Here is an 85,730-nt window from a genome sequence, read left to right on the forward strand (position 1 = left end):
GGAAAAGGCCATGGGACCGCTGTCCGGGCTGTCGATCCAGAACCCCGGACGCAGCGATGCGCGCATCGAAGTCCGGCCGATTCTCGGCAACCGCATCGAACTGACCAAGGGCCAGAGCATGGTCTTCGACGGGGTCAGCGGCAAGGTGCTGCGCGCGCCCGCCGAAAGCCGTCCGAGCCTGCTGACGCAGCGCGTGATGTCCGGCATGCATTTCGCCCAGTTCGGCGGTTACCCGATGCGCTGGCTGTACTTCCTCTGCGGCCTGGCGAGCTGCGCCATGATCGCCACCGGCCTGGTGCTGTTCACCGTCAAGCGCCGGCGCCGGCACGACAGCGAAGGCGCCCTCGGCGCTCTGCTCTATCACGTTGCCGAGCGACTCAACGTTGCCGTGGTGGCCGGTCTGTCGCTGGCCTGCATCGGCCTGCTCTGGGCCAACCGCCTGCTGCCGGTGGAACTGGCGCAGCGCGGCGGCTGGGAGGTGCGGGTGTTCTTCCTGATCTGGCTGGCGACCCTCGGCCACGCCATCGTCCGGCCATGGCTGCGCGCCTGGCAGGAGCAACTCGGCCTGGCGGCGCTGCTATGCCTGACCCTACCGCTGCTGAACTTCCACACCGTCAACCGTGGCGACTTCATCCTCCTGGAAATCACCACTGTCCTGATCGGCGCCGTGCTCGGCGGGTGCTGCTGGAAACTCGGCCAACCGCCCAAGGAACGCCCCGTCCGACGCGCCGCGAGCGCCAGCCTGGAGGTGAATTGAGATGAGCATCGCGTTATCCACAGGTGTGCTGCTGGCCTACAGCGGCATGTTGGCTTTGTGCCTGGGACTTGAGCGGCACTTCAAGCAGGTGTGGCAGCGCGTCCCCTCGCTGATGCTGCGCCGTGTGCTGCGGGTTGGCGGTTGGCTGGCGCTGTTGGCCAGCTTCGCCGCCAGTGTCGCGGCCTGGGGCTGGGCGATGGGGCCGATTGGCTGGTTCGGGCTGATCTCGTTGGCAGGGCTGGCGCTGGTGCTGTTGTTGCCGTATCGGGCGCGGACGGCGGTGTGGTTGGCTGTTGCGGGGTGGCCGTTGTTGGGTGTGGCGTTGGTCTGACGCCAGTGCCGGAAACGTCAGGACCGTATGACAAACCGATCCGGTTGTTTTCTGAAGACAGGCCGTGAATGGCGGAGAGATTTTTCCCTCAGCACTGCACGCCAACGGTCGTCTTCGCTGGCGCTCTTCAATGAACCGCTCTCCTTTCTCAGTGATAAGAAATCTAGTCAAAAAACCTGTTTTAAGCGCTTTTTGACTAGATTTGCGTCCATTGGATTGCTTGGTTGCACTCTTTCGTGTTGGCACTAGCGCGGGTGGGGCGCGGGCCAAAGCCATCATCGCCCTCAACGAGCGCGGTGAAATCCGTTCCGGCCAGGTGAAGGCGCCGCCGGGTTACAGCTATTGGCTGCTGAAATTCGATGTCGCCAAGCACTCGGACCTGTTGGCCGACAGCCAGGGTTACGGGCGCATCGAATACGCCTACTACCTGATGGCCAGGGAGGCCGGGGTGCTGATGAGTGAATGCCGGCTGCTGGAGGAGGGCGGGCGTGCGCACTTCATGACCCGGCGCTTCGACCGCACCGACGAGGGCGAAAAAATCCACATGGCGACCCTGTGCGCCCTCGACCATGCCGACTACAAGAAGCCCGGCGAATACTCCTACGCCGAAGCCTTCGCGGTCCTGCGCTCACTGAAGCTGGGGCGGGAAGAAGCCGTGCAGTTTTTCCGGCGGATGGTGTTCAACGTCATCGCCCGCAACCAGGACGATCACACCAAGAAGATCGGTTTTCTCCTCGACACCGACGGCACTTGGTACCTCTCGCCGGCCTATGACGTGACGTGGTCGTATATGCCCGGCAACTTCTGGGTGGGCAGCCATCAGATGAGCATCAACGGCAAGCGCGACAATTTTGTCCTGGATGATCTGCTCGCGGTGGGCAGCCAGGTCAGGGGCATGAACGCGAAGCAGATCATTCGCGAGGTGCACGACGCCGTGGTGCGCTGGCCAGAGATTGCACGGGGTGTGGGGGTGGCCGAGGTGACGGTCGAGACGATTGCAAAGTCGCATCGGTTGTATCTGGGCGTTGAATGATCACGGCGCCATGGTTGTCACGGATTCCCGAGAAGGCACTGGCGGAGTCTGCACCTCGAACCACTGCGGCCACGAACTCTGATGCCGCCCAGCCACTTCCACGCAGGGAATCAGCCGCTCGGTCAGCACCGCCGTTTGCCCGACCGCTTTCGCCGTGCGGTACTTGATGCTGTGGATGCATTCCCGGTCGCCAAACTCGCAACGGTTGAGCCGAGTGCCGCCGCAAGGACCGTTGGCCAGGCCTTTGGGGCAGGTTTCCGGGCAGGTGTAGAGCGTGTCTTCCAGGCGGCAGCGGCCGCAGGTGTCGCACCCCACCAAGGGTCTTTTCAGGCTGCGCTCGATGCGGTGCAGCCAGCGGGCCCCCGTACTCGTTGACCACAGCGGTCGCTGCACGGCCCAGCCGAAAGCGCGGCTCAGCAGGGTGGTGCGGCTGAACAGTTGCGTGTGAAAACCGGACAACAGGTGATAGCGGAGCGTTTCCGTGCGCGAGGCGCTGACCCGCGACTCGCCTGCGCGCCAGTCCATGCCCGGCGGATGGAACGTCACCGGCGGCACCCCCGGCATGTGCCAACTGGCGGCCCAGGCCGGCGCCCATTGCTCCGGCGTGTGGATCTTCGCCTCCCAGTGATCGAGCGCCTGTTCCAGCGCCTGCAATTGCCGTTCTTCGTGGATGCCGGAGAGGTGGATACCCGCATAGCCGATCAATCGCAGCCCGATGATCTGCAGCGCCAGCCGCTCGACGCTGCGGGCCTGGGCATGCTCTTTCGAGACGGCTTCCTCGGCAGCCATCAGCGCATGCATCGACGGCGAAACCGTGACCCCGGCGACCTGTTCAAGCATCTTCGCCCGCCCACGGGTGAGGCTCATGATGCAGGCCAGTAGCGGCTTCGGTGAGGGTTGTCGGCTCATCCAGTCGAAGGCTTCGCGGAACTTGTCCATGTCGAAACCCAGTTGCAGGGTCATGAAATCCGCGCCCGCGGCCAGCTTCTTTTCGGCCTTGAAATACTGCGCGCCGCCTTCTTCCTCGCGGTACTTGAACGGGTTGAGGGCGGCGCCGAGCAGCCAGTCCGGGCGCGCCTGGCGAACGATCTGCAACGCCGGCACCGATTCCAGGTAGCGCACCGGCTGTTGGCCGGGTTCGTGGCCCGGCAGGCGGTCGCCGGTGAGCATCAGCAACTGGTCGAGACCGAGGGCGTCCATCCGTTCCAGTTGCGCCAGCAGGTCGTGGCGCTCGCGGTTTTTGCCGGAGAAGTGCAGCAGGGCGGGGACGGGCTGGGTGAGGGTGGTGAAGGCCTCTTCGGGCGACAGGTCGAACGCGCTGCCCACGCGATCGCCAATGGCCGCGACCATCGGCCAGCCGCGGAACATGCTACGCGCCATCACCTGCTCGAACGCGGCAAAGCGCTGCGGCTTGGGCACGAACTCCATGACGCACACGAACTGCTGTTGCCGTAGCGCCTGTTTCAACACATTCATGATTTCTCGTTACCCGCGGGGGCTGACCGTGCGGCCATTCTGAGCCAAGTTGGCGGCGAGCCCATGCCCGAGACCGTACGAAACTGCTTTGAAAAAGACATTCCCGCAAAATTGAACATGAGGGAATCTCTAGACCATCGTTAAGAAAATGAGTTTGTCTCATTTTAGGCAAGTCCCGACAATTCCCTCATTCACTTTTATGTTGAGGGAACTGCAAATGGCTTTGGCACATAACCTGGGCTTTCCACGCATCGGACGCGACCGTGAACTGAAAAAGGCACAGGAAGCCTTCTGGAAAGGCGAACTGGATGAAGACGGTCTGCGCGCCGTTGGCCGCGACCTGCGCGCCAGCCATTGGCAGGCGCAGAAAGACGCCGGTATCGAACTGCTGCCGGTCGGCGACTTCGCCTGGTACGACCAGGTGCTGACCCACTCGCTGACCTTCGGCGTGATCCCCGAGCGCTTCCGCAGCCATGGCGATGCCAAGCCGACCCTGCAGACCCTGTTCGCCATGGCCCGTGGCGTCAGTGGCGGTTGCTGCGGCGGCGCCCACGCCCAGGAAATGACCAAGTGGTTCGACACCAACTACCACTACCTGGTGCCTGAGTTCGGCGCCGACCAGCAGTTCGAACTGAGCTGGGAGCAACTGTTCGACGAAGTCGCGGAAGCCCAGGCGCTGGGCCATGCGGTCAAGCCGGTGGTGATCGGCCCGCTGACCTACCTGTGGTTGGGCAAGACCAAGGGCGTCGAGTTCGACAAGCTCGATCTGGTCGATCGCCTGCTGCCGCTGTATGACCAGATTTTCAATCGCCTGGCCGAGCAAGGCGTGGAGTGGGTGCAGATCGATGAGCCGATTCTGGTCCTCGATCTGCCACAGGATTGGAAGAATGCCTACGAGCGCGTTTACAACATCCTGCAGCGGGCGCCGCTGAAGAAAATGATCGCCACCTACTTCGGTAGCCTGGAAGACAACCTCGGCCTGGCCGCCAATCTTCCGGTGGAGGGTTTGCACATCGATCTGGTCCGCGCGCCGGAGCAGTACCCGACCATCCTCGACCGTCTGCCGGCCTACAAAGTGCTGTCCCTGGGCGTGGTCAACGGCCGTAACGTCTGGCGCTGCGACCTGGAAAAGGCGCTGGACGTCCTGCGTCACGCGGCTGCTCGTCTGGGCGACCGTCTGTGGGTCGCGCCGTCCTGCTCGCTGCTGCACAGCCCGGTAGACCTGGGCCGCGAAGACAAGCTTGATGCCGAGCTGAAAAGCTGGCTGGCCTTCGCCGTGCAGAAATGCCAGGAAGTCGCTGTGCTGACCAAGGCCGTCAACGAGCCGGAAGCCGCTGATGTGATCGCCGCCCTGGCCCAGAGCCGCGCGGTGCAAGCCAGCCGCGCCGCCTCGCCCCGTATTCACAAGCCGGCGGTACAAGCGCGTCTGGCAGCGATCAAGCCGGCTGACAGCCAGCGCCTTTCAGCCTTCGAGCAGCGCATCGCCAAGCAACGTGCCGGACTCGATCTGCCCGCGTTCCCGACCACCACTATCGGTTCTTTCCCGCAGACTTCGGCGATCCGTCTGGCGCGGCAGTCCTTCAAGCAGGGCAAGCTGACCGAGTCCGATTACGTCGAAGCGATGCAGAGCGAGATTCGTCACGCCGTGCAGATCCAGGAGCAACTGGGCCTCGACGTGCTGGTGCACGGTGAAGCCGAGCGCAATGACATGGTCGAGTACTTCGCAGAGCAGATCGACGGGTATGTCTTCACCCGCTTTGGCTGGGTGCAGAGCTATGGTTCGCGCTGCGTAAAACCGGCAGTGATCTTCGGTGACCTGAGCCGTCCGAAAGCCATGACCGTCGAGTGGATCCGCTACGCGCAGGGCCTGACCGACAAGGTGATGAAGGGCATGCTGACCGGCCCGGTGACCATGCTGATGTGGTCGTTCCCGCGGGAAGACGTGAGCCGGGAAGTCCAGGCGCGCCAGTTGGCCCTGGCGATCCGCGATGAAGTGGTGGACCTGGAAGCCGCCGGCATCAAGATCGTGCAGATCGACGAAGCCGCCTTCCGCGAAGGCCTGCCACTGCGCCAGAGCGCGTGGGGGCACTACCTGGACTGGGCGACCGAAGCCTTCCGCCTGTGCGCCTCCGGTGTGCGTGACGACACCCAGATCCACACTCACATGTGCTACAGCGAGTTCAATGATGTGATCGAATCGATCGCCGCGATGGACGCCGACGTCATCACCATCGAGACCTCGCGTTCGGACATGGAACTGCTGGAAGCGTTCGAGAAGTTCGACTACCCGAACGAAATCGGCCCGGGCGTCTACGATATCCACTCGCCGCGCGTGCCGACCAAGGAAGAGATGGTCAAACTGCTGCGCAAGGCGGCGAAGCGGATCCCGGCCGAGCGCCTGTGGGTCAACCCGGACTGCGGGCTGAAGACGCGGGGCTGGCCGGAGACGGAGGCGGCACTGGTGAACATGGTGGCGGCGGCGCGGGAGTTGCGGGGGGATAAGGCGCTGGTCTGATTTGTCTTTGTTGGCCGTATGCCGAACCGCAGCGATGAGCATGGGTATCTACGCATCTTGCGGGCAAGACGCGGAACCTGTGGGAGCGGCCCATCGCGAGCAAGCTCGCTCCCACAGGATCCTAGCCTCAGCCGCCTGCTGCACCTTGAACGATTCGATCAGCCACTGGACGGTGGCCTTAAAGTGACCAGCGCACAGTCATCATGGCATTGCGTGGTTCGCCATAGACGTTGAAACCGTTCCACGTATTGCTGTTGATGCTCTGGTAGTACTTCTTGTCGAACACGTTGTTGACGTTCAAGCGCAGGTCGACATTTTCCGAGACTTTGTACCCCGCCATCAGGTCGACAATGCGGTACGCCTTCTGCTCGATGCGGTAGCCACTGCCCTGGTTGTAGATGGTGTTCTGAGCCGTGATGCCGCCGCCGATCCGCCAGCGCTCGAGCGCACCCGGCAGTTGGTACGTGGTGCTGGCCTTGAGCAGATGGCGGGGCAAGTCGCTGGCGAACAGCCGACCTTCGTTATCCGGGTTGGCATCCTTGCGGTATTTGGCCGAGTTGTAGGTGTAGCCGGCTGCCATTTGCCAGCTCTCGGTCAGGGCTCCGGTGACTTCCAGTTCTAACCCTTCGCTGCGCACTTCACCTGATGCCCGGTAGCAGGAAATACCGGCCGGTGCCTGGCAGACGCCAGGGGTATTGATGACAGACGCACGATTTTCCTGATCGATACGGAAGATCGCCGCACTGGCGTTCAAGGCGCCATTGAGATATTCGGCCTTGATGCCGGCTTCGTAGTTCTTGCCAACGATCGGCTTGATCGCTTTGTTATCGGCATCCACTACACCCTGGGGCGTGAAGATGTCGGTGTAGCTGACATACACCGAGTAGGTGTCGTTGAGGTCGTAGATCAGGCCGGCGTACTTGGTCAGGTTGCGTGTGACGTCGTACTGGCTGGATGTCGGGTTGACGCCGGCGATGTTGCTGGAGTTCTCGATCTCGTAGTCGTACCAGTCCAGGCGTCCGCCAAGGATCAGGTGCAGCGGGTCGGCCAGGCTGAAACGGCCGGTGATGTAAGTACCGGTCTGTTCGGTTTCGCTCTGTTGTTGCCAGGCGCCCATGTTGAACGCGGGGATGGGCGTGACGTGGGGGTTCCAGTTGTAGATATCGATATTCGACGCCGAGCGAACCGTGGTGCCGTTGCCTTTGAAGTTTTCTTTGCGGCGGCTGGCGCCGACCACCAGTTCATGTTCCCGGTCGAAAAGCTGGAAAGGACCACTGGCAAACATGTCGTAGCTGGTCTGGTCGTTGGTGTACTTGAACTTGCCGGTCATCTGGTCGAAGGTGCCGTCGGTCGCGCCCGCAGTCGCATAGGAGGCCAGAAGATCAAGCTTCGACCACATCCTGGTGGCTGCCATGCGTAGCTTCCAGCCGTTGTCGAAGCGGTGTTCCAGTTCGCTGAAGAGGCTGTTGTTGTCCTGGTCCCAGCGGCCCCAGTCGTTGCCCAGGTAGGTGGAGCGCGACAGGTTCAGATCACCGCCATCGCTGGCAGTCGGAACGCCGCCCCAGGAGGTGTTGTTGTTGAGGTTCTGGTTCGAGGCGCCCAAGGTCAGGGTGGTGCTATCGCTCAGGTCCGCCTCGCCAATCGCGTAGAACAACGCGTGCTCTTTGTTCACCACATCCTGGACACTGTCTTTGACTTGATAGCTGGTTACCGCACGCCCGCGCAGGCTGCCGCTGTCGTTGAGGGCGCTGGAGGCATCCAGTTCGCCACGGTAGTTGTTCCAGGTCCCGGCGGTGCCGGTAACGCTGACCTGGGTGTCGCGGGTTGGCCGTTTGCGCACCAGGTTGATGGCGGCTGAAGGGCTGCCGGAACCGGTCATCAGGCCAGTGGCGCCCCGCACCACTTCGACCCGGTCGAGCATGGCGGTGTCGGCGGCGGCAATGGTGTCGCGGGCCGTGTAGCTGGACACCGTGGTCGGCAGGCCGTCGTACATGATGTTGTCGACCTGAAAGCCACGGGCATAGTAGGTCGGGCGCTCGGGGCCGTCTTTTTCCACGGTGACCCCGGGCACGTCTTTGATCACGTCGTGCAGGTCCTGCATGCCCCGGTCATCCATGCGCTGGCGCGTGACGACCGAGACTGATTGTGGCGTCTGGCGCATCGTCAGGGCCAGTTTGGTGGCGGTCTGCATTGGGCCGGTAGTGTAAGAGCCAGTACCTTCAGTTGTGGCCCCCATTGCTGCGCCGTTGATGTTGGTTGCACCGAGTTCCAGCGTCGAACCGCTTTGCGCTTTGACCAGGCTGTAGCGTCCCGTCCCCTCCTGGCGTGCCTGCATCCCGCTATTGGCCAGCAGCCGTGCGATGCCCTCATCGAAGGAATATCGACCTTTGATACCCGCCGTCACCAACCCTTGGGTTTGCGTTGAGCCAAACGACAATGTCACGCCGCTGGTTGCCGCGAACTGGGTGAGCGCGACATCCAGTGGTCCGGCGGCGATGTTGTACTCGATTTGCTCACTGGCCTGTTGCGCCCAGGCGGGGAGGGCGAGGGTGGTGGCGCACAGGGCCCCGCCGAGGCTGATGCTCAACAACCTGGAATGAAGGCTCAGCCGCAAGGCGGTTTTATTCAGGGGACGTGGGTGGCTCATGCATGACTTCCTATGCCGTTGCAGTAAAGGCGGCTGATGGACCGCTCTACTGATGAGCCGAACGAAAAATGGAATCGGCAAGACGAATCATTCGCTTGTCTGCAAGCAGGGTTTGCGCTTACGGCTCGACCCGCGCCCAGTACCTCGAGACATGGCGCACCTTCACGGGTAGCGAAACCGGCAGGTTGGCCAGGACACCCTCGATATCGTCCAGGCGGAACGCACCGGAAATTCTTAAATCGGCGACTTCATCAGCGCACCCCAGATAGCCGGGGCGGTAACGCGCCAGTTCGCGGATAAAGTCCTCCAGGCGCCAATCGAGGGCCACCAGCAAGCCTTGCGTCCAGGCGCTGCTGCCAGCTTTGGACGGGCGCAGGCTGCCGATCTGGGAGGCGCCAAAGGTCAGTGCCCAGCCTTCTTCTACCCGTTGCACGAGGTGGGGGGTGTCGCGGGTGCTGACTTCGACCGCGTGCTTTTCAACCTCGACGGTGCTGAAGCCTGACAACAGGCGTACATCGAAGCGAGTGCCCAGGGCGAGCACCCTGCCGTGGGGCGTCTGGACTGACAACGGGCGCGACGGTGACTGGTCGGATGCGGTAGTCAGCAGGATTTCGCCCTGGCGCAGAAGGATCAGCCGCTCTCGTGCGGTGTAGGCGATATCGACTTGGGTATCGGTGTTCAATGCCAGGCTACTGCCATCAGGCAGCGTTACTTGCCGTCGCTGCCCGGTGCGCGTAGCGAAGTCTGCGCTGTACGGGGAGCTGCGATAGCCGGCGAAGGTTGCCGCGCCAGCAGCCAGCAACACCAGCAGCTTGAGACCTTGGCGCCGTTGTACGCCCATCCGGGACAGCACGGGCAAGGCGACATCCCGGGGAACGCCGCGTAGTTGTTGCTGGAGCTTTTCGACCTTGGCCCAGGCGCTGGCATGCTCGGGGTCAGCGGCAAGCCATTCTTGCCACGCGAGGTGCTGGGCAGGGCTGACGTCGGTGTCGTTGAGCGTCAGGTACCACTGCACCGCCGTTTGCAAGTGTGCCTTGGCGGGCGGACGTGCAGGAGGGGCGTTCAATCGTCCATCAACAGGATGCATTGCATCAGCGCCTTGCCCAGGTGGTTCTTTACCGTGGTCACCGACAGGCCCAACTGCTTGCCGACCTGCACATAGCTGAGGCCTTCGAGTTGGACCATGAGGAAGATCTGCCGGGTTCGCATGCCCAGGCCGTCGAGCAGACGGTCGATGGCCAACAGCGATTCGATAATCATGTGGTAGGTTTCCGGGGACACCTGAAGTGACTCCGGTCGCGCGGCCAGCACTTCCAGATACGCCAGCTCAAGGGCCTTGCGCCGTGCCTTGTCAATCAGCAGGCCGCGGGCGATGGTCACCAGGTAATGGCGTGGCTCGCGCAGGGCAGGCATTTGGCGCAGGGTCAGCATGCGCATGAAGGTATCTTGCGCCAGGTCCGCTGCATCGGCGCTATTGCCGGTGCGGGTGCGTAACCAGCCCTTTAGCCAGCCGTGGTGCTCGCCGTAAAGATGCTCGATATCCAGTGGTGCTGACGTGTTGATCCCGGCGTCCATGAGAGTGATCGCTGCAAATGATAATATGTCTCATTATTTGCTATGTGACGATTTATGACAATCGGCTATCCGCTCATTGGCGGGGGCGAACGCAGGGGGATACAAGGAGGGGCTGACAGTCGGACACAAAAAAGCCCGCGCAAGGCGGGCTTTTCTGTTTGCCTCAAAATCGCTTTCGCGACTTCGGGGCGGGGTATGGTGGCTACACAGGGACTTGAACCCCGGACCCCAGCATTATGAATGCTATGCTCTAACCAACTGAGCTATGTAGCCAAGTGGCGCGCATTATTCGCCTGAAACGAATATCTGTCAACACTCTATTTCAAAAAATTTTGCGCGCTATCAACCGCTTAGCCGAATGCGGCGTCAGAAGTCGTATTTGAAGCCGGTCATGAGGCTGCGCGGCGTGCCGTAGTTGCCGTAGCTGCTGGTCATGCTGAAGTATTTTCGGTCGAACACGTTGTCCAGGTTCACCGTCGCACTCAGGTGCTGGCTGATCTGGTAGCGCGCCATCAGGTTGGTCACGGCGTAGCTGCCCTGGGTGAAGGTGTGCAGGTCGCCGCCCACCTTGCTCTGCCAGTTCACGCCGCCACCCACCGTCAGTTTGTCCAGCGCGCCCGGCAGGCGGTAGCTGGTGTAGGTCTTCAGGCTGTGGCGCGGCAGGATGGTGTAGATGCGTTCGTCGTCCTTGTCCGTGGTGGTGGTGTAGACGTAACCCGCCGCCGCTTGCCAGCCTTCCGCCAATTCGCCGCTGAGTTCGAATTCCACGCCTTTGGAGGTGGTGTCCTGCTCGGCCGAGTACACGTTGTCGTGCTGCCAAATGGCGAGGTTGTCCTGCTCCAGCTTGAACACGGCCAGGCTGGAGTTCAGCTTGCCGTCCAGGTGGCTGCCCTTGATGCCGACCTCGTAGCCCACGCCTTCCATCGGGTCGAACGGTTTGTTGTCTTCGTCGCGGACCCACGAACCCTGCGGGCTGAAGATCTTGGTGTAGCTGGCGTAGACCGACCAGGTGTCGTCCAGGTCGTAGACCACCCCGGTGTACGGGATGAACACGCCGGTTTCCTTGCGATTGACCTCGGTCGTCTCCGCGCCGTAGGGCTTGTCCTCGGTGTCGCGTTTCCAGTCGATCACCCGGCTGCCGAGGATCAGTTTCAGGTCGTCGGTCAGGTTCAGGCGCGTGGTGGCGTAGGCGGCGTACTGGTTTTCTTTCATGCGCGATTTTCCGGATTCGGTGAATTCCGGTTTGAGCTGCTTGCCGTCCCAATCGAAGATATTGCCCACCGCCGCATCGGACGTGGCGTTGTAGTCATAGCGCCAGCCGCCCCAGCTCGGCACATGCTCGCGGTACTGCGACAGGGTCACGCCGGTGATCAGCTCATGCTCGCGCCCCAGCAGGCTGAACGGGCCGGTCAGGTAAGCGTCGAGGTTGTTCTGGCGCGGCGTGCCGGAGAAGCGCACAGGCAATTGCGACAGGCCGCTGCCGTCGGTATTCAGGTTGCCCATCAGGAAGCCGAACACCTCGTCGAACTGGTTTTCCGAGTGGCTGAACTCGACCTTGCCGCTCCAGCCGTTGCCCAGTTGATGTTCGATCGAGGTGAAAAAGCTGGTCTGCACGTGGTCGTTGTAGGACCAGGTCGGGGCGCTGTTGATCGACCGGCTCAGGTTGGTGCGCTCACCCGAGGCGAAGCGGGTGGGCAGGCCGGTGCGCAGGGGCGAGTCGACGTCGGTGCGCTGGTAGCTGAAGCCCGCGGTCAGCAGGGTGTCTTCGCTCAGGTCGAATTCGGTGATGCCGTAGAGCGTCTGGGCGTCGAGCTTGTAGCGATCGACCCAGGCGTGCTCGCTCTTGATGTCCGCCACCAGCCGCCCGCGCACGCTGCCGCTTTCATTCAGCGGGGCGGACACGTCGAAGCCGCTGCCGTAGCGATCCCAATTGCCGACCGAGCCGGTGATGCTCGCCTGGCTTTCATAGGTCGGGCGCTTGCGGATCAGGTTGATGGTCGCCGACGGGTTGCCCATGCCGCTGATCAGGCCGCTGGCGCCGCGGACCACTTCGACGCGGTCGTACATGGCCATGCTCTGGGTGTAGTTGTCCATGCGCGCGACGGTGGGCACGCCGTCGATTTCGTAGTTCTGCACCGCGAAGCCGCGGGACCAGTAGGCGTCGCTTTCGGCGCCGAGCCCGTCACGGGTGACGATGATCCCGGGCGTGGCTTCCAGCGCGTCGGACAGGTTGGTCAGGCGCTGGTCGTCGAGGCGCTGGCGTGTCATCACGGTCAGCGACTGCGGGGTTTCCTTCGGGCTGAGGTTCAGCCGCGTCGAGCTGCTGGAGGAATAGGTGGTGTACAGCCCGGTGCCTTCGGTGGTCGAGCCCGGCGCCTTGCCGGAAATACTCAGCGCATCCAGTTGCAGGCTGCCGCCGCCGAGGTTCACCGGCAGGTCGAGGAGGAAGCTGTTGGCATTGGGCTGGCTCAGGCGCGCGCCGGTGCCTGCGGTGAGGCCCTGGATCGCCTCGTCGGCGCTGAGCCGTCCTTGCACGCCGGGCGACTGAAGGCCGCCGACCTGGCTGCTCTGGTAGATCACTTGATAGCCGCTCTGCGCGCTGAACTGATCGAGCGCGTCGGCCAGCGGCTGAGCGCCGATGGTGAAGTCGAAACGCTGCGCCTGGGCTTCGCGGATGCTGGTCTCGGCGGCCTGCAAGGTGCCGGCCGGCAGCGCGGTGACCAGCGTCGCGGCCAGGATGGCGCGGGCCAATGGCAGGCGTTTGAAGGCGAAATCGAATGGGTACTGCATGTGTCCTCCCCTAGCACGCAAATGCTAATGCTTCTTATGTGGAGGTGTGACGCAGCAGATTCAGGAATTACCGGACGCTCGCGAAAATAATAATCAGCGCACGATCAGCCAGCGTCCGGCGAGGGAATCGGCGCGCAATTTCTGGCTGTTGAGCAGGGCGTCGAGGGCGTTGTCGGCCTGGTCGAGGTTGAAGCTGCCACTGACCAAGCGCTGTCCGGCAGCGGCGTCGAGCAGCAGCAAGGATTGGCCTTGATAGTCGGCCAGTCGCTGCAGGACCTCGCGCAGCGGCACATCGCGGACCCGCAACTGACCGTCGCGCCAGGCCAGCAGGCGTTCGGCATCCACCGCCTGCGGCGGATCGATCTGCTCGCCGTGCACCGTCAGGCGCTGGCCGGGCGTGAGGACCTGGGTTTGCGCGCCGGCGAGCACCTGCACCTTGCCGCTCTCCAGCACCACTTCATCGACCCCGTCGCCGCGCGCGACCGAGAACCGGGTGCCGAGTACCCGCACCTGGGCGTCATCGACGTTGACCACGAACGGCCGACCATCGTGTTTCACCTCAAGGAACAGTCGCCCCTGGCGCAGGTGCAGCGTTCGAATCGCGCCGTCCAGTTCGACATCCACCGCGCTGTTGCTGTCCAGGCGCAGTTGCGAGCCGTCGGCGAGGGTGAAGCTGCCGCGTTCGCCAGCGTGGGTGGCGTAGTCGCTGTTCAGGCGTTGCAAGGCCGGCCATTGCAACCAGGCGACACCCGCCGCCAGCAGCAGGCAGGCCGCGGTCGCCAGCCGAGGCCAGCGCTTGCCACGCACGCGCTCGGCCTTGCGCACCCGCCGCGCCGGCAGTTCAAGCACCTGCCACAGCGACTCGACTTCGGCGAACGCCCGCGCGTTGTCCGGCGCCTCGCGCCACTGCTCGAAAGCCTGCCGCTCGGCCGCGCTCAGGTCCTCGGCGCGCAGCCGGGTGAACCAGTCCAGCGCTTGTTGCGCGGGATCGGCGGCGAGGTCGGCGGGAGAGGGTGGGACGGTCATGACGATTCGGTCTGGTTGCGCGCATGCAGAGCGGCGGCTGCGCAGTGGCTCAAGGCTTTGTTCAGGTGGCGCTCGACGGCGCGATGCTCCAGGCCCAGTTTTGCGGCGATGTCCTTGTAGCTCATTTGCTCGACCCGGGCCAGCAGAAAAACCTCGCGGGTCGGCGAGGGCAGGCCGTCGATCAGCCGCTCCAGATGCGCCAGGGTGTTGCCCGCCACGGCGCTGCGTTCCGGGCTGGTTTCGGTGAGCAACTGTTCCAGCGCCTGCTCGTCATTGACCCCACGCACCTGGTTGCGGCGGGCGTGGTCGATGCTCAGGTTGCTGGCGATGCGGTACAGGAAGGCGCGCAGGTTGCCGACTTCGCCGCGCTCGCTGTGCATCAAGCGGATGAAGGCGTCCTGCAGCAGGTCGCTGGCGGTCTCGCGGCAGCGCGTGCGACGGGTGAGAAAGGCCATCAGTTCGCTGCGGTGGCGCTGGTAGAGCCCCGCCAGGCTTCGGTCTTCCTGATCCTCGGACATGCTGGGCGCCGCGCAGGTGAAATGAGCGGCGATGCTAGCGTTATTGAGAATTATTCACAAGCAGCCGTTCGGCAAAAAGAATAGTGCGCTTGCTAACGATTTCGCCATAATCGGAGCCTTTCCTGCCCTCCGATGGATGTTGTCCCATGTCCTCAAGTACCGCCGCGCCAACCGCGTCCGCTGCCAGCCAGAGCAGCCCGCTGGTGATGCGCATCATTGCCGCCTGCGCCTTGGCGCACCTGATCAACGACCTGATCCAGGCGGTGCTGCCGTCGATTTATCCGCTGCTCAAGGCCAACTATGACCTGAGCTTCGCCCAGGTCGGCCTGATTACCCTGACCTTCCAGATCACCGCCTCGCTGCTGCAACCGGCGGTGGGTTTCTACACCGACCGCAAGCCGATGCCCAACCTGCTGCCGCTCGGTACGTTGTGCACGTTGGTGGGCATCGTGATGCTGGCGTATGTCGGCAGCTTCGCGATGATCCTGCTGGCCGCCGGGCTGGTGGGCATCGGCTCCTCGACCTTCCACCCGGAAACCTCGCGGATCGCCCGGCTCGCCTCGGGCGGCCGCTATGGCCTCGCCCAGTCGACTTTCCAGGTCGGCGGCAACGCCGGTTCGGCGTTCGGCCCGCTGCTGGCGGCGGCGATCATCATTCCGTTCGGCCAGGGCAACGTCGTGTGGTTCGGCCTGTTCGCCGTGGCCGCGGTGATGGTGACCTACGGCCTGAGCCGCTGGTATCGCGAGCACCTGAACCTGTTCAAGGCCAAGGCCGGCCAGGCCGCGACCCACGGTTTGTCACGCGGGCGGGTGATCAGCGCGCTGGTGGTGCTGGGGCTGCTGGTGTTCTCCAAGTACTTCTACATGTCCAGCCTGACCAGCTACTACACCTTCTACCTGATCGAGAAGTTCGACCTCTCGGTGGGCAGTTCGCAACTGCACCTGTTCCTGTTCCTCGGCGCGGTGGCGGCCGGCACCTTCTTCGGCGGGCCGATCGGCGACCGCATCGGCCGCAAGGCGGTGATCTGGTTCTCCATCCTCGGCGTGGCACCGTTCACGTTGGCGCTGCCCTACGCGGACCTGTTCTGGACCAGCGTGCTCAGCGTGATCATCGGCTTCATCCTCGCCTCGGCGTTCTCGGCGATCGTGGTGTACGCGCAAGAACTGGTGCCGGGCAATGTCGGCATGATCGCCGGGGTGTTCTTCGGCCTGATGTTCGGCTTCGGCGGCATCGGCGCGGCGCTGTTGGGTTACCTCGCGGATATCCACGGCATCGAGTACGTCTATTACCTGTGCTCGTTCCTGCCGCTGCTGGGGATTCTGGCGATCCTGCTGCCGTCGACGAAGAAGCGCTGACAGGTCTGAAGCGCCACGTTACGCCGGATTTGCCCGGTTGGGCTCCGATCCAGTAACGTGGCGCTTTGCAATCTCCCGGTTGTTCTCCGAAGTAGCCCCTATGCCCAACGCCTCCGATCCTGAGCCACTCCCCGAAGCACAGGAAGTCCTGCGCCTGCGGGAAATCATCGCGCACAACTCCGACTGGCTCTGGGAAGTGGACAGCCAGGGCCGCTACACCTTCTGTTCCGAGCACAGCCGACAGATGCTCGGCTTTGCCCCGAGCGAGGTGCTGGGCAAGACACCGTTCGATTTCATGCCGCCGGACGAAGCCGCGCGGGTCGGGGCGATCTTCGGCGGGATCGTGGCCGAGCAACGTCCTTTCGCCGGATTGATCAACCGCAATATCCGCTCCGATGGCCGCCTGGTGGTGCTGGAAACCAGCGGCGTGCCGCTGTTCGACGCGCAGGGCACCTTCACCGGCTACCGCGGCATCGACCGTGACGTCACGCCCGGCATCGGCCCGCTGGACCGCCGCGAAGTGCAACTCGAAGCGCTGTACGCCGCGGCTTCCGTGGCGTTGGGCCTGGTGGACCGGCAGGGCGTGCTGGTCAACGTCAACCGTGCGCTCGGCCAACTGCTCGGCGGCGATGCCACGCAATTGGTCGGGCAACCGCTGCCCGCGCTGCTGCCCGTCGAGCAACTGGACCTGGCGCAGTGCCTCGCGGAACTGGAGCGCGACCAGGCGCTGGCGGACCGCGAACTGGACTGGAAGGGCCACACGTACCTGATGAAAATCCGCGCGGTGCGCGACCTCGACCACGAAGTCCTCGGCATGACCCTGGCCCTCAGTGACATCACCGAGCAATGCCTGATGCGCCAGGCCCTGGCCGAAAGCAATGCGCAACTGGCCCAGGCCAATGCCCGCCTGCAGGCCCTGGCCAGCGAAGACTTCCTCACCGGCCTGCCCAACCGCCGGCGCTTCGACGAAGCGCTGTTGCAGGAGAAGGCGCGCTCCCGCCGCGAAGGCCGGCCGCTGTCCCTGCTGATGGTGGATGTCGATCAATTCAAGGTGTTCAACGACCACTATGGCCATCAGGCCGGCGACGAGTGTCTGCGCAAGATCGCCATGTTGCTCGGCCAGTCCTTGCTGCGTCCGGGGGATCAAGTCTGCCGTTATGGCGGCGAAGAGTTCGCGGTGATCCTCCCCGACACCGACGCCCATGGCGCGCGCACCGTCGCCCGCGAGCTGTGCCAGGAAATCTACGACGCCAACCTCAGCCATGCCGCCAGCCCCATGGGGCGGGTGACCCTGAGCATCGGTTGCGCCAGCTACGACCCCGACCGCCCCGGCGACAGCGTTGCCCTGACCTCATTGCTCAGCGTCGCGGACCTCGCGCTGTACCGCGCCAAGCAAGAAGGCCGCAATCGTTTGGTGGTGGGAACGGCGCCTGATGAAGAAGCCTTGCCGTCGCGGCTGTCGTGACCCCGGCGCCATGCCCGACCAGTGGCTGATTGACGGCACCGAAGCCCATGGCCTAGAGTGCCGGCCCTTTCCTATCCCCTTGCTGTAGCCCGACCATGAACCGCGTCAACTGCCACCTCATCGCTCAACAGCCCGCCGTCCGGGCCGTTCGTCGTGACTGGCCGAGTGACACGGTGCTCAAGCGCCGGCGCAGCGTGCTGTTCGCCTTCACCTTCTCGCCACACACCATCGCCGCCTGACCTTCGCGGGCCGTCGTGGTCCGTTCGTCTTCTGTCATCGAGCGTGTTGCGCCCGCGCGTGAGCCCTTTGCCTCGCGCGCCGGTGGTTGTGGAGTGAGTCATGAACAAGCGTTTTCTCGTCGGTCTGTTGTTTGTCGTTTCCATCATCGGTTTCAGCCTCGGCGCGACCCTGCCGCTGGTTTCGCTGCGCCTGCTCGATGCCGGGGCCAGCAGCCTGCAGATCGGCGTTCTGTCCGCCGCGCCCGCGGCCGGCATGATGCTGTCGGCCTTCATGGTCGACGCCTGCTGCCGGCACCTGACCCGGCGCATGATCTACCTGCTCAGCTTCAGCATCTGCGCCCTCAGTGTCGGGTTGATCGAGTGGGCGTTCTCGTCGATCTACCTGCTCGGCGCGTTGCGCCTGGGCCTCGGGCTCGGCATGGGGGTGGCGATCATCCTCGGCGAATCCTGGGTCAATGAACTGAGCGAAGAACACAACCGCGGCAAGGTCATGGCGCTGTACGCCACCGCCTTCACCGGTTGCCAGATGCTCGGCCCGGCCATGCTGTCGCTGCTCGGCGCGCAGGGGCCGTGGCTGGTCGTGATGGTGTCGGTGGGGTATGCGCTGGCGCTGGCGTGCATCGTCTGGACGGTGCCGAACGATCATGTCGAGCATGGCGACGAGGGCGAAAAGAGCTTCTCCCTCGCCGGCTTCTTCCGCGTCGCGCCCGCGCTGTGCATGGGCGTGCTGTTCTTCTCGTTCTTCGACGCGGTGATCCTCTCGCTGCTGCCGGTGTACGCCACCAACCACGCTTTTGCGGTGGGCGTGGCGGCGTTGATGGTGACGGTGATTCTGACCGGCGACATGCTGTTCCAGTTGCCCATCGGCTGGCTTGCCGACCGCTGCGAGCGGACCCTGGTGCACCTGGTGTGCGGCGTGGTGGCGATGCTGATCGGCCTGGCATTGCCGTGGCTGATCCAGGTGCAGTGGCTGTTGTGGCCGGCGCTGGTGTTGCTCGGGGCGGTGGCGGGCGGGGTGTATACCCTGGCGCTGGTGCTGATCGGGCAGCAGTTCAAGGGGCAGGACCTGGTGACCGCCAATGCCAGTGTCGGATTGCTCTGGGGCGTGGGCAGCCTGATCGGGCCGTTGGTAAGCGGCGCGGCGATGGACGTCGCACCGCACGGCTTGCCGATGGCGCTGGCGGTAATGGCGGCGCTGTTCGTGTGCTTTGCGCGGTCGGCGAATCGCAAGGCGTATCGAGTGTCGGTGGCGGAGTGAGGGTTTGGGGGGGCGGTTCGGGGCCACCAGGCGCGAGCCGATAGATCTTGAGGGCGCTGCAGATCTGTTGGCTAGCGAATCAAAATACCCCGCAACAACACCCCCAACGCCTCACTAGCCTGAGCCAGGCGTTCATCCCCCGCTTCGCTTTCGGCGATCCACACCGCCGCTTCGGCCAGGCTGCCGTAGATCAACCGCGCCAGCGCCCGCGGGTCCAGTGCCACGACGATTTTCTCCTCGATCAACTGCTCGATCAGCACCTGCATCGACGCAATGCAATGCTGCTGTGAATCCGCCGAGGCACCGCCCAGCACGGCGCGGGCATCGCGCAGGACGATGCGCTGGATTTCCGGTTCCAGGGCCATTTGCAGATACACCTCACACCGCGTGCGGAAGCCTTCCCAGGTGTCTTCGGCGGTGTCGGAAATAACGTTCAGGCGCTCATCCATTTCCGCGTCGATCTGCTCGACCACCGCCGCCAGCAGACCTTTCTTGTCGCCGAAATGATGGTAGAGCGCGCCCCGGGTCAGGCCCGCCTGTGCGGTGAGTTCGTCCATCGACGCGGCGGCGTAGCCGGTTTCGCTGAACGCCTTGCGGGCTGTGGCCAGCAGGGCGGCACGGGTTTCTTCCATTTCGGCGCGGGTACGGCGGGCCATCCGTTTCTCCTTGAAGAGGGACTTTACATACGCTGCGTATGTAAATAGGCTTTTATTCATACGAGCCGTATGTATTTTTCCCGTCGCCTGCCGCAATGGCAAGCGCGAGGTGCCAAGGAGCGCAACATTGAACAATCCTTATCGATCGCTTTTTGACCAGCCCGGCACACGGGCCTTTGTTTTGGCCGGTCTGCTGGCGCGCCTCGCGTTGCCCATGACCGGCATCGGCATCATCACCCTGCTGGCGCAACTGCGCGGCAGCTACGCGCTGGCCGGGGCGGTGTCGGCGACCGTCGTGCTGACTTACGCGCTGCTGTCGCCGCAGATTTCCCGGCGGGTGGATCGTCACGGGCAGCGCCGGGTGTTGCCACTGGCGACCGCGATCAGCGTGCTGGGCATGGCCTTGTTGCTGCTCGGTAGCGGCTGGCCGCTGGGCGACTGGAGCCTGTTTCTCGGCGCCGCGCTGAGCGGCTTCATGCCGAGCCTGTCGGCGATGGTGCGGGCACGCTGGACGGCGCTTTATCGCGGGCAGCCGCAGTTGCAGACGGCGTATTCGCTGGAAACCGTGCTCGATGAAGTGAGCTTTATCGCGGGGCCGCCGCTGTCGGTGGGGTTGTGTGTGGCGTGGTTCCCGCAGGCCGGGCCTTTGGCGGCAGCGCTGTTGCTGGTGATCGGTGTGCTGGCGCTGGTGGCGCAGCGCGGCAGCGAGCCGCCTGTGCTGGCGGCGGAGGAGGCGGGGCACGACAGCGGTTCGGTGATTGGTCTGGGCGAGGTGCGCCTGCTGACGCTGCTGATGGTGGCCATGGGTGTGATCGTCGGTACCGTCGATATCGTCAGCGTCGCCTTCGCCGCGGCACTCGGACAACCGGCCGCCGCGAGCCTGGTGCTGTCGGCCTATGCGTTGGGTTCGTGTGTGGCGGGGCTGGTATTCGGCGCGCTGCGCTTGAATCAGCCGCTGCACCGCCTGTTGCTGCTGGGCGGCCTGGCGACGGCGGCGACGACGGTGCCGTTGTCGCTGGTTGGCGGTATTGCGACGTTGATTGCCGCGGTGCTGGTGGCAGGGGTGTTCTTCGCGCCGACGATGATCGTGGCGATGTCGCTGGTGGAGCGGGTGGTGCCCGAACAGCGGCTGACCGAAGGCATGACCTGGCTGCTGGCTGGTTTGAATGTCGGCGTGGCGGCGGGCGCGGCGTTGTCCGGGCAGGTGCTGGACGAGGGCGGGGCGCGGGCTGGATTCGCGGTGGCGCTGGCGGCGGGCGGCGCGGTGCTGCTGGTGGCGGTGTTGGGGTACTGGCGGTTGCGCGAGCGTCAGACGGCGCCGGCCTGAGCCCGCCTCACTTGTGCGACAGGATCGCCCCGATCAACCCCGGAAAACGCCCGTCCAGCGCGTCGAGGCGCAGGGAGTTCATATGCGTGGTGCCGACCGAACGGGTCTGCACCAGGCCGGCGTCACGCAGCACACGGAAGTGATGGGACATGCTCGACTTCGGTCGCCCGCCGTCGAGTTCGCCGCAGGTGGCTTCCGTGACACTGGCCAGGCAGCGAACGATTTCCATGCGAACAGGGTCACTCAGAGCGTAGAGGATACGTTCGAGTACGAAGTCTTTGGGGTCGGGGTGTTTGTAGGCGCGCATGGTGCTGATGATAACGGAGGCTTCACTAAATGCCATAGTTCGAATACTATCGAACAATCGTATCAAAACCTGTCGGAGCCTCCTGCATGTCCAAACTTTTCCAACCCTACACCTTGAAAGACCTCACCCTGCGCAATCGCATCGCCATTCCACCGATGTGCCAGTACATGGCCGAAGACGGCATCGTCAACGATTGGCACCACGTTCACTACGCCAGCATGGCTCGTGGCGGCGCCGGCCTGGTGGTGGTCGAGGCGACTGCCGTGGCGCCTGAAGGCCGCATCAGCCCCGGTTGCGCCGGTATCTGGAGCGACGCGCACACCCAGGCGTTCGTGCCGGTGGTAAAGGCCATCAAGGCCGCAGGTTCGGTGCCGGGCATCCAGATCGCCCACGCCGGCCGCAAGGCCAGCGCCAATCGTCCGTGGGAAGGTGACGACCACATCGCCGAAGACGACGCCCGTGGCTGGCAGACCATCGCGCCGTCGGCCATCGCCTTCGGTCACCACCTGCCGAAAGTACCGCGGGAAATGACCCTGGACGACATCGCCCGGGTCAAACAGGAATTCGTCGACGGTGCCCGTCGCGCCCTTGAAGCCGGCTTCGAGTGGATCGAACTGCACTTCGCCCACGGTTACCTGGCGCAAAGCTTCTTCTCCGAACACTCCAACCAACGCACCGACGCCTACGGCGGCAGCTTCGACAACCGCAGCCGTTTCCTGCTCGAAACCCTCGCCGCCGTGCGTGAAGTCTGGCCTGAGCACCTGCCGCTGACCGCGCGTTTCGGCGTGATCGAATACGACGGTCGCGACGAGCAGACCCTCAGCGAATCCATCGAACTGGCCCGCCGCTTCAAGGCCGGTGGCCTCGATCTGCTGAGCGTCAGCGTCGGCTTCACCATCGCCGAAACCAACATCCCGTGGGGCCCGGCGTTCCTCGGTGAAATCTCCCGCCGTGTGCGTGACGAAAGCGGCCTGGCGGTCACCTCCGCGTGGGGCTTCGGTACGCCGCAACTGGCGGAAGAAGCGGTGAGTTCGCGCCAACTGGATATCGTCTCGGTGGGCCGCGCTCATCTGGCCGATCCGCATTGGGCGTATTTCGCGGCCAAGGAATTGGGCGTGGAGAAGGCGTCGTGGACCTTGCCGGCGCCTTACGCGCATTGGCTTGAGCGTTATCGCTGAGTCCGAGCGCACGACCTGCCTGCCGGCTTCTATCGCTGGCACGCAACCCACCGATGCTGTAGGAGCGAGCTTGCTCGCGAAGGACGATGCGCGAGCCCAGGTGCTGCCCGTAACTTCACCGGCAGGCTCGCTGCATCCAATGGATAAACGAACAAAACCCAAGCCCAAACCCAAAGATCACCCCACCGCATGCAGCGGCAACACACCCCCCACCTGACGCTCCCATAGCCGTCGATACGCACCCTCGGGCCGCGACAGCAGTTCCTCGTGCGAACCGTCCTCAATGATCTGCCCATTATCGAAAAACAGAATCCGGTCCAGTTGCGCCACCGTGGACAGGCGGTGGGCGACGACGAGTACGGTCTTGTCGCGCATGACGTCGGTCAGCGTGTCCTGGATGGCCTGCTCAGTGATGGAGTCGAGGCTCGCGGTCGCTTCATCCATGATCAGGATCGGCGCGTTCTTGATGATGATCCGCGCGATCGCGATGCGTTGCCGTTGCCCACCCGACAGCCGCACGCCACGCTCACCCACCAGCGAGTGGTAGCGCTTGTCCATTTTCTCGATGAAGTCGTGGGCATGGGCTTGCCGCGCCGCGGACTCGACCGCCGACTCGCTGGCGTCTGGATCGCCATAGCGGATGTTGTCCAGCAGGCTGCGGTGGAACAGGCCCGGTTCCTGTGGAATCAGGCCGATCTGCGAATGCAGCGAGTGCTGGGTGAACTGGCGGATGTCCTTGCCGTCGATGCTGATCACGCCTTGCTGCGGATCGTACTGACGCAGCAGCAGGTTGAGCAGCGACGACTTGCCCGACCCGGAATAGCCCACCAGGCCGACCCGCTGTCCGGCGGGGATCACCAGATTGAGGTTGTGGAACAGAACCTGGCCGGGCTGATAGCCGAAGCTGAGGTTGCGGATTTCAATGCTGCCCGCGGCGATTTTGATCTCGCGCGCCTGTTCGCTGTCGACGATCTCGTGGGGCACGACGATGGTCCTGACGCCGTTTTCGATGTTGCCGAAGTATTCGAACAGGTCGAGAAAGCGCCGGCTGATGTTGCGCGCTTCGGCGATCACCACGAACGACAGCGTGGTGCTCATGACGAACTCGGGCACGCCGATCACGCCCTCGCGCCATTGCCACAGGGCAAAGCCCAGCAGGCCAATTTTCAGCACCAGTGAGGCACTGGTCTGGAACAGCACGATCTTCTCGTTGAAGCCCCAGGCGCGCCGCGCGGCGTCCACTTCGCGGGAGAGGAATTGCTGCAGGTGGGCCCGTTCGAAACCGATGCGGGCGAACAGGCGCACCGCGGTCAGGTTGCTCACGGCGTCGACCACGCGGCCGGTGGTTTCGCTGCGGGCGGCGGAAAACAGCCGGGAATACGGCTGGCAGCGCCGCGCCAGCACGTAGGACAGCAGCACGAAGGCGATGGACCAGACGAAGGTGAAGCCGGCCAGCAACGGGCTGGCGCCGGCGAGAATGATCACCGCCACGGCCATGGTCACCAGCACCGGCATCACGTCGAAGATCAGCGCCCACAGGGTCATGTTGACGCCCATCGACGTTTCCGAGATGCGGTTGGCCAGGGAACCGGCGAAGTTGCTGCCGATGTAGCGCTGGGAGTGGTGTTGCAGGTAGGCGAACAGGTGGGCGGTGACGCGGGTGCGCTGTAGCGGCGCCACGTGCACGCGGCAGAAACCGGCGACACGGCCAAACACCAGTTCGCCCAGATTGAGCGCCACGAACAGGATCAGCGGCGGCCAGACGGCATTGAGGTCGCGCGGGCCGGAAAAGTCGTGGCTGAGCGCGCCGACCACCTGACCCAGCGCCAGCGACACGGTGACGCCGCAGGCCGAGGAGAGGATTTGCAAAGTCACGATCAGCAAATACCAACCGAGAAAGTGCCGTGCGAATTGCAGGGTGAAGCGAAACGGACTCGAAGCCAGTGTGGGGATATGCGAGTCGGGAACCGTGGTCGACGTCATGGAAGTCCTTGGATTCAAACAGGCCGGATGACCGGTTCTGGCAGGCAGCGCCGCCCTCGCCGGGAGGGCTGGCGCTTTCAGTGAGGGTCAGGCCAGTTTCGGCGCGGGCCAGTCGCGGGTCTTGTAGGTGTCATCGCCCGGGCGGTAGCGCACCGTCCCGGCAAGGTGACGTTGCTGACCGACCAGCAGCACGCTGTTCACTTCGGTCTGTTCGCCGGCGAGGCGTTGCGCTTCTTTTTCACGCATGCCGTCCAGCCCCAGGTCGAGCTGTTTGCCGAACCACAGCGTGAGGTAGGAATGGTCGATATAGACGTTCTCGGTGATCGCATGCAGCAACACGCTCAGCCCCTGGCGCGCTTCGAGAATCCAGTACACATAGCGCTCGAAATCTTCCTTGAGCAGGGCAAAGCGGAACATCGGCGTCGGGTGCAGGCCGTTGGATTGATCCAGCCAGCGGTAGTCCCAGATCTTGAAGCGGTCCTGCAGTTCTTCGTTCAGGCGCTCGGCGATGTGGCGGGTGTCTTCGGAGAAGTAGATGTGGCTGTGCCAGGCGACGATTTCGTCGATTTCGGCGGGGACATCGGGTACGGCAACGCGTTGTGTGGTCACGGTCATGGTGGGCTCTCGATCAGGTCAGGTCAGTCAGGTTCACGCCTTTGCTGCGCAGCAGCCGGGCAGGGTTGTGGAAAAAGATGTCGCGTTGCGCGGCGGCATCCAGCGGGGTCCGCCGGATGTTTTCGATCACCTCGCGGGTGTCGGCGAACGGCGCGTAGTCGGTGCCGAACACGATGTGCTCGTGGCCCAGCACGCGGGCTACATGGGTGATGGCTTCAGTGCCGCGGCCGGCGGCGCCGGTGTCGAACGTCAGGCGTGCCAGGCGCTTGCGGAGGTCGGTGGCGCCGTAGCGTTCCGGCGCGGCGAGGAACTGCTCCAGCAGGTTGGCGAAGGTGCCGGAACCGCCCAGCATGGCGAACTGCACGGTGATGTCCTGGAACTCGTCGAGCAGGTCGGTGAACAGCAGCGTGAACACCGCGTTGGCGAATCCGCTGGCGGTGGCGACCGCCGAACGGACGGCCGCGATATCCCGGGCGTCAGGCGCGGGCGGCTGGCCGCTGATGCTGGCGTGGCCATTGCCGGTATGCAGGTAGAGGTGCGAGCGGTGTTTTTGCGCTTCGACCAGCAGTGGCCGGATGTGCGCCGCCGCTTCGCTGGAGGCGAACACGTTCACCGGCAGCACGGCGCCGATCAGGCCCCACTGCTCATGGGCGCGGGCCAACTCGTCGACGGACCAGCCGATGTCCGAGGTGGACAGCGCGGCCACGGCGGAGAAACGGGCGGGGTGCTCGCGCACCAACTGGCCCAGGTCCTTGTTGTAGGCCTGCCACAGTTCAAGCGCTTCGCCGGGCGCGGAAAGCGGGTCGACGCCCAGGGTGGTAGGCCACGAGATGAGCTGGTGAACGATGCCCGCCGAGGCCAGGTGTTCGAGGCGCAGGTCGAGGTCGAACCATTGCGGTCCCAGGTCGAAGCGTGCCGGCAGGGCATCGTCGACGCCGCGCACCAGGGCCACCGGCCCGGAGCTTGCGCGTTCGATTCGGACACCCTGGCGGCGCTCGCTCAGCAGGCGGGTGACGGTGGGGGAAAACCAGTGGCTGTGCAGGTCAATTTTCGGTTCAGGCATGTGAAATTCCTTGAGCGTTGCTCACAGGGTTTGTTGCCAGAGCGCCCGTAGCCGGGGCACCCACTCTTTGAGGCCGCGCGCGGTTTCCTGCGGGCTCAGCATGGTGTGCCGGGCCTGCTCCGCTGCCGGGGCGGGCAGGCCCGGTGGCAGTGGCGCGTCCGGCATGTTGCCCAGCGAGAACGCCTCGCTGGCGAGCAGCGCCTGGGCGTCGGGGGTCATCAGCCAGGTGAGCAGCAGGCGCGCGGCGTTGGGGTGGGCGGGCTGGCGCACCAGCCCCTGGCCGAACGGCACCAGCAAGGTGAAGTCCGCCGGGTAGTCGATGGCGATGGGCACGCCCAGCCGCTGCTGTCGCATCAGCGGCGGCAGGTAGGCCCACGGATTCAATGCGCGGCGCCCCTGCGCGAGGCTGATGACGCCGGCTTCCTGGGCGCCGCCGGCACCGCCGCGATCACGCAGCGCGGTCAGTTGCTCGACGCCGATACGCTGCTGCACCAGCAGTTGCAGCAAGGCCACGTCGGTGGTGCCCGCGCCGCCGCCCGGCGCGCCGTATTCGAAGCTGTTGCGCCATTTGTCGGCCAGCAGTTGTTCGAGGTCGGTCGGCAGCGACTCCTCGCCAACGCGCTGGGTGTTGTAGCCAAGGCCGTAGACCTTGTTGAAGGTGAACCAGACCTGGTCCTTGTAGTGCCAGCGCGTATCCAGGTCGTCCGCGGTCGGCGGACGCCAGCCTTCCAGGTAGCCGCGGTCGGCGATGCCCATGACCACGTTGACCGGTTGGCTGATCAGGTCGCCGTAGTGCGCGCCGGTGACTTTCTCGACGTCGAGACGGTCGGTCACCGCAGTTGGCGACAGGTGCATGTAGGTCACCCGGATGCCGGGGAAGGCTTGGGCGAACCTCGACCACAGCGGCTGCCACTCGTAGTCCATGGCCGCCTGGTAAACCACCACCTGATGCTCGCCGGCCTTGAGCGCTTCGCGGTACAGCGACTCCATGGCCGCCCGTTGCGAGGCACTGCCGGTCAGTTCGCGGGTGCGTTGGGTCGCTTCCTCATCGCTGAATGCGCCTTGCCGGGTGCCCAGCGCGAACACCCCGGCCAGGGCGGCGACCACCAGCGTCAGGCGCAGGCTGTAAGGCAGGCGCTTCATGCGGCCTCCCGCTCGGCGGGTGTGGCGGCGGTGTCGTGCGAGGGCTGTTCGTCCCGTGGCATCACCACTGCGGCGCCAGGCTGGATCAGCACATGCACGGAGCGCCCGGACACCGACTCGCGGGTATGCGCTGACGTGCCCCAGACATCCAGCGCCAGGGTCACGGCCAGCGTCCGGTCTTCGACCACCACCTGGGCGAGGTAGCGGTCCCCGGCGTAGGTGACCTGCGAAAGGATGCCGGTCAGCAGGGTGGCGTTGTCGGGCACCGGATGGTCCAGCGGCACCGCGACGATCTGCGCGGCCCGCAGTGCCAGCCACACCGGCGTTTCGGCGGCGAGGCCGGTGGGATTGCTGGAGACAAGCTGCAAGTCGCTGCCGGCGAGGGCAACGTGAGCCAGCTCGCCCGAGGTCTTGCTGATATGGCCGCGCAGCAGGTTTTCGAAGCCGACGAACTCGGCGACGAAATGAGTGCGCGGTGTCAGAAAGATTTCGCTGGGCGTGCCGATCTGCTCCAGCCTGCCGGCATTCATCACCGCGATGCGGTCAGCCAGCGCCAGGGCCTCGGCATGGTCGTGGGTCACATACACCGCGGTGTAGCCCAGTTCGTCATGAATGCGCCGCAAATCCTGACGCAGGCGAATGCGCAATTGCGCATCCATGTTCGACAGCGGCTCGTCGAACAGCATCAGGGCCGGGCGGGCCACCAGCGCCCTGGCCAGGGCCACGCGTTGTTGCTGGCCGCCGGACAACTCGGCCGGGTAACGGTCGGCGTAGCCTTCGAGGCCCACCAGTTGCAGCGCTTCGATGACCTGGCGGTGTTGCTCATCGCCAAGGCGGGTGCGGGTCTTGAGCGGGTAGGCGACGTTCTGCCTGACCGTCATGTGCGGCCACAGCGCGTAGTTCTGGAACACCATGCCGATGTTGCGTTTTTCCGGCGCGACGAACAGGCCCTGTTGCGTATCGGCCACGGTTCGATCACCCAGCAGGATTTGCCCGGCGTCGGGTTCTTCCAGGCCGGCGATGCAGCGCAGCGTGGTGGTTTTGCCACAGCCGCTGGGGCCGAGCAGGACGAAGAATTCGCCGTCCTCGATGTGCAGGTCGAGGTGTTCTATGGCATTGACGCGCCCGTCGAAGGCTTTGCGTACATGGTTGAGGGTCACGCTGCTCATGTTCAAAAGCCTCCCGACGTGCCGGCGGTCAGACCGAGGGCACGTTGTTTGTTGCGGTGATTGTTGAGGTGGCGCGCGCGGCGAAAGGCCCACAGGGTCAAAAGGCTCGCGCCCCAGAGCGCGACCGAAAACGCCATCAGCACCATCAGCAGGGCGGCGGCCATGCTGTAGTCGCCGGCGCTTTGCAGGTTGTAGGTGATGACCGCCAGCGTGTTCACGCCGGGGGACTTGAGCAGCAGCGGCACTTCCAGGTTGCCGGAGACCATCAGCGCGCTCATGAACCAGCCGGCAATGAAACTGGGCGCGGCGAGCGCCAGGACGATCTCGAAGAAGGTCTGCACGGGCCCGGCGCCGGTCATGCGCGCGGCCTCGGACAGCGACGGGGCAATCTGCGAGGTTGCCGACAGCGCGATCTGGCTGGCGAAGGGCATGGCGGTGACGATCAGCGCCAGGGCCACCAGCCAGATGGAACCGTACAACTGGGCGAACGCCGGGATGCTCAGCCAGGCCCACGAAATCGCCACGGTGGTGACCACGCCGGGCATGGCCAGCGGAATCAGGGTGGCGAAGCGCAGCGCCGCCTGGCTGCGGCGGCCCAATTGCCGGGCCAGGGTGGCGACGCTGAACGCGAGGGTCATGACCACGGCGCCGACGATCACCCCCAGCACCAGCGTCACCCGGATCGCTTCGATCACTCGCGGCTGTTCCAGAACACTGGCGTAGCGGGCCAGCGACAAGCCGCTGTAGACCCCGGGGTAAGGCTGGATGGAGGAGAACGCCAACGCCCCCAGCGGCAAGACGAATGACACCAGCAAAAACAGCACCACCAGCGTGGAAATCACGGCGCGCAGGCCGCGCAGGCGCAGCAGCCGGGCCCGGGAAAACTTGCCGCTGACTGACACGAAACCCTTGCGCCCCAGCACCCGCAATTGCCCCATGTAGATCAGCGCGACGAACGCGACGAACAGGCTCGACAGGATGCTCGCCTGGGCATAGTCGGCGGGGCCGGCGCCACCGCCCAGCAGGTTCAGCAGCAAGGTGGCAATCACCACGATGTTGTCGGGGCCGCCGAGGATCAGGATCGGTTCGAACACTTGCAGGCCGGCAATGATCCCGAGCAAGGCGACGCTGGTCAGCGCCGGCGCGAGGCTGGGCAGATTGACGCTCAGGAAGGTGCGCAACGGCCCGGCGCCGGACAGGTAGGACGCCTCGTCATGCGAGCTGTCCAGCGCCCGGAATGCGCCGGCGATAAACAAGTAGGTCAGCGCGACCTTCTTGAGGATCAGGACGGTGTAAATGCCCCACCAGCCTTGGATGTTCAGCCAGGGCGTGTCGATACCCAGCCCGTGGCGCAGGGCATCGTTGAGCAGGCCGGTCCACGGGTTGGCCAGTTGGGTGAACGCGATGGCGTAGAAGATCCCGGGCGTGACGAACACCAGCAGCATGCTCGGCATGATCCAGCGCCGGACCCGCAAGTCGGTGCGCTCGCTGATAAACGCCAGGCCGATGGCCAACAGCAGCGAGGCCGCGGTACTGACCAGCGCGATCTTCACCGAAGCCCAGACCGCCGCGAGCATGCCGGGGTTGTGGAACGCCACTCGCCACGCGGCAACCGTCCACTCGCCCGGCAGAAACGGCGCCTTGCTGCGGAACGCTCCCACCACCAGCATGATCAGCGGCCAGACGAACAACACCGCGATCAGGCCGAGAAAGGGGATGAACCACGCGGTCTTCACCAGCGCGCGCGGGCTGGCCCGGTGTCCGCTCAGCCTCGCCAACTGGATAAAGAAACGCTGCGGCGGCGGGGCGCTCTGAATATCTCGATGCATGCTGCTGCTCCCCGTTTAGAACTGGTAGTTCACGCCGACGTAATAGAACGCGCCGGACGCCCCGGCGGGGGCGATGAAGCCGTAGCGGTTGATGCCGTTGACCTGATTGAACGACTTGTACTTCTCGGGATAGGTATCGAAGAGGTTGTTGGCGCCCAGGTTCAGGCCCAGTTCGCGGGTCAACTGGTAGCGCACGTCGAGGTCCACGACCCATTGCGCGCTGAAGGTCTGGTCCTGGCTGGCGAGGGTGGGGTGGTTGTAGGTGTACTCACCGAACCGGGTGGCCTGGACGTTCACGCCCCATTTGCCGAGGGTGTAGTCGCTGGACAGGATCAGCTTGTTTTCCGGTGTGCCGTTTTCCGGGTTGAGCAGCACATCGCGGGTGAACAGGGTGGTGCCCGTGCGGGTCGGCACGCTGCCCTGCTTCACGTTGCTCACCTTGGTGTCGGTGACACTGAAACCGGCGCCGAGATCCAGCCGTCCGAGTTCCTGCAGGTCCAGGCGATGCTTGAGTTGGGCATCGACGCCGCGGGTCTTGGTGTCATAACCGTTGGTGTAGAACGAGGCGCCGGTAAAGGCGCTCAGGCCGGCCTGGGCGAGGATGTCGCGCACGGCGGTGGAGCTGTTGTTGGCGGGGTCTTGCAGCGTCGAGGTCGCGAGGATGTTGCCGTCGATGTCGATGCGGTAGGCATCGATGGTCAGGGACGTGCGGTCGGTGGGGGTCCAGACGAAGCCGAGCGACAGGTTCTTGGCTTTTACCGCGTCCAGCGCCTTGGCGCCGAAGGCCGACACGGCGCTGTCGCCAGGGCGAAACAGGCGGGTGCGGCCTGGCGCGGCCGCGCCGCCGTCGAAGCTCCAGTTACCGGTGTAGGTGGTGGTCTGGGTCGACAGTTGGCCCAGGCTCGGGGCCCGGTAGCCAGTGCTGAAGGTGGAGCGCACGGCAAACTCAGGCGTGAAGGTGTAGCGCGCCGAGAGCTTGCCGTTAACCGTATCGCCAAAGTCCGAATAGTTTTCCGCACGCAAGGCGGTGCCCAGTTCGAGCTTTTCGGTCAGGTGGCCTTCGAGGCCCGCGTAGAGCCCGTAGACGTTGCGCGACAGGCTGCCGAGGTCGTCCGGGTTGATGCCGGCGATGTCCACGGCGCCAAACCGTGCGCGCTGCCCTGCACCCAGTTGTCCCGCGGGGATCAGCCCGCCGCCGTAGTCCCAGGATTGCTCGTCGCCGATCTCGTTGATGGCGAAGTTTTCATGCCGGTAGGCGACGCCGCCCGACAGGGTCCAGGGCGACGGCGCCCAACTGAAGTCCAGGTCGTGGTCCCAGTCGAGCGCCAGGTTGGTGGTCTTGCTCTCGCTGGCGCCGCGGTAGAAGTGCGTCGCCGAGGCCAGGCCGTAACTCGGGCTGAGGCTATTTTCCAGGTAACCCTTGACCTCGTTCTTGCCGTAGGACACCGACAGGTCGAAGTTGCCGAGCAGGTCGTCCGTGTATTTCAGGCCGGCGACCGCTGACTGGTCATAGCGCTTTTCCGACACCCGCGGCTGAAAGCCGTTGGGGTAAATCGCCTTGATGTTGTCTCGCGAGCTTGAGTAGTTGGGGTTCACATCGTTGATGTTGTTCGAGTAGCCGTAGTTGAGCGTGGTGTAGAGCCTGGCCTGGTCGTTCAGCCCCAGCTCGGCGTTGGCCAGCAGCGAGCCCTGTTCGCGTCCGCCCTGGCCCCAGCGCCCAGTCCTCAGGTCGCCTGCCGGGCCGGCGTTGACGTACTGGTGGTCGATGCCGCTGCGGTCCACCGGGTTGTTGCTCAGGCCATCGGCGCTGAGAGTGAGGAAGCCGTCGCCCGGCAGGCTGGTGCCCCACCAGCCGCTGGCGTTGCGGGTTTCGCCGTCGCCCTTTTTGTACTGGCCGTAGCGGCTCTGCAGGGCGCCGCCACTGTCGCGCTCCTTGAGCACGATGTTGAGGACGCCGGCGATGGCATCCGAACCGTACTGGGCCGATGCACCATCACGCAGGACTTCCACCCGCTCGATGGCGCTGATGGGAATGTTGTTCAGCTCCACCAGTTGATCGGCGCCCCACGGATCGACGCCTGACAGGCGCCCGGTGGGGTTGCGGCGTTTGCCGTTGACGAGGATCAGCGTGTAGGCGGGGCTCAGCCCGCGCAGCGAGGCGGCGCGCACCGCGCTGGTGCCTTTGGAGGCGTTCTGGCCCTGCGGAAAGTTGAACGATGGCACCAGTTGGGTAAGGGCCTGGTTGAGCGTGACGGCACCCGTGTTCTGGATTTGCTCGGGGGAGATCAGTTCCACGGGGGCCAGGCTTTTCAGGGCCGTGACGTCCTGGCGTCGGGTGCCGAGCGTCACCACGGTGGCCAGCGTCGTATCGGATTGCGCCGCCGGCGACGCACTGTGCGCCCGGGGGGCTTTGACCGGTTGCGCCGCTGCACGCTTCGCCCCGGCCAGGCTGATGACGATGGCTCCGCTGGGCGTGTAGTTGGCCTGCAGGCCGGTGTCGCGCAGGGCTCGTTCGATGGCCTGGTCGCGGCTGAGGTCGCCGCGGATGGCCGGGCTGTTCAAGCCTTCCAGCGAGGCCTGGTCGAAGGAGATCGGGGTGCGGGTCTGGTGAGAGATCGTCAGCAGCGTGTCGGCGAGCGGGCCCGCATCGATGGCGAAGTACTCGCGGCGCTGATCGGCTTTGGCGCTGTCTTCGGCAGCAGCGATTTCCGGCACTGCCGCGAGGCTCAGCATCAGCGCATAGGCGAGGGGGGCAAGGGCGAAGTTGCGGGTCTGTTTCGGCATTTCGAATTTCACTATTCACGGAGATGTAATCCTCCATGAGCAACTGCTTCAGTGAATTTTCATTTTTGCCCTAGATCGTTTTGGCTTATCGATAGAACCGGCTCAGGCGCGCTCGATGCTGATCCAGTACGCGCTGAAGCGCCGCACCCTGATGGGCAGTTGCTGTTCGAGCATTTCCAGGGACTGGTCGCTGTTGTCCAGCGGGTACAGGCCGCTGACGGTCAGGTCGGCAAGGCTGCTGTCGAGCCTGACGATGCCGGGGCGATAGCTGCGGATCGTCTCGACGACCTCGGCCAGAGGCTGGTTGCGCGCTTCCAGCCAGCCATCCAGCCAGGCCGCTTCGCCTCTCATCATCGGCTGCTGATGGACGATGGTGCTGTCGTCGAACAGCACGCTGCGGCGCGACTCGATGGTGACCACCGCGCCGCGCTCGGGCATCAGGCGCAGCGGCCCGTCGAGGGTGGCAATGCGCGTCGCATCGGGGTTTTGGCGAACCATCAGGCGCCCGCCGTTGCTCCTGATTACGCCTTGAGCCGTGCGCAGGACAAACGGTATGTGAGCGTCCTTGGCGACATCAAGCACCAGCTCGCCCTGGTGCAGTTGCAACTGGCGCTGATTGTCGACGAACGCGGTGGACACCCGGCTGCGGGCATTGAGTTGCAGGCGGCTGCCGTCGGCCAACTGCCAGTTGCGGCGCTCGGCCGTGCCGGTTTGCAGGTCATTGGACGAGGACCACTGTACCGCTCGGCCCAGCAAGCCGACCGACAGGGCCAGGCCGCCGAGTGCCAGGCTGTTGCGCAGGAACGTGCGGCGCCCGGACGGCGCGTTGATGGCGTGAAGTAGCGGCGCACTCGGACGTCCGCGCAGCGGCGAGCCTTGTGCGGTATCGAGGCCGATCTGGATGCGCTTGAAGGCGTCGGCGTGGCGGCTGTCGGTAGCGCGCCACGCTTCGAACGCCTGGTGTTCACCCGGGCTGACTTCGCCGGACTGCAAACGCACCATCCACAGGATGGCCTCTTCGGCGATCTGGTCCTTCAGTGCCCGGTCAGGTGCGGTCTTCATGATTCGAACACGTGGTAACAGCAACGCAGTGCCTGGGCCATGTAGCCGTGGACGGTGCCGAGGGAAATCCCCAGCCGCTCACAGATCTTCGAATACGGCAGGCCCTCGATCTGGTTGAGGATGAACACCGCTTTGGCCTGGCGGTTAAGCCCGTCGAGCAACTGGTCGATTGCCATCAGGCTTTCAATCAGCATCATTTGTTCTTCCGGCGAGGGATGAAAGACTTCGGGGATGTTCTGCATGGCCTGAAGATAGGCGCGCGACAGGTCGCGACGCCGCCAGCCTTCATAGATCAGCCGCTGGGCGATGGTGCTCAACAATGCCCTGGGCTCGCGAAACGCGGCCGGATCGGGCATGGTCAGTACGCGAGCGAAGGTTTCGGCGGCGATGTCTTCCGCATTGTGTGGGCAGTCCATGCGCGCACGGACGCGCGCGCATAGCCACTGGTAATTGAGTTTGAACAGTTGCCCGATTCGTTCCCGATTTTCCGCGCTTGAAGCAGTCATGTCTTTCACGCAAAAGAAGCTGCTGCCTTGCTCCTGTGTAAGGTGTTCGGCCAGCGATTCGATCTCGGCGTCCTTTCGTGACGGTGCGCCCTGTCAGTTTGGTGTCGACAGTGGGCGGACTATGAACGAATGGTACTGAGGGGTGAAAGAATAAAAACGGCGAAGTAAATGCCGTTTTTGAATAAGAAGCGCGCAATCCTGTTTGGCGACTTTGGCTAAAAAACTCGGAGGAACCCGTGCAACAGCAGCAACCGGACCCGCGCTGGCAAGGCGACCTCTGGCTGGCGACCGACTACTGTCTGATCGCCGGGCGGGCAGGTCACACCGACGACCACGCGCATTATCCGCATCAGGTGCTGATCGCCGCTGAAGGCAGCGTCGAGGCGCTGGTCGACGGCACGCTCGAACGCGGCGCCGTGGTGCCGATCGAGTCAGACCGACAGCACTCGATCCTCACCGAGCAACCGCTGATCAGCCTGTTCGCCGAGCCGCTGGCGTTCGAATTGCCGGCACTGCGGCACGCTTGCGAACAGGCCGGGGCCGACCCCGGTCAGTTGATCGAAATGCTGAACAACCTTCCCCGCCGTCCCTTGCAGCCCCGGTTATCGAAAGCGTTGCAGCGTATTCGCCTGCTCGACGCCGACACGTTGCCGGCCTCGGTGCTGGCCAACGAGGCGGCGCTTTCCATCAGCCAACTGGAGCGGTTGTTCAACGGGCAACTGGGCGCGTCCGTGCGCCGGCTGGTGTTGTGGCAGCGCTTGCGTTTCGCCTTGCAACTCGCCTTGTCGGGCAGCAGCCTGACCACGGCGGCGGCGACTGCCGGTTTCTCCGATTCCGCGCATTTGTCGCGCTGTGTCCGCCGCCACTTCGGCATTCGTGCCGACCACAGCGTGCGCCATCTACGCCTGCACGTGATCGGCTAGCGCATCGCGCAGGCCGGCGGGCAACGGCGCGGGCGGGTGCGTCGCCTGTGCGCCGGTGAACGGCTGGTGCAGTTGCGCCCAATAGCCCACCGGGTAGTCGGGATGGTCGCCGATCCCCAGGTCGTCGTTGGCCAGCGGGTAACCCGGCAAATGCAGGGCGGTGCCCAGCAGGCGATCCCACACGCTGAAGAACAGCGCGAAGTTCACATCGCCGTTGGTCCCGTACTTCAAGTGATGCAGGCGGTGCACGGGCGCCCAGGCGAACACATGGCGCAGCGCGCCGATGCGCATGTCGACGTTGCTGTGTTGCAGCAGCAACTGGATGGAAATGCTGAACGCCAGCAGCGCCGTCACCTCTTGCGGCAACCCGCACAGCAGCAACGGCAAGGTTCCGCCCAGGGCTTCGAGCAACTGGTGCAGCGGGTGCTTCATCAGCCCGTTGAAACCATAGAGCCGGGTGACGCTGTGATGCACCGCATGCAACCGCCACAACGGCGCGCAACGGTGGCTGGCGTAGTGCACCAGTGTGATTCCCAGGTCGGCGATCGGCAGCGCCAGTAGCAATTGCAGCGCCACCGGCCAGTGGCTCGGCCAGATACCGACGTCGGGCAGCAGCATGGCGATCAAGGGGATGGCCGCCACGCTCAGCACGTTGAGGCTTTCGTTGACGGCGGCGTGAAGGGCGTCCCGGCGGCTGTCGTTTTGCGGCGTGTTCCAGTGCGGGCGGTACGGCCATAGCTGCTCGCACAGTGCGCTCACGGCTATCGCCGCCACCAGCAACAACAGCAGCCAGCCGGGGCTCGCGCCGCGTGTGACGAGGTACACGCCGGCGCCGATGAAACCGAAGAAAAACACTGGACCGTACAGGCTGCGCATCTCGCTGCTCCTTGAAAAGTGGAGCCGCGAGTCTCGGCCAGGTGCGCCTGGCCGCGCTTGAACAAACGGCGCATGACGGTCGTTGCTCAAGGCGTTTCCGGGTCAGGGCGCAGCGTGTGCCTCTTCCCGGATCCACGCCACGAACGCCGCCACTTCCTCCCGCTGCCCGGCCTCGGGCAGCATCACCAGGTAATACGCGAAGCGCGCCGGCCAGGGTTTATCCAGGGCCAGCGCGAGGCGGCCTTCGGCAATTTCTTCCCGCGCATACTCCTGCGGCACCAGCGCCAGTCCTTGTCCGGCGACTGCGGCGCGAATCAGCAAATAATCATCGTCGAACGCGGTGCCGCGCTCGGCTCGTGGGTCTTCGGCCGCGCCATGTGCCGCGAGCCACAGCGCCCAGTCGGCGCGGTCGGAATCCTGAAGCAGCGGATAGTCGAGGCAGTCGGCCGGCTCCCGCAGCGGCGGGCCCGATGCCAGCAATGCGGGGCTGGCGACCGGCAACAGCACCGGGGCCATCAGGTGCTCCGACAGCAGTCCGGCATAGTCGCCGAGGCCATGGCGGATGGCGACATCGACTCGGTCACGCTGAAGATCCACCAACCCCGCCGACGCTTCGACGCGGACTTCGATATCCGCATGACGAGCATTGAAGCGCCCCAGCCGCGGCACCAGCCAGGAGGCGGCAAAGGAGGGCACGGTGCTGATCGTCAGGGTGCGGCGTGCGCGGCTGGCTTCGAGGAGGTGCAGGGCCTGTTCGATCTGGTCGAAGGCCATCAGCAGCGTCGGAAAAACCCGCGCACCGGCCTCGGTCAGTTCCATGCGCAGACGGCTGCGCACGAACAGCGGCAGGCCGACACGTTCTTCCAGGTGACGGATCTGCTGGCTCACCGCACCCGAGGTGACCCCCAGCGCGGCGGCGGCATGCTTGATGCTGCCGTGGCGACCGACTTCGGCGAATGCGCGCAGTGCGAGCAGTGGAAAGACAGGATTCAAGGTTTAGCTGGCCTAAAGAGTGAGTGAAGATCAAATCGTTTCTGTCTGTGCACAGACGAGGCGACCATGGGCTGAGCCGGATTGTTCTGGTTTAGCCAGGCTTTCTCAAGGAGAAAGTCGGCATCACCCGCAAGGAGCCCGTTGATGATCCACCTCTACTCCGACAGCTCGCCCAATGGTTTCAAGGCCAGCATCGCTCTGGAAGAACTGGGCCTGCCGTATCGCCTGCACCACATTCGCATCGACGCCGGGGAGCACCGCCTGCCGGAATTCCTGGTGCTCAATCCCCACGGGCGCATCCCGGTGCTGGTCGACGACGACACCGGCGTGACGTTGTTCGAGTCCGCCGCGATCCTGCTGTACCTCGCCGAGAAGACCGGGCAATTGCTGCCGCGGGACGTGCAAGGACGCTGGGAGGCGATCAAGTGGCTGCAGTTTCATGCCTCCAGCGTCGGGCCGATCATTGGCCAGCGTGTTCATTTCGAAGTGTTCGCCGAGCAGCCGGTGCCCGCCGCCATCGAGCGTTTCCGGCGGCTGACCGCCGATGCCTTCGCCGTCCTCGATCAGCGCCTGTCCGCGCACCCCTGGCTGGCGGGCGACCGCTACTCCATCGCCGATATCGCCCAGTTCGGCTGGAGCCATATCGCCCGGATCATCGACTTCGATTTCAGCCAGTACCGTCACCTGAGCGCCTGGCATGAGCGCGTTGCGGCGCGGCCGGCGGTACAGAAAGGCGTGACGCTGCCCGCCGTGGCGACCGGCGCATGAGTGGGGGAGAGGACATGAGTTGTTTCAAAGGCGCGCCGTATTCCGCGTTCCACGGCCATCCCGGCTATCGGCGCATGTTCGCCCCGGACCGCCTGACCCTCGGGATCTTCCTGCCGCTGCGATTCTACGAGGGCGACATGAGCGTCCTCGCCGGCCAGGCGGAACTGGTGAGCGCGATCGACCGGCTCGGGTTCGCCGCGGTGTGGGTCCGTGATATCCCGCTGTTCGATCCGCACTTCGGCGACGCCGGGCAGGTGTTCGATCCGTTCACCTACCTGGCCTTTCTCGCCGCCCGCACGCGGAATGTCGCGCTGGCCACCGGCAGCATTATTTTCTCGCTGCGCCATCCGATCGACCTGGCCAAGGCCAGCGCAACCATCGATCAGTTGTCCGGTGGACGACTGGTGCTGGGTATCGCCTCGGGTGACCGGCCCATCGAGTTTCCCGCCTATGGCCTGGAGCATGCCCGGCGCGGCGAGCGCTTCGCCCAGTCGGTGCGTTACTTCCGCCAGCTCATGGCGGCGGGGGCGCTGGAGGTGGACTCGCCGCTGGGGCACGTCAGCGACGCACAGTTGCTGCCAAAGCCGGCCAGCGGCTCGGTCCCGCTGATCGTCACCCGTTCATCCGGCCAGTCGCTGGACTGGATCGCCGAGCAGGCCGACGGCTGGCTGACCTACCCGGACGCGACCCACACCGTGCGCGGGCCGCAGCACCTGGCCGAGAAGATCCGCGCGTGGCGCGAGCGGATCCCGGACGGTGGTTTTCGCCCGCACATGACCAATGAATGGCTGGACCTGATGGACGACCCCGACCATCCACCGACGCCGCTGCGCGGCGGCTTCGTCCTGCGCACCGGGCGCAATGGCCTGATCGCCCTGCTGGAGCGTTGGCAGGCGGCGGGGGTGAACCACTCCGCGCTGGGCATCCAGTTCTCGCAACGCCCCGCGGCCGAGGTGATCCAGGAACTGGCCGAGGACGTGTTGCCGCATTTCCCGTCATTGCAGGGGCCGCCCGCGTTGCCGGTGCCGTGGTGACGGGGCACTGGAAATGAAAAACCCCTTGAGGCGGCTGGCCTCAAGGGGTTTTGGGTGATGCGGGCGTGGCGCTTAGACGTTGAAGCGGAAGTGCATCACGTCACCGTCTTTGACGATGTAGTCCTTGCCTTCCAGACGCCATTTGCCGGCTTCCTTCGCGCCGCTTTCACCCTTGTACTGGATGAAGTCGTCGTAGGCGACCACTTCGGCGCGGATGAAGCCTTTCTCGAAGTCGGTGTGGATCACGCCGGCCGCTTGCGGGGCGGTGGCGCCGATGCGCACGGTCCAGGCACGGACTTCCTGTACGCCTGCGGTGAAGTAGGTCTGCAGGTTGAGAAGACCGTAACCGGCGCGGATCACGCGGTTCAGGCCAGGCTCTTCCAGGCCCAGGGCCTCGAGGAACATGTCCTTCTCTTCGCCTTCGTCCAGCTCGGCGATTTCCGCTTCGATCTTGTTGCACACCGGCACCACGACCGCGCCTTCTTCTTCGGCGATGGCACGGACTACGTCCAGGTGCGGGTTGTTCTCGAAGCCGTCTTCAGCAACGTTGGCGATGTACATCACCGGCTTGCTGGTCAGCAGGTGGAAGCCACGGATCACGGCTTTCTCGTCTTCGCCCATGGTCTTCATCAGGCTGCGCGCAGGCTTGCCTTCGGTGAAGTGGGGGATGAGTTTTTCCAGGATGGCTTTCTGAGCCAGTGCTTCCTTGTCACCGCCCTTGGCGTTGCGGGTGACCTTCTGCAGTTGCTTCTCGCAGCTATCGAGGTCGGCGAAGATCAGCTCCAGATCGATGATCTCGATGTCGCGCTTGGGATCGACGCTGTTGGAAACGTGGATCACGTTCTCGTCTTCGAAGCAGCGCACGACGTGGGCGATGGCATCGGTTTCGCGGATGTTGGCGAGGAACTTGTTGCCCAGGCCTTCACCCTTGGACGCGCCCGCCACCAGGCCGGCGATGTCGACGAATTCCATGGTGGTCGGCAGGATGCGCTGCGGTTTGACGATCGCAGCCAGGGCGTCCAGACGCGCATCGGGCATTGGCACGATGCCGCTGTTCGGCTCGATGGTGCAGAAGGGGAAGTTCTCCGCCGCGATACCGGATTTGGTCAAGGCGTTGAACAGGGTGGACTTGCCGACGTTGGGCAGGCCGACGATGCCGCAATTGAATCCCATGGTGAATCCCTCTTCGTGAAGTCAGGCCTTCTGGCTGTGCAGCTCTCTCATCGCACGCGTCCAGTCACCGGCGAGGATGTCCGGCAGCACGCCGAGGGCAAAATCGATACTGGCGTCCAGCTTCTCCTGCTCGGCGCGCGGCGCCTTGCCCAGGACGAAGTTGGACACCAGCTTGGCATCACCCGGGTGGCCAATGCCAAGCCGCAGACGGTGAAAGTCATTCTTGTTGCCGAGCTGCGCGATGATGTCGCGCAGGCCGTTGTGCCCGCCGTGGCCGCCGCCTTTCTTGAGTTTGGCGACGCCCGGAGGCAGGTCGAGTTCGTCGTGGGCCACCAGGATGGCATCTGGCTCGATACGGAAAAAATTGGCCAGTGCGGCAACGGACTGGCCGCTGCGGTTCATGTAGGTGGTCGGGATCAACAGACGAACATCGTTGCCCTGATGGCTGAATTTTGCCGTCAGGCCGAAATACTTGCGGTCAGCAGTCAGATTGACACGCTGGGCGCTGGCAATGCGTTCAACGAAAAGAGCCCCTGCGTTATGCCGGGTCTGTTCGTATTCGGGGCCCGGGTTTCCCAGGCCGACGATCAACTGGATGGCTGTCACGTCAGGGGCTCTTCCTTGGAGTTGGGGGTTGCGGTGTCAGCACCGCAACCCGGTCAACACCGGCGTACCGAGTGGATTACTCGGCAGCGCCTTCTGCTTCAGGTGCTACGCGCGGGGCGTGGACGTTGGCAACAGCCTTGTCATCACCGTGGGTCAGAGCCTGGAACTCAACGCCTTTCGGAGCTTTCAGGTCCGACAGGTGAATGATGGTGCCGATTTCGGCGTTGGCCAGGTCGACTTCGATGAACTCAGGCAGGTCTTTGGCTTCGCAGGAAACTTCGATCTCGGCCACTACGTGGGAGATTTCGCCGCCTTTCTTGACCGGGGCTTCTTCGTTGATGAAGTGAACCGGTACTTTGGCGGTCAGTTTCTGGCCAGCAACAACGCGAACGAAGTCGGCGTGCAGGATGAACTGCTTGGCTGGGTGACGTTGCATGGCCTTGACCACGACGTTTTCTTTAACGCCGTCGATGTTCAGCTCGATAACGTGGCTGTAGGCAGCTTCGTTTTCGAACAGCTTGGCCACTTCTTTAGCCAGCATTACGATCGATGCAGGCGCTTTGTCGCCACCGTATACAACGGCAGGAACTTGGGCGGCGAGACGACGCAGGCGGCGGCTCGCACCTTTCCCCAGGTCGGTACGCGCTTGGGCGTTCAGAGTGAAATCAGTCATTTTGTATCTCCAGAGTAGCCATCCCCCGAGTGGCGTTTGCGACCAGCGCCAAAGCGGGGTGGGCAAAAAAGCCCCGCCCCAACAACAGGTGTTGGGGCGGGGCGCTTTACGTCAACGGGGTGTTCGCGAGGGCAAGCCCTCAGCGGAACATCGCGCTGATCGATTCTTCATTGCTGATGCGGCGGACCGCTTCAGCAACTACCGGTGCGATATCCAGTTGACGGATACGGTCACAGGCTTGTGCTGCGGCGGACAGCGGGATGGTGTTGGTCACCACCAGCTCGTCGAGCACGGAATTCTCGATATTCTCGATCGCGCGACCGGAGAGGACAGGGTGCGTGCAATAGGCGTAAACCTTGGCAGCGCCGTGTTCTTTCAGGGCCTTGGCCGCATGGCACAGGGTGCCGGCGGTGTCGACCATGTCGTCGACGAGAATACAGGTACGTCCTTCGACATCACCGATGATATGCATCACTTCGGAGTGATTGGCCTTCTCGCGGCGTTTGTCGATGATCCCCAGATCGACACCCAGGGACTTGGCGACGGCACGTGCACGCACGACACCACCGATGTCCGGGGAAACGATCATGAGATTTTCGAAACGCTGGTCTTCGATGTCATCCACCAGAACGGGGGAGCCGTAGATGTTATCTACCGGAATATCGAAGAAACCCTGGATCTGGTCAGCGTGCAGGTCGACGGTGAGAACACGGTCGATACCTACGACGGTGAGCATGTCAGCGACAACTTTGGCGCTGATAGCTACACGCGCCGAACGCGGACGGCGATCCTGGCGGGCATATCCGAAGTAAGGAATCACGGCAGTGATTCGAGACGCTGAGGAGCGGCGGAAGGCATCAGCCATCACTACCAGTTCCATCAGATTATCGTTGGTTGGCGCGCAAGTCGGCTGAATGATAAAGACGTCTTTACCGCGGACGTTTTCATTAATCTCAGTGCTGATTTCGCCGTCGGAGAACTTACCGACAGAAACATCACCCAGTGGGATATGCAGCTGACGCACGACGCGCCGAGCCAGATCGGGGTTGGCGTTCCCCGTAAAGACCATCATCTTGGACACGCGCAGTACCTGAAGGCTGAGGGTATACCTGGATGAGTATAAGGAAAATGGCAGGGGCGGCTGGATTCGAACCAACGCATGGCAGGATCAAAACCTGCTGCCTTACCGCTTGGCGACGCCCCTGTATCTGTTGCTGCGAGTACCTTGTACTCGATTCCTAGAGCAGACTTCGTAACGTGCGATGCAACATTGATATGTTGCTTCCCTTTGCCACGAACCCTGTTTGGGTCTCTGCAAGAAGGGCCAAAACTTTATCAGCTTCAGCTTTGTCTGGGAAGGCCCCAAACACACAACTTCCAGTTCCGGTGAGCCTTGCATCAGTGAATTTGTTTAACAAACTCAAGGAGTTACGTACTTCTGGGTAACTTTGCTCAACTACCGCTTGGCAGTCATTACGACTGTTTCCCTTGGGAACGGGGCGCACTTTAATGGGCTTTGAATCACGTGTCAACAAAGGGTGTGAAAAAATTTCTGCTGTACTTACAGACACTTGTGGGACCAGCACGACATACCACGGCTCTTCAGGGTCCACCGGCGTGAGTTTTTCACCCACGCCCTCGGCGAACGCTGCGTGTCCGCGGACGAAAACCGGTACGTCGGCGCCCAGGCCCAGGCCCAGTTCAGCCAGTTGATCTTCGCTGCAGCCGGTTTTCCACAGGTGGTCCAGCCCGAGCAGAGTGGTGGCCGCATCCGAACTGCCGCCACCGATGCCGCCGCCCATGGGCAACACCTTGGTCAGCCAGATGTCGGCGCCCAGCGGGGTGCCGGTCAGTTGCTGCAACTTGCGCGCGGCCCGGACGATCAGGTTGCTGTCGTGGGGGACGTTGTCGATCTCGGTGCGCAGGTGGATTTCACCGTCTTCGCGAACGGCGAAGCGCAGTTCGTCACCGTGATCGAGGAACTGGAAGATCGTTTGCAGCTCGTGATAACCGTCGGGGCGGCGACCAAGGATGTGCAGCATCAGGTTGAGCTTGGCCGGGGCGGGCAGGGTCAGCGTGGTCATGTCAGTGCCCCAGTTGGCGCGGTTGCCATTCCTTGAGGACCACCGTCACGTCCAGGTTCTGGCCATGCATCTTCAGGCGTTCCGGCAGCCAGTAACCGTTCTGCAGGGTGTAGTTGCTGTATTCCACTTGCCAGCCATCTTGCTCGAGGCTCGCCAGGCGGCTGTTGCCATCGAGGGTCAGGCGGCTTTTGCTGTCGGGAGCGGGCAGGCCACGGACCCACCAGACCATGTGCGACACCGGCAACTCCCAGCCCAGTTGTTCGGCCAGCAGGATTTCTGGTGATTGCGCTTCGAAACGGCCCTGGTTGGCGACTTCCAGCACTACCTGGCCCGGGCGACCGGTCAGGCGGGCGGCGCCGCGACCCAGCGGACCGGACAGGCGGATGTCGTAGTAATCCTGGCGTTGTAGCCAGAACAGGGTGCCGCTGCCGGAATCCTTCGGTGCGCGAATGCCGACTTTGCCGTTGATCTGCCAGCCGTCGAGGGTGCTCAACTGCTGTTTGTGCTCACGCCAGAGTTGCGGGCTGCCTTGGCCTTCGACGGCTTCGCGGGATCCGAAACCGGTACAACCGGCGAGCAGGGCAATCAGGCTGAACGTGATGAGATGGCGCAAGAACATGGTTTAAAGAGTCTCGGATCCGGTCAGGCGCAGGACGGTCTTGCGCAGGATGGTGCTGTCGGGTTGCGCTTCGAAGGCCTTGGCCCAGACCTGGCGAGCCTCGCGACGCTTGCCGTTGGCCCAGAGCACTTCGCCCAGGTGCGCCGCGACTTCATGGTCGGGGAAGCGTTCGAGGGCCCGGCGCAGCAGGCGCTCGGCTTCGTCGAGGTTGCCCAGGCGGTAGTTCACCCAGCCGAGGCTGTCGAGTACGGCCGGGTCGTCCGGGTTGATCAGGTGGGCTTTTTCGATCAGGTCCTTGGCTTCGCCGTAGCGCGTGGTGCGGTCGGCGAGGGTGTAGCCGAGGGCGTTGAGCGCCATGGCGTTTTCCGGCTCGCGGGTGATGATGCTGCGCAGGTCCTTTTCCATCTGCGACAGATCGTCGCGTTTCTCGGCGAGCATGGCGCGGGTGTAGAGCAGGTTGAGGTCGTCGGGGTACTGCTTGATGGCTTTTTCCAGCACCCGCAGCGCCTGTGCATCCTTTCCGTTGTTGCCCAGGGTCTCGGCTTCGATCAGATAAAGCTGGATCGCGTAGTCGGGCTGGGCTTCGCGGGCGGCGTCGAGGCGGCGCGTGGCTTCGTCTGCGCGGCCGTTGGCGATGAGGATATCGGCCTGGCGCAATTGCGCCGCCAGGTAATCGTTGCCGGGGCCGACCTGGGCGTATTCGGCTAGCGCGCCTTCCAGGTCGTTGCGCTCCTCGCGGATGCGGCCCAGGTTCAGGTGCGCGGCATCGACATGGCTTTCGCGGGTGATCAGGTCTTCCAGGTAGGTGGCCGCTTCGTCGTAGGCCTTGGCCTCGAGGCTGACCAGCGCCAGGGAATAGCGCAGTTCATCGTCGTCCGGGTATTGCTGCAGCAGGCTGGCGAACTCGACCTTGGCGTCGTCGACCCGGTCCTGCTCAACCAGCATCCGCGCGTAGGTCAGGCGCAGGCGCTTGTCGTCGGGGTGGCGGGCGATGGTCTTGCGCAGCAGCGGCAGGGCTTCCGGGCCGCGGTCGAGGCTTTGCAGCAGGCGGGCGCGGAGCAGCACCGGAGCGATTTCGTCGTCTTGCGGCGGATGTTCTTCAAGCAGGCTCAGGGCCGCCTGGGACTTGCCGTCCTGTTGCAGCAGCAGGGCCTTGCCGAACACCAACTGGCTGTTGTCCGGGTATTTTTGCAGCAGGCGGTCGAAACTTTTTTGCAGGCCGTCGCGGGTGTCCTGGTCGGTTTCGGCAGCGGACAGGGCAAGGAAGTCGAAATGCGTGTCGCCCTGGCCTTGCAGCACCTTTTCCATGAACACCATGGAGTCGTCGTAGCGCCCGGCGCGGGCCAACTGGATCGCGGCGGCGCGCTGCGCATCGATGTTTTCGGGATCGTTTTTCGCCCAGATCAACGAGGTATCCAGCGCGGACTGGTCGGCACCGAGGTATTCGGCGATGCGGAAGGCGCGCTCGGAAATGGCCGGATCCTGGGTCTTTTCGGCCTGGATCACGTAGTTGTCCAGGGCGATATCGAAGCGATTGCGCTGCCCCGCCAGCTCGGCGACCAACAGACTATAGAGGGTGTCCTGGGTGAACGAGCCGTAGACCGTCGGCTCGGGCGCGGCGGTCGGCGCGACCTGCTGTCCGGCGGGCGGTGCGGCGTCCCGGGCACCTGGCAAAGCCTGGCAACCCTGGAGCAGGGCAAGGGCAAGGAGCAACGCGGAAGATCTATTCATAAGGAGATTTTGGGCGACTAACCTGCGGTCGGGCCATCATGACACAAGCGTCATGGCAAACCCACTCGCGATGGGGGGTGTGGATACAGTGTATTAGAGACAATCGCGAGCGGTGGTTGTTCTCAATCCAGCGAAGTAGGACAATTATCGGCTTCACGTCACAACCAGCGACCTTGAATGGCCTTTCTTGCCCTCGGTATCAATCATAAGACTGCCTCGGTAGACGTACGCGAGCGCGTGGCGTTTACCCCCGAGCAGATGGTGGAAGCCTTGCAGCAGCTCTGCCGACTGACTACCAGCCGGGAAGCCGCAATCCTTTCGACCTGCAATCGCAGCGAACTGTACATCGAGCAGGACCACCTGACGGCCGATGAGGTGCTGCGCTGGCTGGCCGACTATCACCAGTTGAGCGTCGATGAACTGCGCGCCAGTGCCTATATCCACGAGGATCATGCCGCCGTCCGGCACATGATGCGCGTGGCTTCCGGGCTCGACTCGCTGGTGCTGGGCGAGCCGCAGATCCTCGGCCAGATGAAGTCCGCCTACGCCGTGGCTCGCGAGGCCGGCACCATCGGCCCGCTGCTGGGCCGGCTGTTCCAGGCCACGTTCAGCGCCGCCAAGCAGGTGCGCACCGATACCGCCATCGGCGAGAACCCGGTGTCGGTGGCCTTCGCCGCAGTCAGCCTGGCCAAGCAGATCTTCAGTGACCTGGGCCGCAGCCAAGCACTGCTGATCGGCGCCGGCGAGACCATCACCCTGGTCGCCCGGCACCTGCACGAGCAGGGCGTACGCCGGATTGTCGTGGCCAACCGCACGCTGGAGCGCGCCAGCATCCTGGCCGAGCAGTTCGGCGCCCATGCGGTGTTGCTGGCGGACATTCCGCAAGAGCTGGTCAACAGCGACATCGTCATCAGCTCCACCGCCAGCCAGTTGCCGATTCTTGGCAAGGGCGCGGTCGAAAGTGCGCTGAAACTGCGCCGGCACAAGCCGATCTTCATGGTCGACATCGCCGTGCCGCGGGATATCGAGCCGCAAGTGGGCGAACTGGATGACGTCTACCTTTATACGGTCGACGACCTCCACGACGTGGTCGCGGAAAACCTCAAGAGCCGTCAAGGCGCCGCCCAGGCCGCCGAAGAGCTGGTGACCGTGGGCGCCGAAGACTTCATGTCGCGCCTGCGCGCGCTGGCCGCGGTGGACGTGCTCAAGGCGTACCGCCAGCAGAGCGAGCGTCTGCGCGACGAGGAACTGCAAAAGGCCCAGCGCCTGCTGGCCAACGGTTCCAGCGCCGAGGAGGTCCTGGTGCAACTGGCCCGCGGCCTGACCAACAAGCTGCTGCATGCGCCCAGCGTGCAACTGAAAAAGCTCTCCGCCGAAGGCCGCCACGATGCGTTGGCCATGGCACAGGAACTCTTTGCCCTCAACGAGGGCTCCACGGATAAAACCCCGCAATGAAAGCGTCGCTGCTCAGAAAACTGGAAATCCTCCAGGACCGCTTCGAGGAACTGACCGCCCTGCTGGGCGATGCCGAGGTCATTTCCGACCAGACCCGTTTCCGCGCCTACTCCCGCGAGTATGCCGAGGTCGAACCGGTGGCTGCCGGGTATGCCCAGTGGTGCAAGTTGCAGGACGACCTCGAGCAGGCCCAGGCACTGCTCAAGGACAGCGACCCCGACATGCGGGAAATGGCTGTCGAAGAAGTTCGTGAAGCCAAGGAGCAACTGCAGGAACTGGAAGCCCAGTTGCAACGCCTGCTGCTGCCCAAGGACCCCAACGACGGCCGCAACGTGTTCCTGGAAATCCGCGCAGGGACCGGCGGCGACGAGGCGGCGATCTTCTCCGGGGACCTGTTCCGCATGTATTCGCGCTACGCCGAGCGGCGTGGCTGGCGCCTGGAAATCCTCTCGGAAAACGAGGGTGAGCACGGCGGCTACAAGGAAATCATCGCCCGCGTCGAGGGCGACAGTGTCTACGGCAAGCTCAAGTTCGAGTCCGGCGCGCACCGCGTGCAGCGGGTGCCGGAAACCGAGTCCCAGGGCCGTATCCACACCTCGGCCTGCACCGTGGCGGTGCTGCCCGAGCCTGATGAACAAGCGGCGATCGAGATCAACCCGGCCGACCTGCGCGTCGATACCTACCGCGCCTCGGGCGCCGGTGGTCAGCACGTGAACAAGACCGACTCGGCGATCCGCATCACCCACTTGCCTACCGGCACAGTGGTCGAGTGCCAGGAAGAGCGCTCGCAGCACAAGAACCGCGCGCGGGCCATGTCCTGGCTGTCGGCGCGGCTCAACGACATGCAGACCAGCGCCGCGCAGAATGCCATCGCCAGCGAGCGCAAGCTGCTGGTCGGTTCCGGCGACCGCTCCGAGCGCATCCGCACCTACAACTATCCACAGGGTCGGGTCACCGACCACCGCATCAACCTGACGCTCTACTCGCTGGACGAAGTGCTCGCGGGTGGCGTGGATGCGATCATCGAGCCGCTGCTGGCCGAATACCAGGCCGATCAACTGGCCGCACTGGGTGACTAAATGACCATCATTGCCAGCTTGCTTCGCGGCGCGGAGCTTCCCGACTCGCCGACCGCGCGTCTGGATATCGAACTGCTCCTGGCTGCCGCCATCGGCAAATCCCGCAGCTACCTGCATACCTGGCCGGAGCGCATTGTCAGCAGCGAGGCGGCGCAGACGTTTGCCAGCTACCTGCAGCGCCGTCGCGCGGGTGAGCCGGTGGCCTATATTCTCGGCCAGCAAGGGTTCTGGAACCTGGACCTCGAAGTCGCGCCGCATACCCTGATCCCGCGCCCGGAAACCGAGCTGCTGGTGGAAACCGCCCTGGCCCTGCTGCCCGCCGAGCCGGCACGGGTGCTCGACCTTGGCACCGGAACCGGCGCCATCGCCCTGGCCCTGGCCAGCGAGCGGCGGCAATGGCAGGTGACCGCGGTCGACCGGGTGCTGGAAGCCGTGGCCCTGGCCGAGCGCAATCGCCAGCGCCTGCAACTGGACAACGTCAGCGTGCTCACCAGCCACTGGTTCAGTGCACTCGCCGAACAGCGTTTCCAGTTGATCATCAGCAACCCGCCTTACATTGCCGCCGAAGACCCGCACCTGGTCGCCGGCGACGTGCGTTTCGAGCCCAGCAGTGCGCTGGTGGCGGGCGACGATGGCCTGGACGATCTGCGCCAGATCGTCGCCGAGGCGCCGGCTCACCTGCTGGCGGGTGGCTGGCTGCTGCTGGAGCACGGCTACGACCAGGCCGCCGCAGTCCGCGAACTGCTGGCCCGGCACGGCTTCGAACAGATCGAAAGCCGCCTCGACCTGGGTGGCCACGAACGCATCACCCTGGGACGCCTGTCGTGCTGACCGACGAGGAACTGCTGCGTTACAGCCGCCAGATCCTCCTGGCGCAGATCGATATCGACGGCCAGTTGCGCCTCAAGGACAGCCGCGCATTGATTATCGGCCTCGGCGGCCTTGGCTCGCCGGTGGCCTTGTACCTGGCGGCCGCGGGTGTCGGCACCCTGCACCTGGCGGATTTCGACACGGTTGACCTGACTAACCTGCAACGGCAGATCATCCATGACAGCGCTTCGGTCGGTCAGCCCAAGGTGGACTCGGCGCTGACGCGGCTGCGCGCGATCAACCCGGATATCAATCTGGTGCCGCATCGCCAGGCGCTCGATGAAGATTCCCTGGCCGCAGCGGTGGATGCCGTGGACCTGGTGCTGGACTGCTCGGACAATTTCGCTACCCGCGAAGCGGTCAACGCCGCGTGCGTCAAGGCCGGCAAGCCGCTGGTCAGCGGCGCGGCGATCCGTCTGGAAGGGCAATTGTCGGTGTTCGATCCCCGGCGCCCTGAAAGTCCGTGCTACCACTGCCTCTACGGCCACGGCAGCGATGCCGAACTGACCTGCAGCGAAGCCGGTGTGGTCGGGCCGCTGGTGGGGCTGGTCGGCAGTCTTCAGGCGCTCGAAGCACTGAAGCTGCTTGCGGGCTTCGGCGAGCCGCTGGTGGGACGCCTGCTGTTGATCGATGCACTGGGCACGCGTTTCCGCGAGTTGCGGGTCAAGCGCGATCCGGGTTGCGCCGTCTGTGGAACAGCCCATGGCTGAGGCCTCGGCAGCGCCGGTCGGCGTGTTCGACTCCGGTGTCGGCGGCCTGTCGGTGCTGGCGGAAATCAACCGGCTGCTGCCCAACGAGTCGCTGCTGTACGTGGCTGACTGCGGCAACATCCCCTATGGCGAGAAGTCCCCGGAGTTCATTCGCCAGCGCTGCCGCAAGGTGGCCGAATTTTTCCAGGAACAGGGCGTCAAGGCCGTGGTCCTGGCCTGCAATACCGCCACCGTTGCCGCCGCCGCCGACCTTCGCGAGCGTTTCCCGCAGTGGCCGCTGGTAGGCATGGAGCCGGCGGTTAAGCCGGCCGCGGCGGCTACCCGCAGTGGCGTGGTCGGAGTGCTGGCCACCACCGGCACCTTGCAAAGCGCCAAGTTCGCCGCCTTGCTCGACCGCTTCGCCACCGATGTGCGGGTGGTGACCCAGCCCTGCCCGGGGCTGGTCGAACTGATCGAGTCGGGTGACCTCGACAGCCCGGCCCTGTGCCAGCTCTTGCAAGGCTATGTCGAACCGCTGCTGGCGGCCGGGTGCGACACCATTATTCTTGGTTGCACCCATTACCCCTTCCTCAAGCCCCTGCTGGCCGAAATGGTCCCGGCATCGGTGGCGATCATCGACACCGGCGCCGCCGTCGCCCGGCAACTCCAACGCCTGCTGGCCGAGCGCCACCTTCTGGCGGCCGGCCCCGCGCGTCCTACACAGTTCTGGACCAGTGCCGACCCCGAACATCTGCGAAACATCCTGCCTTTGTTGTGGAATAAATCTGACTGTGTGCAAAGCTTCAATAGGTAATCGACGTAGGAAAAAAAACGTCGAAATCCAGTGAACTCCTTTGCATGCGCTGATTTCTACTACGTTGTCTGATGAGACAAAAAAAACCAACAAACGGATTTAAAAGGACGTTTCTCATGAAGAAACTGCTTTGCTTGGCTGTGGTTGCAGCCGCAACCCTGGGGCACACCTTCACCGCACAGGCCGCGGATATCACCTTCGCTGTCGGCCAGACCAGCGACTCCACCATGACCTACCGCATCGGCGTGCAATCCAACTGGGATGCCAGTTGGTGGCAGACCAGTGTCGGCCGTCTGACCGGCTACTGGGACGGCGGCTACACCTTCTGGGACGGGGACAAGACGTCGAACAACCACAGCCTGTCGTTCGCGCCGGTGTTCGTTTATGAGTTCGCCGGCGAGTCGGTCAAGCCGTACATCGAGGCCGGCGTCGGGGTGGCGGCATTTGCTCACACCGAACTTGAAAGCAACAAACTGGGTTCGTCCTTCCAGTTCGAAGACCGCATCGGCTTTGGCCTGCGCTTTGCTGGGGGGCATGAAGTGGGGATTCGGGCGATCCACTATTCCAACGCGGGCCTCAGCCAGCCGAACGATGGTGCCGAGAGTTTCGCCCTGCATTACCGCATGTCGCTCTGACCGCTACACGACACCGGGGCCGCATTGCGGCCCCGGTTTCATTTTCGGTCAACGCCGCAACGGCCACAGACTGCTGACCGACAACGCTTCCATAACCATTTCAGGCATCCGCTGAGACAAGCGCTGGATAATCGCTTGCGCGGCGCTTTGCGCGTCCCATTTCTGCGGCAGCGCCACCGTCAGGGTGGTGGGCTTTTTCAGGTTTTGCGGTGCGATCAGGGTGAGGTCGATTTCCTTGGGCGAGAGCACGCTGCGAGATTCGCTGAACCACTGGCCCAGGCTGTTCTGCGCCGTCGGCCACTGGCTGCTCTCATGTTGCTGGAGCGCCGTGATGCTGCTCAGGATCGCCACGACATGGGCCGTTTGCCCCGCCTGCAGCAGCGGCAGGGCGCTTTGCAGGCAGTAGGCGCTGGCTGACAGGTTGCTCTGGATCAGCGCTTCGAACATTTCCGTTCCGCTGGACTTCGCGTCGAGGTAGTCGCACGTCCCGGCGTTAAGGATCAGCGTGTCGAGCGCGCCCCAGCGTTGCTGAATACATCGGCTCATGTGCTCGGCTTGCGCGGCATCGCTCAAATCACCGTCCAGCACGAGGCAGTGCCGGGCGAGACTGCTGGGTAGCGCGTCGAAGGGCGCACGGCCGCTGATCGCGACGTGATGACCGAGCATGAGCAACTGTGCTGCCAACGCATGGCCCAAACCACTGCTGGCGCCGGTTACCCAGATACGTTTCGGATCCTCAGTATTCAAGGGCATCTTCGTTGCTGTGCTCTTTGGGCAGTTGTCGGAAAGCGTCGATGGCGCGCTGGCGGCTTGGGCCAAGGTCGACGATGGGCTGTGGATAACCTTGCACGCCGAACAGCCCGCCGGGGCTGTGGATATCCTTATCGTCCAGCGCTTTCAACTCCGGCAGCCAGTGTCGCAGGAAGCGGCCCTTGCTGTCGAAGCGCTCGGATTGGCTGACGGGGTTGAACACCCGGAAATACGGCGCAGCGTCGGTGCCCGTGGACGCACTCCACTGCCAACCGCCGTTGTTTGCGGCCAGGTCGCCGTCTATCAGATGGCGCATGAAAAAAGCTTCGCCCTCGCGCCAGTCGATCAGCAGGTTCTTGCTCAGGAACATTGCCACCACCATGCGCAGGCGGTTGTGCATCCAGCCGGTGGCGAGCAATTGACGCATGGCGGCATCGACAATCGGGATGCCGGTGCGGCCCTCCTGCCAGGCGGCGAGGTCTTCGGGGGCGTCGCGCCATTTCACCGCTTCGGTCGCCGGGCGGAAGGCGCGGTGGCGAGAAACCCGCGGATAACCGACGAGCACATGTTTGTAGAACTCGCGCCAGAGCAACTCGTTGACCCAGGTAACGGCGCCGGGATTGCCGCTTTCGAACTCGCCGTAGTTGTTGGCAATCGCGGCGTGCAGGCACTGGCGCACGGAAATCACCCCGGCGGCGAGGTAGGGCGACAGTTGGCTGGTGCCGTCGACGGCGGGCAGGTCGCGTTGTTCGGTGTAGTCCGCCATGTCGTCTTCGACGAAGCCGGCCAGTCGCTCGCGGGCGTGGTCTTCGCCTGCCGGCCACTGCTCGCGCAGCGACGCTGCGGGAGTGGGAAAGCCTTCGATATGTCGTGGGACATCGTCACTGGCGATGGCAGTCTTCGCCTGCTTGCGCGGCAACGGCTGCAAGGCGGGCAGGCCGTGGTGCAGGCGCTGGTAACAGAGCTTGCGGAACTGGGTGAAGACCTTGAAGTAACCGCCCTGGCGAGTGAGCACCGTGCCCGGTTTGAACAGCAACTGATCAAGGTAGCTGTGCAGGCCGATGCCATGCTGTTGCAGGTATTCGCCGACGTCGCGATCACGCTGCTGTTCGTTGATCCCGTATTCCTCGTTGACGTGGACATCCTGCACGCCGTGTTCCCGGCATACCTCGTGGAGCACCCGGGGTGCGTCTTTCCAGTCATCGGCTACACGAATAAGCAGCGGGATGTTCAGTTCGCCGAGCGCCTGTTTCAGCGCCTCCAGATTGCGCAGCCAGAAGTCCACCTTGCAGGCGGCGTCATCGTGACGCTTCCACTGCGCCGGGCTGACCAGCCAGAGCGCCAGGCACGGGCCGCGCTCGCAAGCGGCGGCCAGGGCAGTGTTGTCATGCAGGCGCAGGTCGCTGCGCAGCCAGATCAATTGCATTATTCGGGTCCGTGTTTTTCCGTGGCAAGCGGCTTGAGGTCTTGCAGGCACCTGCACGCCGCCAGGGGCGAGTCGAGCAAGTGCCAATCGGGATCTGTCGGCAACGCATGCTTGTGTAAAGTGACCGCGGCGCCGAACAGGAGTTTCGGTACGCTCAGCGGCGCGAGGGTGCGTTGCAGTCGGTCGCTGTCCTGGGCGGTGTTGATACTGACCAGCACTGCCCTCGCGCCCAGTTGCTCGACGCCCAGTGCCAGGTCGCGGGCGGGCAGGGTGCTGTCGAACACTTCCACCGGGCAGCCGGCATCGCTCACCAGCCAGGCGCACAGCCACAACTGCGGATCGAATGGCAGGGCGCCGCCATTGACCAGCATCGCCGGCGCGCCGTTGCACTGGCGGTTGTTGTGGTACACCCGAAGCCCCAGCTTGCTGCGCAGCCAACTGTGGAAGAAGCCCTGTTCGAGGCGAGCGGTAGGGTGGGTTTGCCAGCGTGCTTCGAGATGGCCGAGCAAGGGCAACAGCAATTGCTCGCACAAGGTGGCGGCGGGGTAGAGCGCCATGGCCTGGTTGAACTGCTGGTCGAGCTGGCGCTCGGCGAGGTGGGCGATGCACTCGGTGAGGTGGGTGCGCAGCGCCTGCCAGTCGTCTCCGGGAATGCTCTGCTCGGGCGACTTGTCGCTGTCGAGCAGCGGCAGCACCTGACTGACCGCAACACCACGGTTGAGCCACGACAGAATGCTGCGGATGCGTTCCACCTGATCGCTGCTGTACAGCCGGTGGCCCTTGCTGGTGCGCTGCGGCACCACCAGGCCATAACGCCGCTCCCAGGCGCGCAGGGTGACCGGGTTTACGCCGGTCAGCCGTGAGATTTCGCGAATGGGCAGCAGCGGTTCAGATGGCATTGCGCAGGCTCAGGTTTTCCGGGTGCGGCTGCAGGTAGACCTGGCTCAGCAAGTACGCATCGGGATGATGATTGAGGTGGTGCTTGAGCAGCGTCAGCGGCACCACCAGCGGGACGATCCCGGCCATGTATTGCTCGATCACGCGGCGGATTTCCTGCTTGTCCCCGGCGTCGAGGAAGCGCCGCAGGTAACCGCTCAGGTGCATCAGCACATTGCCGTGGGTGCCGCGGTTGGCGCAGCGGCGCAGCGCGGCGATCAACTGGCTGAAATACGCCGGGCCGATCTGCTGCGGGTCGTCCTGGCGGCTCATGCTGCCCAGCAGCTTGCCGAGCACTTTGTATTGCTCGGGGTTGTGCGCCATCAATTGGTACTTGTAGCGGGAGTGGAAGGCGATCAGCGCGTGACGGCTCAGGCCCTCGGCGCACAGGCGTTGCCAGTCGGCATAGGCCAGCACGCGGATGATGAAGTTTTCCCGCAGCACCGGATCGCACAGCCGGCCTTCTTCTTCCAGCGGCAGGTCCGGGCGCAGTTCGCGAAAACGCGCGGCATACAGGCCGCTGGCGCGCTCGCGTGCGGGGTAGCCGTTGGCCTGGTAGACCTTGATGCGCTCCAGCCCGCAGGACGGCGATTTCTGCATGAAGATGTAGCCGCAGATATCGTCCAGCTCGACGGCCATCTGGTCGGCGTACTGGATCAGCGCATCGGAAACATCGATGGTGTCGTCGCGGCTGTTGACGGCGCGAGGCTGGGCCGGATCGCCGGCAAGGTGGATCGCGGCACGGGGCGTGCCCAGGCCGATCGCCACTTCGGGGCAGATGGGCACCAGCTCGAAATGCTCCGCCAGCGCTTCGGTGCACAGGCGCGATTCCTTGTGACCGCCATTGAAGCGGACTTCTTTACCGGCGAGGCAGGCGCTGAGGGCAATTTTGGGCTTGGTAGCGGGCATGGTCGGCAACCTTTCTTGTACAAAGATAAAAACCTGTACAACTTCGCTCAGCATAAGCCGGAAGTTGTACAAGTCAATATTTCTGTAGAGGTCGCGTTGCCCGCGGGGTTTATTCGAGGTGTTCGATCAATCGGCGGGCGGCTTCCTGGCCGCTGAGCCAGGCACCTTCGACCCGGCCCGACAAGCACCAGTCGCCGCAGGCGTAGAGGCCCAGGTCGGCATCGGCGAGAGCGCCCCATTCGTGGTTGCTGGCGGGGCGTGCGTAGAGCCAGCGGTGCGCCAGGGTGAAGCTCGGTGCCGGGACCGCACAGCCGACCAGCTCGGCGAAATCGCCCAGCAACTGTTCGATCACCGCCTCTTTCTGCAAGTCGATGTGCTGTTTGCTCCAGGCCGAGGTGGCGTGCAGCACCCAGGTGTCCAGGCGCTCCTCGCGTCCCGGCTTGCTGCGGTTGCGCGCCAGCCAGTCGAGCGCGCAGTCCTGCACGAAGCAGCCCTGCATGGGCGTGGCCAGCGGGGTGTCGAAGCCGAGGGCGATGGCCCAGGTCGGCTCCATCTGCACGCCGGCCGCGGCGGCGGCGAGTTTCGGCGTGGCGGCCAGCAAGGCCGCGGCCTGCGGTGCAGGCACGGCGACGATGACCTTGCTGAACGGGCCGTGGCTGCAGCCTTCGGTGTCTTGCAGGTGCCAGTACTGTTTGCCGCGGAAGACTTCACTGATGCGGCAACTGAAGTTCACCGTGACGTCCTTGAGCAGGCCGCGGGTGATGGCGCTCATGCGCGGCGTGCCGACCCAGCGGGTCTGTTCGTCCGGCGAAGGGCTCAACTGGCCGTCGCGGTAGTTGTAGAGCTGTGGCTTCCACTCCGCGACCCAGCCCTTGGCTTGCCAGTGCTGGATCTGCTCGACGAAACGGCGGTCGCGGGCGGTGAAGTATTGCGCACCGAGGTCCAGCGCCCCGGCTTCGCTGCGCTTGCTGGCCATACGTCCGCCGCTGCCGTGCCCCTTGTCGAACAGGTGGACGGTCAGTCCTTCCTTCTGCAAGGCCCGGGCGGCAGAGAGTCCGGCAATGCCGGCACCGATGATGGCGATAGGTACGGTCATGATGGGCCTCTTTGAACCTTCTAGTAGGTACAGACAGCCACGCTGTCGGACAAACCTGTACAACTCCAGGGTTTTGTATAAGATCAGTCGGCTCGTTGCAACAGGTTGGCCTATGTTTATCCCAGAGTGAACGGTCAAAAAAGTGCCTTGCTTTTAAAAGTAGACCAGCGAGCGCCATCATGAGGACACGGCCATGAATATATTGCTGACCGGTGGTACCGGCCTGATTGGACAGCAACTGTGTCGCCACTGGCTCGACCAGGGCCATCGACTGACGGTCTGGAGCCGCCGTGCCGACCAGGTTGGCCAGCTTTGCGGTGCCGGCGTTCGTGGCATCAGCGAACTGGAGGCTTACGGCGACGGGCCGCTGGATGCGGTCATCAACCTGGCCGGCGCGCCGATCGCCGATCGGCCCTGGACCGTGTCGCGGCGGGCGCAGTTGTGGGGCAGCCGGATCACCCTGACCGAACACCTGCTGGCCTGGCTGGAGCGCCGTGAGCAGCGCCCGGCCGTGATGATTTCCGGCTCCGCGGTGGGTTGGTATGGCGATGGCGGCGAGCGTGAATTGACCGAGTCTTCGCGCCCGGTCAAAGAGGACTTCGCCAGCCAGTTGTGCATCGCCTGGGAAGAAACCGCGCAGCGCGCCGAAGCCCTGGGCATCCGTGTCGTGCTGCTTCGCACCGGTCTGGTCCTGGCCAGTGAGGGCGGCTTTTTGTCGCGCCTGCGGCTGCCCTTCAAACTCGGGCTGGGCGGGCCGATCGGCGATGGACGGCAGTGGATGCCGTGGATTCATATCCAGGACGAAATCGCCCTGATTGATTTTCTCTTGCAGCGCAACGATGCCAGCGGTCCTTATAATGCCTGCGCTCCGGAGCCTGTCCGCAACCGCGAGTTCGCCCGGCGCCTGGGCCGCACGCTGCACCGGCCGGCGTTCATGCCGCTGCCTGCGCTGGTTTTGAAAGCGGGGCTTGGCGAGCTGTCGACCTTGCTGCTCGGTGGCCAGCGCGCCCGCCCGGTGCGTGCGCTGGCGGCGGGCTTCACTTTCCGTTTCAACGATGTGCAATCGGCGCTGGATGAGTTGTCCCCCCGCCTCTGAAAAGGATGTTGCATGACCGATCATGCTTTGCTGCTGGTCAACCTGGGTTCACCGGCGTCCACCTCCGTCGCCGATGTGCGCCGTTACCTCAATCAGTTCCTGATGGACCCTTACGTCATTGACTTGCCGTGGCCGGTGCGGCGTCTGCTGGTGTCGCTGATCCTGATCAAGCGCCCGGAACAGTCCGCCCATGCCTACGCATCGATCTGGTGGGACGAGGGCTCGCCGCTGGTGGTGCTGACCCGTCGTCTGCAACAGGCCGTGGCGCCGCACTGGACCCACGGGCCGGTGGAAATCGCCATGCGCTATGGCGAGCCGTCGCTGCCCTCGGTGTTGAAGAAACTCGCCGCCCAAGGCGTGCGCAAAGTGACCCTCGCGCCCCTGTATCCGCAGTTCGCCGACAGCACCGTGACCACCGTGATCGCCCAGGCGAAAGAGGTGATCGCCGAACAGCAGTTGCCGTTGCAGATGACCGTGTTGAAGCCGTTCTATGACCAGCCCGAGTACATCGATGCGCTGGTGGCGAGCGCCAAGCCTTATCTGGAGCAGGATTTCGATCACTTGCTGCTGAGTTTCCACGGGCTGCCGGAGCGGCACCTGAAGAAGCTCGACCCGACTGGTACGCATAACTTCCAGGACGCCGACTGCTGCCGTGAGGCCTCGGCGGAAATGCTCGCCGTCTGTTATCGCGGTCAGTGCCTGCGGACCGCCCAGGCCTTCGCGCGCAAGATGGGCTTGCCGGATGGCAAATGGTCGGTGTCCTTCCAGTCGCGGCTAGGCAAGGCGAAGTGGATCGAGCCCTACACCGAAGCGCGGCTGGATGAACTGGCCAAGGCCGGGGCGAAAAAGCTGTTGGTGATGTGCCCGGCGTTCGTTGCCGACTGTATCGAGACCCTCGAAGAAATTGGCGACCGCGGTCGCGAGCAGTTCATCGAGGCGGGCGGGGAGGAGTTGAAGTTGGTGCCTTGTCTGAATGATCACCCGCAATGGGTGCAGGCACTGGTTACGTTGTGCGAGCGGGCTTGAACCGGTGTTTCGGCGATAAAGTGCGGGGCTTCACGGAATCCTGGGGCTGTTCAGCTCTCACGGTTGCGTGACACGTTACCTGTAGGAGCGAGCTTGCTCGCGAGGGGCCGCGTGTTGTCGGAGCGCCGAACCGCATCGCTGGCAACCCAGCTCCCACAAGAACGGCGTTGCTTCAGAAGTCAGAACAGTACCCCGTGAAGAAATGAAAAGAGGGCTCCATTGGAGCCCCCTTTTTTACAGGTGAAGATCATCCCGCTCAGGGCAGATGATCATCCATCACCTTGTTCTTCCAACCATCATTGCCCGGCAACAGCAGGTTCAGGGCGATAGCCACCACCGCGCACAGCGCGATGCCTTTCAGGCCCCAGTCATCCGGGCCGTCACCGCTACCTACCAGCACACCGCCGATACCGAATACCAGGGTCACCGAAACGATCACCAGGTTGCGGGCTTCGCTCAGGTCGATCTTGTGGCGGATCATGGTGTTCATGCCGACCGCAGCGATCGAGCCGAACAGCAGGCAGAGAATGCCGCCCATCACCGGCACCGGAATGCTCTGCAACAGCGCGCCGAACTTGCCGATGAACGCCAGGGTAATGGCGAACACCGCCGCCCAGGTCATGATCTTCGGGTTGTAGTTCTTGGTCAGCATCACCGCGCCAGTCACTTCGGCGTAGGTGGTGTTGGGCGGGCCGCCGAACAGGCCGGCAGTGGTGGTGGCAATGCCGTCACCCAGCAGGGTGCGGTGCAGGCCAGGGGTCTTCAGGTAATCGCGACCGGTCACGCTGCCTACCGCGATCACGCCGCCGATATGTTCGATCGCCGGCGCCAGGGCGACCGGAACGATGAACAGGATGGCCTGCCAGTTGAACGCCGGCGCGGTGAACTTCGGCAGTTCCAGCCATGGCGCAGCAGCGATCTTGGCGACATCGACCACACCGAAGGCGAACGACAGGCCGAAGCCCACCAGCACGCCGGCAATGATCGGCACCAGGCGGAAGATGCCTTTGCCGAAGACCGCGACGATCAGGGTGGTCAGCAGTGCCGGCATCGAGATCATCATCGCCGTGCTGTACGGCATCAGGGCGGTGCCGTCGCCGGCCTTGCCCATGGCCATGTTGGCCGCGATCGGCGCCATGGCCAGGCCGATGGAGATGATGACCGGACCGATCACCACCGGTGGCAGCAGGCGGTCGATGAACCCGGTGCCTTTGATCTTCACCGCCAGGCCCAGGAAGGTGTAGACGAAGCCCGCAGCCATGACGCCGCCCATGGTTTCGGCCAGGCCGAACTGGCCCTTGGCGAGGATGATCGGGGTGATGAAGGCGAAGCTGGAGGCCAGGAACACCGGCACCTGACGCCCGGTGACGATCTGGAACAGCAGCGTGCCGAGGCCTGCGGTAAACAGTGCGACGTTGGGATCAAGGCCGGTGATCAGTGGCATCAGCACCAGGGCGCCGAAGGCCACGAAGAGCATTTGTGCGCCGGAGACGATCTGGCGCCAGAGCGGTTCGTTGAACTCGTCCTGCATGCTCAGGCGTCCTTCTGCTTGGTGCCGAAGATCTTGTCGCCGGCATCGCCCAGGCCGGGAATGATGTAGCCGTCTTCGTTCAGGCGCTGGTCGATCGAAGCGGTGAAGAGCTGCACGTCAGGGTGGGCTTTCTCCACCACGGCGATGCCTTCCGGCGCGGCCACCAGGACCATGGCGCGGATATCCTTGCAACCGGCGCGCTTGAGCAGCTCGATGGTCGCGACCATGGAACCGCCGGTGGCCAGCATCGGGTCGATGATCAGGGCCAGGCGCTGGTCGATTTCCGGCGCGAGTTTTTCCAGGTAGGTGTGGGCTTCGAGGGTTTCCTCGTTGCGGGCCACGCCTACGGCGCTGACTTTGGCGCCCGGGATCAGGCTGAGCACGCCTTCGAGCATGCCGATTCCGGCGCGCAGGATCGGGACTACAGTGATTTTCTTGCCGGCGATCTTCTCGACTTCAACGGCGCCGCACCAGCCATCGATGGAATAGGTTTCCAGCGGCAGGTCCTTGGTGGCTTCATAGGTCAGGAGCGCGCCGACTTCCTGGGCGAGTTCGCGAAAATTCTTGGTACTGATATCGGCACGGCGCATGAGGCCGAGCTTGTGGCGGATCAGCGGATGGCGGATCTCACGGATGGGCATGGGGAAGGGCTCCGGAATGCGGGCAAAAAAACCGCGCTAGATTAATCTATTCGACCGTGTGTGTCCTATAGCCACACTGGACGTTAGTCCAGAAATGCTTGATCTGATGCGTGTGGATGCGTACCTTTGCCCGCTTTTCCAAATCCTGACTCCCTGGAGAGTTTCATGTCCGCTGATCTCGAGCACATCCGTCAAGTCATGCGCGAGGCCGACTGCCTGCACGATGAGGCCGCAGTCGAGGCGGCCATCGCCCGGGTCGGCGCGCAGATTACCGAGCGCCTGGCCGACAGCAACCCGGTGGTGTTCTGTGTCATGAACGGCGGGCTGATCTTCGCCGGCAAACTGTTGACCCACCTGCCGTTCCCGCTGGAATCCTCCTACCTGCACGCCACCCGCTACCGCAACCAGACCAGCGGCGGCGACCTGTTCTGGAAGGCCAAACCGGAAGTCTCGTTCATCGACCGCGACGTGCTGATCATCGACGACATCCTCGACGAAGGTCACACCCTCAGCGCCATCATGGATTTCTGCCGTCATGCCGGTGCGCGCAACGTCTACACCGCCGTGCTGATCGACAAGGACCACGACCGCAAGGCCAGCCCGGACCTCAAGGCCGACTTCGTTGGCCTGAGCTGCGTCGACCGCTATGTCTTCGGCTACGGCATGGATTACAAGGGCTACTGGCGTAACGCCAATGGCATCTACGCCGTCAAAGGACTCTGACACCATGGCCAAGCCTTCCTACCTGGACCAGTCGCTGTTTGCCGAGGTGGCACAAAAGGCCGCGCAAAGCCCGCGGGCCCGTGCGCACCACAACTTCCATGAGATGGAAGATCCGTGCCACCGCATGCTGGTCGGCCTGCAGCCGGAAACCTACGTTCCGCCCCACCGCCACCAGGCGGCCGACAAGGCCGAGAACCTGATCGTCCTCAAGGGCAAGCTGGGCCTGCTGATTTTCGATGAGGCCGGCAATGTGGTGGACAAGCGGATCATGCAGGCTGGCGGCGATTGCCTGGGGGTTGATCTGGCGCCCGGCATTTTCCATGGCCTGGTGGTCATGGAACCTGACACCCTGATGTTCGAATGCAAGGCCGGCCCGTACCGCCCGGTCAGCGACGGCGACATGGCCCCTTGGGCACCGCGCGAAGGCGAGCCGGAAGTCGCGGCCTACCAGGCGTGGATGCGCGCACAGTTCGACTGATTGCCCGCGGGGCCTGGCGCAACGCCTGCGCCCCGCGACAACCGGACACATCATGGTAGAGTGCCAGGCCCTCCAAGGAGCCTGTCATGCGTGCGACGATTCTCCCGCTTCTCCTGTTCCTGAGCCTGCCTGCCGTTGCGGCGCCGATGCATGGCCAGTTCCTGCCGCCGGACGAGCAGTCGGTACGCGGGGAAAACCCCGAAAGCCAGCAACTGCTGCAAGTGACCAGCTATTCGGTGGTCGTCGGTAACCAGCGCCAGTCCAACCAGCAACCGCTGCCGATCACTTCGTCGCTGACCATGCGCCTGAAAGGCAAGCCGCTCAGCCAGGGCGCGACCATCACCCAGGTGGTGATCAGCTTCGACGGCGAGGGCAAAAGCCTGAAAAAGCCGGCTTTCGACAGTGCCACCCGCACCCTGACCCTGAATTACGCGCCGGCGCAGTACCAGGTGATCCTCGACCTGCTGCGCAACGACACCGTCTACGTGCAATTCCTCAGCTACCCCAACGGCCACATCTGGGCCGATCTGCACACCGGAACCCTTCGCGCGCGTTGAGCGCCGGGCCCGCCGGGGGGTAAACTGCCCGCCCCGTGGAAAATGTCCTTGATGGTTCAGTTGGAGTCGGTAATGCGTAAAGACAAGAAGCAGGTGATTGGCGACGAAATCAGCGATGACTACGTCAAATCGTTCCTCATTTACGAGCCAGCCGATGGCGTGACCTCGCCTTCGCACCACAAGCTGATCAAGGGCTACCGTGGCCTGCGCATCGACGACTTCGAGCGTTATGTCGGTTTCTTCGTTGAAGCCGGTTACGACCTGGACGGCAAGGACGAGCACGGCAAGACCTTCGTCGAGGCGATCGCCGACCAGCGCAACGCGCCGGAATACGTCGAGATCATCGAGAAAGCCCGCGGCTGATCGATCTTCGGCCCATAAAAAAACGCCCCGAAGGGCGTTTTTTTATGAGCGCGACTCAAGCGTAGCTTGGCGCCGGGCTGCTTTCGACCAGGCCCAGGGCCTCGTCGTTGTAGGCGCTGACCTTGTGGTACAGGGCTGCGTCGGCTGCCAGGACTTTCTCCCGCGCGGGGAAGATTTCCTTGAGCTTCTCGGCCCACTCGCCCTTGGCCTTGTCGGCAAAGCAGCGTTCGATCAGATCCAGCATGATCGACACTGTCACCGAAGCGCCTGGCGAGGCACCCAGCAGGGCGGCGAGGGTGCCGTCCTGTGCGGCCACCAGTTCGGTACCGAACTGCAGAACGCCGCCTTTTTTCGGGTCTTTCTTGATGATCTGCACGCGCTGGCCGGCGACTTCCAGGCGCCAGTCCTCGGCTTTCGCTTCCGGATAGAAGCGGCGCAGGGAGTCCAGGCGCTGCTCCATCGACTGCATCACTTCGCTGACCAGGTACTTGGTCAGGTCCATGTTGTCGCGGGCCACGGCCAGCATCGGGCCGATGTTGCCCATGCGCACCGACAGCGGCAGGTCAAGGAACGAACCGTATTTGAGGAACTTGGTGGTAAAGCCCGCGTATGGGCCGAACAGCAGGGATTTCTTGCCGTCCACCACACGGGTGTCGAGGTGCGGAACCGACATCGGCGGAGCACCGACCGCGGCCTGGCTGTAGACCTTGGCCTGGTGTTGCTTGACGATTTCCGGGTTGTCGCAGCGCAGCCACTGGCCACTGACCGGGAAGCCGCCGAAGCCTTTGCTTTCCGGGATACCGGACGCTTGCAGCAGCGGCAGGGCCGCGCCACCGGCGCCGAGGAACACGAAGCGGGCGTCGACATCACGGCTGCTGCCGCTGTTGACGTCCTTGACGCTGACGGTCCAGCCGCTGCCGTTACGGCGCAGGCCAGTGACCTTCTTGCTGTACTTGACCTGCGCATCCGGCGCGTTGGCCAGGTGCTTGAGCAGTTTGTTGGTCAGCGCGCCGAAGTTGACGTCGGTGCCCTTGATCACGCGGGTAGCGGCGATCTTCTGGTCCGCTGGGCGACCCGGCATCATCAGTGGCATCCACTCCTTCATCACCGCCTGGTCTTCGGTGTATTCCATCTCGGTGAAGGCGTGATGCTGCTTGAGCAGCTCGAAGCGCTTCTTCAGGAACGCGACGCCTTTGTCACCCTCGACGTAGCTCAGGTGTGGCACCGGGTTGATGAACGCCCGTGGCGAGCTGAACGCACCTTTTTTGCTCAGGTACGCCCAGAACTGACGGGAAACCTCGAACTGGGTGTTGATCAGCACCGCTTTCTTGATGTCGATGCTGCCGTCAGCGGCCTGAGGCGTGTAGTTCAGTTCACACAGCCCGGCATGGCCCGTACCTGCGTTGTTCCACGGATTGGAACTTTCCGCGGCACCCGAATCCATCAACTCGACGACTTCCAGCTTGATTGCCGGGTCGAGTTCCTTGAGCAGCACGGCCAGGGTGGCACTCATGATGCCTGCCCCTACCAGTACCACATCGACTGTTTCGTTCTGCGCCATTTAACGCATCTCCAAAATCTTCAGCACCTAATTGACAGCATAGGACCCCGGAACTCCGAGACTGCCCTATCCGATACTTCGCAGCTTTCCAACGTTCACGGACACTGCCAACCAGGCTCGTTAGATGCGTATGAACGCATTTTGCGGCCGGTGCGGCAATTCGACTTATGGTCGAGGCGCCCGTCGTGCGCTATGAAACCGGCCTCAGTCACCCATGACGGATGAAGGCCGTAGCCAGCTGCTTGGGGCTGTTCGGGACACTGATGATGCTTTTGCACATACCAGACTGTTCATTGCTCGCCACACTCTTGTGAAGTTGTGAAAACCCGTTTTTTCACGCTCTTTTGGAGTCGTGAACCTCAAAAATGGACCGTGCAGGGCAGGTCCGTCAGGTTCAGGCAGAGCATGGGGGCCGAGAAAAAAGCGGGCACACCGGCTTCGCAAGACCTGTGTGGGCGGCTCTCTGTGGGCGGATGCGGGGAAGCCGATGCGTGGCATTGGCGGTACTGCGGGGCCCGATCAGGAGACGTCCTTATAATCGGGGGCAGATTATAACGAGGTCGCCGGGAGAAACGACCTTTATTAACGACTTTTCTTGCTCGGCCGTCAGGCGGCGAGCATGCGCTGCAGTCGATTGCCGCGCGGACGCTGTACGACCCGGGCGTTACCGGGGAGTGGACGGTTCAGCCATTGCAGGCGCGATTCGCTGACTTCCACCCAGCCGAACCCGGCAGGTAGCTGTTCGCAGCATTTGAATGCCTGGCACAGGCCCTGCGCGTCGAGGCGCGCGAAGTGGCGTTGCGGCTGGCGTTTGAAGAGCAGGGACCAGAGGCTGTGCATGGCGATGTACCGGTAGGAAACTGGCGCCAGCATACGTCGGCAATGATGAAGTCCGTATGACAGGGAATTGGATGCATGAAAGCGCTGTCCTAACCCCAGAGGCCCGATGACTGGCGCACGACGGGCTGGGTATACTGGCGGCCTTTGCCGCTATTCCAGGAGAGATGAGCATGTTGCAACGTTTGTTGTTCGGTTTGATCGCTGTGACCAGCCTGACCCTGGTGGGTTGTGCCCACAGTCCGCAACAACTCAGCCCGCAACCGAAACTCACCGCCCAGCTCGCACCCGTTGGCCATGGCCAGCCGGTGGTGGTGCGGGTGGTCGACGGCCGCGGTACCCAGACCCTCGGCACCCGCGGTGGTCTGTACCCGGAAACCAGCGCCATCAGCGTCACCGGCAACGACATCCTGCCCAAGCTGCAGGCCCAGGCTGAAGCCGCTGTCCGCCTGTTGGGCTTCACCCCGACGCCGAACGCCTACAACGCGCCGCAGTTGACCGTGACCCTGGCCGAACTCAAGTACCAGTCGCCCAAAGAAGGCCTGTACGTGACCGAAGCCACCATCGGCGCGACCTTCAAGGCTGACGTAAACAACGCCAACCGCCGTTACAGCGGCCGCTACGGCGCTTCGCTGGACCAGCGTTTCGGCATGGCGCCGAACCAGGAAACCAATACCAAGCTGGTCAGCGATGTGCTCAGCGACGCGTTGACCCGCCTGTTCAAGGATCCGACCATCGGTCAGGTGTTGGGCGAGTAACGCTGTCGGGCTGCTGTGCAGCCCTTCGCGAGCAAGCTCGCTCCTACAGCAAACGCAAAAAGCCCGATGCCTGTCGCCAGGCATCGGGCTTTTTCATGGCGGCGGTCAGGCCGCGTCGACGTAGAAGTCGAGCACGCTGATACCGGTCTGGCTGTCGACCTCCGGCAAATGATCGTGGGGATGGCCGCCCAGGGCACAGTAGACCAGCCATTGGCGGTCCTGGACGTTGAAGGCCAAACCGTCGATCAGCGCTTCCTGCTCCTCGCTCTGGGCAATCAGATAGAGGCGATCCTGGTTTTCGGCGTGCAGCATGACAAGCTCCGGTTCGTTGGGAGGGCAACAGGGTGGCTTGTCTGGATGACGACTGTATGACGGCGCAATTTATCGTCATTGGTCGTAAAGGGCGGGCAGGGACGGGCGGCTTGGGTAGAATGCGCGCGTTTCGAAGCAATCGTGGTTCTTTCGAGGTAAGGCGATGTCGCTGCAAATGTTCTGGGGCCTGTTCGCTGCCCACCCGACCAAACTGATCAATCTGCTGGCCCTGCTGCTGACCTGCCCTGGCGGCGTGCTCCTGCACAACGCCCGGCGCCGCGCCTCACGGGCCATGGCCAGCCTGCCGGCGGGCGAGGCAGCCATCGACCTGCTGACCCAGCGGGTCAACCGGTTCTATTACAGCCTGGGGTTTGCTTTCCTGGCGCTGGCGCTGCTGTTGTCCTGGGTCAGCACCTGGATCTGACCTCTTCAGGGCCTCATCGCGCGCTTGCCATGAGGCCCTGAAGCGTTACAGCGGCAACCCGGCCTTGACCCGATACTGATTGCGCACCGGCATCGCGTACTGCAACACCAGGTACGGACGATGCTCTTTCGGGCACGCTTCCAGCCGGCGCTGCCACTCCGCCTGAGCCTTGGCCAGCTCTTCGGCGCCAAACAGTTCGGCCGCCTTCGGCACCTGCAACTCTGGGTCCGCATCCGCCCACTGCGCGTACGCCAGGTAATGCGCCGGGAACAGCCGGTAGCCAGCGAGAATCTGCCGGTCGATCTCCACCGCCAATTGCTTGGTGTCGTCGAAGAGCTCAGTTACTGGCGCCGCGAAGTTGATGTGCACCCGCCCTTTGTAGCCGGTGATGCCCTGGGCGATGCTCAGGTCATCCTCACCCGGCGCCTTGCTGTAGCTGCCGGTGGTGGCGCGGATGTACAGCTCGCGGGCCTTGGCCTGGTCGCACGGGTCGTATTCGTAGCTGATCGACACCGGGCTCAGGTTCAGCGACTGGATCACCTCGCCGAACGGCTCGCTCTTGCGGCTCATGTGGAACATCTTGAGGATCGCCGAATCGGTGCGATCGTCGCCGTCCTTGGCGCGGCCTTCGGCCTGGGCGATCCAGATCGAGGCGCCGTCGTTGCGAATCGAGTGGTTGATGTAGGCCGAGAGCAGTTGATAGGCCGCCAGCTTCTCGCGCCGGCCGCTGATGGAGCGGTGCACGATGAAGCTCTTGTTCAGGCGCATCATGTCGCTGACGAAGGGCTTCTGCAGCAGGTTGTCGCCGATGGCGATGCGCGGGGTCGGCAGGCCGGCGTGGTAGACCGCGTAGTTGACGAACGCCGGGTCCATCACGATGTCGCGGTGGTTGGCCAGGAACAGGTAGGCGGTACCCGACTTGAATTGCTCCACACCGGTGTAGGTGACGCCGTCGGTGGCGCGCTCGATGGTGTGGTCGACGTAGAACTCGACCTTGTCCTGCAGGGTCGAGACGCAGGTCACGCCGGCGAATTCCTTGCGCAGACGGCGAGCGATCAGCGGCTTGAGCAGCCAGCCGAAACCTGTGGCCATGCGCGGGAAGCGGAAGCGGGTGAGGATATCCAGGAATGCCGGGTCGCTGAGCAGGCGTGCCAGAACGGCAGGGACCTCAGCGTCGTCGTAGGGTCGGATGGCATCGAATTCGCCCATCATGCTCTCTTGTTGTGAAACGGCTAGGGTAAAGGGTAAGGCTGCGCCCAGAAATACCGGCTTGAGGGGGCGCAAGACCGGCAATTATACGCACAATCACTGCGGAGGCCGCGATGCTGGAAACTGCGATCTACGATTGCCCTTATTGCGGCGAAGCCGTGGAAACCACCGTCGATCTTTCCGGTGGTGACCAGCATTACATTGAGGACTGCGCGGTGTGTTGCCGCCCGATCGTGTTCATTTTGCAGGTCCATGGTGACGAATGGATGCTGGACGTAAAGCGCGAGGACGACTGATGCAGCGAATCTACGAGCCGGAAAACCTGCTGGAAGCCGAAGTGCTGATCGGCATGCTCGGCAGCGAAGGCATCGAGGCGTACCTGGCCGGGCGCGACCTGATGGGCGGCATTGGCGAGTTGCCGGTGCACGGCCTGCTCGGCCTCGCGGTGCCCGACGAGCAGGCCGAGTACGCACGGCAACTGATCGCCGCGTACAATGCGGCCCAGCCACTTCCTGGCGACGAGCCGGATCACCTTCCGGGAATTCTGATTTGCTAGGTTTCGCCTGAATGTGTGGACGTTATGCGCTGTTTCGCTGGTCGCCGGCTTTTGCCGGGTTGCCCGGCTTTCCTGAGGGCCAGCAGGCCCAATGGAACATTTCTCCCGGCGCCCAGGTACTGATCCAGCGCCTGGACGACGGCCAGATGACTCTGGCCCGCGCCCGCTGGGGCCTGACCCCGCCCTGGCTGACCGACCTCACCCGCACCCCCGCCCATGCCCGCGCCGAAACCCTCGCCGAACAACCGATGTTCCGTGAAGCCTTCGCCAAGCGTCGCTGCCTGCTGCCGGCCAACGGTTTCTACGAATGGCGCGGCGCGGTGCGCAAGCGCCCGTACTGGCTGACGCCAGGGGAGGGTTCGTCGTTGTTCTTCGCGGCGATCTGGGAAGCGTATTCGGTGCAGGAGCAGGTCTGGCTGAGCACCGCGGTGGTGACCCAGGCGGCGATGAACCAGCGTCGTCCACTGATCCTCGATGCCGCCGGGCAGGCCGCCTGGCTCAACCCGGACACCCCGGTCGGTGAACTCCAGGGCCTGCTGGCCAGCCCGCCCGCCGCCTTGCGCGAGCGGGTGCTGGCCAACTTCGTCAACGATCCGAAGCTGAATGGCCCGGAATGCCTGACGCCGGGTTGATACCCGGCGCCCGACGCGTTCTCAGACCCGGAACTGATTGATCAACCGGCGCTGCTGCTCGGCCAGCTTGGTCAGCTCGGCGCTGGCGGCGCTGGACTCGTCGGCGCCACCGGCCACTTCGTTGGCCACCTGACCGATGTTGATCACGTTGCGGTTGATGTCCTCGGCCACCGCGCTTTGCTCTTCGGCGGCACTGGCGATCTGAGTGTTCATGTCGTTGATCACCGACACCGCGCGGGTGATGCTTTCCAGCGCCTCGGCCGCCCGCGCCGCCTGCTGCACGCTGACGTCGGTCTTGCCCTGGCTGTCTTCCATGACCCGCACCACATCGCGGGTGCCTTGCTGCAGTTGCTGGATCATCTGCTGGATTTCTTCGGTGGCCTGCTGGGTCTTCTGCGCCAGGTTGCGCACCTCGTCGGCGACCACGGCGAAGCCGCGGCCCTGCTCACCCGCCCGCGCAGCCTCGATGGCGGCGTTGAGCGCCAGCAGGTTGGTCTGCTCGGCAATGGCACGGATCGCCACCAGGATGGCGTTGATGTTCTCGCTGTCGCGGGCCAGCGCCTGCACCACGCCAACCGCGCGGCCGATCTCTTCGGCCAGGGCGGTGATCGATTGCGAGGTGTCGCGGACAATCGACAGGCCCTGGTTGGCGGCCTGGTCGGCATTGCTCGCGGCCTGGGCGGCATGGGTGGCGTTGCGCGCCACGTCCTGGGCGGTGGCGGTCATTTCGTGCACCGCGGTGGCGACCAGGTCGATCTCCGCCATCTGCTTGTGCACGCCCTGGTTGGTGCGAATGGCGATATCGGCGGTGTGCTCCGACGAGTCGCTGACCTTCTGCACCGAGCTGACCACCTGGCTGATCATCGATTGCAGCTTGCCGAGGAAGGTATTGAAGCCCTTGGCGATCGAGCCCAGTTCGTCGGCACGATCACTGTGCAGGCGGCGGGTGAGGTCGCCCTCGCCCTGAGCGATGTCATCGAGCATGGCCACCATCTGCCGCAGCGGACGGGCGATGCCGTGGGCCAGCAGCCAGATCACCAGCAGGCCGAGGGCCGCGATGGCCAGGCCGACCAGGGTCATGCCGGTAATGTCGGTGCGGCGTTGTTCGCTCAGCTCGTTCTGCAGTTTTTCCGAATCGGCCATGACCGCGCTGGTGGGCAGTTGCAGCAGCAGGGTCCAGTGGGTGCCGGTGTCGGCAATCCTGAACGGCAGGAACAGGCGGATCTGACCGTTTTCATGGTCGACTTCATAGCGCAGTGTGTCGCCACCGAGCTTGGACAGGCCGGCGGCATCGGCGGCGTCGAGGACGTCGCTGGCTTTCTCGCCGAACTTGTTTTCGTCCTTGGTGTAGGCGACCAGACGGCCGTTGTTGGAGATCAGCGCCAGTTCGCCCGCGCCGTTGTAAAGCTGGCTGTCGGCGGCCTTGAGCAGGTCCTGGATGAAGTTCACCGAGAGGTCGGCGCCGACGATGCCCTGGAATTTGCCGTCCACCAGGATCGGTTCGATAAAGGAGGCGAGCATGACCATCTTGTCGCCCACTTTATAAGGCGCGGGATCGATCACGCAGGCGCGCCGGCTTTCTTGCGAGCACAGGTAGTACTCGCTGGCGCGCACGCCGGTGGACAGCAGGGTGTTGTTGCTCAGGTCGACCAGCGCTTCCACGGCCATGCTGCCGTCGGTATTGCGGTACCACCAGGGCTGAAAGCGCCCGTTCGCGGGGTCGATGCCCTTGATCGCGGTGCCGACGAAGCTGGCGTCGGCATGATCCAGGGCGTTCGGTTCCCAGGCGATGTAGCCGCCCAGCACCAGCGGGTTATCCACAACCGTCTGCTTCAGCAGGGTGATCAGCTCTTCGCGCTGGACCTGCAGGCGCGGGGTGCCGGCTTCGTTTTTCTGGCCGATCTGGGCGTTGGTGGTGGCCAGGCCGCGAGCGATCAACAGGGGTGCTTCAAGGCGACGCAGAATCTGGCTGACTTGGGTCTGGGCCAGGGCGGTCAGGCGCTGTTCGATCAACGTATCGAACTGCTGCTGCGTGCGGTTTTGCACCAGTTCCTGGGTTTTTGCACCGGAATACACCGCATACAGCACCAGGGCTGCGACGATACTCAACACGATGGCGCCCGCCAGGGCCGCAACGGAAAACTGGATCGACTTGAACTTCATAGAGGCTCCGAGCGCAGGGAAAAGTCGCCTTGCCCCGGTGTTATCGGCGTGCCGCCGCTAAATCATGAGACTGTCGGACAGAAATCTTTGCTAACGGTTGTGGCGCGATGAATCGTGCCGGCCTAGGATACGGCCCACGTTAGAAGGGAGTTTTATTGATGCGTAGATCGGTTGTTATTGGCGCCTTGAGCGCCTCGATGCTGCTGGCGGGTTGCCAGGCGGTGAACACCACCAACGGCGGAGCGGTGGGTGTTGAACGCAAGCAATATATGTTCAGCATGCTGTCGACCGATGAGGTCAACCAGATGTACGCCCAGTCTTATCAGCAGACCCTGGGCGAAGCGTCCACCAAGGGCCAACTGGACAAGACCAGCGCTGCGGCCAAACGTGTGCAGGCCATCGCTGACCGGCTGATTGCCCAGGCGCCGCAGTTCCGCCCGGATGCTGCGCAGTGGAAGTGGGAAGTGAACCTGATCAAGAGCGACGAGCTCAACGCCAACTGCGGTCCTGGCGGCAAGATCATTTTCTACACCGGCCTGATCGACAAACTGAAACTGACCGACGATGAAATCGCCGCGGTGATGGGCCATGAAATCGCCCACGCCCTGCGCGAGCATGGTCGTGAAGCGATGTCCAAGGCCTATGGCATCCAGATTGCCCGCCAGGGCGCTGGCGCCTTGCTGGGTCTGGGTGAAGACAGCCTGGCCCTGGCTGATACCGTTGTGCAGTACAGCCTGACCTTGCCCAACAGCCGTGGCAACGAGAACGAAGCCGACCTGATCGGCCTCGAACTGTCGGCCCGTGCCGGCTACAACCCGAATGCCGCGATCACCTTGTGGAACAAGATGGCCCAGGCTTCGGGTGGCAACTCGCCGCCGGAGTTCATGAGCACTCACCCGGCTTCGGACAGCCGCATCGCGTCGTTGCAGGCGGCGATTCCGAAGGTGATGCCGTTGTATGAGCAGGCGAAGAAGTAAGAGGTTGTAAGCCTGATCGCCGGCTTGCCGGCGATCAGGCCATCAGCAATACCCGATCAGGCTCAGCCTACCCAGCCACTCACCTTCATCGCCGAATACACCGCGACCAACGCCAGCACCACGAAGGCGCTCGCTGCCAGGCGGCGGATCAGGGTCAGAGGCAGTTTGTCGGCGGCAAAGTTGCCCGCCAGTACCACCGGCACGTTGGCAATCAGCATGCCCAGGGTGGTACCGATGATCACCAGGATCAGGTGTGGATACTGCGCCGCCAGCATCACCGTGGCGACCTGGGTCTTGTCACCGATTTCCGCGATGAAGAACGCGATCAGCGTGGTCAGGAATGGCCCGAAGCGCCGCGCGGTGCTGGCTTCGTCATCGTCCATCTTGTCCGGAACCAGCGTCCACAAGGCGGTAGCGAGGAAGCTCGCGGCCAGAATCCAGTGCAAGGTCGCTTCGCTGAAGAAGCTGCCGAACCAGGCCCCGACGGCACCCGCAGCGGCGTGGTTGGCCAGGGTTGCAGCGACGATGCCGGCGATGATTGGCCAGGGCTTGCGAAAGCGAGCGGCGAGAATGAGGGCCAGCAATTGCGTCTTGTCGCCGATTTCAGCGAGCGCAACGATTGCGGTGGGGACGAGCAACGATTCCAGCATCAGGATTCCTACGGGGCGGGTCGACACGGCTATGACACGTACAGCCTTCCCGCCCCGGGTAAGGTGTGCGTGTCATAGGTCTTGTCAAACCCTGGATCCGTCTATGCGGACCGTGGGTCGTGCGCGCCATGGTCTGTGGACCAAGTATGTTGACGTCGCACTAGGCGAGCAGGGCGCTCGCGGGAGACTACTCCCCTAGGACGGAGCGGATTCTGCCTTCGCAAAACCGTTTCGGCAAGCGAAGTTTTTACGACCGCAACGCCCGGTAGATTTTGAATCCCTGGCCTTGGGCACGCACTTCGCAGTTGCCCAGCGCGCCCTCGATAAGCGGCTGATAGCGTAGGAAGCTGTTGGCGACAAGCCGCATTTCGCCGCCTTTTTGCAGATGTTCGGTGGATTTTTTCAGCAGGTTTTCCGAGGCCTGGTAATTGGTGTGGACCCCGGTGTGGAACGGCGGATTACTCAGAATGACGTCCAGTCCGCGAGGTGCGGCGTCGATCCCGTCGCCACTGATCACCTCGCCTTCCAGACCGTTGGCCGCCAGGGTCAGGCGGCTGCTGGCGACGGCGAAGGCGTCGACGTCGAGCAGGGTGACCCGGCTCTGTGGATAACGCCGTTTGATCGTCGCGCCCAGCACCCCGGCGCCGCAGCCGAAGTCCAGCACATGACCCGAGGGCAGACCGTCCAGATGCTCCAGCAACAGCGCGGTGCCGCGGTCCAGCCGGCCATGGCTGAACACGCCCGGCAGGCTGACGATCTGCAACGGGCCATCGGCCAGCGGCAGTTCGAAGCGTTCCGCGAGGCTTTCCAGCGGCTGCGCGACGGGCGGGTGCTCCACGGTCACCTGCCACAACTGGCAGTGGCGGGCGCTGTCGAGCTTGCGCGGTTTGCCGAAGGCGTGAAGTTGCTTGGCCGCCGCCTCGATGCCGCCGCGTTTTTCCCCGACCAGAAACAGCTCGCGGCCGCCCAGGCGCGAGGCGAGGGCGTTGAGCAGGTAGTTGGCCAGATCACGGGACTTGGGCAGGAACAGCACGGCGCCGTCAAACGGCACCTCCGGCACTTCGACGCCGTAGTGGCTGCGCCCGCTGTAACGGGCGTCCAGCGTTGCCTGGTCGCCGGCATGCCAGGACCAGCCCGACGCCTGGCTGAAGGTGCCCAGCAGGCTGTCGGCCGGTAACCCGGCGAGCAACAGCGGGCCTGTGAACAGATCGGCCTGACGAAGCAACACTTCACTGCGCGGGTCCATGGACGGCGGCTCCTGAAAAAAGTGGCGAAGTCTAACAGAACCCGCCTTGGCTTAGCTGACCACCCGCCGTGGGCTGCCACTCAGGAACGCACGAGCGTTTTCGCTCAACTGCTCGACGATCCGCTGCCGCGCTTCCACCGCGCCCCAGGCACTGTGCGGGGTGACGATCAGGCGCGGGATGTCGGGCGCCAGCAGCGGGTTGCCGTTGACGGGCGGCTCGACCGAAAGCACGTCGGTCGCCGCACCGCCCAGATGGCCCGCGCGCAGGGTGTCGGCCAGCGCCTGTTCGTCGATCAGGCCGCCGCGTGCGGTGTTGACGATAAAGGCGCCGGGCTTGAGCAGCGCCAGTTGCGCCGCGCCGATCATGTGGCGGGTGCTGTCGTTGAGTGGGCAGTGCAGGGTCAGGGCGTCGACCTGGGGCAGCAACTCGTCCAGGCTCAGGCGGTCTTCACGCGGCGGGCGGCCGGGCAGTTGGCCGAGCAGGACGCGCATGCCGAAGGCCTCGGCCAGTCGCCCGACCGCGCTGCCCAACTCGCCGTGGCCGAGCAGGCCGAGGGTTTTGCCTTCCAACTCGACGATAGGGAAATCCAGCAGGCAGAACTGCTTGGCCTGGCCCCATTTGCCGGCGGCGACCGCCTGTTGGTAGTCCGGCAGGCGAGTGGCCAGTGCCAGCAGCAACGTCAGGGTGTGCTGGGCTACTGACGGCGTGCCGTAGCCCTGGCAGTTGCTGACCACAATGCCCTGGGCGCGGGCGGCCTGCAGGTCGACGTTATTGGTGCCAGTGGCGGCCACCAGGATCAGCTTCAGGTCCGGGCTGGCCTTGAGGGCGGCGGCGTCCAGCACCACCTTGTTGCTGATCACCACATCGGCACCGCGCAGGCGCTCGGCGACCTGCTCGGGGGCGGTGGCGGGGTGGACGTCGAAACTGTCGAAACAGTCGCGCAGACCGCTCAGGTCGAGATCACCGAGGTCCAGCGAGCTGTGGTCGAGAAAGACGGCGTGGGTCATGAAAGGCTCCTGGATCGGTGACGGATTAAAGAAGGGGGAAGCAGCTGCCCGCAAGCTGTTGCAGCCCGGCGTCGAACGCCTGCAATTCATCGAATTGCCGTTGCAGGTCGTCGATCCGCTGGCGCAGTTGCGTGCTCTTGCCGGCGATGGCCTGGCGGGCACGCTCGAGGGAAATCTGTCCGTCGGCCATTAGAGCCTGCATCTCGCGGAGGGTAAAGCCGAGCCGCTGCGCGCATTTGATCAGCGCCAGCAGCTCTACGTCGTGCGGGTCATAGATGCGGTACTTGCCCTGGCGTTTCGCCGGGGGCAGCAGGCCGATGCTTTCGTAGTGGCGGATGCACTTGATGGTGGTGCCGGAGAGGCGGGCGGCTTCGCCGATGTACATCGAACATCCTTTCAATGCAGGGCCAGGGCGCGGACCTGCTGTAGCCAGGACTGGCGGCGCCGCGGCGTGGAGTGGAGAACCGGGCCGAACGTTAGCGTCTTTTCCGGGCGGATACCACAGAAGGCCAGGGTGGTGCGGCGCATCTGGTGCAGGGCGGGCGCGCCGTAGATCCAGCGAAAGTACCAGGGCGGAGTGTCCAGGGTCACCAGCAGGTGGGCGGTGCGCCCGGCCAGGAGTTTTTCCGGGAAGGGCGAGCCGCTCCTGTAGCGAAAGGCGAAGCCCGGCAGCAGTATCCGGTCGAGAAAACCCTTGAGCAGCGCCGGCACGCCGCCCCACCAGACCGGGTAGACCAGCACCAGGCGTTGGGCCCAGGTGATGTGCTCTTGGGCTTCGAGCAGGTCGGGTTCCAGCGGCTGCTCCTGGCGGTAGCCCAGGCGCAGGATCGGGTCGAAAGCGAGGTCACCCAGTTTGAGGAGGCGGACGTCGTGGCCGGCCTCGCGGGCAGCGTCGGCGTAGTGCTGGCCTAGGGTGGCGCAGAAACTGTCGGAGGCGGGGTGGCCGAGGATGATCAGGATGCGTTGGGTCATGTGTGGCGGGGCCCTTGGGAAAAGGGCGCAGGGTAGGGGTTGACCCTTGGGGGAGGGTCAAGCCTGTAGGGCACTGAAGACCACACCCAACTGTACCTGTTGTAACAAGTTATGAATCGTTAAGGTACGCCCCTCATTTTTACCAGGAGCCGCTTTTCATGTATTGGGCAGAATTTCTCACGGTCGCGCTGATTCACTTGCTGGCCGTCGCCAGCCCCGGCCCGGACTTCGCCGTGGTCGTGCGCGAAAGCGTGACCCACGGTCGCCGTGCCGGGACCTGGACCGCCTTTGGCGTGGGCACGGCGATTTTCCTGCATGTGGGCTACTCGCTGCTGGGCATCGGCCTGATCGTGTCGCAGTCGATCATGCTGTTCAACGCGCTGAAATGGGCCGCCGCCGCCTACCTCGTGTACATCGGCTTCAAGGCCCTGCGCGCCAAGCCGGCTGGCGCGGGCGGCGAGGCGATCCAGGTTTCCACCGTCGAACGCACACCGCGCGCGGCCTTCGTCGCCGGTTTCATGACCAATGGCCTGAACCCCAAGGCGACGCTGTTTTTCCTGTCGTTGTTCACCGTGGTCATCAACCCGCATACACCGCTGTTGGTCCAGGCCGGTTACGGCGTGTACCTGGCGCTGGCCACCGGCCTGTGGTTCTGCCTGGTGGCGATGCTGTTCAGCCAGGCCCGCGTGCGCGCCGGCTTTGCCCGCATGGGGCACTGGTTCGACCGCACCATGGGCGCTGTGCTGATCGCCCTCGGGATAAAGATCGCGTTCAGCGAAATACGCTGAACAGAGGCGGCCGGACGGTATGACCGTTCGGTCGAATGGCGGTCAAATCATTCCTTTGGCTGATTTGACCGCCGCTGGCCCGTTCTAGAGTAAGGACAGCTTTGTCCATGCCCCGTGCAACTCCAGAAAAGGGACTCCCATGTTGCAGACCCGTATCATCGCCCCCGCCGAGGGTGCGTATCAGTTTCCGCTGTTGATCAAGCGCCTGCTCATGTCTGGCAGCCGCTACGAGAAAACCCGCGAGATCGTCTACCGCGACCAGTTGCGCTACAGCTACCTGACCCTCAACGAGCGCATTGCGCGCCTGGCCAACGTGCTCACCGAAGCCGGGGTCAAGGCCGGCGATACCGTGGCAGTGATGGACTGGGACAGCCATCGCTACCTGGAGTGCATGTTTGCCATTCCGATGATCGGCGCGGTGGTGCACACCATCAATGTGCGCCTGTCGCCGGAGCAGATCCTCTACACCATGAACCACGCCGACGACCGCTTCGTGCTGGTCAACAGCGAGTTCGTCGGGCTCTACCAGGCGATTGCCGGGCAATTGACCACGGTGGAAAAAACCATCCTGCTCACCGATGGTCCCGAGAAAACCGCCGAGTTGCCCGGCCTGGTTGGCGAGTACGAGCAACTGCTGGCCGCCGCCAGCCCGCACTACGACTTCCCGGATTTCGACGAAAATTCCGTCGCCACCACCTTCTACACCACCGGCACCACCGGTAACCCCAAGGGTGTCTACTTCACCCACCGCCAACTGGTGCTGCACACCATGGGGGTAGCCACTGTTACCGGTAGCATCGACAGCATCCGCCTGCTCGGCACCGATGACGTCTACATGCCCATCACGCCGATGTTCCACGTTCACGCCTGGGGCATTCCTTACGTCGCGACCATGCTCGGCCTCAAGCAGGTGTACCCGGGGCGTTACGATCCGGAACTGTTGGTCAAGTTGTGGCGTGACGAGAAAGTCAGTTTCTCCCACTGCGTGCCGACCATCCTGCAGATGCTGCTCAACGCCAAGGGCGCGCAGAACGAGGACTTCGGCGGCTGGAAGATCATCATCGGCGGCAGCGCGCTGAACCGCGCGCTGTACGAAGCGGCCAAGGCCCGCGGCATCCAGTTGACCGCCGCCTACGGCATGTCCGAGACCTGCCCGCTGGTAGCGTGCGCGCACCTTAACGAAGAGCTGCTCGCCGGCAGCGAGGACGAGTGCGTCACTTATCGGATCAAGGCCGGCGTGCCGGTGCCCTTGGTGGAAGCGGCGATCGTCGACGGCGACGGCAGATTCCTCCCGGCCGATGGCGAAGCCCAGGGCGAACTGGTCCTGCGTGCGCCGTGGCTGACCATGGGTTACTACCGCGAAGAGGCCAAGAGCGAGGAGCTGTGGGCCGGCGGCTGGCTGCACACCGGCGATGTGGCAACCCTCGACAGCATGGGCGTGATCGACATCCGCGACCGCATCAAGGACGTGATCAAGACCGGCGGCGAGTGGGTATCGTCACTCGACCTGGAAGACCTCATCAGCCGCCATCCGGCCGTCCGCGAAGTGGCGGTGGTGGGCATCGCCGATCCGCAGTGGGGCGAGCGGCCGTTCGCGCTGCTGGTGGTGCGGGACGGCGCGAGCATCGATGCGCGGGTATTGAAGGAACACTTGAAGCCGTTTGTTGAGCTGGGCCACATCAACAAGTGGGCAATCCCCAGCCAGATCGCGCTTGTTACCGAAATTCCCAAGACCAGTGTCGGCAAGCTCGACAAGAAGCGTATCCGCATCGACATCGTCGAGTGGCAGGCCAGCAACAGCGCTTTTCTTTCCACCCTGTAAGCCGCACCGGCCCGCGTCTTGAGCGACGCGGGCCGCATTCCAGAGGCCCCGCTGCCTTGTGAAATGGAAAATATCAGCCATTCTTGCCCAGCCAGCTTGTAGACCACCCGCTCCGGCCCTGCCATGAGCGAGGGTGATGTGCAAATCACACTTTAGAGGGATCAAGCACTACTACCTGCTGGCTATAGTCGGGTCAGGGGATTTTGAGGAATGGGGAATGCGCATGCAGCGCACCGACATACGCCCTGCCAGTCTGGCGACCGATCGGCCTCCGTTTCATTGAAGGACTCACTGCCATAAAAATAAAGTACATGGAGTAGCGTCGATGACATCAGTAAATCTGTTCTGGCGCCGGGCGAAACTGCCCCTGGCCGTCAGCCTCGCTTCTACGCTTGCAAGTCCAGCATTCGCCGTCAGTTTCAACATCGGTGAGATCGAGGGGAGTTTCGACTCGTCGCTGTCGGTCGGTGCGAGCTGGTCCACCGCCAACCCGAACAAGAACCTGATCGGGGTGAACAACGGCGGAAAGGGTCTGTCGCAGACCTCCGACGACGGTCACCTGAACTTCAAGAAGGGCGAGACCTTCTCGAAGATCTTCAAGGGCATCCATGACCTCGAACTCAAGTACGGCGACACCGGCGTCTTCGTCCGGGGCAAGTACTGGTATGACTTCGAGTTGAAGGATGAGGGCCGCGAGTTCAAGGACATCAGCGACTCGAACCGCAAGGAAGGCGCAAAGTCCTCCGGCGCGCAGATTCTCGACGCATTCGTGTACCACAACTATTCCATCGCCGATCTGCCGGGCAGCGTTCGTCTTGGCAAGCAGGTGGTGAGCTGGGGTGAAAGTACCTTCATCGGCAGCGGTATCAACGCCATCAACCCGATTGACGTATCCGCGTTCCGCCGTCCTGGCTCGGAGATCAAGGAAGGCCTGATCCCGGTCAACATGTTCTACATCTCCCAGAGCCTGACCGACAACCTGTCGGCCGAAGCCTTCTACCAGCTCGAGTGGGACCAGACCGTGGTGGATAACTGCGGAACGTTCTTCTCGCAGCCGGACGTGATCGCGGATGGTTGCTCGGACAACCTGCGCGTACTGGCCAGCAACCGTGCGCTGACCCCGGTACAGCAGGCGACCTTCAGGGCCCTGGGCATCGACGTCAATGCCGAAGGCGTGAAGGTTGCTCGCGGCCCGGACCGTGATGCCCGCGACAGCGGCCAGTTCGGTGTAGCCCTGCGCTACATGTACGAGCCGTTGAACACCGAGTTCGGTCTGTACGCGATGAACTACCACAGCCGTGCGCCGATCTTCAGCGCCACCGGCGCGCCTCAGGCGGCCTACACGGCTGCGGCCGGCGCGGGCACCGCGGCACCGATCATCGTGGCGGGCAACTCGAAGTACTTCGTCGAGTATCCGGAAGATATCCGCCTCTACGGCCTGAGCTTCTCCACCACGTTGCCAACCGGTACCGCGTGGAGCGGTGAAGTCAGCTATCGCCCGAATGCTCCGGTGCAGCTCAACACCACCGACATTCTCTACGCGGGTGTCACCGCGCTGCCTCCGGCCTTCGGCCTGGGCAACGCATCGCTGCTCAAAGGCACTCCAGGCCAAGACCTGCACGGCTATCGCCGCAAGGAAGTCACTCAGTTCCAGACCACCTTCACGCACTTCTTCGACCAGGTCATGGGCGCCAGCCGCCTGACGCTGGTGGGTGAAGTCGGCGTGACTGTAGTCGGCGGCCTGGAAAGCAGCGACAAGGTCCGTTACGGCCGTGACCCGGTATACGGCCCAGGCCCTCTGCCAGCCACCGCGGGCCGCAATACCTGCGTGGTGCTCAACACCAGCACCATCGGTGGTGCCGCCAACGGTGCCTCGTCCGCCAACCTCGACCGCAATTGCGAAGACGACGGCTACACCACTCGCACCTCCTGGGGCTATCGCGGCCGCGCCATCTGGGACTACCCGGACGTGTTCGCCGGTGTGAACCTCAAGCCGAGCGTGGCCTGGTCCCACGACGTGGAAGGCTACTCGCCTGGTCCTGGCGGCAACTTCGAGGAAGGTCGCAAGGCCGTCAGCCTCGGTCTGGATGCCGAATACCAGAACACCTACACCGCCAGCCTGTCGTACACCAACTTCTTCGACGGCAAGTACACCACCGTGGATGACCGCGACTTTGTCGCCCTCAGCTTCGGCGTGAACTTCTAAGCGCATTGATTCAGGAAGAAGAACATGACAATGAAAACCACCAAGACTCTGCTGAAAGCCGGCGTGCTGGGCCTGTCCCTGCTGGCGACCAGCGTAATGGCTGCCGTTTCCGCCGACGAAGCGGCCAAACTGGGCTCGACGCTGACCCCGATGGGCGCGGAAAAGGCCGGTAACGCCGACGGTTCCATCACGGCCTGGCAGCCGCTGTCGAAGACTGCCGGTACTGTCGACGCCAAGGGCTTCCTGTCCGACCCTTACGGCAGTGAAAAGCCCAAGTTCATCATCACCGCGCAGAACGTCGACCAGTACAAGGACAAGCTCTCGCCTGGCCAGGTCGCGATGTTCAAGCGCTACCCCGAGACCTTCAAGATCCCGGTGTACCCGACCCACCGCGGCTCTACCGTGCCGGACAGCGTTTTCGCCGCTATCAAGAAGAACGCCACCTCCACCACGCTGGTAGGGGGTGGCAACGGCCTTGAAAACTTCGATACCGCCGTGCCTTTCCCGATTCCGAAAAGCGGCGTCGAGGTGATCTGGAACCACATCACCCGCTACCGTGGCGGCAGCGTGACCCGCCTGGTGACCCAGGCCACGCCGCAGCCCAACGGCAGCTACAGCCTGGTGTACTTCCAGGACCAGTTCGTCTTCCGCGACAAGATGAAGGACTACAACCCGCAAGAGCCAGGCAACGTGCTGTTCTACTTCAAGCAGGAAGTGACTGCTCCGGCACGTCTGGCCGGTACCGTGCTGCTGGTCCACGAGACCCTCGACCAGGTCAAGGAACCGCGCAAGGCGTGGGTCTACAACGCCGGTCAGCGCCGTGTACGCCAGGCGCCGCAGGTGTCCTATGACGGTCCGGGTACCGCTGCCGACGGTCTGCGGACTTCCGACAACCTGGACATGTTCAACGGTGCGCCAGACCGCTACGACTGGAAACTGGAAGGCAAGAAAGAGCTGTTCATCGCCTCCAACAGCTACAAGCTGGACTCGCCAACCCTGAAGTACGCCGACATCCTCAAGGCGGGCCATATCAATCAGGACCTGACCCGCTACGAGCTGCGCCGCGTCTGGCATGTGGTCGCGACCCTGAAACCGGGCCAGCGCCACATCTATGCCAAACGTGACTTCTACATCGACGAAGACACCTGGCAAGCGGCGGTGATCGACCAGTACGACGGTCGTGACCAGTTGTGGCGCGTCTCCGAGGCCCACTCCCAGGACTACTACAACGTGGAAGTGCCGTGGTACACCCTGGAAGCCATCTACGACCTGCAATCGGGCCGTTACCTGGCGCTGGGCATGAAGAACGAAGAGAAGAAGGCCTACGACTTCGGCTTCACCGCCAGCAAGGCCGACTTCCAGCCAGCCGCCCTGCGTCAGTCGGGCGTGCGTTAACGCTTCAAACCCTCCGTGTGATCCCCAGAACGCCCCGGCTTGCCGGGGCGTTTTGATTCCCGTCGCAGCCATCGACTATTTCCGCTGGCCCCGCCGTTTTTACCGCTAACCTGGTAGTCCGTTGCGCCCTGTCAATGTTGTCTCTGTTGCTTCTTGTTGTAGTCTTTTTTCCGTACTTGCGGCAATCGCCTTCAAATGTGCCGGTTAAACCGCTAGTCTGCGCCAATCCCTGTTGCCGAAGATTTCAACTAAAACGAGCCGGCCATGACCGATCTGTCCAGCACGCAAGGGTTCACCCAACAGACCGTGTCGGTTCTGGAAGGGCGTTTCTACCGGCCACCGCTGCCCGACGGGCATGTGCCGCGGGCACGCCTTTGCCAGCGTTTGCAGGCCGGGCTGGGTGGGCGTCTGTTGCTGGTCAATGCACCCGCCGGATTCGGCAAGAGTTCGTTGGCGGTGGAGTTCTGCCAAAGCCTGCCGCCGCATTGGCGCAGCCTGTGGCTGGGGCTGAGCCGACGTGACAATGATCCCGGGCGTTTTCTCGAACGCCTGCTCGAAGGTCTGCAACAGTACTGCCCGAGCCTCGGCGGCCAGGCACTGGGCCTGCTGAAAATGCGCCAGCGCCACCAGCCGTTCGCCTTCGAGGAATGGCTCGACGGCCTGCTCGATGAACTGGCCGAGCATTTGCTGAGCACGTCCCCGGTGCTGCTGGTGCTGGATGACTATCACCTGGCCCAAGGGCCCGTGCTGGACCGTTGCCTGCAATTCTTCCTCAATCACCTGCCGCCTGGCCTGGTGCTGCTGGTCACCAGCCGCCAGCGTCCCGACTGGCACCTCGCGCGGCTGCGGCTGTCGCGGCAATTGCTCGAACTCAACGAACAGGACCTGCGCCTGACCCCCGACGAATCCCTCGCCGTGCTCGGCCAGCACCCGTCGGTGCGCGGGCAGGCGCTGGACAACCTGATCCAGCGCAGCGACGGCTGGGTTGCCGGGCTGCGTTTCTGGCTGCTGGCGGCCACCGAGTCCGGTGCCGACAGCCCGTTGCCCCAGGCCTTGCACGGTGGCGAAGGGCTGATCCGCGATTACCTGCTGGAAGAAGTCATCGACTGCCTGCCGGCCGAGGTCCAGAGCTTCCTTAACGACACCGCCTGCCAGGAGCGTTTCTGCGCCGACCTGTGCGACGCCCTGCGGGAAAGCCACGACAGCGACGAGATCCTGCGTTACCTGCAATCCCACCAGGTCTTCCTCGTGCCGCTGGACGAGCACGGTTACTGGTTCCGCTATCACCACCTGTTCTCCGACCTGCTGCGCACCCGCCAGGCCAGCCTGCCGCTGTCGAGCCTGCACCTGCGCGCCTGTCGCTGGTTCCACGGCCAGGGTCTGCTGGACGAAGCCGTGGAGCAGGCGCTGCGGGCCGGGCACCTGGATGTGGCGGCCAACCTGGTGCAGAACCTCTCTGAAGAACAACTGCTGGCCGAACAGAACGTCGGCATGCTGCTGCGCTGGAAGATGGACCTGCCCGACAGCCTGCTGATCAGCACGCCGCGGCTGATCGTGCTGTATAGCTGGGCGCTGGGCCTGGCCTGCCAACTGGACGCCGCCGAGGAACTGGCCAGCCACCTCAGCCGCTTCCTGCCGGCGCCCTCGGCCACCGCGCAGAAGTCCATGCTGGCGCAGTGGCTGGCCTTGAGCGGGATCATCGCCCGCGGCCGGGGTGATCGCGAACGCACCCGCTCTTATTGCGAGCAGGCCCTGCAAAGCCTGCCGAACAAACGCTATGGGCAGCGCCTGATGTGCCTGTCGACGCTGTCCAACCTGGCCATCGCCGACGCCGATTTCTGGCGTGCGCGCGGCTGGAACCGCGAGGCGCTGGAGCTGGCGCAGCGGGTCGGCAATCCGTTGTTCGAGGCCCTGGCCCATTACGACCGGGCGCGGGTGCTGCATGCCCGCGGCGAGACGCTGCGTTCGATGGAGGAGGTGCGTCAGGGCCTGCAACGCCTGCACGGCCTGTCGGCGCAGCGGCTGTATGCGGTGCGCGCGCGGTTGATGCTTTACGAGGGTTACTTGCTGGTCAGCCGCCTGCAGCCCGAAGCCGGACGCAGTCGCCTGCGGGCCGGGTTGATCGAGGCGCGGGCCTGTCGCGATATCAGCGTGCTGATCGGCCATTGCGCCCTGGCGACCCTGGACGGTCGCGAAGGACGCTTCGCCGAGGCCTTCGCCGAACTGGCCGAAGCCGAACGCTTGATGCACATCTGGGATGTGCCGCCGATCTTCTATCTGGCGATGATTACCCTGGTCAAATGCGAACTCTGGCTGGCCCAGGGGCGCAACGACCTGGCCGAATCCTGGCTGTTGCGCCTGAGCCAGACCTATGGCGGGCAACAGGCCGCGGCCGCGCCGGAGTTTCATCCGCTGCTGCCGTTGCACATCGAATTGCAGCAAGCCCTGCTGGAGCAGGCGCAGGGACGGCTGGCCCAGTCCGGGCAACGGCTGCAGGCGCTGGTCAGCCGTGGTCAGGCCAGCGGCGGGCAATTGCTCTGCGTTATCGCGCTGTGCCAGCAGGTGGGTTTGCTCTTGGCTCAGGGCGACCTGTCTGGCGCCCGCGAGCGTCTGGTGTCGAGCCTCGAATCCGCGCGGGGCGGGGTGTTGCAACCCTATCAGCGCCTACTCAACGAACACCCCGACTGGCTGCGCGAACAACTTCAGGCGCAATCGACCAGCCCGGCCCAGGTCAGCCTGCTGGGCTTCTTGCCCAACCAGGAAGCCAACGGCAGCGGCGAAACCCTCAGCGTCCGCGAACAGGCGGTACTCAAGCTGATCGCTCAGGGCTGTTCCAACCAGGAAATCAGCGAGCAACTGTTCATCTCGCTGCATACCGTCAAGACTCACGCGAGCCATATCAACAGCAAACTCGGCGTCGAGCGCCGCACCCAGGCGGTGGCGCGGGCCAAGTCGCTCGGTCTTTTGTAACAGGGTATATTCGGGTGAGTGGGCTGCTTTCATGACCCATCGCGAGCAAGCTCGCTCCTACCGGGAGGGGGGGGATGGTGGGG

Annotated in this window: 80 protein-coding genes, 2 tRNA genes and 1 pseudogene; 36 read left to right on the plus strand and 47 right to left on the minus strand. The window is 63.9% G+C overall.

Going from position 1 to position 85,730, the window contains the following annotated elements; genetic code table 11:
- From NTD82_RS14610 to NTD82_RS14620, 3 genes are all read left to right on the plus strand, one after another.
- Positions 1-757: PepSY-associated TM helix domain-containing protein (locus NTD82_RS14610; RefSeq protein ID WP_262129214.1), on the plus strand; the 757-nt coding region annotated here is incomplete at its 5' end.
- Position 758: 1 nt separating this feature from the next.
- Positions 759-1,088, plus strand: coding sequence for a DUF3325 domain-containing protein (locus NTD82_RS14615; protein ID WP_262129215.1), 330 nt, complete (start codon positions 759-761; stop codon positions 1,086-1,088).
- Positions 1,089-1,308: 220 nt separating this feature from the next.
- A complete protein-coding gene (locus tag NTD82_RS14620) occupies positions 1,309-2,121 on the plus strand; it encodes a type II toxin-antitoxin system HipA family toxin (protein ID WP_262129216.1) in 813 nt (270 codons plus the stop codon).
- On the opposite strand, the gene NTD82_RS14625 is transcribed toward NTD82_RS14620, so the two are convergent.
- Complete coding sequence (locus tag NTD82_RS14625; protein ID WP_262129217.1) at positions 2,122-3,597, minus strand: methylenetetrahydrofolate reductase C-terminal domain-containing protein; 1,476 nt, start codon at positions 3,595-3,597, stop codon at positions 2,122-2,124. It abuts the gene before it with no gap.
- A 217-nt stretch (positions 3,598-3,814) separates the two neighbouring features.
- Here NTD82_RS14625 and metE point away from each other — a divergent pair, with 217 nt between their 5' ends.
- On the plus strand, positions 3,815-6,112 hold the full coding sequence (metE, locus tag NTD82_RS14630) for a 5-methyltetrahydropteroyltriglutamate--homocysteine S-methyltransferase (protein WP_262129218.1): 2,298 nt from the start codon (positions 3,815-3,817) through the stop codon (positions 6,110-6,112).
- Between the two features lie 178 nt (positions 6,113-6,290).
- Here the strand turns inward: metE and NTD82_RS14635 are convergent, their stop codons facing one another.
- From NTD82_RS14635 to NTD82_RS14665, 7 genes are all read right to left on the minus strand, one after another.
- Positions 6,291-8,759: a TonB-dependent siderophore receptor gene (locus tag NTD82_RS14635; RefSeq protein WP_262129219.1), complete on the minus strand. Its 2,469-nt coding sequence runs from the start codon at positions 8,757-8,759 to the stop codon at positions 6,291-6,293.
- Positions 8,760-8,877: 118 nt separating this feature from the next.
- The gene (locus tag NTD82_RS14640; protein WP_262129220.1) at positions 8,878-9,825 is read right to left on the minus strand and encodes a FecR domain-containing protein; all 948 of its coding nucleotides are present in this window, start codon (positions 9,823-9,825) and stop codon (positions 8,878-8,880) included.
- Positions 9,822-10,334, minus strand: a complete 513-nt coding sequence (locus tag NTD82_RS14645) for a sigma-70 family RNA polymerase sigma factor (protein WP_262129221.1) — start codon at positions 10,332-10,334, stop codon at positions 9,822-9,824. The genes NTD82_RS14640 and NTD82_RS14645 overlap by 4 nt, the downstream gene beginning before the upstream one ends.
- Positions 10,335-10,530: 196 nt before the next feature.
- Positions 10,531-10,607 (minus strand) — tRNA-Met (locus NTD82_RS14650).
- Positions 10,608-10,700: 93 nt separating this feature from the next.
- On the minus strand, positions 10,701-13,124 hold the full coding sequence (locus NTD82_RS14655; RefSeq protein WP_262129222.1) for a TonB-dependent siderophore receptor: 2,424 nt from the start codon (positions 13,122-13,124) through the stop codon (positions 10,701-10,703).
- Positions 13,125-13,217: 93 nt separating this feature from the next.
- Positions 13,218-14,150 carry a FecR family protein gene (locus NTD82_RS14660; protein WP_262129223.1) on the minus strand — a complete coding sequence of 311 codons (933 nt, stop codon included), beginning with the start codon at positions 14,148-14,150 and terminating at the stop codon, positions 13,218-13,220.
- Entirely contained in the window at positions 14,147-14,668 is a 522-nt protein-coding gene (locus NTD82_RS14665) for an RNA polymerase sigma factor (RefSeq protein ID WP_095158678.1), read from the minus strand. The genes NTD82_RS14660 and NTD82_RS14665 overlap by 4 nt, the downstream gene beginning before the upstream one ends.
- Before the next feature lie 146 nt (positions 14,669-14,814).
- On the opposite strand from NTD82_RS14665, the gene NTD82_RS14670 reads away from it, so the two are divergent.
- From NTD82_RS14670 to NTD82_RS14685, 4 genes are all read left to right on the plus strand, one after another.
- On the plus strand, positions 14,815-16,023 hold the full coding sequence (locus NTD82_RS14670; protein ID WP_262129224.1) for an MFS transporter: 1,209 nt from the start codon (positions 14,815-14,817) through the stop codon (positions 16,021-16,023).
- A gap of 100 nt (positions 16,024-16,123) precedes the next feature.
- Positions 16,124-17,488, plus strand: a complete 1,365-nt coding sequence (locus NTD82_RS14675) for a diguanylate cyclase (RefSeq protein ID WP_262129225.1) — start codon at positions 16,124-16,126, stop codon at positions 17,486-17,488.
- A 95-nt stretch (positions 17,489-17,583) separates the two neighbouring features.
- The gene (locus NTD82_RS14680; protein ID WP_262129226.1) at positions 17,584-17,727 is read left to right on the plus strand and encodes a hypothetical protein; all 144 of its coding nucleotides are present in this window, start codon (positions 17,584-17,586) and stop codon (positions 17,725-17,727) included.
- A 100-nt stretch (positions 17,728-17,827) separates the two neighbouring features.
- Positions 17,828-18,985, plus strand: a complete 1,158-nt coding sequence (locus tag NTD82_RS14685; protein WP_262129227.1) for an MFS transporter — start codon at positions 17,828-17,830, stop codon at positions 18,983-18,985.
- Positions 18,986-19,056: 71 nt separating this feature from the next.
- Here NTD82_RS14685 and NTD82_RS14690 read toward each other — a convergent pair whose 3' ends face one another.
- Positions 19,057-19,641: a TetR/AcrR family transcriptional regulator gene (locus NTD82_RS14690; RefSeq protein ID WP_262129228.1), complete on the minus strand. Its 585-nt coding sequence runs from the start codon at positions 19,639-19,641 to the stop codon at positions 19,057-19,059.
- Between the two features lie 127 nt (positions 19,642-19,768).
- Between NTD82_RS14690 and NTD82_RS14695 the strand changes: the two genes are divergently transcribed.
- The gene (locus NTD82_RS14695; protein ID WP_262129229.1) at positions 19,769-20,968 is read left to right on the plus strand and encodes an MFS transporter; all 1,200 of its coding nucleotides are present in this window, start codon (positions 19,769-19,771) and stop codon (positions 20,966-20,968) included.
- Between the two features lie 7 nt (positions 20,969-20,975).
- Here the strand turns inward: NTD82_RS14695 and NTD82_RS14700 are convergent, their stop codons facing one another.
- On the minus strand, positions 20,976-21,311 hold the full coding sequence (locus NTD82_RS14700; protein ID WP_262129230.1) for an ArsR/SmtB family transcription factor: 336 nt from the start codon (positions 21,309-21,311) through the stop codon (positions 20,976-20,978).
- Positions 21,312-21,361: 50 nt separating this feature from the next.
- On the opposite strand from NTD82_RS14700, the gene NTD82_RS14705 reads away from it, so the two are divergent.
- On the plus strand, positions 21,362-22,453 hold the full coding sequence (locus NTD82_RS14705) for an NADH:flavin oxidoreductase/NADH oxidase (RefSeq protein WP_095158668.1): 1,092 nt from the start codon (positions 21,362-21,364) through the stop codon (positions 22,451-22,453).
- Positions 22,454-22,630: 177 nt separating this feature from the next.
- Here the strand turns inward: NTD82_RS14705 and NTD82_RS14710 are convergent, their stop codons facing one another.
- The 9 genes from NTD82_RS14710 to NTD82_RS14750 all read right to left on the minus strand — a co-directional run bounded on the left by NTD82_RS14710 (position 22,631) and on the right by NTD82_RS14750 (position 34,607).
- On the minus strand, positions 22,631-24,436 hold the full coding sequence (locus tag NTD82_RS14710; RefSeq protein WP_095158667.1) for an ABC transporter ATP-binding protein: 1,806 nt from the start codon (positions 24,434-24,436) through the stop codon (positions 22,631-22,633).
- An 87-nt stretch (positions 24,437-24,523) separates the two neighbouring features.
- Complete coding sequence (locus NTD82_RS14715; RefSeq protein WP_262129231.1) at positions 24,524-25,051, minus strand: DOPA 4,5-dioxygenase family protein; 528 nt, start codon at positions 25,049-25,051, stop codon at positions 24,524-24,526.
- A gap of 13 nt (positions 25,052-25,064) precedes the next feature.
- Positions 25,065-26,114, minus strand: a complete 1,050-nt coding sequence (locus NTD82_RS14720; RefSeq protein WP_262129232.1) for an amidohydrolase family protein — start codon at positions 26,112-26,114, stop codon at positions 25,065-25,067.
- A 21-nt stretch (positions 26,115-26,135) separates the two neighbouring features.
- On the minus strand, positions 26,136-27,257 hold the full coding sequence (locus NTD82_RS14725; protein ID WP_262129233.1) for an ABC transporter substrate-binding protein: 1,122 nt from the start codon (positions 27,255-27,257) through the stop codon (positions 26,136-26,138).
- Entirely contained in the window at positions 27,254-28,426 is a 1,173-nt protein-coding gene (locus tag NTD82_RS14730) for an ABC transporter ATP-binding protein (protein WP_262129234.1), read from the minus strand. The genes NTD82_RS14725 and NTD82_RS14730 overlap by 4 nt, the downstream gene beginning before the upstream one ends.
- Before the next feature lie 2 nt (positions 28,427-28,428).
- Positions 28,429-30,255: an ABC transporter permease gene (locus NTD82_RS14735; RefSeq protein ID WP_262129236.1), complete on the minus strand. Its 1,827-nt coding sequence runs from the start codon at positions 30,253-30,255 to the stop codon at positions 28,429-28,431.
- Positions 30,256-30,270: 15 nt separating this feature from the next.
- Positions 30,271-33,039: a TonB-dependent receptor gene (locus tag NTD82_RS14740; protein WP_262129237.1), complete on the minus strand. Its 2,769-nt coding sequence runs from the start codon at positions 33,037-33,039 to the stop codon at positions 30,271-30,273.
- A gap of 102 nt (positions 33,040-33,141) precedes the next feature.
- Positions 33,142-34,101 (minus strand): FecR family protein, encoded by a 960-nt coding sequence (locus NTD82_RS14745; protein ID WP_262129238.1) that lies wholly within the window; start codon positions 34,099-34,101, stop codon positions 33,142-33,144.
- Positions 34,098-34,607 (minus strand): sigma-70 family RNA polymerase sigma factor, encoded by a 510-nt coding sequence (locus tag NTD82_RS14750; protein ID WP_095158659.1) that lies wholly within the window; start codon positions 34,605-34,607, stop codon positions 34,098-34,100. The genes NTD82_RS14745 and NTD82_RS14750 overlap by 4 nt, the downstream gene beginning before the upstream one ends.
- A 236-nt stretch (positions 34,608-34,843) precedes the next feature.
- Between NTD82_RS14750 and NTD82_RS14755 the strand changes: the two genes are divergently transcribed.
- Complete coding sequence (locus NTD82_RS14755; protein ID WP_262129239.1) at positions 34,844-35,530, plus strand: AraC family transcriptional regulator; 687 nt, start codon at positions 34,844-34,846, stop codon at positions 35,528-35,530.
- Here the strand turns inward: NTD82_RS14755 and NTD82_RS14760 are convergent.
- Positions 35,507-36,406: a sterol desaturase family protein gene (locus NTD82_RS14760; RefSeq protein ID WP_262129240.1), complete on the minus strand. Its 900-nt coding sequence runs from the start codon at positions 36,404-36,406 to the stop codon at positions 35,507-35,509. The two genes, NTD82_RS14755 and NTD82_RS14760, sit on opposite strands and share 24 nt — an antisense overlap.
- Positions 36,407-36,508: 102 nt before the next feature.
- The gene (gene gcvA, locus NTD82_RS14765) at positions 36,509-37,399 is read right to left on the minus strand and encodes a transcriptional regulator GcvA (protein ID WP_262129241.1); all 891 of its coding nucleotides are present in this window, start codon (positions 37,397-37,399) and stop codon (positions 36,509-36,511) included.
- Positions 37,400-37,543: 144 nt separating this feature from the next.
- Between gcvA and NTD82_RS14770 the strand changes: the two genes are divergently transcribed.
- Both NTD82_RS14770 and NTD82_RS14775 read left to right on the plus strand, forming a co-directional pair.
- Complete coding sequence (locus NTD82_RS14770; protein ID WP_262129242.1) at positions 37,544-38,167, plus strand: glutathione S-transferase family protein; 624 nt, start codon at positions 37,544-37,546, stop codon at positions 38,165-38,167.
- A gap of 14 nt (positions 38,168-38,181) precedes the next feature.
- On the plus strand, positions 38,182-39,201 hold the full coding sequence (locus NTD82_RS14775) for an LLM class oxidoreductase (RefSeq protein ID WP_262129243.1): 1,020 nt from the start codon (positions 38,182-38,184) through the stop codon (positions 39,199-39,201).
- Positions 39,202-39,273: 72 nt separating this feature from the next.
- On the opposite strand, the gene ychF is transcribed toward NTD82_RS14775, so the two are convergent.
- From ychF to NTD82_RS14815, 8 genes are all read right to left on the minus strand, one after another.
- On the minus strand, positions 39,274-40,374 hold the full coding sequence (gene ychF, locus NTD82_RS14780; protein ID WP_095158654.1) for a redox-regulated ATPase YchF: 1,101 nt from the start codon (positions 40,372-40,374) through the stop codon (positions 39,274-39,276).
- Positions 40,375-40,395: 21 nt separating this feature from the next.
- Positions 40,396-40,980 carry an aminoacyl-tRNA hydrolase gene (gene pth, locus NTD82_RS14785; protein WP_095158653.1) on the minus strand — a complete coding sequence of 195 codons (585 nt, stop codon included), beginning with the start codon at positions 40,978-40,980 and terminating at the stop codon, positions 40,396-40,398.
- Between the two features lie 76 nt (positions 40,981-41,056).
- A complete protein-coding gene (locus tag NTD82_RS14790) occupies positions 41,057-41,653 on the minus strand; it encodes a 50S ribosomal protein L25/general stress protein Ctc (RefSeq protein WP_262129244.1) in 597 nt (198 codons plus the stop codon).
- Positions 41,654-41,792: 139 nt separating this feature from the next.
- Positions 41,793-42,734 carry a ribose-phosphate pyrophosphokinase gene (locus NTD82_RS14795; protein WP_009405962.1) on the minus strand — a complete coding sequence of 314 codons (942 nt, stop codon included), beginning with the start codon at positions 42,732-42,734 and terminating at the stop codon, positions 41,793-41,795.
- 48 nt (positions 42,735-42,782) lie between these two features.
- A tRNA-Gln gene (locus NTD82_RS14800) sits at positions 42,783-42,857 on the minus strand.
- Positions 42,858-42,891: 34 nt separating this feature from the next.
- Positions 42,892-43,737: a 4-(cytidine 5'-diphospho)-2-C-methyl-D-erythritol kinase gene (gene ispE, locus NTD82_RS14805; protein WP_262129245.1), complete on the minus strand. Its 846-nt coding sequence runs from the start codon at positions 43,735-43,737 to the stop codon at positions 42,892-42,894.
- A 1-nt stretch (position 43,738) separates the two neighbouring features.
- Complete coding sequence (gene lolB, locus NTD82_RS14810) at positions 43,739-44,356, minus strand: lipoprotein insertase outer membrane protein LolB (RefSeq protein WP_262129246.1); 618 nt, start codon at positions 44,354-44,356, stop codon at positions 43,739-43,741.
- Between the two features lie 3 nt (positions 44,357-44,359).
- Positions 44,360-46,087, minus strand: coding sequence for a tetratricopeptide repeat protein (locus NTD82_RS14815; protein WP_262129247.1), 1,728 nt, complete (start codon positions 46,085-46,087; stop codon positions 44,360-44,362).
- Positions 46,088-46,264: 177 nt separating this feature from the next.
- On the opposite strand from NTD82_RS14815, the gene hemA reads away from it, so the two are divergent.
- The 6 genes from hemA (at position 46,265) to NTD82_RS14845 (ending at position 51,629) form a co-directional block, all read left to right on the plus strand.
- Positions 46,265-47,542 carry a glutamyl-tRNA reductase gene (gene hemA / locus NTD82_RS14820; protein ID WP_095158648.1) on the plus strand — a complete coding sequence of 426 codons (1,278 nt, stop codon included), beginning with the start codon at positions 46,265-46,267 and terminating at the stop codon, positions 47,540-47,542.
- Positions 47,539-48,621, plus strand: a complete 1,083-nt coding sequence (gene prfA, locus NTD82_RS14825) for a peptide chain release factor 1 (protein ID WP_095158647.1) — start codon at positions 47,539-47,541, stop codon at positions 48,619-48,621. The genes hemA and prfA overlap by 4 nt, the downstream gene beginning before the upstream one ends.
- Positions 48,622-49,452 carry a peptide chain release factor N(5)-glutamine methyltransferase gene (prmC, locus tag NTD82_RS14830; RefSeq protein ID WP_262129248.1) on the plus strand — a complete coding sequence of 277 codons (831 nt, stop codon included), beginning with the start codon at positions 48,622-48,624 and terminating at the stop codon, positions 49,450-49,452. It abuts the gene before it with no gap.
- On the plus strand, positions 49,446-50,201 hold the full coding sequence (locus NTD82_RS14835) for a molybdopterin-synthase adenylyltransferase MoeB (protein WP_262129249.1): 756 nt from the start codon (positions 49,446-49,448) through the stop codon (positions 50,199-50,201). The genes prmC and NTD82_RS14835 overlap by 7 nt, the downstream gene beginning before the upstream one ends.
- Positions 50,194-50,994: a glutamate racemase gene (gene murI / locus NTD82_RS14840; protein ID WP_262129251.1), complete on the plus strand. Its 801-nt coding sequence runs from the start codon at positions 50,194-50,196 to the stop codon at positions 50,992-50,994. The genes NTD82_RS14835 and murI overlap by 8 nt, the downstream gene beginning before the upstream one ends.
- A gap of 116 nt (positions 50,995-51,110) precedes the next feature.
- Positions 51,111-51,629: an acyloxyacyl hydrolase gene (locus NTD82_RS14845; RefSeq protein WP_262129252.1), complete on the plus strand. Its 519-nt coding sequence runs from the start codon at positions 51,111-51,113 to the stop codon at positions 51,627-51,629.
- Between the two features lie 48 nt (positions 51,630-51,677).
- Here NTD82_RS14845 and NTD82_RS14850 read toward each other — a convergent pair whose 3' ends face one another.
- The 5 genes from NTD82_RS14850 to NTD82_RS14870 form a co-directional block, all read right to left on the minus strand.
- Entirely contained in the window at positions 51,678-52,376 is a 699-nt protein-coding gene (locus tag NTD82_RS14850) for an SDR family NAD(P)-dependent oxidoreductase (protein ID WP_262129253.1), read from the minus strand.
- A complete protein-coding gene (gene phrB, locus NTD82_RS14855; protein ID WP_262129254.1) occupies positions 52,366-53,805 on the minus strand; it encodes a deoxyribodipyrimidine photo-lyase in 1,440 nt (479 codons plus the stop codon). The genes NTD82_RS14850 and phrB overlap by 11 nt, the downstream gene beginning before the upstream one ends.
- On the minus strand, positions 53,805-54,704 hold the full coding sequence (locus tag NTD82_RS14860; RefSeq protein WP_262129255.1) for a MerR family transcriptional regulator: 900 nt from the start codon (positions 54,702-54,704) through the stop codon (positions 53,805-53,807). Before NTD82_RS14860 ends, phrB begins: the two co-directional genes overlap by 1 nt.
- Positions 54,694-55,650 carry a YbgA family protein gene (locus tag NTD82_RS14865; protein WP_095158639.1) on the minus strand — a complete coding sequence of 319 codons (957 nt, stop codon included), beginning with the start codon at positions 55,648-55,650 and terminating at the stop codon, positions 54,694-54,696. The genes NTD82_RS14860 and NTD82_RS14865 overlap by 11 nt, the downstream gene beginning before the upstream one ends.
- Positions 55,651-55,759: 109 nt before the next feature.
- Positions 55,760-56,746 (minus strand): NAD(P)/FAD-dependent oxidoreductase, encoded by a 987-nt coding sequence (locus NTD82_RS14870; protein WP_262129256.1) that lies wholly within the window; start codon positions 56,744-56,746, stop codon positions 55,760-55,762.
- Positions 56,747-56,939: 193 nt separating this feature from the next.
- Between NTD82_RS14870 and NTD82_RS14875 the strand changes: the two genes are divergently transcribed.
- Both NTD82_RS14875 and hemH read left to right on the plus strand, forming a co-directional pair.
- Positions 56,940-57,842, plus strand: coding sequence for a TIGR01777 family oxidoreductase (locus NTD82_RS14875; protein ID WP_110971900.1), 903 nt, complete (start codon positions 56,940-56,942; stop codon positions 57,840-57,842).
- Positions 57,843-57,854: 12 nt separating this feature from the next.
- A complete protein-coding gene (hemH, locus tag NTD82_RS14880; RefSeq protein WP_262129257.1) occupies positions 57,855-58,868 on the plus strand; it encodes a ferrochelatase in 1,014 nt (337 codons plus the stop codon).
- Positions 58,869-59,124: 256 nt separating this feature from the next.
- Here hemH and NTD82_RS14885 read toward each other — a convergent pair whose 3' ends face one another.
- Complete coding sequence (locus tag NTD82_RS14885) at positions 59,125-60,399, minus strand: uracil-xanthine permease family protein (RefSeq protein WP_095158635.1); 1,275 nt, start codon at positions 60,397-60,399, stop codon at positions 59,125-59,127.
- A gap of 2 nt (positions 60,400-60,401) precedes the next feature.
- Positions 60,402-61,040, minus strand: coding sequence for a uracil phosphoribosyltransferase (gene upp, locus NTD82_RS14890; RefSeq protein ID WP_095158634.1), 639 nt, complete (start codon positions 61,038-61,040; stop codon positions 60,402-60,404).
- A gap of 165 nt (positions 61,041-61,205) precedes the next feature.
- On the opposite strand from upp, the gene NTD82_RS14895 reads away from it, so the two are divergent.
- The 4 genes from NTD82_RS14895 (at position 61,206) to NTD82_RS14910 (ending at position 63,161) form a co-directional block, all read left to right on the plus strand.
- On the plus strand, positions 61,206-61,763 hold the full coding sequence (locus tag NTD82_RS14895) for a hypoxanthine-guanine phosphoribosyltransferase (RefSeq protein ID WP_095158633.1): 558 nt from the start codon (positions 61,206-61,208) through the stop codon (positions 61,761-61,763).
- A 4-nt stretch (positions 61,764-61,767) separates the two neighbouring features.
- The gene (locus NTD82_RS14900) at positions 61,768-62,241 is read left to right on the plus strand and encodes a WbuC family cupin fold metalloprotein (protein ID WP_262129258.1); all 474 of its coding nucleotides are present in this window, start codon (positions 61,768-61,770) and stop codon (positions 62,239-62,241) included.
- Between the two features lie 86 nt (positions 62,242-62,327).
- Positions 62,328-62,798, plus strand: coding sequence for a hypothetical protein (locus NTD82_RS14905; RefSeq protein WP_095158631.1), 471 nt, complete (start codon positions 62,328-62,330; stop codon positions 62,796-62,798).
- A 72-nt stretch (positions 62,799-62,870) separates the two neighbouring features.
- The gene (locus NTD82_RS14910; RefSeq protein WP_095158630.1) at positions 62,871-63,161 is read left to right on the plus strand and encodes a PA4642 family protein; all 291 of its coding nucleotides are present in this window, start codon (positions 62,871-62,873) and stop codon (positions 63,159-63,161) included.
- 55 nt (positions 63,162-63,216) lie between these two features.
- Here NTD82_RS14910 and mqo read toward each other — a convergent pair whose 3' ends face one another.
- The gene (gene mqo, locus NTD82_RS14915) at positions 63,217-64,722 is read right to left on the minus strand and encodes a malate dehydrogenase (quinone) (protein WP_095158629.1); all 1,506 of its coding nucleotides are present in this window, start codon (positions 64,720-64,722) and stop codon (positions 63,217-63,219) included.
- 606 nt (positions 64,723-65,328) lie between these two features.
- Positions 65,329-65,562: a hypothetical protein gene (locus NTD82_RS14920; protein WP_095158725.1), complete on the minus strand. Its 234-nt coding sequence runs from the start codon at positions 65,560-65,562 to the stop codon at positions 65,329-65,331.
- A gap of 170 nt (positions 65,563-65,732) precedes the next feature.
- Between NTD82_RS14920 and NTD82_RS14925 the strand changes: the two genes are divergently transcribed.
- Positions 65,733-66,317, plus strand: a complete 585-nt coding sequence (locus NTD82_RS14925) for a YajG family lipoprotein (RefSeq protein WP_095158628.1) — start codon at positions 65,733-65,735, stop codon at positions 66,315-66,317.
- A gap of 105 nt (positions 66,318-66,422) precedes the next feature.
- Here the strand turns inward: NTD82_RS14925 and NTD82_RS14930 are convergent, their stop codons facing one another.
- Complete coding sequence (locus tag NTD82_RS14930; protein ID WP_095158627.1) at positions 66,423-66,629, minus strand: hypothetical protein; 207 nt, start codon at positions 66,627-66,629, stop codon at positions 66,423-66,425.
- Between the two features lie 163 nt (positions 66,630-66,792).
- Between NTD82_RS14930 and NTD82_RS14935 the strand changes: the two genes are divergently transcribed.
- A complete protein-coding gene (locus NTD82_RS14935) occupies positions 66,793-67,053 on the plus strand; it encodes a hypothetical protein (RefSeq protein WP_095158626.1) in 261 nt (86 codons plus the stop codon).
- Positions 67,054-67,098: 45 nt separating this feature from the next.
- On the opposite strand, the gene NTD82_RS14940 is transcribed toward NTD82_RS14935, so the two are convergent.
- Positions 67,099-68,265 carry a 1-acyl-sn-glycerol-3-phosphate acyltransferase gene (locus tag NTD82_RS14940; RefSeq protein WP_262129259.1) on the minus strand — a complete coding sequence of 389 codons (1,167 nt, stop codon included), beginning with the start codon at positions 68,263-68,265 and terminating at the stop codon, positions 67,099-67,101.
- 110 nt (positions 68,266-68,375) lie between these two features.
- Here NTD82_RS14940 and NTD82_RS14945 point away from each other — a divergent pair, with 110 nt between their 5' ends.
- From NTD82_RS14945 to NTD82_RS14955, 3 genes are read left to right on the plus strand one after another with little or no spacing between them, the layout of a single operon-like run.
- Positions 68,376-68,558, plus strand: coding sequence for a CPXCG motif-containing cysteine-rich protein (locus NTD82_RS14945; RefSeq protein WP_095158624.1), 183 nt, complete (start codon positions 68,376-68,378; stop codon positions 68,556-68,558).
- Positions 68,558-68,818 carry a putative signal transducing protein gene (locus NTD82_RS14950; protein ID WP_095158623.1) on the plus strand — a complete coding sequence of 87 codons (261 nt, stop codon included), beginning with the start codon at positions 68,558-68,560 and terminating at the stop codon, positions 68,816-68,818. Before NTD82_RS14945 ends, NTD82_RS14950 begins: the two co-directional genes overlap by 1 nt.
- Before the next feature lie 11 nt (positions 68,819-68,829).
- Positions 68,830-69,450 (plus strand): SOS response-associated peptidase, encoded by a 621-nt coding sequence (locus tag NTD82_RS14955; protein ID WP_262129260.1) that lies wholly within the window; start codon positions 68,830-68,832, stop codon positions 69,448-69,450.
- A 21-nt stretch (positions 69,451-69,471) separates the two neighbouring features.
- Here the strand turns inward: NTD82_RS14955 and NTD82_RS29345 are convergent, their stop codons facing one another.
- Positions 69,472-70,314 carry a methyl-accepting chemotaxis protein gene (locus tag NTD82_RS29345; protein ID WP_410017056.1) on the minus strand — a complete coding sequence of 281 codons (843 nt, stop codon included), beginning with the start codon at positions 70,312-70,314 and terminating at the stop codon, positions 69,472-69,474.
- A gap of 15 nt (positions 70,315-70,329) precedes the next feature.
- Positions 70,330-71,613: pseudogene (locus NTD82_RS29350) on the minus strand (HAMP domain-containing protein); the annotation flags it as partial.
- 158 nt (positions 71,614-71,771) lie between these two features.
- On the opposite strand from NTD82_RS29350, the gene NTD82_RS14965 reads away from it, so the two are divergent.
- Positions 71,772-72,590, plus strand: a complete 819-nt coding sequence (locus tag NTD82_RS14965) for a M48 family metallopeptidase (RefSeq protein WP_095158620.1) — start codon at positions 71,772-71,774, stop codon at positions 72,588-72,590.
- A 62-nt stretch (positions 72,591-72,652) separates the two neighbouring features.
- Here NTD82_RS14965 and NTD82_RS14970 read toward each other — a convergent pair whose 3' ends face one another.
- The 5 genes from NTD82_RS14970 to NTD82_RS14990 all read right to left on the minus strand — a co-directional run bounded on the left by NTD82_RS14970 (position 72,653) and on the right by NTD82_RS14990 (position 76,466).
- Entirely contained in the window at positions 72,653-73,240 is a 588-nt protein-coding gene (locus tag NTD82_RS14970) for a TMEM165/GDT1 family protein (RefSeq protein WP_262129263.1), read from the minus strand.
- A gap of 247 nt (positions 73,241-73,487) precedes the next feature.
- A complete protein-coding gene (locus NTD82_RS14975; RefSeq protein WP_262129264.1) occupies positions 73,488-74,486 on the minus strand; it encodes a class I SAM-dependent methyltransferase in 999 nt (332 codons plus the stop codon).
- A 51-nt stretch (positions 74,487-74,537) separates the two neighbouring features.
- Positions 74,538-75,494, minus strand: coding sequence for a 2-hydroxyacid dehydrogenase (locus NTD82_RS14980; RefSeq protein ID WP_095158617.1), 957 nt, complete (start codon positions 75,492-75,494; stop codon positions 74,538-74,540).
- A gap of 25 nt (positions 75,495-75,519) precedes the next feature.
- Positions 75,520-75,879 carry a MerR family transcriptional regulator gene (locus NTD82_RS14985; RefSeq protein WP_262129265.1) on the minus strand — a complete coding sequence of 120 codons (360 nt, stop codon included), beginning with the start codon at positions 75,877-75,879 and terminating at the stop codon, positions 75,520-75,522.
- Positions 75,880-75,890: 11 nt separating this feature from the next.
- The gene (locus tag NTD82_RS14990) at positions 75,891-76,466 is read right to left on the minus strand and encodes an NAD(P)H-dependent oxidoreductase (RefSeq protein WP_262129267.1); all 576 of its coding nucleotides are present in this window, start codon (positions 76,464-76,466) and stop codon (positions 75,891-75,893) included.
- Positions 76,467-76,624: 158 nt separating this feature from the next.
- On the opposite strand from NTD82_RS14990, the gene NTD82_RS14995 reads away from it, so the two are divergent.
- The 5 genes from NTD82_RS14995 (at position 76,625) to NTD82_RS15015 (ending at position 85,647) form a co-directional block, all read left to right on the plus strand.
- Positions 76,625-77,254, plus strand: coding sequence for a LysE family transporter (locus NTD82_RS14995; protein WP_110971885.1), 630 nt, complete (start codon positions 76,625-76,627; stop codon positions 77,252-77,254).
- A gap of 139 nt (positions 77,255-77,393) precedes the next feature.
- Positions 77,394-79,076 carry a fatty acid--CoA ligase gene (locus NTD82_RS15000; RefSeq protein WP_262129268.1) on the plus strand — a complete coding sequence of 561 codons (1,683 nt, stop codon included), beginning with the start codon at positions 77,394-77,396 and terminating at the stop codon, positions 79,074-79,076.
- A 325-nt stretch (positions 79,077-79,401) separates the two neighbouring features.
- Positions 79,402-81,282, plus strand: a complete 1,881-nt coding sequence (locus NTD82_RS15005; protein WP_262129269.1) for a DUF1302 domain-containing protein — start codon at positions 79,402-79,404, stop codon at positions 81,280-81,282.
- 30 nt (positions 81,283-81,312) lie between these two features.
- Positions 81,313-82,677, plus strand: coding sequence for a DUF1329 domain-containing protein (locus tag NTD82_RS15010; RefSeq protein ID WP_262129270.1), 1,365 nt, complete (start codon positions 81,313-81,315; stop codon positions 82,675-82,677).
- Between the two features lie 264 nt (positions 82,678-82,941).
- Positions 82,942-85,647 carry a helix-turn-helix transcriptional regulator gene (locus tag NTD82_RS15015; protein ID WP_095158610.1) on the plus strand — a complete coding sequence of 902 codons (2,706 nt, stop codon included), beginning with the start codon at positions 82,942-82,944 and terminating at the stop codon, positions 85,645-85,647.
- Positions 85,648-85,730 lie beyond the last annotated feature (83 nt).

It is taken from the genome of Pseudomonas sp. 5P_5.1_Bac1, assembly GCF_025466015.1.
Lineage (GTDB): Bacteria > Pseudomonadota > Gammaproteobacteria > Pseudomonadales > Pseudomonadaceae > Aquipseudomonas.

What these genes read in the sequence shown, in the direction of transcription:
- NTD82_RS14860 (WP_262129255.1), bottom strand. Translation starts at nt 54,704, where the DNA reads ATGCCATCTGAACCGCTGCTGCCCATTCGCGAAATCTCACGGCTGACC.
- NTD82_RS14700 (WP_262129230.1), bottom strand. Translation starts at nt 21,311, where the DNA reads ATGGCATTTAGTGAAGCCTCCGTTATCATCAGCACCATGCGCGCCTAC.
- NTD82_RS14690 (WP_262129228.1), bottom strand. Translation starts at nt 19,641, where the DNA reads ATGGCCCGCCGTACCCGCGCCGAAATGGAAGAAACCCGTGCCGCCCTG.
- NTD82_RS14725 (WP_262129233.1), bottom strand. Translation starts at nt 27,257, where the DNA reads ATGAAGCGCCTGCCTTACAGCCTGCGCCTGACGCTGGTGGTCGCCGCC.
- NTD82_RS14965 (WP_095158620.1), top strand. Translation starts at nt 71,772, where the DNA reads ATGCGTAGATCGGTTGTTATTGGCGCCTTGAGCGCCTCGATGCTGCTG.
- NTD82_RS14735 (WP_262129236.1), bottom strand. Translation starts at nt 30,255, where the DNA reads ATGCATCGAGATATTCAGAGCGCCCCGCCGCCGCAGCGTTTCTTTATC.
- phrB (WP_262129254.1), bottom strand. Translation starts at nt 53,805, where the DNA reads ATGCAATTGATCTGGCTGCGCAGCGACCTGCGCCTGCATGACAACACT.
- NTD82_RS14680 (WP_262129226.1), top strand. Translation starts at nt 17,584, where the DNA reads ATGAACCGCGTCAACTGCCACCTCATCGCTCAACAGCCCGCCGTCCGG.
- NTD82_RS14930 (WP_095158627.1), bottom strand. Translation starts at nt 66,629, where the DNA reads ATGCTGCACGCCGAAAACCAGGATCGCCTCTATCTGATTGCCCAGAGC.
- NTD82_RS14945 (WP_095158624.1), top strand. Translation starts at nt 68,376, where the DNA reads ATGCTGGAAACTGCGATCTACGATTGCCCTTATTGCGGCGAAGCCGTG.
- NTD82_RS14955 (WP_262129260.1), top strand. Translation starts at nt 68,830, where the DNA reads ATGTGTGGACGTTATGCGCTGTTTCGCTGGTCGCCGGCTTTTGCCGGG.
- hemA (WP_095158648.1), top strand. Translation starts at nt 46,265, where the DNA reads ATGGCCTTTCTTGCCCTCGGTATCAATCATAAGACTGCCTCGGTAGAC.
- NTD82_RS14980 (WP_095158617.1), bottom strand. Translation starts at nt 75,494, where the DNA reads ATGACCCACGCCGTCTTTCTCGACCACAGCTCGCTGGACCTCGGTGAT.
- NTD82_RS14750 (WP_095158659.1), bottom strand. Translation starts at nt 34,607, where the DNA reads ATGACTGCTTCAAGCGCGGAAAATCGGGAACGAATCGGGCAACTGTTC.
- NTD82_RS15005 (WP_262129269.1), top strand. Translation starts at nt 79,402, where the DNA reads ATGACATCAGTAAATCTGTTCTGGCGCCGGGCGAAACTGCCCCTGGCC.
- NTD82_RS14645 (WP_262129221.1), bottom strand. Translation starts at nt 10,334, where the DNA reads ATGGACGCCGGGATCAACACGTCAGCACCACTGGATATCGAGCATCTT.
- NTD82_RS14705 (WP_095158668.1), top strand. Translation starts at nt 21,362, where the DNA reads ATGTCCAAACTTTTCCAACCCTACACCTTGAAAGACCTCACCCTGCGC.
- NTD82_RS14815 (WP_262129247.1), bottom strand. Translation starts at nt 46,087, where the DNA reads ATGAATAGATCTTCCGCGTTGCTCCTTGCCCTTGCCCTGCTCCAGGGT.
- NTD82_RS14970 (WP_262129263.1), bottom strand. Translation starts at nt 73,240, where the DNA reads ATGCTGGAATCGTTGCTCGTCCCCACCGCAATCGTTGCGCTCGCTGAA.
- prmC (WP_262129248.1), top strand. Translation starts at nt 48,622, where the DNA reads ATGACCATCATTGCCAGCTTGCTTCGCGGCGCGGAGCTTCCCGACTCG.
- NTD82_RS14895 (WP_095158633.1), top strand. Translation starts at nt 61,206, where the DNA reads ATGTCCGCTGATCTCGAGCACATCCGTCAAGTCATGCGCGAGGCCGAC.
- NTD82_RS14685 (WP_262129227.1), top strand. Translation starts at nt 17,828, where the DNA reads ATGAACAAGCGTTTTCTCGTCGGTCTGTTGTTTGTCGTTTCCATCATC.
- NTD82_RS14660 (WP_262129223.1), bottom strand. Translation starts at nt 14,150, where the DNA reads ATGACCGTCCCACCCTCTCCCGCCGACCTCGCCGCCGATCCCGCGCAA.
- NTD82_RS14905 (WP_095158631.1), top strand. Translation starts at nt 62,328, where the DNA reads ATGCGTGCGACGATTCTCCCGCTTCTCCTGTTCCTGAGCCTGCCTGCC.
- NTD82_RS14635 (WP_262129219.1), bottom strand. Translation starts at nt 8,759, where the DNA reads ATGAGCCACCCACGTCCCCTGAATAAAACCGCCTTGCGGCTGAGCCTT.
- NTD82_RS14715 (WP_262129231.1), bottom strand. Translation starts at nt 25,051, where the DNA reads ATGACCGTGACCACACAACGCGTTGCCGTACCCGATGTCCCCGCCGAA.
- NTD82_RS14675 (WP_262129225.1), top strand. Translation starts at nt 16,124, where the DNA reads ATGCCCAACGCCTCCGATCCTGAGCCACTCCCCGAAGCACAGGAAGTC.
- NTD82_RS14870 (WP_262129256.1), bottom strand. Translation starts at nt 56,746, where the DNA reads ATGACCGTACCTATCGCCATCATCGGTGCCGGCATTGCCGGACTCTCT.
- NTD82_RS14985 (WP_262129265.1), bottom strand. Translation starts at nt 75,879, where the DNA reads ATGTACATCGGCGAAGCCGCCCGCCTCTCCGGCACCACCATCAAGTGC.
- prfA (WP_095158647.1), top strand. Translation starts at nt 47,539, where the DNA reads ATGAAAGCGTCGCTGCTCAGAAAACTGGAAATCCTCCAGGACCGCTTC.
- NTD82_RS14990 (WP_262129267.1), bottom strand. Translation starts at nt 76,466, where the DNA reads ATGACCCAACGCATCCTGATCATCCTCGGCCACCCCGCCTCCGACAGT.
- upp (WP_095158634.1), bottom strand. Translation starts at nt 61,040, where the DNA reads ATGCCCATCCGTGAGATCCGCCATCCGCTGATCCGCCACAAGCTCGGC.
- NTD82_RS14900 (WP_262129258.1), top strand. Translation starts at nt 61,768, where the DNA reads ATGGCCAAGCCTTCCTACCTGGACCAGTCGCTGTTTGCCGAGGTGGCA.
- NTD82_RS14745 (WP_262129238.1), bottom strand. Translation starts at nt 34,101, where the DNA reads ATGAAGACCGCACCTGACCGGGCACTGAAGGACCAGATCGCCGAAGAG.
- NTD82_RS14865 (WP_095158639.1), bottom strand. Translation starts at nt 55,650, where the DNA reads ATGCCCGCTACCAAGCCCAAAATTGCCCTCAGCGCCTGCCTCGCCGGT.
- ychF (WP_095158654.1), bottom strand. Translation starts at nt 40,374, where the DNA reads ATGGGATTCAATTGCGGCATCGTCGGCCTGCCCAACGTCGGCAAGTCC.
- NTD82_RS14730 (WP_262129234.1), bottom strand. Translation starts at nt 28,426, where the DNA reads ATGAGCAGCGTGACCCTCAACCATGTACGCAAAGCCTTCGACGGGCGC.
- metE (WP_262129218.1), top strand. Translation starts at nt 3,815, where the DNA reads ATGGCTTTGGCACATAACCTGGGCTTTCCACGCATCGGACGCGACCGT.
- NTD82_RS14790 (WP_262129244.1), bottom strand. Translation starts at nt 41,653, where the DNA reads ATGACTGATTTCACTCTGAACGCCCAAGCGCGTACCGACCTGGGGAAA.
- NTD82_RS14720 (WP_262129232.1), bottom strand. Translation starts at nt 26,114, where the DNA reads ATGCCTGAACCGAAAATTGACCTGCACAGCCACTGGTTTTCCCCCACC.
- NTD82_RS14925 (WP_095158628.1), top strand. Translation starts at nt 65,733, where the DNA reads ATGTTGCAACGTTTGTTGTTCGGTTTGATCGCTGTGACCAGCCTGACC.
- NTD82_RS14975 (WP_262129264.1), bottom strand. Translation starts at nt 74,486, where the DNA reads ATGGACCCGCGCAGTGAAGTGTTGCTTCGTCAGGCCGATCTGTTCACA.
- NTD82_RS15000 (WP_262129268.1), top strand. Translation starts at nt 77,394, where the DNA reads ATGTTGCAGACCCGTATCATCGCCCCCGCCGAGGGTGCGTATCAGTTT.
- NTD82_RS14670 (WP_262129224.1), top strand. Translation starts at nt 14,815, where the DNA reads ATGTCCTCAAGTACCGCCGCGCCAACCGCGTCCGCTGCCAGCCAGAGC.
- NTD82_RS14710 (WP_095158667.1), bottom strand. Translation starts at nt 24,436, where the DNA reads ATGACGTCGACCACGGTTCCCGACTCGCATATCCCCACACTGGCTTCG.
- ispE (WP_262129245.1), bottom strand. Translation starts at nt 43,737, where the DNA reads ATGACCACGCTGACCCTGCCCGCCCCGGCCAAGCTCAACCTGATGCTG.
- NTD82_RS15010 (WP_262129270.1), top strand. Translation starts at nt 81,313, where the DNA reads ATGAAAACCACCAAGACTCTGCTGAAAGCCGGCGTGCTGGGCCTGTCC.
- NTD82_RS15015 (WP_095158610.1), top strand. Translation starts at nt 82,942, where the DNA reads ATGACCGATCTGTCCAGCACGCAAGGGTTCACCCAACAGACCGTGTCG.
- NTD82_RS14875 (WP_110971900.1), top strand. Translation starts at nt 56,940, where the DNA reads ATGAATATATTGCTGACCGGTGGTACCGGCCTGATTGGACAGCAACTG.
- NTD82_RS14910 (WP_095158630.1), top strand. Translation starts at nt 62,871, where the DNA reads ATGCGTAAAGACAAGAAGCAGGTGATTGGCGACGAAATCAGCGATGAC.
- mqo (WP_095158629.1), bottom strand. Translation starts at nt 64,722, where the DNA reads ATGGCGCAGAACGAAACAGTCGATGTGGTACTGGTAGGGGCAGGCATC.
- NTD82_RS14760 (WP_262129240.1), bottom strand. Translation starts at nt 36,406, where the DNA reads ATGCGCAGCCTGTACGGTCCAGTGTTTTTCTTCGGTTTCATCGGCGCC.
- NTD82_RS14740 (WP_262129237.1), bottom strand. Translation starts at nt 33,039, where the DNA reads ATGCCGAAACAGACCCGCAACTTCGCCCTTGCCCCCCTCGCCTATGCG.
- NTD82_RS14615 (WP_262129215.1), top strand. Translation starts at nt 759, where the DNA reads ATGAGCATCGCGTTATCCACAGGTGTGCTGCTGGCCTACAGCGGCATG.
- murI (WP_262129251.1), top strand. Translation starts at nt 50,194, where the DNA reads ATGGCTGAGGCCTCGGCAGCGCCGGTCGGCGTGTTCGACTCCGGTGTC.
- NTD82_RS29345 (WP_410017056.1), bottom strand. Translation starts at nt 70,314, where the DNA reads ATGATCAGCCAGGTGGTCAGCTCGGTGCAGAAGGTCAGCGACTCGTCG.
- NTD82_RS14940 (WP_262129259.1), bottom strand. Translation starts at nt 68,265, where the DNA reads ATGATGGGCGAATTCGATGCCATCCGACCCTACGACGACGCTGAGGTC.
- NTD82_RS14770 (WP_262129242.1), top strand. Translation starts at nt 37,544, where the DNA reads ATGATCCACCTCTACTCCGACAGCTCGCCCAATGGTTTCAAGGCCAGC.
- NTD82_RS14935 (WP_095158626.1), top strand. Translation starts at nt 66,793, where the DNA reads ATGTCGCTGCAAATGTTCTGGGGCCTGTTCGCTGCCCACCCGACCAAA.
- NTD82_RS14950 (WP_095158623.1), top strand. Translation starts at nt 68,558, where the DNA reads ATGCAGCGAATCTACGAGCCGGAAAACCTGCTGGAAGCCGAAGTGCTG.
- hemH (WP_262129257.1), top strand. Translation starts at nt 57,855, where the DNA reads ATGACCGATCATGCTTTGCTGCTGGTCAACCTGGGTTCACCGGCGTCC.
- NTD82_RS14920 (WP_095158725.1), bottom strand. Translation starts at nt 65,562, where the DNA reads ATGCACAGCCTCTGGTCCCTGCTCTTCAAACGCCAGCCGCAACGCCAC.
- NTD82_RS14655 (WP_262129222.1), bottom strand. Translation starts at nt 13,124, where the DNA reads ATGCAGTACCCATTCGATTTCGCCTTCAAACGCCTGCCATTGGCCCGC.
- NTD82_RS14995 (WP_110971885.1), top strand. Translation starts at nt 76,625, where the DNA reads ATGTATTGGGCAGAATTTCTCACGGTCGCGCTGATTCACTTGCTGGCC.
- NTD82_RS14885 (WP_095158635.1), bottom strand. Translation starts at nt 60,399, where the DNA reads ATGCAGGACGAGTTCAACGAACCGCTCTGGCGCCAGATCGTCTCCGGC.
- NTD82_RS14845 (WP_262129252.1), top strand. Translation starts at nt 51,111, where the DNA reads ATGAAGAAACTGCTTTGCTTGGCTGTGGTTGCAGCCGCAACCCTGGGG.
- NTD82_RS14665 (WP_095158678.1), bottom strand. Translation starts at nt 14,668, where the DNA reads ATGTCCGAGGATCAGGAAGACCGAAGCCTGGCGGGGCTCTACCAGCGC.
- NTD82_RS14775 (WP_262129243.1), top strand. Translation starts at nt 38,182, where the DNA reads ATGAGTTGTTTCAAAGGCGCGCCGTATTCCGCGTTCCACGGCCATCCC.
- NTD82_RS14625 (WP_262129217.1), bottom strand. Translation starts at nt 3,597, where the DNA reads ATGAATGTGTTGAAACAGGCGCTACGGCAACAGCAGTTCGTGTGCGTC.
- lolB (WP_262129246.1), bottom strand. Translation starts at nt 44,356, where the DNA reads ATGTTCTTGCGCCATCTCATCACGTTCAGCCTGATTGCCCTGCTCGCC.